This window comes from Parapedobacter koreensis (assembly GCF_900109365.1).
Lineage (GTDB): Bacteria > Bacteroidota > Bacteroidia > Sphingobacteriales > Sphingobacteriaceae > Parapedobacter > Parapedobacter koreensis.
Genome location: NZ_FNZR01000011.1, coordinates 115,344 through 196,761 on the forward strand (window position 1 = coordinate 115,344; position 81,418 = coordinate 196,761).

Below are 81,418 nucleotides of genomic sequence, written 5' to 3' on the forward strand. Positions count from 1 at the left end.
CCAACCGGGCAATCTCCCGGCGTACGGGATCAAATCCGGATAAGATGATCGCTTCCGGGGTATCATCCACAATGATTTCCACGCCCGTAGCCGCCTCTAGCGCACGGATGTTCCGGCCTTCACGGCCAATGATACGCCCTTTAATCTCATCGTTTTCGATATTGAAGATGGATACCGTGTTTTCGATAGCGCTCTCAGTAGCGGTGCGTTGTATGGTCTGGATAACCACCTTTTTAGCTTCCTTGGTAGCGGTCAGCTTGGCCTCGTCTACAATATCCTTAATCTGAATAATCGCTTTCGACCGGGCCTCTTCCTTCAGGTTTTCCACCAACTGGTTTTTCGCTTCTTCTGCCGAAAGGCCTGCTATGGTTTCCAATTGCTTGATGTGCTGTGTTTTCAGCTGCTCTACCTCTTCCTGTTTTTTCTCGTTGAGTTCGGTAAGCCGATCCAGGTTTTTACGGGTGCTTTCCAACTCCTGTTTCTCACGATTCAGCTGTTCCAGCTTTTGATTCAGCGATTGTTCCTTTTGCCGGACACTGTTTTCACGTTGGTTCAGTGTATTGTTCTTTTGGTTAGTTTCCTTTTCATGTTCAGCCTTCAGTTGCAGGAACTTTTCCTTGGCTTCCAATAGCCGTTGTTTTTTGAGATGCTCGCCCGCCTGTTCGGCTTCTTTAAGGATTTTCTTAGCCTTGCTTTGTGCCGCCACCTCCTGCTTTTTAAACAAGAGGCGCAATGCAAACCGCCCAACAACTATTCCCACAGCAAAACCTATAATGATGTATATAATTTCCATTACCTGTTCGTTTTTATTTATTCATTTTTACACTTGTTCGTTATTTTATCATCAATTATTGATTGCCCCATCCTCACCATACTTGGTTCCTCACTATGCTCAGTGCCCAGGCAACGGCATAAAAAAAACCGCAATTAAATTAATCAGGTCTCATGTATTATAAACTTCTTTACACAGGCTTAGCGTATTGATCCTGACCAGATGGCATTTGCAAAATGGCCTACATCTCATTTACGCTTTGTGATATTGAAGCGTTAAGTTTAAAATAGTGAAACCCGAATTTAACTGCGGTAAACTCGTTGTTTTTTAAGCTCTATAAGATAAGAACGTTATCGGTTAAAAAATGTCGTTAACATGCCATCCAGTTCATTCACGGCCCTTACAATCCCTACTTCATCTGCGTTGGATTTTCCTTCAGCTTTCAGCATTCCGGTGGCATAATGAAGCACACACATGGATAATAAGTCCTGCTTGTCTCTTACTGCATAGTTTTCTTGAAATTCTTTAATCCTATCGTTAATCAATTTTGCCGCTCGCCGGATAACCTCTTCTTCCTCCATATCCACCCGCAATGGGTAAATCCGATCCGCGATGTTTATTTTTATGGAAATCTCTCCCATGTTTGAGCTAATTCACTATATGCCACTCACCTATCACTTACCTGAGTAATGCGATACACTTATCTATTTCTCGCACAAAATCGTTAATTTTTTGTTTTGTGTCAAGTATTTTTTCATTTATTCCCACTTTGCCAACTTCCATTTCTTCGAGAGAACGAGCCACGGCCAACGCTTTGACCTTCTCTTCCAGTTGTTTGTTCTTATCGCTACTGGTGTCCAAAGCAACTTTCAACGCCTGCAATTCCAACTTCAACATGTCATTCTCTTGCTGCAAAGATACACATAAATCCAACAATTTATGCGTCTTATCTACTACATTGGCCAATTGTACCGCTACCGATGACATATTAAAACTTACGACGACCTATAACTTACGACTTATAACTTACTTCACTTCCTCACTTCCGCTCCTGTTTCTTTCTCAAAGTTATAAATTAATTTTTTAACTATTGTATCAATTTGTTTATCGTTAAGGGTTTTCTCCTCATCTTGCAAGATAAAATAGAGTGCATAAGATTTTTTACCTGCCGGCAGTTTATCCCCTTTGTACACATCAAAAATACGCACGCTTTTCAGCAACTTACGTTCTGTCTTCTCAGCGATACCCTTCAAGGTTTCGAAGGTCACCCCGTCATCCAGCAGTAACGAAAGATCCCGTCGCACTGCGGGGAACTTGGATACCTCCTGGTAAGTAATTTTATTTTTCCTAATGGCTTTAAGAATTAATTCCCAGTTGAAATCGGCATAAAACACCGCTGCGTTTACATCGGCTTTCTGCAAATAGGCCGGACTTACAGCGCCGAATGAAACGAGCGTCTTCCCCGCCCTTTCATAGGCCAATCCATATTGGTAATGGGTATCCTGCGTATCCACCACGTGCAACCCCGTGATGTTCAGCCGCCGGAGAATGCCATCCACGCTTGCTTTCATATCATAGAAAGATACCGGCTTTGCGATATGGTTCCATTGTTCGGGCCATTGTTTGCCCGTAATTGCCAACGCCAGGTGTGGGCTTTCTACAAAGCCATCCCCAGCGGTGTGATAGGTATGGCCGAATTCAAAAAGCTTCAAATCGTGGAGTTTACGTTTTTCATTATAGGAAATGGCTTCCAGTGCAGAAAACAGGAGGTTTTGCCGCAAGGTATCTAAATCAGCACTCCGGGGATTCAGTAGGCGGACAGCCGAAGCCGGATCATCCATATAGTCCATCTTCGTCAATGAATTGGACAAGATCTCACGGTAGCCGTTGCCGATAAGCAAATCGGCTACCTGATTTTGTACCACTTCTTTATCCGGTTTGGGCGAGGTATTGAGCGAAGCCTTGATTTGCCGCTTAATTTCGATGTTGTTGTATCCATAGATACGGAGCACCTCTTCTATGATGTCCACTTCACGGGTCACATCCACCTTATAGGGAGGTACCTGCACCCTGATCACCCCTCCGGCCTCATGCAGCACGGTGATACCCAGCGCCTCGATGATGGCCTTTATCTCCACCTCCGGAATGGCCTTCCCGATGAGGCGTTGTACCTGCGTGTACCTGACCTCGAAAACAAAAGGCGGAATGGGCGAAGGATAGACATCGGATACCGGACCGGAAATCCGTCCCCCGGCTACTGCAGTGATAAGCAATGCTGCTCTTTTCAGCGCCAACACCGTGATGTCCGGATCTGTACCCCGTTCGAACCGAAACGAAGCATCGGTCTTCAAACCATGCCGCTTTGACGTTTTGCGCACGGACACAGCATTAAAATAGGCGCTTTCCAGAAAAATGTTCGTCGTATTTTCCGTCACGCCCGAATGGATGCCGCCAAACACACCGGCAATGCACAAAGGCTTATCGGCATCGCAGATCATCAGATCTTCAGCATGCAGTGTACGGGTTACCCCGTCCAAGGTCACGAATGATTCGCCAGCTTTTGCATGGCGTACCACCACCTTATTTCCAGACAATCGACTTGCATCAAATGCATGCAGCGGTTGCCCGAGTTCATGCAATACGTAGTTTGTCACGTCCACCACATTGTTGATCGGACGCACACCAATGGCTTGCAGGCGTTCTTTGAGCCATTCGGGCGATTCGCCGACCCGTACGCCATGGATACTGACCGAACTATAACGCGGACAGGCATCCTTATCTTCCACCTCAACGGGCAACGCTTCAGTACTGTTATCTTCAACGAACGCAGTAATAGCTGGCAGGCGGTATTCGCTCCGCAAAAAAGCGGCAATGTCACGGGCCACCCCCAGGTGCGATGCGGCATCAGCCCGGTTTGGCGTGAGACCGATTTCAAAAACATAATCGTCCTGTATATCGAAATACGCCTTAGCGGCCATGCCTATCGGTGCATCATCCGGAAGCACCATAATACCTTCATGCGAAGATCCCAGGCCAATTTCGTCCTCCGCACAGATCATTCCTTCAGACACTTCGCCGCGGATTTTGGATTTATTAATCATGAACGGTTCACCGGCGATGGGATGAACGGTAGTACCTACTGTCGCAACCACAACCCGCTGACCGACCGCTACGTTTGGTGCCCCACACACAATGTGCAACGGTACCTCCCCCTTCACATCTACGGTCGTAACCCGTAGACGATCCGCATTAGGATGCTGCTCGCAAGTTTTCACTTCGCCAATAACCAAACCTTCAAGTCCGCCCGGTATGCGTTGCACCATTTCCAATGCTTCCACTTCAAGCCCGATGTTCGTAAGAATATCGGAAAGTTGTGACGGCGTCTTAGCTGTTTGTACAAAATCCTTAAGCCAATTGTATGATATCTTCATCCTAAATCTGGAATTTGTGCAAACTTAGATTTTTTTTCTTGTTTCTCAAATACGGTTATCGAACACCCCCCATCGCCATTTACCCACCGCTTAAAGCTGCCCGCTATCCCTGAAGCTATAATAGCCTGCATTGGTAAAAATCACATGATCATTGATGGAATAGTCTAGGTATTTGGCTGCTTCCTGTAGTTTAGTGGTCAGTTGCATATCCATGGTGCTGGGCTTGATGGTCCCTGATGGATGATTATGGGTAAGGACGATGCCTGTGGCTTGGTACTCCAAGGCTAAGCGCAATACCTGTTTAATATCTACGGGGGTAAAATCATTACCGCCTTTGCCAATGAGCTGCTTGGCAATGAGCTTGCAACCGCCGCCCAAATACAACACCCAGAACTCTTCATAAGGTAAGTCTTTATAAATGTGCTCCATGTATTCATGCACACGCCTACTGTTGTTGAGTACTGGGCGTTCTTTTTCTTTACGTGTTTTTCGTCGCCTACCCAGCTCCAATGCCGCCACAATGCTGATGGCCTTTGCTTCGCCAATCCCCTTATAGCGGCACAGCTCGGATACCGAAAGCCGCGACAGCTTGTTTAAATCATTACCCCGATCATGCAGGATACGCCTGCAAAGTTCTACGGCTGATTCCGTTCTCGATCCACTGCCGATAAGGATGGCCAACAATTCGGCATCGGCAAGTGCCCGTCGTCCTTGTTCCAATAGTTTTTCGCGTGGCCGGTCCCCTTCCGCCCACTCTTTGATGGTGATCCGTGATAAGTTATCCATAGTTGCGATGTGTTAAGGTTGCCCTACTGCAATCAAAGATATGAAATCTATTTTGGTTTATAAATTTTTTTGCTATTTTTTTTAGTTATATTTTCAGCATCGGACTTCGGAATCCGACTCCTCAACTTCCCAACTAAAATACTATCTTTGTAGTCCAATTTTTAATATCAAAAATGAGTAAAGCAATTATTAAGACTGAAAAGGGTGATCTGACGGTACAATTTTACGATGCGGATGCACCGGGCACGGTAGCCAACTTTTTAAAATTGGCCAAATCAGGTTATTATGACGGAGTGGCTTTTCACCGTGTGATACCTGACTTTGTCATCCAAGGAGGCGATCCTACAGGTACGGGCGCTGGCGGCCCCGGCTATTCCATCAAATGCGAGCTCGATGGTGGCAATCAATACCACGATAGGGGCGTATTATCCATGGCTCACCGTGGCCGTGATACCGGAGGCTCCCAATTCTTCATCTGCCACAGCCGCACCAATACCGCTCACCTTGACGGCCATCACACCTGCTTTGGCAAGGTTACCGTAAATGTGGATGTGATAGATGATATCCGACAGGGCGACAAAATTTTGGGAATTGATATTATTGAAGAATAAATAGCAAAATGAATCTAAGAGCACTCGTAGCGGTCACTGGAAGGCCCGGATTATTCAAACTGATTGGGCAAAACAAAAGCGGCTTTATATTAGAAAGTCTTGACGAGCAAAAGATAAAATCGGTGGTCAATCTGGCTACGACCAAGCTGGCCACCCTTGAAGACATCACTATCTTTGGCAACGAAGAGGAATTGAAGCTCGTTGATATTCTTGATCGGATGAAAGAACAGGGCAATGTGCCCGACGCTAAGGCTGATGGAAAAACCTTGCGCCAATTTTTCAGGGAAGTAGCCCCGGCACACGATGAAGAACGTGTTTATGCTTCGGACATTAAAAAGATCATCACCTGGTATCATATTATTAAGGGACTTCCTTTATTCCATGAAGAAGCTTCCCAGCCGGCAGGCCACGATACCGAACAGCGTGTTCAGCAACCATAACGCCCCATACCCCCTTATGCCTGAAAAATCATCCGGCATAAGGGGGTGTTTACCACACCGCTTTAAACCGTCAAACTATCACGTCCTGGCGATATTTGAAAAACTCCATCATGTGGTCAAATTTTGCAAGCGCTGCCTCAAGTTCTTCTTTTTTAACAGGTTTAAGTAAGTAACCAAGGCTGTTTTTGAGGGCAAACGCTTTAAGAGCGTATTCTTCGTGGGATGTCAAGAAAATAACAGGACATTTAACGGAAGTCTGGTCAAAGATATCGAAGCTCTGGCCGTCAGCCAACCCAATATCCATAATAATAAGATCTGGCGCTGCTGCATGTTCAGTAAGCCATTCCACGGAGGATGCAACACTATCTTTAATGCCGATTATTTGCGCATTAGGCTTCAACCTACGCAGTTGCTGCGATACCATATACACCGCCAATTGTTCATCCTCAATGATTAGTATATTCATTAGCCGCTCTTTTTAATAGCCAATAAATTGCCCGCAATTCGCTTCGTACTTCTTCATTACCCAGTACCAGCAGCTGCATATCGTCGGCAAGGAGTAAGTATAAAAAAAAATAAGATAACACTAACCTCGGCGAATAACAAGTCGCCGCGAAAAAGCAATAAAACCCATTAAATAATCGAACCTCGGTAGACGAATCGAATACGTTAAATTCTGGATTGCAAAGATAGTATATAAAGGCCAACTGTACAATAGTCAATCAACCGTTGCACAGTTGGCCTTTATAATAGGTTACTTTAAGCGAATAATTGGTAATAAGATAAATAAACCGACTTGTCCGTTGCCTCCTATAGCAATCCCGCCTGTCCGCCGAAACGGTAGCGCAGGCCCAGCTCGTGTGTCGTGTTGCTGATGCGCCGGTTCAATGGCTCACTGCCCGGGTTGAACTGGTAACTGTACCCAACACCCAGCGGACCCAGGTTGAGCTGGGCCATCCCCGCAACCTCCCCGTAGCTCCTGACGTTCAGCCCCAGGCCGAAGGCCCTCTTCGCCAGTACCAGCACAGAACCCTCCGCCTGCGGGCGGAGGCTCTCCGCATACGTCACCAGCAGCCCCGGCCTGAGGTGGAAGTCCGGGCCCAAGGGGAACAGCGCACCCGCTGTCAGGTGGTACACGTTGCGGAAGTTGTATCGGCTCCCGTCCCCCACCCCCAGGCTCCCCAGCATCAGCCGTGGGAGCGACAGCCCCACGTAGTACCGCTCCGGACGGTACAGCATCACCCCGAAGCCCACCAGCGCATCCGTCTCCCGGACGTCGTCACGGAAGGCCGGATCCTGCGGATCCAGCCCCGAGAAACGGCCGTCCAGGTAGCTCACCCCCGCGTTCAGCGACACCCCCACGTATTCCGTCTCCGATATCCGTACAGACTTGGCGAAAAACGCCGAGGCCTCCGTCAGCTTCTCCACCGCAAGGCTCTCGTGCCGGATGTTCACCCCCGCCGTGGCACCCATCCTTTCAAAGCCCACATGCCCGCTACCCCACATCACCGTGGGCGCCCCGTCCAGCCCCGCCCACTGCCGCCGCCCGATAAACGACACCTCCCCCTGCGGCACCAGCAAACTCGCCGCAGGGTTCAGGGCCGTCCGTGATTGCCCATATTGTGTCGGTGTCAATGCCTGCTGCCCGTGGGCAGTCAGCACAACCAACGCTAAATTTAGTATTGATAACAGTTTTTTCATGTCTAATATCTAGTGTCTCTCGTCTAATGTCTATTGTCTCTCGTCTCCCACCTAATACCTCACCACCAAATATCCCTTATGGTATTCCACCCTTCCATCCACCCGCACTTCCACGACGTAGAAGTATGTCCCCACGGGCACCCGTTGCTGTCCGGCACCGATGCCCCGGAATGCTACCCGGTCATTGTCATAGCCCTCCGCCTCATACACGATGGTGCCGTTGCGGTTGAATACGGTCACCCTATTCTCGGGGTAATCCCGTATCCCTTCTATCATCAGGAACTCGTTTATCCCGTCGCCGTTCGGCGAGACCGCCTGATGGACACGCACCGGGAAACTCGCCGTGGGGTCCACCACCCGCACGGTCACGGTCACCGCTTGGGCGGCCTCGTAATTACCGTCGCCGGCTTGCGTGGCCGTCACGCGCACCGTCCCCAGCCGGTGGATGTGCAATATGCTGCCCTCGATGGTGGCCACCTGCGTATCATCAACAGACAAGGTCACCGGAAGACCACTGCTCGCGGGTGCCTCCAATTGGATGCTTCCCGCATCCCGGTTGGCCTCGGAAGGTGCCTCCAATGTAATGGCCTGGCTTGCTTTCGCTATCCGCAACGTGCCATCCCTGTAAGCAAAGGTGTAGTTCGGTGACTCACCGCCACCTACATATATAGCATAATCACCGACATTGCTCTCCGCCGTAGCTTCCGTAGTGGCCACTGGTACGGAAGCCAATGCAGTGACATCGTCCATATTCACAAATCCGCTGCACAAGATTTCAAATACGGGATTGTCCATCCCATAAGATCGGGTGGCATCGGCTATAGATACCCTCAAAGGAGCTTTGCCAATGCGCAGTGTACGGGTCACGGGAACTGCAGCAACATATTCCAGATTGCCGACCTGACTTGCCGTCACAGCTACTTCACCGGCACCATGAATGTGGAGCATATTGCCGTTTTCAATGCTGGCGATAGCCGTCGGACGGCCGTCCACAGTTGTGACCGTATAAGTCACCGGCAGTCCGCTGCTTATTGCTGCCCAAAGTTCCACCGGTCCATCACCATAGGTTACATCGGCCAGCTCACGGAAGCTGATCGCCTGCGGCCAGCGACCTGCCGGACCTGAATTAGCCCCTCTGGGCGTGACACCCCCCAGTATTCCGCTGAAGGAGCCGGTACCCATCGCGTTTATCGCAGCCACCCGAAAGGTATAGGTACGGTCGTTAAAAAGGTCAATCACTACCGCATTCGTCGCCGCGGATGCGGCGTGATCGACCCTGGTCCAGGTCTGCCCATCGTCATCCGAATATTCGATGATGTAATCCGTTACCGAAGGAAATCCTTCTGCTGGAGCCTCCCAACTCAAATCGACTCGCTTATCGCCCGCTATAGCAGAAAGTCCGGCAGGTATCCCCGGCAAACCGCCTATCGTGAAGCTGAGGGATGTCTCGTTTCCCGCAGCGTCCGTTACAATCAAATCATACGCTCCACCCACTGTAATCTGTGTGCCGGAAGCGTAAGGTATGCCGTTCAATTTTGCCTCGCCTTCATTAAATACAGGGGTCACCGCGCTATCATATATCTCACCGTCTTCGACTTCCGTCACCACCGGAGCCGTTTTATCTATTACGAACCGAATCGTTTCCTCATTGCCCGCGACATCGGTCACCACCAGTCTATATTCTCCTTCATCGGAAATAGCATCTCCCCAATGGTAAGGCTCATCATTAAGCGTGGCCACCCCTTCGTTGAAGGAAATCATCACGTCAGCATTATAGGAGCCCCCATCCTGAACGCCCAATACCACAGGCCTGGTCTTATCAATACTGAAAGTCACCGCCGTTTCGTTACCCGCTGCATCCACAACCAATAACGTATGATCGCCCTCAGCCACAATTGCTTCGCCCCGTTCGTACGGTTCTCCATTCAGGGTAGCAGTCGTGTTTTCTTCAAATAAAGGCGTCACATCGGTACGATATATTCCGCCATCCGACACACCTGTCACTCCCGGTGGGGTCTTGTCAAATTGCACACTGCTTTCATCCGTAGTACCCGTGACATCAGGCGCCTCATCGCCCAGCAGATCAACAATCCCGCTAATCGTAAAACCAATCGTCCCCTCTGGGTCTGCTACCTGGAATACGTAAGCAGCTTCCCATTGCAGGCCATCACTACCAACAGCCTCCACATCAGCCGTGTTGCCACCCACGCTCACTGCGGGCCTTTCGATAGGTTTGTTGGCCATAAAGGTGATCGTCACCTTATCGCCCACCTTCGCCCAGGCAGGGATTTCATTGTCTGATGCAATGGATACGTGCGTCAATACAGGTCCAGTACGGTTGACAACGATATCCGTTGCCAGTTCACCGCAATATGCAAGCTGTACCGCATCGCCGCCGTCTTGATAGCTGATGTTTCCGTCGGCTATACTGATCATGCCGTCGTCTACCAAACCATCGCTATCGACATCTTCATCCTGTATGACATAGCTGAACAGTACATCTTGCCCGTCTTCAGCCGTACCGGCATACAATGCCTGCCTCTCGTCGTCACCTATCGTCAATGTAATATAGGATGTGCCCGTCACGGTAATTGGCTTGAAAAAACGAACGGTAAAGACAAGTTCGTCATCTGCCCTGTAGTTTTTACCTTCGGGATATATCATCCTCGGCGATGGGATATCCTGAAATTCATAGGCACCCAAGTCTATAGCACTGTGCTGCAAGCGTGCATTGCCAGCCAAATCCACCGCCGTCGACAGCCCCTCCAAGCCACCAGGGTATTTTGTGTTGTCTCCCGCTTCAATTACAAGTGCGCATCCATGGAGCCGATAATCCCCTCCAGCAACAGCACCGCCCACCGTTGCCGCCACCGGATTGACAAATAGGTCGGCAACACGACCTGTAAAACGTGTCCCATTGATGGTATTATGGCCATTCAAACCCTCAATTAAATTATGGCTGCTTGCCCCGCTGATGGTTCCCCTGAAATTGTTGCTGCCATTTCCCCAAACGATGCTATTGTACAGTTCAATGGACGATGAGCCGAAATTTATAATGCCACCTATACCGCGGTTATCGGCGATGTTGCCACTGATTGTTACGTTGGTCAGTACCGGTATCGACCCCATGTCATTGGCTAAGCCTCCCCCTTCCACTATTGCCACGTTCCCGCTGATAACCACATTAGTAAGCGTCGGTGAAGAGTTATCGTTGTTGTACATCCCGCCGCCCAATGCAGCCTCATTCCCGCTGATCACCACATTCGTTAATGTAGGGGAAGAAGAAAAGTGGTTCGCGATGCCACCGCCCATAGCATCCGCTGCATTCCCGCTAATCAAGAGGTTGGTCAATGTCGGCGAAGCATAGCTATTGTGTATGCCTCCACCACCCCATGACCCCGTGTTATTCCCTTCGGTAAGGGTAAAGCCATCGAGTATGGCAGTGACTGTTAGCGGATCGGACACATAATAGTCGTTGTTGACTACGGGCGACTCATTACCGCCAGACAGTATGGTCACGTTGGTTCGCCAATCGCGTTCATCAAGGCTATTTTCGTCGCCAACAAATCCGCCATAGACGGCCACGTCATTTTTCAGGGTAAAACCGCCCTCGTCTCCTGTTCCCGGAGCACGGTAAGTCCCCGCCGCCACCCATACTTGATTACCTACCCGCGCTGCGTCAATCATGGCTTGCAAATCGCCACTGGCATTGCCCCAGTCCGAGCCATCACCCGTGCCTCCCGGTTTGACGTAATAAACGGTCGCTACAGTCGGTTCCTCCACACGTTCTTCCATACTTTCGTATGCCCCGAGATCGATGATCCCACCTTCAGCCAACTGATAGACCCGTGGATTACCCGCTGCATCTACCGCTGTCTCCAATGCGCCCGGATAGTGTTCGTTGTTGCCCAAATCAATAGCCGGGCTCGATGCCTTTAGCCGGTAGTCCCCGCCCAAAACCGGCGTATAGGCGGCCGCGGGCTGATAATCTACGAAAAGCGAAGCACCGTCGCCCATATATTCCTCCCCATTGATTTGGTTGTGCCCGGGCAAGCGTTCGATGAGATTATCGCTGCTAACCGCATCGACCTGCGGGGTGTAATGCAACCAGTCATCGGAATTTCCCCAGATAAGGCTGTTGAATATTTTCGGAAGGGAAGATCCGTCCGTATACAAGCCACCGCCGCCAGTCATGTAAGGTGCCGCGTTGCCCGCAATAGTTACATTGATAAAGGTCGGCGAAGAATTAACCAGGTAAAGTCCTCCGCCGAAGCTCTCCGCATCATTGCCACTGATCACCACATTGATAAGCTGCGGTGAAGAGTCGTCGCACATAATCCCCCCGCCGAAGTAGGCTGTATTCCCACTGACGACGACCGCGGTCAACACCGGGGATGACCCACTATAATTAGCGATTCCGCCGCCATTCGAAAACGCCGCATTATCTTTGATGATGAGATTATTAAGTGTTGGAGATGCATGGCTATTGTATATTCCACCGCCATGATATACCGGATATTCCGAGTATCCCTTCGTGATGATAAATCCATCGAGGATAGCCGTAGCCAGTAGCGGTGCCTCCTCGGAGAAACTATTATTAATCACAATTTTTTCACCGTTGCCTGACAGGATGGTCTCGTTGTTTTTCCAATCGCGCTCATCAAAGCTGGCTTCCGTGCCGGTGAAGCCGCCGTAAATCGCGACATTGTTTTTCATGACAAAACCGCCAGCCTCAAACATAGCGCCCGGCGCGATGTAAGTGCCTTCGGCAACCCAGATTTCGCCTCCGCCCAGCGCTTCCAGTTCATCGATCATTGCTTGCAGGTCGCTGTTGGCCGTCGCCCAGGTAAGCCCATCGGCACCCGTGCCGCCTCCATTTTCCATGGTCTTTATATACCGGATAGCCGGCGGGACAAGCATTGTTGCACCAGCATTTAAGATCCCAAAAAGCAGAAAACAGGTAATAAGGTAGCGGTGTTTCATTTTCAAAAAGCAGATTTAGTGTTTGCTAAAAAATACCCTGCAAAGTTGCTGAATCAGCGATTTAGTCAAATAAAAAAGATGTTCGGATTCCCGAAAATGTGTTCGAAATTCGGAAATCCGGCGCTTGGTCCTGGGTTGGGACGGTTAGGAAAGTGTAGTGGAAGCAGTAGCGCGGGCCTCGGCAGATTTGGCCATGTGCTTAAACTGTTTGGGAGACATGCCCACAAATTTGCTGAACGAGTCGTAAAAAGTCGTCCGCGATCGGAAACCACAGGCATACATCACTTCATTCAGTGTGGTCGTATGTTCCAATTCGTGGATCAGCCGTTTTGCCTCGTTGATCCGATAGAAGTTAATGAAATTGGAGTAATTCATTTTCGCATGCGCAGCGATTGCAGCCGACACGTATTTCTCATTGGTCTTTAGCTGTTCTGCAATTTTACCGATGGAGAGATTCGGATCCTTATAAATATGCTCTTCCTTAAGTAAACGCAGCAAGTGGGAAAATACCAGTTGCAGGTTACTGTCTGTTTCGTTGTAATTTTCGTCGGCATTCGCGGTAGCCAAATCCACCGTAGCGCTCAATTCCACACTTCGGTCATAGAGTTCACGAAGCGTGCGGTTTCGGTAAACCAAAAAGAACATAGCAAATCCCGTAGCCAGTAGCACCAATGCAATCAAGGCGAGGAGCGCCTTGTTCTGAATTTTTTTCTCCTGTAGTTTTTGGTTTACCAGTGCGATTTCCTGATCTTTCAATTCAGTTTGGTAAGCCACCTGAAGCTCCGCTATCGTTTCTTGGTTTTTCTCGTTGATTATTTTTTCCTTCAATTCATGGAACGTCTTGTGATGGTCGAGTGCCGTCTGATATTGGCCCATATCCGCATATAATTTGGCGTAATGCTCATGTATTTTAGCTTCTTCAAAAGGCAGCTCCAGTAACTTCACGTAGGCCATCACGCTGTCGTATGCACGCTTCGCCTCCATGTAGTTGCCTTGGCGATGGTAGAGCTCGCCGATATTTGCATAGTTGATCATGACCCCATATTTGATGTCAGCCCCGTAGCATAGCTTGATAGATGCTTGATAGCTGTCCAGCGCTTTGTCGGCTTGATTCATTTTCAATTGGATATTGCCGATATTCATCAGATTCTGCGCAATAAGCATCGTATGTTTAAGTTTTTTCGCAAGCTGTAGTCCTTTATCAAAATAACGCAGCGCCAAATCATTTGAATCGACCTGCCGGTACACCGTGCCTATATTCGAATATACCGTCATCATTCGCGTAAGGTCATTCATTTGCTCGGCATAGCGTAGTGCTTTCTTGTAATAGCCGATGGATTGTGCCTGATCATTCAGATCGGCGTAGCTATTGCCCAATCCGTTGAGTACACTGGCTACGTTGGCCGAATCACTCTCCGTTTGGTACAGTTTCAACGCCGCCAGAAAATCCGCAATGGCTTCCTTATGGTTTCCTTTTCCCCGGTTCGAACTTGCCTGCTGGAAATAAACCTGCGCCCGGCGCAGCGGATTTTCCGCTAATGGGAGGATTTCCTTGGTGATGGCCAACGATTCGTCAAATCGGCTGGCATTAGCCAATGCCGTTGCCTTCAGTGCTTTGATCGCCACCTGTTGGTCCGCGGAGAGGTACTGCTCATGTTTATCGTATAGTTTTTGCAGAGCGAAAGCTGTTTCGTTATAGCTGCCTTTTGCCCCGTAGATGTCCGAAAACTGCGTACAATATTCAATGATGCCGTTGTAATAATGTTTCTCTTCTGCTTCGGTCTTTATCCTATCCAGGTAAGCCAATGCCTGATCGGGGTCTGTCGCAGCTAAGTGCGTCGTCAGCGTCAGCATCTCCGCGAGATCAGCGGTATCTTTGCGGGTTTTATTATCCAGCTTTTCCAGGCGTTTAAGATCAATCTCTGCGTTGAATCCCCGCAATGGTGCGAAAAGAAATAAAAAGAAAATAAAAGAAAAAATCGGATTAAGCGGACATATCCGTACAATACGGACGATTTGGTCAAGGCTGTAATTCATTATCTGTTATTCAAACCTAACCAATCCTTATTATAATAAATAAGGGTTGGCCGTTTTCATAGTTAGCTGGCAAATAAACGAAAAAAAGATGACACCTTTAATAAGGTGTACATCAAATTTAACATGTGCCTTACTTGTGCCGCCAGCGGCCCCGGCCCGACACCATCGGAGATCTACCACTTTCCGATAGCCCACATAGCCGGGGTGCTGTTGGCAGGTTCTGTCAAATTCAGCGTTATATGTTTTTCACGCCGCGAAAATACCAGCCATTTCGCATCCCTGCAATGACTGATTGACCACTGGTGGGCGGCACTTTATAATTGGTCGTTTTTAAGTAATATTCGTGATTTTCGGAAGTACCATCATATCTGCCCATCCTGATAGCGGAGCAGGGTAGCCTCCGTGGGCATCTTGTTTACGCCGCCCCGGATGAGCTGGTAAGACAGGCAATAGTATTCAATGGTGCGATCGCTGTTCAACGTGATGTCCATATCACGCAGGGCTTCCATATCGAACAGGAAAATATAACAACCTTCATCTATTTTTTCATATTGGAATGTCGTCAGCAGACCCGTGGTATCGGCCTTGAGTGCCCTTAGCCCCTTATTATGGCGAACGAATGATAGCCTGGAGATATCAGCGATAAACTTTTCAGGATAAGACATCTACCACCCAAATAAACGAAAAAGGGATAAGATGTGCGATAGTTAATTTTCAGCAGGGAGCAACTGCGCGGATTATTCCAAATGATGGTATTGACCACTAAGGTTGCTGGTAATCGTCACCTGATTCAACATCGGGCTGGAATTACCCTCGTTAAAAATTCCACCACCATCACCTATCGTCCGGTTGCTATTGATGGTGACATTATCCAATACCGGGCTGGAATCACTGTTATACATTCCTCCGCCATCGCCTGATGTCTCGTTATTATCGATAGCCACGTTGATAAGCACCGGGCTGGAGCACGAATTGAATATTCCCCCTCCGCCGCTTGCTGATGAATTGCCCTTGACGATAACACCCTTCAATATTGAAGAATCCATGGTTCGTCGGTTGCACATTCCACCCCCATTACCCACTTCAGCTACGTTGTTGCTGATGGTCACATTGGCAAGAACGAGTTTGCAATCGTTGCTATAAATCCCCGCGCCATCCCAATGGGACAAATTGCCCGTGACCGTCACTTCAGAAAGGCAAAGGATCCCACCACTTTGGAATATGCCGCCGCCAGTCCATGCGTGGTTATCACGGACAATCAAATTGACAAACGTAGGGCTTACCTTTTGGTTATAGATTCCACCTCCCTTGTCATTGGTGCGCCCACCCTCGATGACAAATCCATCCAAGACGGCGGCAGCAGTAAGCCGGTTGCACTTATTGTAGACTACCCTTCTTCCGTTACCCTTCAATATCGTCGGATTAACTCGCCAATCACGGCTATCCATGGCAGGATCCGGTTTGTCCGAATCAGGCATCGGAAACCCGCCATAAATTCTTACCCCTTCCTTCATTACAAAGGCATGCCCCTGCTTTTTCGGCCAGTATTCTCCTGTTGCTACCCATACTTCACTGCCCTTAGGACACGCCTTTATTGTCGCCTGTAGGTCTTCAGCGGCATTGGCCCACGAAGTACCATCCGCGTTGCCAGCACCGCCTTGTCTGACATAACGGATGACCGGCCTTGGTTTCAAGCCAACGGCCATTCGCATCACGGAAAATAGCGTCTGCAAAATCCTTTTCATGTAGATGTCGATAAAAAACGATTAGGTATTTTTTTACTACAAACAAAACTAATCCAAGTGCCATTCCTCCAAAATGGACCTTAAGGTCTGTTTTTAACCCTGCGGATACCCCTGCTGAAAAAGATAGCCAATAAAGCATATTTTTGCAAGACACTATTTAGAAAAACAACTTGGCAAACCGCTACCTTGAAAAGATTGTCTGTTTTATTATTGCTTTCCGTATGCGTTCCAATCTTGGGACGAGGGTATCAAATCCGGAATGATGATCACCGATTACAGCGGCCGTTTACACTTACAACATATTTCTCTGCCGATGCTGATGCCACAGCAGGAGCCATTTATCAACGGACCGGCGGCATCATCAATTACCTCCTGCTCGGAGCTATCGGCATCTTCTCCTCTTATAGCTTTTTCCCCGTTGGGGTCATCGGGTTTTATCTCTTGGTATTGTATGTGCTGAAACAGCATGAAGTGGATAAGCTTCATGCGCTGCAACGGCTGCATGACCTGCAACAGCAGCATACCATCCTTATCGAAAAAAAAGTAGAAGAACGTACCGAGCAGCTTGCCGAGACTAATCGCCAATTGCTTGAGCAACGTGAACAGCTCGCACGTAGCAACCAGCAACTGCTGGAGCAGCAAACATTGCTACTCCAGAAAAACAAGCACATCGAGACCTTGTTGGACGAGCTGAGTCACCGGGCTAAAAACAATCTCCAAATGCTGTATAGCCTCAATACCCTGCAGTTGCCCATGGTAAAAGACCAGGCAGGCAAGCAGATACTGAACGAAATGCGCGCGCGCATCAAGTCAATGATCCTCGTCAATGAATACCTCGTCGGCTTTAATAAAGATAAAACGGTAAGCCTTGCTGCGTTGGTAAAGGATATTGTAAACCATATCCAGCAAATTTATGACCGGGATAAGCGGGTAACTATCACGAGTTCCATCCAACCGGATATCCAATGCGACGCTTCGATGGCGCTTCCCTTCGGTCTCATCATCACCGAACTTTTTACCAATGTCTACAAACATGCCTTCCCTCCGGGGTTTCAGCGGCAACCGACGGTCAGGCTGTCACTCTCTGAATGGCAGGGAGCTATTTCATTCCGGTTTGAAGACAACGGTATTGGCGCTACATCGCCGAAGCAAGCCCAATCCATGGGCCTGTCCCTCATCCGTGGTTTGATCCGCCAGTTGAAAGGCACCGTGATGGTCCGGCGTGAACACGGATTCCGATATCATTTCATTTTTCTAACACCTATTAACCATGCGTATTTTAATTATTGAAGACGAAATAATTATCGCCCAGTTTATCGAGCGCGAAATACAGGAAAACCTGACAGCCAAAACACAGATTGCCCTTGGTAGCGAAGAGGCTTTGGCGGCTATCCGCAATTTCCAGCCGCACTTAGTCCTCTGCGACATCGAACTGAATGGCACCGTCGATGGTATTGATTTGATGCACCAATTGAAGAAACCGCTGGATTTTGAATTGGTCTTCGTCACTGCTTATCAGTCTAAGCGCGTTATTGACCGGGCTTATGGTCTCAATCCGGCCAATTACGTCATCAAACCACTCGACGAAAACAGGCTGTATGCGGGTGTGCTACCCGTCGTCAAGAAAATAAGACTATCGGCCCAACAGCAACCGGATAAATTCAGGCAATGGCTCACCCAATCGCTTACAGCGATGGAACTGACAGTGCTCCGGTTAATCGCAAGAGGCAAGACAACGAAAGAAATCGCTGACACCTTATACCTGAGTCCCAATACTATTAAAAATCATCGCCATCACATTTGCCGCAAACTGGACTTGGACGAAGGGTACAATACCCTATTACGATGGGCCCTGGAAAACTATTCGCTTATCTGCATGGAATAGCATTGTTGGAAAACCTGGTTTGAACGAGCGGTTTACATGGAGGACGATGACTGATGTATCATGTTTTCCACTTGCCGTTCATATGCACCCATATCTATACAGCTACCCGCTATCCTGCTATTCCCGGCCAAATCAATGTCTCCGGCCTGCACGGCATAATCCGCTTTGTTGGTCTTCGGATCGCCCGCGTCGATGGCCATGCTAAAGATCGTTAAATAGTAATTTGCTGTCGCTTCGTCTTCAAACAACGGGTCGGCATCAATGTTGTTGCCTCCGTCGTTGCCGATGGCCTTGACCCAATTACCCTTGTTGTCCAAGCTATTAGCAATAAGGCTATATGAAGCCGTAAGGTATGTATTGCCTACCCGGTAGACAGATGCCGAGGTACTTCCGGCATTTCCATCCGCACGATTATTCCAAATAATGGTATTGGTCAGGATTGGGCCGCACCGTTCATGGTATAGGCCACCACCCGCAGCACCGGCCGAGTTGCTGCTGATGGTCACATTGGTCAGGATGACGCGGCCACTGTTGCCCATGCAGCTTATCCCGCCGCCATTTTTCGCAGCCGCGTTTCTACTGATGACCACATTGGTCAGTGTTGTGCTGGAACCCGCATCCATCCACATTCCACCACCATCCAAGGTGGCCTTATTGTCCCTGATGGTTACGTGGGTCAGCGTCAGTTCAGGGGAATACCCGGTTTGGCAGATCCCACCGCCATTCGCTGCCTGATTGGAGCGAATGATCACATGAGTCAATCCCGAACGGGAATTTCCTGCGTTGAATATCCCACCTCCATCGCCAATCGTTCGGTTGTCACAGATGGTCACATGTGTCAACACGGGCGAAGAATCACAATTATACAGCCCGCCGCCATCACCCGTTGTCCTGTTGTCACTGATGGTTACGTGTCTCAGTATGGGACTTGAGTTGAAATGGAATATCCCACCACCACTTGCTGTTGCCGAGTTGCCATTAATTACCACGTTTTCAAACATTGAAGAGGCAGCAATACGCCGACTGTATATACCGCCGCCGCTCCCCACATCGGCCGTGTTGTCACTGATAATCACACGGGCGAAGAATACACCACAATCGCTGCAGTGCACCCCGCCGCCATTCCAATGGGTGGAGTTGTCGCGGATGGTCACCCCGGACAGGTTGAGCGTTCCACCCCGGTGGAATATGCCGCCACCACCGCCCCACGCCTGGTTGTCGCAAATCATCAGGTTGGCAAGCGTAGGGCTCACGCCCCGATTGCATATTCCTCCCCCTTTGTCATTGGTACGGCCGCCCGTGATGACAAACCCATCCAGGACGGCCGCAGCAGTCAGTCCGTTCCATTTATTATGCACAACCCGCCGGCCGTTGGCTTTCAACACCGTTTTATTAGCCCACCAATCTCGCTCATTCATGCCGGGATTGGGATTCGCCGCATCCGGAACTGGAAAGCCGCCGTAAATTTTCACGCCTTCCTTCATCACGAATGCCGATCCGGTTGGCCGGTACTCCCCGGCCGCCACCCATATTTCTCCACCCCTCGGTGCTGCAGCCACCATCGCTTGCAGGTCATCCGAAGCATCATCCCAGGAAGTGCCCGTTCTATTGCCTGCCCCACCCGCTTTTACATAGCGGATGGCTTGCGGCTGTGCAAGGCCAGCAGCGAGACGTATTGCGGAAAATAGCGTCGTTAAAAGCTTTTTCATTTATTTTAAATCTTTTCATCGATTCCTGCAATGCACACTGCTCGCCGCTGTATCCGGATTTCCAATAACCGCTGTATCACCATCATCGTTTAATGCCGAATTGCCCTCTATGATTACGCCAGCCAGCGCCATGGAGGCGCTGGGGTCAGTCACATATATTCCACCGCCGTTTGCTGCCGAGTTGTCTTTAATGGCTACATTGGTCAGTCTGAGCGAAGCATTGGACGCATTAAATAGTCCCCCACCCTTTTCCGCCACGTTACCGCTGATGGATACATCCGTCAATACCGGGCCTGCATCGGTATGGATGCTCATCCCACCGCCGCAGCCACCTGCCAGGTTATTGCTGATGATTACACCATTCAGCACCGGACAAGCAGTATCCGTGCTGTATATACCGCCACCGTCATTTACTGCCGAATTGCTCGCGATGGTCACATCGGCCAAGATCGGTGCAGCGTGAAATGCATTAGCCATTCCACCCCCGTGGTTTGCCAGGTTGCCGCTGATAGTCACATTAGTAAGCACCGGAGAAGAGCGGCAATTATCCATTCCACCGCCACTGCCCACCGTACTGTTACCATTGATGATCAGATTAGCCAAAATGGGAGCAGTATCCTGGTTGACTATCCCGCCGCCCTGTGTTCTATTTATGTGCGACCTGTTCACCTGAAGGACAGTCCTCCCGTTTCCATCTGCATTGCCCCCCGTCACCGTAAAACCATCCAATACCGCCGTGCCGACGGCACCCGCCGAAACGACTACGTGATAAGCATTCTCCTCGTTGCCACCGACCACCCATCCAACCGCTTCGTCATATTGATCATCATTATTGAAATCACCACTCAGGATGGTCCTGTTTGCATTCCAGTCCCTGCTTTCCAGGCCTGTATCAGCAACGACAGTGTCCACAGGGAATCCCCCATAGACCTTTACATAAGGCACCAATACAAAGGCGTTGTCGCGTCCACCATCAATCGTATACTGGCCATCCCCGGCATGGTATAACGGTTTGTAGACACCTGCTGCCACCCATATTTGTAGTGGCTTTGTCTCATTCCAGGGAGCACCGGCACCGGCCGTTCCCCATCGTTCACGTGCCCAACGCAGCGCATCCGCCAGTTCAAGGATGGCATTACCCCATGAATTGCCCCTACCGTTGCTATCGGAAGCATTACGGTTTACATAGAGGATATTGTTTCCATCCGGGTCGATATTGCCGCTCCTGCCATCTCCTTTCACATCGTGTAGGGTTGGAGACGGCCGCGCATGTACGCCATACACAGCAAATGACAACAGCAGTCTTAATAAAACTGAAAAACCAGCCTTTATTGCCTGCCGACTGCCATCGGATAGATGTAGGGCCATTTCTTTGACGCTGATTGCCATCAAACGAAAATAAGGTACACCGCGTAGCTGTACAATGGCAGGCTGGCGATTGGGCAGTCAGGGTTTATGGTTGGTTGTTTTGGGGTTATAAACGAGAAGAGGCAGCCGTTTACATGTTCACCGTTCAGGTCGCATTTGGAAGTGCTCGGATAATTAGCTTTATCAAGCTGCAGACATTGACGTTAGTAGGAACAAAATCGAGCCGATCAAACGGGCACTAGGTATCACGGATGATCGACTTATTGATAGACCGACAGGGTCTACGCCAAAAGCTCGCTATTTTCAAAGCCAAAGCAAAAAACCCGCAAGACACTTTTTCTAATCCAAACCACTTCTTTCGGTGTAACCAATACCGACCAATATCCGGGATCCGTTCAAAAATCCACCCATCAAAGTAGTCCAGCCCGCGCTCCGAAACGATAGCTGATTCCTAATTCGTGTGTGGCATTATTGATATACCGGTTCAATGGTTCATTTCTGGGATTGAATTGATAATTGTAACCCAGACCAAAACCGCCTATATTGAATTGCATCATGCCCGCCACTTCACCATAGCTCCGCACATTTAATCCCAATCCGAAAGCCTCTTTTACGAATACCATCGCCGACACTTCGGCCTGCGGACGCAGGCTCTCCGAATAGGTCACCAACAACGACGGACGTACATGGAAGTCAGCCCCCAAACCAAACAACGCCCCGGCTGTCAAGTGGTACACGTTGCGGAAGTTGTAGCGGTTGCCTTTGCCAATCCCCAAACTGCTAAACATCAGCCGGGGCAGCGACACACCCACGTAATACCGTTCTGGACGGAAAACCACCACCCCGAATCCAACCAACGCATCCGTCTCCTGTGTGTCCTCGCGGAATGCGGGATCCATCGGATCCAACTGTGAGAACCGCCCGTCCAGATAGTTCAATCCAGCATTTAGTGATACACCAATATATTCGCTATGTGATATTCGAACCGACTTCGCAAAAAAAACGCTCGCTTCCGACAGTTTTTCGACTCCCAGACTTTCATGGCGCATGTTCAGGCCAGCCGTCGCGCGCGATTGGCTGAATCCCATATGTCCACTGCCCCAAAACACCGCAGGAGCCCCCGTTACGCCCACCCATTGCCTACGCCCGATGAACGATACTTCCCCTTCCGCATGCATCAGGCTCGTAGCCGGATTCAATGCAGTACGCAACTGTCCATAGCCAATGGGTGTCAAAGGTTGCTGTGCGGAAGCGGTCAGTGTTACAGCCGCTATCGCTGTCATTACCAATAATAACTTTCTCATATCTAATGTCTAATGTCTGTTGCCTCCCTTAATATCCCAATATGAAATATCCCTTCTCGTATTCCGTCCTGCCATCTACCCGTACTTCCAAGATGTAGAAGTACGTCCCGGCGGGCAATTTCAACTGCCTGCTACCTATGCCCCGGAAAGCTACCTGATCATTGTCGTAGCCTTTGGCTTCATATATAATGGTGCCATTGCGATTAAACAGCTTCACCTTATTTTCGGGATAGTCCCGTATACCTTCTATCATCAGGAACTCGTTTATTCCATCGCCATTCGGCGAAACTACCGGATGCACCCGTACAGGGAGATTCAGCGAGTTATCCACCACCCGCAACGCCACCGTTACTGGTTCGGCAGCCTCGTGGTTGACATCACCCATCTGTGTGGCCGTGATGTGCACCGTACCCAACCGATGGATGCGCAGCACGGGGCCTTCTTCCAACGTCGCCACCTGCCCGTCATCGACTGAAAGGCTCACCGGCAGGCCGCTACTGGAACGTACTGTCAATGGCACGGTTCCCGCATCACGCCGTATTTCCAACGGTACTTCCAATGTGATCACCTGCGCAGCCTTGCGTACCGTCAGGACTTGTGATGCTTCCGGTCTATTTTCATAATTTGTGTTCTCCGGCACGGTAGCTGAAATAAGAGCAGTACCCACACCTTTGATGCGTATCTGCCCGTTCACAACCTCCGCCACCGATGGATCGTCGCTTGTGTAACGCACCGATTCCCCACTGCTCGACACCGCGCCGGGGTCAAAGTCTGCATCGCCGTATACTTTTTCCGTTAATTCGGGGAAGTCCAGCGATCGCCATGATGGTTCTATCCGGAGCGTAAACACGTTGTTTACTGCCTTATGGTTTTGGGTCTGTGGCGCGCTTACCGTCACGGTATATGTACCCGCATCCGTATAGAAACGTTGCGGAAGGTAAACCAGTTCGGACTCCGCGTGATTCAAACGCACCGCTAATTCCTTTGGCTTCCCATCGTACATAAAGAGTTGCGTGGCTTCTCCCTGTAATACACCTTCGGCCCGATTCACCGTCAGTTCAACTGTTACCGTGGTTGTGATATAATTCAGGTCATCCTTTGGAGTAAAGGTCACTTGAATCGTATTCTTACCCGCCGGAAGCACCGTACCTATCTCGGGGACATAGGTGAAGGTACCGTCTATATCCGCTGCAACGTCCAGATGACTTTCATCAAGCGCCGTACCATAGGTAATTTCGTCCGGTGTGTCTCCAGTGATAATGACGGGCGTGGCTCTGCCGATCACAAGCGTGCCATTCACCGCTTCGGCCGCATAGTTCGCGTTGTCCAATGTGGCCATTACATTGTAACTGCCAGCGGATACCGGAAGTGCCGTTTTTTCATTATAGGTAACCACTATACCTGTAAGCCCTGCGGGATTAATGGCCACCGTAGCTGCTTTAGCATTGCCGTCATAGGTATGTACCAAATTCGACAGGGTCAGCTTGGCCATAGCCTTGGTAATTTCCAGCGTCACCTCTTTTTCCGCTGCCTTGTAGTTAGCCGTTTCTTCCGCGGTGACCGTGACGACATAACTGCCCGCATTGACATAGCCTTGTTGCGGACTGTATTTCAGTATTGTTTCATCGTGGTTTAGCGTCGCCTGTACGCTTCCGGTCAATCCGTCATAGACACGTGTTTGCTTCGTTTCCGAAGTAATTGTAGCCTCCGCTTTACCCACCGTTAGGGTCACCTCCCTGTTGACGATTGCGTAGTTTGCATCCGTCGGAACAAAGGTCACTTTTAGCGTGTGGGTGCCTGCCGGAAGCATCGCTCCCGCAGCTGGGGAATACGTAAAGCTACCTTCCACATCGGCCGTGGCATTCAGCTGCACTTCGCTCAGTGCCGTACCGTAGGTGATGGCATCCGGTGTGTTCCAGGTAACAACCGGTACCAACTTGTCGGTGACAGTGAGTACCACCGTTTTCTCGGCAGTAAGGTAATTGGCAATATCCGTCGGGGTGAACCTCACCTTCAGCCAATGGTCGCCGATGTCCAGCACCTCGCCAATGCCCGGCTCATATACAAAATCACCTGCAATATCATTCGCCGAGATGGCACTCAGTTGCACGTCGCTTAATGCCGTGCCATGCGTGATGGCTGTCGGCGTATTCCAGGTAATTACCGATGTGGCCCTGCCAATCACCAGTATATCTTTCACCGGCTCCGCTTCGTAGTTATCATGCTCCAACATGGCTGCCACTTCGTAGCGGCCTGCCGATACCGGAAGCGTGGTTTCCCCATTGTAGGTGACGGTTGCCCCTGTAAGCCCCGCCGGATCGGTGGTCACCGTCGCTACCTTGCCCGTACCATCGTAGGTATGTGTAAGGCCCGATAAGCTAAGTTGGGCTTTGGCCTTGTTAATTACCAGTATATCTTTCACCGGCTCCGCTTCGTAGTTATCATGCTCCAACATGGCTGCCACTTCGTAGCGGCCTGCCGATACCGGAAGCGTGGTTTCCCCATTGTAGGTGACGGTTGCCCCTGTAAGCCCCGCCGGATCGGTGGTCACTGCCGCTACCTTGCCCGTACCATCGTAGGTATGTGTAAGACCCGATAAGTTCAGCTTGGCTGTGGCCTTGCCAATCACCAATATATCTTCCACCGGCTCCGCTTCGTAGTTGCCATGCTCCAACATGGCTACCACCTTGTATTTACCAGCCGAAACCGGAAGCTTGGTTTCCCCATCGTAGGTGACCGTTACCCCTGTAAGCCCTACCGGATCGGTGATCACCGTTGCAACCTTGGCCGTGCCGTCGTAGATATGTGTAAGCCCTGAAAGCGTAAGTGTGGCTATAGCCGGTGTGATACTGCCTTTGGTGCTCATTTGGATATCCTCGGCGATGGTGTAATTGCCTGCGTCCGTACCGCTAAGGACGAAGTCCGTTGCCGTAATCTCCTTGTCTTCGCCCACATTGGGGTCTTCGTATTCCGCCTTGCCGCTCACCATCACCTCGTCGCCTTCGACTACGCCATCAAGGATGTAGTTCGCCTGTGCAAGCGTAGCGATGACCGTGCCCTCATACACTTTGGTAATCGCGGGATCACTGCCGAGGGTGGCCGTCAAAGGTTTTTTGCTTACCTGCAGGGTTACGGTCAACGAAGCCGGATCGTACACGTCATTGCCTTCCACACTGAACGTGACACCTACCGATCCGGCCGACAGGATATGGACTTTTCCGTCCACGACGCGTGCTACGGTATTTTCAGGAAGGCTGATGGCGACAGGCAAACCCGATGTGGCTTCCGGGACGAAATCCTCATCGCCGTAGATACGATACAGGTTGTCTGCTTCCAATCCGTCCACCACAATGTCCTGCTTACTGAATGACCGCTCGAACACACCCATGTCGATACGGCCACCCACTATGCGGTCTTTAAAAGCGAGGTCGAAATCCCCGGCTTGCACCGTATAGCCAACGTTGTTGGTTTGCTGGTCGCCCTTGTTAATCACCGGGCTACCTGCATTCAGGTCATAATCACCTCCGGGTACCGTTGGACTTGACAAAAGTGCTGGCGGCTCCAAAGGACCCTCAAATAAAGGGTCGGCATCCAGGTTGTTACCTCCGTCATCGCCGATTTCCGCTACCCAACCGCCGCCGCTTCCACCGCTGTTGGCAATGAGGCTGTACGAAATGCCAACCCTGCCACGGCTGTTGCCGCTGTTATCAATCGAAAAGCTGTGCGGAGGGGTGGATCCCGTAACGGGATAGCTATTGTTCCAGATAATGGTATTGACGAGTGTCGGACTACATTCCTGCGTACCATTAAATCCGGCGGAAACATTGCGTATGCCACCGTGATTACCGCTGATAGTTACGTTCACCAACACAGGGCTGGAAGCATCGTAATTATACATTGCCCCACCGAAAGCAGCGATGTTGCCACTTATCAGTACGTTGGTCAATACCGGGCTGGCCGCTTCGTTGTACACACCTCCCCCATAGGTAGACGCATGGTTGCCTTCAATGACCAGATTCGACAGGGTCGGCCTGGAGATATGCGTGTTGTAAGTTCCGCGGTTATAGATGCCTCCGCCGTTAGCAGCGCCCCTTCCTGATCTGATGGTAAACCCGTCCAATACAGCGGCGGCGGTAAGGTTATTGTTATCATTGCGCACCACGCTGTTGCCGTTGCCCACCAATATCGTTTTGTGGAGCGACCAATCCCGGTCTTCCATGCCCGGATTGCCCAGGTTTGGAAAACCACCGTATATCCTCACCCCCTCCTTCATGGAAAACGACTCGCCTGCCTCGGGCTGATACTGACCTGTGGCCACCCACACTTGGTTACCTGCATCCGAGGCGTCGATCATCGCCTGCAAATCGCCCGAAGCGAATTGCCACGACAGACCACTTCCCGTACCGTTTTCTTTCACGTAGCGGATTTCAACATGCTCAGGTGGTTCTATTGTCAGTGTGCCGGCAACGAATGTGATGGCGTAGTTGCTGGCAGTAAGCCCGCTTGGCAGGATAGAGAATGTACCGGCATCGACCGCCCCCTGTGCATCGCCTTCGTAGGTCAGCTCACCGTTCAGCACCGCTACCCCGTCTCCGTCAACGAACCCATCGTAATCCACTCCGTTGCCGCCGTTGTAAGCCAAGCCGTTGAAGGTCTTCGTAGCATCTTTTGCCGTTATTGTCAACGCTTTGGGCACGACCAACAAGTTTACTGTCAACGAGGCCGGGCCATATTCTTCATTGCCTTCTATGTCGATACGCAATTCTACCTCTCCCACGTTCAGGATATGGATTTTACCATCCTCGGTGATGGTTGCAACCTGGTTTTCGAATGGCAGACCCAGCGTGACCGGTGCATTCGACTCCGTGTTTACATCAGGCACAAAATCAGCGTCGCCGTAGGTTGCACGAAGTTTTCCGTCGCCGTCCAGCCCATCAACGGTCGGAGTCTGTGACTTCCACTGCTGCTCATATGCTCCCAGATCGATACGGCCGTCTATGATCCGCGGGTTGCCCGCTAAGTCTGTATCACCTACCTGTACCGCGTCATCCGAGACATTGGTCCGCGGATCGCCCGCATTGATGGCCGGACTGCCCCACCGCAAGGTATAATCGAGTCCGTCCGCATCCGTAAACAGCGGGTCGGTACTAACAACGCCTTGTATCACACTATACGTATACTGCATTGGACCGACTACGCCTCCCAACCCAGATGAGCCATTTGCGGTATTGTCCCAGACGATGCTGTTGACTAATACAGGTGTAGAAGTATCATCGTTATACACACCGCCACCGCGGCCACCATTCAAACCGTTGACCCAGTTTCTGGCGATGGTCACGTTTGTGAGCTCCGGATTGCTTCCATTCACATTGTTCAATCCGCCACCACTTCCACCGCCATTAGCACTGTTGTCGGCAATGAGCACATTGGTAAGAAGGGGACTGCTTGCGGAGTTGTACATTCCTCCACCACCATCACCTGTGGACGTGGTATTTTCGCTGATGGTCACGCTTGTCAGCCTCGGGTTGCTGCCACCTATATTGGCTATTCCTGCACCGTTGCCAGTAGCATTGTTGTCAGTAATGAGTACCTGGATAAGGATAGGACTGCTTGCCGAATTGTACATCCCGCCCCCATCGGCATCTGTATAGTTGCTTTCGATGATGATATTCTGGAAGGTAGGGCTCACACCCTCGTTATATACACCGCCGCCACCGGTAGCCGATGAACCGGCCGTCAACGTAAAGCCATCCAGCACGGCGATGGCGGTGAGGTTATTGTTCTCATTACGTACCACGTTTGCGCTGTAGCCTCTTAATATGGTTTGATTAGCTTTCCAATTACGCTCTTCCATCCCTGTACCTTTGGTAGCTCCCACGGGAAAACCGCCGTATATTTTCACGCCTTCCTTCATAGAGAAGGATTGGCCGCTTGCTGCCCGCCGGTAACCACCCGAGGCCACCCACACCTGGTTGCCCGTCTCGGAGGCGTCAATCATCGCCTGCAGGTCGCCGGAGGCGGTTTGCCACGACAGACCACTTCCCGTACCGCCTTCTTTCACGTAGCGGATGTCAACATCTTCGGGCTGTACGACCGTCAGCGTACCGGCAACAAAGGTGATTGCGTAATTGCGGGCTGTAAGCCCGCTTGGCAGGATGCGGTAGGTACCTACATCTACCGCGCCCTGTGCCTCGCCTCCGTAAGTTAACTCACCGTTCAGCACCGCTACCCCCTCTCCGTCAATGAATCCTACGTAATCCACGCCGTTGCCGCCGTTATAGGCCATGTCATTGAATGTCTTCGCCGCGTTTTTTGCTGTTACGATCAGCGCTTTGGGCACGACCTGCAAGGTTACGGTCAACGACGCCGGACCATACTCGTCGTCACCCTCGACGCTGAACGTGAGCGCTACGGTTCCGGCATTATCGATATGGATTTTACCATCCCCGGTGATGGTTGCAACGTCACTTTCAGACGGCAAATTCAGCGTAACCGGTTTACCCGATGTTGTGTGAACGGTCGGCATCAGATCGGCGTCCCCGTAGGTAGCATGAAGGTTACCCTCGTCGTCCAGCCCGTCTACGGTCAATGTCTGCTGTCTCAATTGCCACTCGTACGCTCCCAGGTCGATACGGCCGCCTGCGATCCGCGGATTGCCCGCTAAGTCCGTTTCACCGGCCTGTACCGCATCAGCCGGAACATTGGTCTGCGGATCGCCCGCATTGATGGCCGGACTGCTCCGTTGCAAAGTATAATTACCCCCGGCCGCATCCGTAAATAGCGGATCCGTGCTGATGCCAGCCACTCCCTGTATAAAGTTATAACTGGCGTCGATTGACCCGACAATACCCTGTCCAGATGTTCCATTAGCGGTATTTCCCCACACGATGCTATTGACCACCAATACAGGGTCGGAGGGACTGCCGTTATACATCCCGCCACCGCCATTTTGGGAGTTAGACCTGTTGCTTGCAATGGTTACATTCGTCAGTTGCGGAGCGCCACTATTCACATTGCTTATTCCACCACCATTGCCGTTGACCACGTTGTTGGCAATAAGCACGTTGGTGAGGATAGGAGTGCAATCTTCTGAATTGTACATCCCGCCTCCATTTCCCGTGATAGGGCTGTTTCTTCCGTTTTCGCTGATGATCACGTTCGTCAATCGTGGGCTGCTTTTATTCAAGTTTGCTATTCCACCTCCGTCGCCATCAGCGGTATTACCGGTAATGAACACATGGGTAAGGATGGGACTGCTGTCTTCTGAATTGCAGATCCCGCCTCCACTATAATCCGAATGATTGCTGCGGATGATCACCTGCTCCAATACCGGACTCGCACCATAATTAAACATCCCGCCGCCCGCACCAAGCTCTGTAGTTGCGTTGCCTTGGATGATGACATTCCGGAAGGTAGGGCTCACATTCACATTATACACCCCACCGCCACCGCTAGCCGATAAGCCACCCGTAAGGATAAACCCATCCAACACCGCCTCAGGCGTAAGTCCATTCCGATCATTACGCACCACGCTTGCGCTGTTGCCTTTTAGTATGGTTTCATTCGCCTTCCAATCACGCTGTTCCATGCCTGTACTACTGGTGGCGCCGGCGGGAAAACCACCGTATATTTTCACCCCTTCTTTCATGGAGAAGGATTGGCCTGTTGCTGCCCGGCTGTATTCGCCCGTGGCCACCCACACCTCATCCCCCGGATCCGACTGGTCGATCATCGCCTGCAGGTCGCCTGAGGCGTCCCCCCACGAAAATCCGGAGCCTTGGCCACCTACTTTTACATAACGTATAGTGGGTGGAGAGTCTAGTTCCTGCGCACGCAGGCTAAACGCTGCCAGGATGAGTAGCACAGGTAATAAAATTGCCATAAAGCGTACCTTAATGGCAGCCAATCGGCCATAGCATAGATGTAGGTTCATAAATTATCGAACGTTGTGATATATGCAGCCAGCACCGTTGCCAACTATCATGAAACGAAAATAAAGCGCATCGTACAGGTGCACAATGACCGATTGGTGGTTGGGAAATTATGGTTTATGGTTGGGTGTTTTCAAACAGCACCTGTAATTGGACTCCTGATCCGTCTTTGATTTGAAACCTTGCTCTTTAATGAAATAAGCCCCCGGCATACCGGGCGGTGTACCAGGGGCTTTTATCTACTTGTTATCTACTTATGAAAATCTTTATTTGCTGTTACTGACTTTACTCCCATCTTCAACAAGAGTTCATCTTTTCTAGACCGCGACACGTTCAAGTGCTCACCATCTGACATTACTACTACGCTGGTCTTGAATTTTTTGAAATGGCTGATCTTCCTTATATTCACCATGGATGAGTGGTGTATCCGTATAAAATATGGGTCGGGCAACATGTGCCCAATTTCACTCAATGATTTGGAAATAAGTATTTTACGTCCATCAACCAACACAAACTGAGTGTAGGCTCCATCTGCCTTGCAATAGAGAACATCATCGGTATCGATAAATTCATAGCCATTGCGGTTTGGCAGCGCAATTCGTTGTTGATCGCCTGTTGTCCGGAGCAATTGCAGCAAACTGGTAATGCGTGTTGCTTGACTGGTATTTTCCCTTAAGTATTTTGATACCCGACTTACAGCTTCTGTAAGCTCAGTACCATCGACCGGTTTAAGCAGGTAGTCCATCGCATTCACCCTTATGGCTCTCAGCGTAAATTCGTCATATGCCGTGGTAAAAATCACCTGAAAGTGACAGCGGTCCTCCTTCAAGGCTTCCAATAACTCGAACCCATCCATGACGGGCATGTCGATGTCGAGGAAAATCAGATCGGGCCGATGCTCCACAATAGCCAGCATACCTTCTTTGGCTGAGTTACAGGTTGCAATCACTTCAATTTGCGGACAGAGACGGTTTATGTCATGCAGTAGTGCCGTCACACAGTGCGGCTCATCGTCAATAATTAGGGTTCGTATCATATCATAGGCGTGATTTAAAGATCAAAGACACACAAGTTCCGGTCGCCAAGCATTGCTTATCCATCTTGTCTTCGATAGCGATACCGATATTGTGACGGTTAAGTGTATTATGCAGTTTCAGGCGATGTTCCACCAATATCATGCCCTTGGATTCATGCCGTGACCTCCGTTTCATCTTCAACAAAGCAGACTGTCTGCGGCCGACGCCGTCGTCATCGATTTGACATACGACGTCGTTCCCTCGCCGGTTTACTGTCATGGTGATTTTCCCCTTACCTTCTTTGGGCAGGATTCCATGGATAACTGCATTTTCAACGAACGGCTGCATGATGAGGGGCGGTACACGGATCAACTTGAGATTCAGATCGGGGTCTGTCTCAAACGAACAGGAAAGTTTGTTGCCAAATCGTAATGCTTCCATCTGTACATACAACCGGCAGGTATCCAGTTCCTCCTGCAAAGTAATTTCTTGTTGACTGTTACTTAGCTGGTTGCGGATCAATTTCGAAAATATGGTCAGGTAGGTTATCGCAGCGCCACCTTCCTCTTGCTGGATGAGCGCTTTGATGGAATTGAGGCAATTGAAGATGAAATGTGGGTTCATCTGGGAGCGAAGTGCACGTGCTTTCAATTCCATTGCCTCCCGTTCAAAAGCCATACGTTCCTGATCTTTTCTACGGATAGCCCGCAACCGCAGGCTAAGAGCGACCAAAACCAGCGCCGCAATAGCCATTGCCGCAATTATATTAAACCACCACGTCTTCCAAAAAGGTGGCATAATCACAATCGTCAATCGTTTTACATATCTGCTCCATTTGCCCGAAGTATTGCTTGCATTGATGAGCAATATGTACCTGCCAGGGGGGATGCCTGTATAGGTAGCATTGTTTTTATTGCCCACAACTACCCAATCCGTATCGAGCCCCTTCAGCATATAACGGTATTGTAATTTTTCCGGAGCATTAAATTGCAGTGCGGCAAACTCGAATGAAAGAAAGTTCTGGTAGTACGGCAGCGTCAACGTCTGTAGCATATTGATCGGCTGCGCCAACGGCAACGCCGGATCGCCATAGCCTGCTGGTTTATTGTTGATGAGGATGTCCGTCAGCATCGTATTTGGCTCAAAATTATCATCACGCATGTCCTCCGGGGCAAAATGGGTATAGGATGTAGTCCCACCGAAGGCCAGTTGACCATTGGGAAAGGCGAAATAATGGAACCGGTTGCACTCAATCAATGGGCTGATACCCTGTGGTGTATACCTGTTTACATGGCCTGTCGACGGGTTAATCGAGAAGATACCATTATTGCTGCTGCACCACAACAGGCCATCCCTTCCGGGTAAAATGGCATACACGGTATTATTGGGCAAGCCATCGCGCATACTGAAAAGCCGATAGGTCTGCAAACGCGTATCAAAACGGATGATGCCATCCGAATAAGTACCCAACCAAAGGATATCGGGATGGTTTGGGTCTTGTTGTATCGTCAACAGATGGATTGCCGGCCGTTTATTGAAAAAGTGCGTGACTTTCTCCGTTTTAAGGTTATAACAGAGGAGCCCGAGCGTGTTGCATATCCAGAACGTATCGTCATCAGTCATCACCATCCCGCCGATTTCCGTCTGCTGGTCCGGAGCATATCGATGTTGGATCGGTTCGCGGACAGTCGCGATATGACGGACCGTATCAAAGTGGATAGGCCGAAAGAGATGATCGAGCCCCCAAAGTTCTCCGGAAGGTGCCAACGCCAGCGCATCGATGCCCTGATTGGCTTCGGTCGATTTGTTTTTATACACATACATTTCCCGTTGAAGAACTCCATTGTAATAGCGCAACAAATCGGGTGTTTCCACACGCTCTACACCGGCTTTGGCCAACCACATCCGACCGTCCCCACTGCGCGCCCACCGCATGAGGTAAGCATTCATCCCATGGAGAAACGTCTGCTCGATGACATGTGCTTCCACCCCCTGGTCAAGTAAGATATCGACGGGAAAGCTATTATTGGTATACCGTTGCGCAGGCATCTGTTTAAGGTAAATGTCCAACTGCCGGATACCCCAGCCATTGGACCCTTCCCACAATACGCCGGACCGATCGAGGCACATAGCAGTCTTCCGGTAGTCCACATCGACCATGCCTGTATCCAGTACGGTCAGCTGGTTGGAACGGTCGAGGTAGAATGTATAGTTGTTGTGGGCGATCACAAAATTTTCTTCTGCATCCAGCAATATGGTAGGTTGGACATAATATTCCTTTGCCGGCAATGGAAACACCATAAAGTCCGCCCTTTTTTTGCTGTATAAAATGAGCCTGCTGTCATCGGGGATCAACATATCTCCGTTTGACCGGACAGTGGGCGAAGTGTCTTTCCACCACACATCCGGATCATACAGGCGAGGATCGTCAAACCCGAACACAATACGAGCCTTCATCCGGAACCGGCTGTCTATATACACCATGGATTCGTCGAGTATCAGGAGAAAATCATCACCAACCTGCGCCATGCCGTTGATGCGGCTTTCTCCGAATAAACGGAGCAAGGAGGCCGCATCGTAACGGATAAGCCGATAGCCCCGGAGATCGACAACAAAAAGCTCGCCGGTCTTACTAAGCATCCAATGTCGCCCTAAGTTGTCCTTCAAAATAGGGCTATCCTGCTTTAGGCTGTCCTTCAACATGCGATAAGGCGGCAGCGAGGTAAGGTGCATAATCTCTTCTGTCTGCACATCCAAAATATCTATATCTCCCCCATTGCCGTAGCGGATCCAGAGTAAGCCATCTCGGTCTAACGAAAATTTACTGATGATACTGCCCGTCAAGGAAGCACTATCCATCCGGTCGTGCCGAAATTGCTTGAAATTGCGCCCGTCGTAGCGGGCCAGCCCATCACGCGTGCCAATCCACATGAAGCCTTCGTTGTCTTGGGCAATGCCACTGATATACGACTGTGGGAGACCGTCCGATACAGAGAGGCTCCGGTAGGTCATCGGGATAGGTTGCGCAAAACCACGAACGGCAAGAAGCAAGCAAGTTAACCCAGCAAAGAGTATGGCATAGATAGGACGCACCTGTACTACAAAAGCAGATTTTTGATTATGTAATTATGATTTTAATCTTCAAAGATAGCAAAAAATAAGGGCACAATAGTGCAAGTATTACCCCTGAAAAACCGATCTTGATGGCAGACCAACGATCGTAGCGTAGACATGGGTTCATTAATTATCGAACGTTATGATGATCAAAAGCGACAGTATTGCCTGCTTTCATGTACCGAAAATAACGTGTGCCCTAAAGGTGTACAACTGTTGATTGGCCGTTGGACGGCTTAGGTTTATGGTTGGATGTTTTCGGATGATATCCGAAACAGCGACAGTAGCAGGACTTCTGTTTTATGTTGAAACCGTTTTAGCTTACTTAATCCCCATTTTCAACAGCAGCGGATCTCTTTTTGACCGTGATACGTTCAACTGGTCACCATTGACCATCACCACTACGCCTGTCCTTAATTTTTTGAAATGGCTTATCTTCTTGATATTGACTATCGTAGAATGGTGTATGCGCATAAAAAGCCGACCGGGGAGCACGCTTTCCATTTCACCCAGCGCCTTGGAAAGAAAGACCACACGATCGCTCGTCAATACCAAATGTGTATAGGCACCGTCTGCCCGGCAATAGATGATATCGCTTATGTTGATAAATTCATACCCGTCGCGATCAGGGATGGCAATTCGCTGGTCGTCGGTATGCTGTAGCTGTTCGAGGAGGTTCGTGATACGTTCATCGGGATGGGCATTGCTTTTCAGGTGCCTCTCCACGTGATTTACCGCTGCTTTCAGATCCACGCCGTCAATGGGTTTCAATAGGTAGTCCATCGCATGCACACGGATGGCCTTCAAGGCAAATTCGTCGTAAGCCGTCGTAAAAATAACCTGAAACCTGCGTCCCTCCTCCAGCGCCTCCAGCAACTCAAACCCATCCATCAAGGGCATCTCAATGTCGAGAAAAACCAAATCAGGCTTGTATTTTTCAATGGCCGCGATGCCCGTCGCTCCCGAAAAACAGGCGGCGACGACCTCAACCTGCGGACAGAAGTAGGCCAGATCATGCTGGAGTGAGGTTACACAATGTGGTTCATCGTCGATAATGATAGCGCGTATCATGGCTGCAATTTAAATAAAAGTGACACACATGTTCCCGCCGCCAGCCGATTTTCATCCAGCTTATCGTCGATGGTGATGTCGATGTTATGACGGCTCAGGGTATTGTGCAGTTTCAGGCGATGCGTGGCCAGCAATGTGCCTTTTGACTCATGCCTTGCTTTACGTTTTGACTTCAATAGTGCGGCTTGTTCACGGCCTATCCCATTGTCATCGATGCGGCATACCACATTATCTCCCTGCTGCTGCACGGTGATGGCCACAGACCCATTGCCTGCCTTGGGCAGGATACCATGGACGATGGCATTTTCCACAAACGGCTGGATAATGAGGGGTGGTACCTTCAATGCCGCCAGATTGACGTGGGGATCCGCCTCGAACAGGCAGGAAAGCTTATCGCCAAACCGCAGGGCCTCCAATTGCACGTACAGCAGGCAAGTATCCAATTCTTCCTGCAGACTGATTTCTTTTTGGGTATTGCTGAGTTGGTTGCGTATAAGCTTCGAAAAAGTGGTTAGATAGGCTACCGCGGCACGCTTTTCACCCTGTTGGATAAGCGACTTGATGGAACTCAGGCAGTTGAAAACAAAGTGTGGATTCATTTGCGAGCGGAGTGCGCGCGCTTCGAGCTCCATGGTTTCGCGTTCATAGGCCATCCGGGCCTGATCTTTCTTGCGGATGGCGCGCAGTTGCTGTCTCACCAGCAGGAAAACCAGTATGCCGCTGGCCAGTACGGACAACGTGATAAACCACCAGGTCTTCCAAAAGGGGGGCGTAATGATGATGGGGAGTTCCTTTATATGACTGCTCCATTTGCCCGACGTATTGCTCGCGTTGATGAGGAGCGTATACTCCCCGGGCGGCACGCCCGTATAGGTAGCCACATTTTTATTTCCCGCCAACACCCAGTCGGTATCAAATCCTTCCAGCTTGTACCGGTATTGCAGTTTTTCGGGTGCATTGAATTGGAGCGCAGCAAATTCAAACGACAGGAAATTCTGGTGATAAGGTACCCGAAGCCGTTGCAATGCGTTGATGGGCCGATCCAGGGGAAACTCCGGGTTTCCGTAGTGTGCAGGCTTATTATTGATAAAAATCCCTGTTAGTGCCGTATTGGGCTCGAAATGATCGTCGCGCATGTCGCTCGGCGCAAACCGGGTGTAAACACCCGTACCCCCAAAGAGCAACTTGCCGTCCGGAAAAACAAAACAATGAAAGCGGTTGCACTCCACCAGCGGCGTATTACCCTGTGGAATATAGCCATGCACCTGGTAAGTCTCCGGATTGAAGGAGAAGATGCCCTTGTTGCTGCTGCACCAAAGGACACCGCGCGCATCCGGGATAATGGTATAGACGGTGTGGTTGGGCAATCCATCGCGGGCCTTGAAAAACCGGTAGCTCCCCGTGCGCTTGTCAAAGCGGATGAGTCCATCCGAATAGGTGCCCAGCCACAAGATATCCGGATCCCGGGGATCCTGCTGGATGGCAAGCAGGTGGACTGCCCGCTTGTCTTCGATAAAGTGTGCCACCGAACCTGTCCGCAAATGATAACGGATGAGCCCGCGTGCGCTGCATATCCAAAACGTATTGTCGCCATCGGCAACCATCCCGTTGATCTCATTGAACCGGTCTTTTAAATAACCAAGCGCAAGGGGAGGATAAACGGTAGCCGTATCCGTAGCCTCATCAAACCGGATGAGGCGAAATCGGTGATCCAATCCCCACAAATCGCCCCCGGGATCGACGGCCAGTGCATCGATTCCCTGATTGGGCTGGGGGGACAAATTATGATATACAAAGTGCTCCTGCCGTAAAATCCCGTCGTGGTAGCGCAATAAATTGGGTGTCCGTACGCTGTCCTCCCCAGCCTTGGCCATCCATATTTGGCCGTCCCGTCCATTCACCCACCGGAAAAAATAAGCATTTATACCACGCAGGAAGGTACGATCAACAGCTTCCTGCGCAATGCCCAGGTGATGCAGCACTTCAAAAGGAAAATCAATCTGGTATGCCTGAGAAGGCATGTGCCGGAGGTATACGTCAAATTGCCTGATGCCAAATCCATTGGAGCCTTCCCACAAAACACCCGATCGATCTACACAAAGCGCGGTTTTCACGTATTGATTGCTTGCCATGGTATCCACCAACACCAGTTGGTTGGTCGCCCGGTAAAAATAGTACGAGTAATTGCGGTATGCGACGATAATGTTTTCATCCTTGCCCATCAGCAGGCGCGGCATTATAAAATATTGCTTTACGGGCAACCGGAATACGGTGAATGCCGCTTTTGCTTTTTCAAAAAATACCAGCCGCCCCTGATCGGCAAAAAGCATATCGCCATTTGAACGCACCAGTGGCGAAGTGTCTTTCCAGTCTACCGTGGGGTTATACAGCCTGTTATTGGCGAAATCAAACATCACGCGTTCGCGGACTTGCATGTCGCCGTTTATATATGCCATCGATCGATCCAGCATCAAAAGCATATCATCGCCTACCCGCGCCAATCCGGTAATATAATGCTCATCAAACTGCGGGAACAGACTGGTGGCTGTATGTCGGGTAAGTTGCTTTTCATGAAGATCTACGACAAATAAAGCCCCGTCTTTACTCAGCATCCAGTGCTTGCCGCTGCGATCCTGTACGATGGGGCCGTCCATCTTGATGCTGTGCTTCAATGCGGCATAGGGTACTTCCGCAGAGCAGTGGATAATTTCCTCGGTACGGGTATTCAGGATATCCAGTTCGCCTTCTTCATAGCCAATCCAAAGCAGGCCGTCACGATCAAGCGTAAGTTTCCGGGTGATATTGGATGCCAATGTCGTTGAATCATCGCCGTCATGCCGGAATACCTTAAATTGGCGCCCGTCATAACGTGCCAATCCATCACGCGTGCCAATCCACATAAAGCCTTGCGGATCCTGCACGATGCCGCTCACGTACGATTGGGGCAAGCCATCCGGCACCGTAAGCGTCCGATAAGTCATAGGTGTATATTGTGCAAAACCACTGGCGGCGAAGGTTAAGCACAATACGGCAAAAGCAATGGGACGGAATGGATGCATCGTTCTTACAAAGATAGTGGGCGCTTAATTACTATCCAAAGATTTATCGCTTCAATCGCCAACTATTAACTCAAACGGCACGTCTGTTAAACAAAACTAACCACAGATAAATGCTGTGCTATTTTTTCTATTTAATTAATTATTTTTAACATTTAATTATCCAAATCAAAACTTTCAATTTTTTACATTTTTAAATGAAAACACCAAAAATTTATTACGCTGGTCTATACTTTTTGATCGCAGGCCTTTTTTCCAGTTGTTCGAGTGATGATGATAATCCTTCGCCTGATGTCACGTTTGAATACTTGATTTCGGAAGAAGAGGCTGCCCAGGTTTCCGTAGAGGAGATTAAAGCACGCTTCCCTAACCCGGCCGCTGCTCTGCTTATCGCCAGCGATGTGACAGCTTATCGCGTCACCTACAAAACCCAGTTTCCGGCTGGTAATCCCATCGAAGCGTCAGGCTTAGTCATTATACCGAAAAACAAGACAGAAAATCTGACGCTGCTGGGCTTCCAGCATGGCACGATTACCGCCGACAACGAAGCCCCTTCGTCCTACCTGCCCAACGGCAATATGGAAGCGTACGTCGCCGGTACGGTTGGTGCCTCGCTTGCCAAAGGGTATATCGTGGTGATGCCTGACTATATCGGTTATGGTGTCAGCAGCAATATTCCGCATCCTTACCAGGAAAAGGCGAGTCTGGCGCAAGCATCGCTTGATATGCTTAGGGCAGCAAAAGAACTGGCCATAAGTAAGGAACTGGGCATCAGAAAAGAAGTACGTCTTGTGGGTTACTCCGAAGGCGGGTACGCTACCCTGGCCCTGCATCAAGCCATTGAAGAAAGCGCAGCAGACGAATTTACCGTGGAAGCCAGTTATCCTGCTGCAGGCGCGTATGATATGCTGGGTACGGCTGAATGGGTGGTCAGCCAAAACCGCGATTTGGAAGAAGGTGCAACCGGTCTTTATCTATGGGCACTCGTCACTTACCAACAGCTTTACGGCATAAATGCCCAGCTGACTGACATACTGCAACCCGCTGCGGCTCAATCCGTCGCTACAGCTATTGCCCAGGGAAGTATTACAGCCGCCCAACTATCGAATAATCCGGGCGAAGTATTTACGCCAAGCTTCGCCCAGGGAATCCAGCAGGGCACCAATACTGCGTTTGTCGCTGCGCTTCAGCAAAACAATAGCTATGATTGGAAACCTAATGCTCCGGTGGTGTTTTTCCATGCATTGGCTGACGATATCGTGCCGGTGCTCAATGCCCAAACCGCTGAGTCAACCATGAAAGCCCTTGGCGCCAACGTACAGTTCGTACCACTTGGCAACATCGGCCACCGAGAGGGAGCCAATGCCTATATCCAAGCCGTGGTACCCATGCTGATTCAATAAATCATGTTTTGAAACCATTATCGGGCTGGCTGACTTTTTAGCCAGCCTTTTTTTGTTGCACAAAAAAAAGCACCGCAGCTTTTCAGCATACGGTGCCCCATTGAAAATGACTATGCAATGACAGGTTATGTCAAATCGCGTCGGGAGTAACAGGTGCCGGAATGGGATTATTTACCGGTTTGATGGATTTAAGGTATGCAAAAATAGCAGCCAAATCCTCGTCGCCCACATCCTTGAAGTTTGGCCAGGGCATCGGTGGCAACAGGGGGCGGGAATCTTCCAACCCTTTCCATTTCCCTTCCTTCATGGCCCTCCGGAATTGTTCGAACGTCCAACTGCCTATCCCCGTATCATCCGGTGTGAGGTTGGCAGCATAAGATATCCCCCAAGGCCCTGCTGCTGCGGTACTTTCAATATTGAAGACGACCATCGTACCGGACAATGCCGTGGCTTTGTCAAAGCCCACAAAGGGGCGCGAAGGATCATAGCCAGACAATAGCCGGCTAGTGTCCGGGGCTGGCCCATGTGCCGTCATTACTTTGGGGCTGTGGCAGTCATTACAGCCCCCCACGGTCACCAGGTAACCACCCCTTTTTACTAATTCGACGCTGTCCACCTCCACGGATGCCCCAACGGAAGCCTGCTCTTCTTTTGTCTCGGTATTGCAAGACACAATGGCCCCCAGCAAACCGAACAGTGCAAACGCTGCTTTAATTTTCATGATCTAATGATTATAGTGTTTAGTAGTTATAGCTTGCCGTTTGAGTCTCTCAAAAATACCACTAACATTTCTAAACGGACGATTTGATTTTATAAATACACATTTTCAGTTTATAGTTGACACAAAATAGCGTATACATGAGTCAGCTCTCCGACAATTATACGTAGTTATTGCTGGTTGGCCACGAGCACCAGATGCAAATCAATGCCGGGCAGGATATATTGCGGTGCCTCAGGATCGGATGCATAGTCCATGCCCCATTCCAGCCTGTCTATGGTGATAAGGGCCTCGGCATGGAGCTGGTTGCCGCTGAAATCGACGTTGGCAGGAAAGGTGATGATATTCGCTTTGCCAAGAAAGGTGAGATCACCGGTTACTTCATAGTTGGCACCATCCACCACGTGTTCGCCGCCATCTCCATGGTAGGGGGCGACTTCCCTAATCTGGAACGTAATGTTCGGATACAGCACGGCGTTGAAAAAATCCGCACTCTGCAAGTGGTGCTCCAACTGCTCCTTGAGCTCCCCCTCCAGGTTCAATACGTTGATGGAAGATAGCGGAATGCTGAATGAACCGCCGGTCACCTGATTGTTTTCGGTGGTCACCTCATCGTCGTCGATGGAAATTCTTCCGTGATTGTTGCCTTCCGGCAGGTACCCCCGCCACTCCACATACGAGGTTTCGGTATTGATTTCATAGGTGACCACTGCGGGATTGTCCGCTTCTTTGCAGGCAGACAGCGCTAAAAATGCCACTAAAGCGCCGATAAATTTTTTTTTCATGACTTTATTGATTTTGTTAAAAGCGAGCCTCCACCGGCTTGCGGGGCAAAAGTGAAACAAAGGCAGCGCTTCCAAAAGGTGAATAAGGCTGAACTGAAAAATCCGGTTCCTCAATTGAGAAATGAGGAACTTCAATTGAAAAGGCATCAATCCGGGCGATTCCACACCATGTCCACAGCGCCTGCAACACCATAAACCCCGAATTGCACAGTCCAGTACCTAAATATCACGGTTCAGCCATCCTGGCATTTCAATACAGGCCTAAAAAAAGTATCTTTGTGCCAAGAAAACCAATTCGTCCCATGAAGTACATCGCGTTTACCAAGGAAGATATATTGGTATTGTTTATCATTGTCTTTCCATACCTTTTCGTGGTGAATTATTTATTGCTCGGTACCGGATATTTCCATTTCCCGCTACTGGCAAGTGCTTCCTTGGTAAGCATCGCGATTGGCACGGCTTCATGGGCCACGCACATTATTGCTGCCAACATCATGCGTTATACCATTGCGGGGTATTCCAATACGGTCAAACGGGTGTCCATCCAATTCCCCATATACGTCATGCTATCTTTGTTGCTGGGCCTATCACTCTTTGGCGCATTCCGGGTGCTCGGTTTCATCGCTATCCCGCTTACATGGGCCAACTTCCGTCCGGTATTCATCGCGGGCATCATCCTCAACGTAGCGGCCACCAGCTTCCACGAAGGGCTCTATGCCTTCGATAAATGGAAAGCAGCCATGCTGGAAACCGAACAACTCAAGAAAAATTACCTGCAAAGCCAGCTTGAGGGGCTCAAAAGCCAGGTAAACCCGCATTTTTTGTTCAACAGCCTCAATAGCTTGTCCGCGTTGATTTATACCAATCCGGAAAAAGCCGGGGACTTCCTGGACGAGATGAGCAAGGTATACCGCTACTTACTGCGGTCCAATGAACGTTGGCTGATCCCGCTGCGCGCCGAGATCAACTTTGCGCATTCCTTTTTCCACATGCTCAAAACCCGGTATGAAGATGGCATCCAGTTGACCATCGATGTGCAGGAACAGCTTATGGAATACGTGCTGCCGCCCCTTACTTTGCAAATGTTGTTGGAAAATGCCGTAAAGCACAACGTCATTTCCCGGGAGAGCCCATTGAAAATTGAAATCACAACGACAAGCCCCGATTTGCTGGTCGTAAGCAACAACATCCAGAAAAAGACCACTGCCGTATTGTCCAATGGCATCGGCCTGCAAAATATCATGAGCAAGTACCAACTGCTCAACAATTCGGTGGTCGAAATCGATGATGATGGCCAACAATTTGTCGTGAAGCTCCCTTTGCTAAACCCCCAGAACCATGAATATATTAGTTATTGAAGATGAACGATTGGCGGTAGAGAAACTGTTGCAGGTGCTGCGCAAAGTGCGGCCCACGGCACAAGTCATCGGAGTCGCGGACAGCATTGCTGCGGCGGTAGCTTGGCTCACCGCAAATCCGGGCAAACCCGACCTCATCCTCATGGATATCGAGCTGGCCGATGGCCAGAGCTTTGCCATCTTCGATCAAGTAGCTGTCGAAAGCCCCATTATCTTTGTCACTTCCTATGATGAATATGCCTTGAAGGCCTTCAAAGTAAACAGCATCGACTACCTGCTCAAACCCATCCAACAGGATGATCTGAAGCTGGCTCTTGAAAAATTCGACCGTACGCAAGCGATCTTCAAGGACAACGGCAGGCAACAGGCAGACATCCAGAAACTGATTCAGGAATTGCAAAAAGGAACTGATGCAACCGCCTACCGGAAGCGGTTTCTGGTAAAACACCTTCAGAAACTCATGCCCATCGAGGTGGCCAACATCTCGTATTTCTTTTACGAAGATAGGGTGACTTTTTTCCGCACGCCTGACGGCGTCAATTATATCGTGGATTATCCGGTAGACGAAATCGAAACAATGCTGGATCCCAACATGTTTTTCCGGATCAACAGGGGGATGCTGGTAGCTATCCATAGCATCCACCAAATCAATCCGTATTTTGGAAACCGACTGGAAATCAAATTAAAGCCACAATACGACAAAGAAGTTATTGTAAGCCGTGAAAAAGTCAGCAACTTCAAGGTCTGGCTGGGGAAGTGACGCGGCCGTCAATCCGTCCTGATCACTGGCCACTGACCACCGACCACCGGATAAGCTCAGAACAAAAAGATAATCGCAGCCATCAGGGCTATGCCAATAACGACCATAATCCAAAACATCCGGCTTTCGCTGGCGGTATCTGCACCTTTGTAATGATATTTACGCTTGGGAATGTTCATCATACTATTAATATATTGTTAACAATTGTTATCTCCTATTGTTTGGATGCAAAAATCCCCGTCATTCCACACACCAATTATTCATGGTGGTACGGCTCTCCCTTTAATATGCTGAACGCGCGGTAAAGCTGCTCCACGAAAAACAACCGCACCATCTGGTGGGAAAACGTCATCTTTGACAAAGCGATCCGACCGTTGGCCCGCTGGTACACCGTGTCATCAAAACCATAAGGCCCACCGACTACAAATACCACATGCTGCACACTGCCCACCATCATTTTGTTGAGGTAATCGGCAAATTCCACCGAGCGGTATTCCTTGCCCCGTTCATCCAACAGCACAACGTGATCAGCCGGTGCAAATTGTTTCATCAGCAACGCTGCCTCCCTGGCCTTCTGCTCATCGATACGCAAATGCTTCGTGTTTTTGATATCGGGAATGACCACGATATGGAAGGCGATGTAATGTTTCAATCGATGCTGAAATTTCTCAATGGCAGCCGCAATAGGCGCATCATCCGTCTTACCAATACACAATAGAGTTATCCGCATAACACAAACTTAGACAAAGTTATGGGGAAATACACGGAAAAACGCTAATACCAAAAGTAGTTAAAACAGATTTGGCATCTATTTTGTTTTCGGAAAAGCACTTTTAAACTATTGTATCATAAAATTAATTATTATGAAGAGATTCCTATCCACCTTGTGCGTTAGTCTGCTGGTATGCTGGTATGCCAAAGCGCAGGAGGCACCGTCTGATACCACCTGGCGGATTGCCGGTGAAAACACCTTACTGCTCAACCAAAGCTCATTTTCGAACTGGGCTGCCGGTGGCATCAATTCATTTGCGGCTAATTTGATTTTCAATTACGGCTTCAACTACAAAAAGGATCGCTGGAGCTGGGACAACAAGGTCATCGCTGCTTATGGGCTTACCAAACAGAAATCTGTCGGCTGGCGCAAAAATGACGACCGGATTGTCCTGAATAGCTTATTGGGCTATGAAGCCACAGAACGTTGGCTGTATACGTTTTACCTGAATTTCAATACGCAGTTTGCGGATGGTTTCCAATACGACGGCGATAACAACAGTACGTTAATCTCCACGGCATTTGCCCCGGCTTACCTGAGCTTCGGCCCCGGTTTTGCATATAAGGAGTCGGACAATTTCCGTTTCAACCTGTCGCCGGCGGCAGCCCGTTTCATCTTTGTCACCAACGATGAGCTTTCCAATCAAGGTGCTTTCGGCGTTGACCCGGGCTCGACATCGCGCTTTGAGTTTGGTGCCTCTTTTGATGCCTATTACAAGGTCGATGTCATGGAAAATATCAGTGTAGAAAACATCCTCAAACTGTATTCGAATTACCTCGAAGACCCACAGAATGTGGACGTCGATTACACGTTTAACCTATTTATGAAGGTAAATGACTACATCAGCGTAAACGGCGGCGTACAGTTGATTTACGATGACAACACACTCATTCCCCGCCAAGCAGACGGTGTGATTATACCGGGGTCTGAACGTCCTACACTGCAAGTACGGCAAGTATTGGGAGCTGGGATTACGTATAAGTTTTAGAAGTCGCGAACCGGGAGGTGCTATTCCTCCCGTTCGAGTATAACGAAAACGTCTTCGTTTTCTTTCTTCATCTTATACTTTTCGCGGGCTATCCGTTGGAGTTCCTGCGGGCTGGTATTCAAATCATGGATGGTCTTGGTTACCCGTTCGATTTCGGTTGTGTAAAACGCCTTTTCGGCTTTCAACCCTTTCAGCTGGCTGTAATAATCGTATTGGGTGGCTACATCGTGCCGATCAAAGAAAAGCATCCATACGACAAATGCTACGGCCGCGATGAGGTATTTATTCCGGATAATGGACAGTAGTCGCTCCATAGTACAAAATAGTGCAAAAATTTTTACAATTCCAAATTAGACATTCCACGCCGCTATTGCGCTGTTGACGCTTCAGCATCCGTGGCTGTTCTTTTCCGTCCGAGCCTGCTATAACAGCGACGGCACATCGCCAAACCGGTAGTTCAGCCCGATTTCGTGTGTATTGTTATTAATACCACGGCTCAGTCCTTCATTTCGTGCACCGAACAGGTAGCTGTAACCGATGCCAAAGCGTTTCACGTTGATGCGGGCAAGTCCTGCCAAACCGTTATAACTCCGGATGTTGATACCCAGCCCGACTGCATGCCTGGCGAAGAACATCGCCGATACCTCTGCCTGCGGGCGTAAACTCTCCGAATAGGTCACGAGCAAAGATGGCCGGAACTGAAAGTCTCCGCCCGACCCGAAGACTGCTCCGGCCGTTAAGTGGTAGATGTTTCTGAAATGATAGCGACTGTCGCTCCCGACCCCCAAGCTGCCCAGCATCAGCCGCGGCAGCGACAGCCCGACATAATACCGGTCCGGCCGGTAAAGCACCACTCCAAAGCCCATCAACGCGTCCGTCTCCCGCACGTCCTCACGGAAAGCCCCGTCCTGCGGATCCAGTTGCGAGAAGCGACCATCCAGGTAGCTGAAACCCGCACTCAACGAAAGGCCTAAGTGCTCTGTCTCCGAAATACGTACCGATTTGGCGAAGAACACCGAAACTTCCGTCAGCTCCTCCACCGCGAGGATCTCGTGGCGGAGATTCACCCCGGCTGTAGCGCCAAAGCTGCGAAAACCCACGTGCCCGCTCCCCCAGTAGACTGTGGGCGCACCCTCCAGCCCAACCCACTGCCGCCTGCCAAGCATGGATATCCCACCCTCTGGCTCCATTAGGCTCTCCGCAGCGTTTTGCGGTGTGCGGACATCACTGTACTGCGTCGGCGTCAAAGGTTGCTGAGCCACAACGGCCGCCGCAGCGGTTATCCCAACCACCAACGATACGATCCTTTTCATATAACTGCCGTATAACACCCTATACCTCATATCTAATATTTCAATACAAACCATCCCTTATCGTACTTCCATGTGTCCCCCACTTTCACCTCGACCATATAGAAATACGTCCCGGCAGGTACCCGGAGCTGGCCTGTACCAATACCCCGGAATGCGATGCGCTCATTATCATAGCCCGATGCCTCCCAAACAATGGTGCCATTGCGGTTAAATAACGTTACCCGATTCTCCGGATAGTCACGGATACCCTCAATCGTCAGGGATTCGTTGACGCCATCCCCATTGGGCGACACTGCCGGGTGTACCCGTACAGGGGATGACGATGCCGGATCCACGACACGTACCGTGATGGTCACAGGGGCAGCCGTCTCGTGGTTGGCATCCCCTGCCTGTGTGGCTGTAATCCGTATCGTGCCCAAACGGTGGATGGTTAATGTGTTGCCACTCAATGTCGCTACCTGTTCGTCGTCAATGGCCAAGGAAACAGGTAGGCCACTTGTCGCCGAAACCACCAACTGGATGCTTCCGGCATCACGGGAAACCTCACCCACTTCCGCAAATGTGATGCTTTGTGGGGCTCTGAGTACGGTCAATAGCTGGTTTATTTGCGGCCGGTTGTCGTAGTTGCCGTTTTCCGGAACGGTCGCCGTGATGGTCGCACTGCCCGCGCCGATCATACGGATGAGGCCATCTACGATTATAGCGACCGATTCATCACTGCTTACATAGGTCACGGATTCCCCGGTGCTGGCTGTGGCGCCGGCGCTGAAATCAGCATCACCGTAAGTTTTTTCGGGCAATGCGGGGAAGTACAGTGCCCGTGAGGCTGGAATAATTTCCAATGTTGCCGTCAGCTCCATATCTTGGTAAGTATTGCCTCCGTCAATCACGGCCGTAACCGTTTGGATACCCACATCCGTCCTTCCATTGTTGGTATACGTTACCGTAACACCTTCGGGCAATTCCCCGGTAACGGCCAGCAACTTCTGCGTACCGTCGTAAACGAGGCGACGATTGGGAAATGCAATGGAAAGTGTTGGCATAGCCGTGATTTCCAGTGTCGCCCTCAGCACCAGATCCTCATAGTTATTACCGCCGTCGATGACAGCAGTCACAGTATACGTACCTGCCTCGATCCGTCCGTTGCCATTGTAGCTGACGACTACACTTCTTGGCAATGAACCATTGATTTCCAGCGATTTAGCTGTACCGTCGTAAGTGAACCTATTATTGTCGAATGCAATTCCTGCCAATGTAGCCTTGCCGATCACCAGCGTTCCGGTTGCCGCATCCGCTTCGTAGTTGGCGTGGGTCAGCGTGGCCACCACCTCATATTCACCCGCTTCCGACGGAGGCACGGCCGACCCGTCATAGGTCACCGACACGCCCGTGAGGCCCGCTGGCGACGTGGTCACCGTGGCCTGCCGTGCCGTGCCGTCGTAGGTATGGTTCAGGTCCGATAGCGTCAGCGTGGCTGCGGCCTTAGCGATCACCAGTGTGCCGGTCGCTTCCGTTGCTTCGTAGTTGGCGTGGGTCAGCGTGGCCACCACTTCGTATTCACCCGCCTCCGCCGGAGGCACGGCCAACCCGTCATAGGTCACCGACACGCCCGTGAGGCCCGCTGGCGACGTGGCCACCGTGGCCGGCCGTGCCGTGCCGTCGTAGGTATGGTTCAGGTCCGATAGCGTCAGCGTGGCCGTGGCCTTATTGATAACCAGTGTGCCGGTCGCTTCCGTTGCTTCGTAGTTGGCGTGGGTCAGCGTGGCCACCACCGCATAGCTGCCCGCCTCCGTCGGAGGCACGGCAGACCCGTCGTAGGTCACCGACACGCCCGTGAGGCCCGCTGGCGATGTGGTCACCGTGGCCGGCCGTGCCGTACCGTCGTAGGTATGGTTCAGGTCCGATAGCGTCAGCGTGGCCGTGGCCTTGCCGATCACCAGTGTGCCGGTTGCTTCCGTTGCTTCGTAGTTGGCGTGGGTCAGCGTGGCCACCACTTCGTATTCACCCGCCTCCGCCGGAGGCACGGCAGACCCGTCGTAGGTCACCGACACGCCCGTGAGGCCCGCTGGCGATGTGGTCACCGTGGCCGGTTTCCCCGTGCCGTCGTAGGTATGGTTCAAGTCCGATAGCGTCAGCGTGGCTGCGGCCTTAGCGATCACCAGCGTGCCGGTGGCCGCATCCGCTTCGTAGTTATCATGGGTCAGTATAGCGACAACCGCATAGTTGCCCGCCTCCGTCGGAGGCACGGCAGACCCGACGTAGGTCACCGACACGCCCGTGAGGCCCGCTGGCGATGTGGCCACCGTGGCCGCCTTCCCCGTGCCGTCGTAGGTGTGGTTCAGGTCTGATAAGGTCAGCGTGGCTGCGGCCTTAGCGATCACCAGCGTGCCGGTGGCTTCCGTTGCTTCGTAGTTGGCGTGGGTCAGCGTGGCCACCACCGCATAGTTGCCCGCCTCCGTCGGAGGCACGGCAGACCCGTCATAGGTCACCGACACGCCCGTGAGGCCCGCAGGCGATGTGGCCACAGTGGCCGCCTTCCCCGTGCCGTCGTAGGTGTGGTTCAGGTCCGACAGCGTCAGCGTAGCTGCGGCCTTGCCGATAACCAGTGTGCCGGTGGCCGCATCCGCTTCGTAGTTGGCGTGGGTCACCGTGGCCACCACTTCGTATTCACCCGCCTCCGCCGGAGGCACGGCAGACCCGTCGTAGGTCACCGACACGCCCGTGAGGCCCGCTGGCGACGTGGCCACCGTGGCCGGCCGTGCCGTGCCGTCGTAGGTATGTGTCAGGTCCGATAGCGTCAGCGTGGCCGTGGCCTTGCCGATCACCAGTGTGCCGGTTGCTTCCGTTGCTTCGTAGTTGGCGTGGGTCAGCGTGGCCACCACCGCATAGCTGCCCGCCTCCGTCGGAGGCACGGCAGACCCGTCGTAGGTCACCGACACGCCCGTGAGGCCCGCTGGCGACGTGGTTACCGTGGCCGGCCGTGCCGTGCCGTCGTAGGTATGGTTCAGGTCCGATAAGGTCAGCGTAGCCGCAGCTTTATTCACCGTCAGTTGCACGTTTTTCGTGACCGTTTCGTAATTATCCATGTCGTCCGGCACAAAGTTTACCGCCAACGTATGCGTACCGGCGTCCAGCAAATGGCCCGACCCGAACGAGTAGCTAAACGTACCCGGCACGCTTGCCGTGGCGTTCAGCTGGTCCTCGCCCAAAACTGTACCATAGGTAATCGGATCCGGATCCAACCAGGTAATCAACGGCGTACCCTTGTTTACCGTAACGGTCACCGAGACCGTCAGTCCACTTGTATTGGTGAACCACGTATCACCATCCGATGCAGGAGATGCCAGCGGTACATTAAACACATAGTCCCCTGCGATGCCGCCGTTGTAGTTGCCCGCTGCTGCCGGGGGTGCCGTCGTCAGCAGCCAAGTCGCCGTAACAGGGTCGATGCCAACAGATACAAGCTGTCCATCGCTAAGCGTCACCTCCACGGAGAAATCATCGGGCGCCGTGATGTCTCCGAGCGCTGTACCGTGGTTTACGGCAAAGCCATCGTCAACACTCCTGGCGGATACCGCATCTTCATAGGGAGATTCATAGGCACCGAGGTCGATGATGCCCCCCACGATGCGAACATTGCCGGCCACGTCGTTTTCGCCCGACTGTACACCATAACCCGGTGCGTTGGTCTGCGGGTCGCCCGCATTCACCGCCGGACTACCCGCCCGCAGGCGGTAGTCTCCCGCCGTGGTAGGCGCCGAGGCAGGGTCTATTGCCCCCGCAAACAGGGGATCGGCGGCCCTGTTATTACCCCCGTCCGTGCCGATAGCCGGATTCCAGGCGCTGCTGCCACCGCTGTTAGCGATAAGGCTATTGGAAATGACCGGAGCGGAGGTCCCAAAATTAGCTATGGATGCATTGGGAGGACTTGGGGGAGTGCCCGTATGGTTGTTCCAGATGATTGTGTTGGTCAGGATGGGAGAGGCGTCCATGTTAGTCATCCCAGCACCCACACCAACTGACCGGTTGCCACTGATGACCACGTTGGTCAGTGTCGGATGCGAAGCGGAATTGAATACAGCGCCACCGGTGGTACCTACCGCATTGCCACTGATGACCACGTTCGTCAATGTCGGACGGGCATTGTTGGCGTTGTACATCCCGCCCCCCTCAGAACCTATATTGCCGCTGATGACCACGTTCGTCAATGTCGGATGGGCATTGTTTATGTTGTATATCCCGCCGCCCCGGGAAGCGGTGTTATCGCTGATGGTCACATCGGTCAGCGTCGGACTGGCACCGATTTCATTGTACATCCCGCCACCGAAATCGACCGCGGTATTATCGCGGATGACCACATTGACCAGTGCCGGGTTTGAACTGTTGGCATTGGCCATCCCCCCGCCAGAGATATTGGCATGATTGCCATAGATGACAAGGTTTCGCAGTGTCGGGCTGGCACCGACTATGTTGAGCATTCCACCCCCTCTTAAGGCAACTCCCCCGGTAAGCGTAAATCCGTCAAGCACCGAAGCCAGACTAATACCTGCATTGGATACAACACTGTTTCCATTGCCCCGCAACACGGTCTCATAGGCCGCCCAATCGCGGTCTTCCATCGCTGGAGCCGGATTATCCGCACCCGGAACCGGGAAGCCGCCGTATAGCTCCACGCCCTCTTTCATGGTGAATGACCCCCACAATTCGGGCAGGTATTGACCCGCGGCTACCCATATTTCATCCCCCTCCATGGTAGCATCGAGCACACCTTGCAGATCACCCGAAGCATTCTCCCAGGAGGAGCCGTCGCCTGCCCCTCCTTGTTTTACATAGAAAATAATCGGCTCCCAGGGCTTCACCTCCAGCATTCCCGCTTCCAGTGTGATGTCGTAGTTGGGGTCGGACCCGCCCGTCAGCGTAATCGGATAGGTCCCCACCGGAGCGGAGATGGTCGCCGTGGTACCGATGGTTGGCTCAACTGCGAGTTCCGTATCCCCATTCACCAAACCTTCGTAGCTGAACGTAAGCACAGGAACCTCCTCTCCGTACCGTTTCTCCTTGTCGTCCGCGCGGATGGTCAACGCCTTTTTGCCGACCCCAAGCGCAACGGATATGGAAACCGGATCGTATAGTGCGTCTCCTTCCGCATTCACCGTCAACTCCACCTCGCCGGCGCCGACTATCCGTATCTTTCCGTCTACCATCGCTGCGACCCCATTATCGGGTGGCAGACTGAACGTTACCGCCGTCCCCGACGTGGCCGTCGCATCGGGAACGAAATCTTCATCCCCATAGACCTTCCGGATTTCCCCATCCGCAAGGTCGGTAATGTCCACTTGCTGTTGCAGCGTCTGCCGCTCAAAAGCCCCCAGGTCAATGCGGCCACCCACCACCCTGACAGCGCCCGCTAGGTCCGTTTCGCCCGACTGTATGCCATAACCGGGTTCGTTGGTCCGCGGGTCACCCACATTCACCGCGGGACTACCGGTTTTCAAGTGGTAATCATGGTTATCCGGGTCGACAAAGATGTCTTCGGCAATAAGGTCCGGCGGAACATCCGCAATGTTGCCTACGGCATTAGGACCGTCAATTAGGTTGTGGCTGCTGCTTGCGTGTATATTGCCCAAATTATTATAGATATTGGAAGCGCCATTTCCCCAAACAATGCTGTTTACCAACATCGGATACGAATCAATACTGTTTGACATCCCCCCTCCATTAATGGCGGCATTTCCACTGATGGTGACATTGACCAAGTTAGGAGAGGAAGCAAAAATACTCATCATCCCGCCGCCCTCGGCAGCAGACCTGTTCTGAGTGATGATAACGTTGGTTAGCATCGGCATGGACGAAGTCGTGTTCATCATCCCCCCGCCAGAAACATAACATTCGTTTCCGACGATGATGACATTGGTCAGTTTAGGGGAAGAACCGGTGTTGTTAAACACTCCTGATCCGCTGCCCGAAGCTGTATTCTCACGAATGATCGCATTGACCAAAATCGGCGAAGATGAATCAATGTTATACATCCCGCCGCCATTGGATGCCATGTTCCCATGGATGGAAATGTTCGTTAAGGTTGGGGAAGAATTCTTGTTGAATATTCCCCCGCCCAAATTTTGGGGGATCGTTTGTCCATTGACTGTTATATTGGCACCACCATTCGCATGGCCGTCCGCAATCGCAAAGCCATCCAGCAACGCGTCGCCCACATTTCCGGCAGAGATAACCACGTGGCGGGCGTTGTCGGAGTTGTCGTCTTGAGTGCCGAGGTCGCCGCTCAACACCGTACCATCCACGGCAGATCCCTCAACCCCTTCCGGGAGGATGCGGTTATGGCTCAGCTCGGTAATGCCATTATCCGGGTCAAAACCGCCGTATAGCTGTACGTTTTTAACCAGTACGAAGCTGTTGTCGCGGCCGCCGTCGGAAGTGTATTGTCCATCAGCGGCATGGTAACGTGGTTTGTATGTGCCTTTGGCGACATATATCTTAAGCGGCACGGCATCGAATACGGCATTATCGGCATTGTACTGCTCCCTTGCCCAGTTGAGCGCATCGGCCAATTCGGGTATGGCATTGGCCCAGGAACTACCATCCCCGATGCCCCCTTTCTTTACATACAAGGTGTTGTCCGTCGGTCGCACAAGTGTAACGGCATCTCCAGCTTGGTACTCATACGCCCCCATATCAACGGCGGCGGCACGGATGCGCGGATTGCCGGACAAATCGGCATTCACGTTGACGAAACTGTTGTTGCCCGTGTTGATGGCCGGACTACCCGGCTTTAGGGTTAGGTCGCCGCCCGCAGCATCAATGAACACGTCATCTTCGGTTATATCCGTGGCATCCAGATTGCCGTTGGAAACATCCGCATTACCTTCCAGCAGACTGTATTGCAACGTGTACGCGGCACCGATTTCGTTGTAAATACTGCCAAAGATCACACTGTTCCTTATCGTGGGCGGGCCGCTGTACTGATTATGGCTAGCGATTGCTGCACCCTGTGCCGCTGTATTGCCCCATACCGTCGTGTTGTATAAATTAGGGCCTGCGTTGTAGTTGAATACCCCGCCTCCTTCGTTGGCTGTATTCTCGGTCACCAGCACGTTGATCAACGTCGTGATGGAGCTACCATCGCACATGAGGCCGCCACCTTTATCGGCCCTATTCCCTTTGATAAGTGAGTTTGTTATGCGGACAGTACCTCCCTTGTTGTCGAGCCCGCCGCCATATTCCCCTGCGGTATTGCCGATGATGGTCATGTTATTGAGGCCGATATTTACCCCCGCGCCGTCGTTCCAAAGCCCGCCACCATCGCGCCGCGCATGATTCCCCGTGAGCGTAATCCGGTCAAGTTCGATACGTGTGTTACTAGCAGCATGTATTCCGCCACCGGTAGCCGAAGCAGCATTTTCCCGGATAACCAAATCCGATAAAATAGGCGATGAAGCATTGAGGTAGATTGCCCCGCCCAAACCGGAGGTTCCATATGCCCAATTGCTGCTGAAAGCAGCGTTGTTTACCCTTGGCGACGAAGCACTGCGGTTCACCATTCCCCCACCGTCCCAAATGGCCGCATTCGCATAGAACAGCACATTGGTTACCGTAGGTGACGCAGCCAAGCAGTATAACCCACCACCTTCGCCCTGCCAGGCCGTATGGCCATTTACAGTAATGTCGCTGACCCCGTTTGCATTGCCCCCGCTGATGGTAAAGCCATCCAGTATCGTACTGGACCGGGCGGCCACATCAATAGCCGAAGCGACCAATACATGATAGGAATTGTCTTCTATATTACTGATAACTAACGTCTCGCCACCTCCATCCACTAAATCATCGTCATCAAAATCACCGGACAGAATGGTTTGGTTAGCCGTCCAATCCCGCTCTCCCAACGCGCCTTCCACGCCGGAAAACCCGCCATAAAGCTGTGTATGGCTCACCAGCAGAAAGGCATTGTCGCGCCCGGCCGGATTACCGAAATTGTCATTGGCGGGGCTGTACATGGGCTTATAGACACCGCTGGCCACCCAGATCTGCAAAGGGGCCTCCGCCGTCCATTCGCTTTCATGCTCCTTCGCCCATTTCAATGCGTCGGCCAGTTGGGGGATGGCATTTTCCCAGCTATCACCCGAGCCGTTGCCTCCATTTACATGTTGATCAACGTAAAGGATATTAGCAGCATGCGTAACTAATAAACCGGCACGGGCATAACTTTCTGTAAGGCGTTGGGCGAAACCAACAGTAAGTGCAAAACAGTAAAAAAAACCGAGCAATAGCGGCTTGGGGTTCATCTTGTCTTTTTTATAGGGCAAAAATCGATTGGGCCAAACACCCGATTCGGATTCCACTACAAAATAAGAACAGCCGGCAACCAAAAACCGAAAAACAGGCGTTACACCTGCGTTACACTTTTTATCATCAATTTCAAAAAATTGAATATCAACATATTGCAATCTTATGATAAGACAAGTATTTTGGAAGCAAAATCAGTTTCCTTGTCCGGAAAAGTCCAGCTCTTCCACAAATTCATGGGAAGAAATTTCCTGGTTGGCTATTCCCGCTCTTTTTTTGAACCGGTGCCAAGTAACACGGAGAGAAGCGGGGGAAATGCCGAGGGCAGCGGCAATTTCCTTATGGTTTAAATCTAATTTCACCAGACATAGGTACCTGATGTCCGACTGGGTAATGTTGGGATAAATCTGTTCCAATGCCGGAATAAAAAACGGGAAAACCATGGTAAACTGTGATTTGAAATGCTCCCAGTCGTCTTCAGTAAGGATTGTGGTAGTAATCAGTTTCTGCATAAAGGCCGAAGCCTCCCGCTCCGTATCAGACAGGGACTCAATAATCAGGCTGTTCTGTATCAGTTTTTCCCTGAACGTCCTGAGTTGCTGTTCTGCTTGCCTGACCCGCCTGTTTGCATTATTGATTTCGATTTCTTTGATTTTCCGTTGATTTTCCAGTTCCTGAAGTTTCATATTCTGCCTGAAACGATAGCGGATATATACCAAAAAAAAGAGGAGCAACAGCACAAGGGCCGTACCTGCAATCAGGTTCCGGATATTCTTCTGGTAATGCACATCTGTATTGGCCTCCGCAAGCTCCACCCTCAATTTTTCGTATTCTATGCGGGCGGTTATCGATTTTAACTTGCTATGATTTATCCTATTGAACAGTTCCTGCTGTGCTATATAGTATTTATTATTATAGTGATAAGCGCTGTCGTACTGCCCCAATGCAGCAAACGATTTCGCAATCCCCTGAAGAGACTGGATAAAATACTTTTCTGCTTTGCTTGCCGCTGCCCGGTAGTTGGATGCTTTCCACAGCTGTAAGGCTTTATGGTGGTTGCCTTTTTCAACATGTATCTGAGCCAATATATTCTGGGCTTTGGAAACATCATTCAGCTGCTTTGTCTGAAGGCTTATACGGATATTATCTTCGAGCAGCAAGGTCGCTTCGTCATATTTTCTTTGAAGGAAATACCCTTTAGCGATTCCACCTTTAGCAACAGCAGACCATATCTTTGCAAACTCTTTTTCATACGCTTTATAGATGTCATAGTATTTTCCATAGTAAGAGAGGTATTCAGGGAGCTTATCCAATATGTTTTGGTAATACCTGATTGTGTTTTCGGCATCACCCAGCTCATAATAGGAGGCTCCTATTATATCGTTCATCAGACAGAAGTTGTGGAATTCCAGGTGCTGGTCTTTTACCATCAGGTTCAGTCCTTTTTTGGCATATTCAATCGCCTCATCATATTCCTGAAGCGAAAAGAAACAATAGCTGAGATACCAGAAACGCTGATAAACAAGGGGGAAATGGTCTGCCCCTATTTTTTGCATGATTTCGGCCGCCTTGCTCAAATAAAAAATGATATCCTCTACATTTTCAGAAAACTGTTCTGAGTATAAGCTGTACAATTCAGAAATCAGTTGCTCGTCATCAAGCAAAACCACCCGCCGCATGGCATCCTGCAGCTCTTTCCACTCCTCCTCGTTTAATTCCTTGTAATATTCAAAAGCCGCGATGGTTTTATACATGACAATCCTGATGTACAGCCGCTCATCGGGATTTCTTTTCAGGAATTCATCAAGTTCAGCAAAAATCTTTTTCAACTTGACAGAATCCCTGTTAATTCTCAGATCCTTGTACGTTTCTTCTGCTTTGATGGACTGGGTAACGTCAGCTGTCTTCCAAATCGCGATAAGCTCTTTTGATGTAAGATGCTGTGCTTTTAAAAAACCCGGGGAAAAACAGATAAAAACAATATAAAAAACATTCTTTAACATTTCATGGGTAGCAATATCACAAATATAGAAATAACGGTATTAAAGTGATACGACACGGATATTCAGTACATGCGGGGGTACCGTCCATGTGTTGAGGTCGAGGTAATTCAGGTTGGTATTTCCGCCCTTGATAAACCGGCCGGTAGCTGCACCTTTCAAAGGTACCCCCCTTTTCGGGGGCTCGTTTCAAAAGAGATAGAGGCCAATTTACATTGGCCTCTATCTCTTTTTCACTCAAGTATAATCAAGACGTATTACCTTGCAAACTTGAAGCTTTTGCCCAGGAACTTTGCGTTGCTGCCCAATTCTTCTTCGATGCGGAGCAATTGGTTGTACTTTGCAATCCGGTCCGAACGCGAAGCCGAACCTGTTTTAATCTGCCCGGTATTCAGCGCCACGGCCAAATCGGCGATGGTGTAGTCTTCCGTCTCACCGCTCCGGTGGCTCATCACCGAGGTGTAGCCGCTGGTCTGCGCCAAGGATACCGCATTGATGGTTTCGGTGAGCGAACCGATTTGATTTACCTTCACCAAAATGGAGTTTGCCGTATCGGTATCGATGCCCTGCTGCAGACGTTTGGTGTTGGTCACAAACAGGTCGTCCCCTACCAATTGCACCTTTGCGCCAATTTTATCCGTGAGGAGTTTCCAACCTTCCCAATCATCCTCAGCCATACCGTCTTCGATGGAAATGATGGGGTATTTGCCGGTCAGCTCAGCCAAATAATCGGCTTGCTCCGCGCTGGTACGTACAGCACCTTTATCGCCCTCAAACTTGGTGTAGTCGTACTTGCCGTCTTTGTAAAATTCGGATGATGCGCAGTCCAGTGCAAGGTAAATATCATCTCCCGGTTTGTATCCGGCGGTTTCAATGGCCTTCAGGACAGTCTCAATAGCGTCTTCCGTACCATCGAAGGTCGGTGCAAAACCACCTTCATCACCTACAGCCGTGGACAGCCCGCGATCGTGCAGGATTTTTTTCAGGTTGTGGAACACTTCGGCTCCCCACCGCAACGCTTCCGAAAATGAAGGCGCGCCCGCCGGCATGATCATAAACTCCTGAAAAGCGATGGGCGCATCGGAATGCGAACCACCATTGATGATGTTCATCATCGGAATGGGAAGCGTATTGGCATTGACACCGCCGATGTAACGGTACAATGGCTGGCGGCTTTCCTGCGCAGCGGCCTTGGCCACAGCAAGGGAAACACCAAGAATGGCATTCGCTCCCAGGTTGCCTTTGTTTTCAGTGCCATCCAATTCGATCATGATTTTGTCGATGGCATTCTGCTCAAATACATCAATACCCTGCAATGCATTGGCAATCGTCGTGTTTACATTTTCCACTGCCTTCAGCACGCCCTTGCCCAAGTATTTGGACTTATCACCGTCACGCAATTCAACAGCTTCGTGCACACCGGTAGAAGCACCCGAAGGAACGGCCGCACGGCCCACAAAACCATTTTCTGTAGTCACATCCACCTCTATGGTAGGATTACCGCGCGAATCTAATATCTGCCGCGCATGTACATCGATGATCAAACTCATGTATTTTTTCTTTTAAGGTTAACGTTTTGCTTCAATATAGCTGCAAGGTTAGTGTAATTCATACACCAATCGTTGCACAGGCCAAATATAGTTATATTTTTTCCATTTTCAATGTTCCATCCCGACTACGCTCGCTCCAGCGTCAGCTCACCGCTTTCCATCAGCTCGACGAAATCATCAAACAGGTAGCGTGAATCATGCGGTCCGGGTGACGATTCGGGGTGGTATTGCACCGAAAAAGCCTTTTTGCCTTTCACCCTTATACCTTCGATGGATTTGTCATTGAGGTTTACGTGGGTAATTTCCACCTTATCGGATTGTTCGATATCCTCCGCTACCACACCGAACCCGTGGTTCTGGCTGGTAATTTCACACCTGTCGGCAATGATATTTTTTACCGGATGGTTGATGCCGCGGTGTCCGTTGAACATTTTCCGCGTACGGATGTCGTTTGCCAACGCCAGCAGTTGGTGTCCCAAGCAGATCCCAAAGAGGGGTTTATCTGCCGCCAGGATATCCCTTACCGTCTGTATGGCATAGTCCATCGCTGCAGGATCCCCGGGGCCATTGGAAATGAAGTAACCATCAGCACCCCAGGCTTCCATCTCTGAGAAGGGGGTTTTGGCCGAAAAAATTTTGGCGTATACCTTGCGTGCGTCAAAATTGCGGAGGATATTCTTTTTGATCCCCAAATCAAGCACCGCTACACGCAGCGGGGCATCTTCATCACCGTAATAGTAAGGGGTCTCGGTAGTCACTTTGGATGACAGCTCCAAACCGGCCATGGAAGGCACCTCGGCCAATTGCTTTTTCAGCGTTTCCACATCCAGGGTTTCGGAGGATATGATGGCATTCATTGCCCCCTTATTGCGGATATGGCGTACCAGTGACCGGGTATCGATATCCGAAATGCCAATCAGGTTACCATCTTCAAAATAGGTTTGTATGGATGAGTCGGCCATCTTTCGGCTGTAATTAACGCTGAAATTTTTGCAGACCAGCCCGGCAATCTGAATCTTGTTGGACTCCGATTCGTTCCCTGCAATGCCATAATTGCCGATGTGGGCATTGGTCGTGACCATAATCTGGCCAAAATACGAGGGATCTGTAAAAATTTCCTGGTACCCCGTGGTGCCCGTGTTGAAACAAATCTCGCCTGCGGTGGTGCCAATCTTCCCGGCAGCCTTGCCATGGTAAACGGTTCCGTCTTCCAGCAGCAGTATCGCTGGCAACTTGCTGTAATTAGTCATTCGTTGTTATTAAAATATGATGGTTGTTCTTGTAATCCGCGCCAAACGTACATCCATAAAAAAAGCCCTCAACGGGCCAGAAACGGTGGAAAAAGCAAAGCATATCGGAAAAGTTTCCGGGCTTTGGGGATTTCGTCATGCAGCAATGTACGCCAAAATTCACGGGGGACAAAGATACGAATTTATGTGTTAACTATAAAAAAAATTTACACCGTGCTAATCCAAAATTGACCATTGTTTTTAAAAGAAAATTATCCAAATAAGATTCAATAGCTAATATAAATTTAGTACTTATTCTACTATAATCGCCAATTCATCGTATTTTTATCGTATAAAATACGATGAATTTTCGATAGAAATACGATGAAGATACGATAACTAGTAAAAGTTATATAAAATTAATATCATTATCTACTTAGCTTTAATTAAGAGTAAGTGCCAAAACAGTGGTTGCCCGGCTGGGCAACGAATTGTCAAAACCGGTATTGCAGCATCAGCCGCGCGCTGAACGGGGTGCCGGGTGTGTAGTGGATTTCTTCTACGCTTTCGGCTTCTTCCCGCAGGCGGCTTTCGGTGAGGAATTGTGTTTCCTTCCACTTCGTATTGAATGCATTGTCTACATTCACCCCGATGGAAACGTTTTTCAACTGGTAGTGCAGGGAAAAATCCGTGATAAAATAACCTGCGGCATGGACGGAGTTTTCTTCATTGGCAGGTCGATCGCCCAAAAGCCGTGTCCTGATGCTGCCGGACAACCCACGGTAGTTTTTGATGGATAGTCCGTTGACCAACGTCGTAACGGGGGCCAGTGGGATGTAATCCGCTCCTGATGGCTCGTCCATGGCCCGGGCATGTGTATAGGTAAAATCCGTATTCCAGAATAACCAGTCATTAAACTGATACCGTAGTCCAAAGTCAACGCCTTTGCGCTGGGTCTTCCCACTGGGCTCCACCACGGCTTCGTCGCCCACATACACAAATTCCTGTTCCAGAAAGAGGTACCACAACGCTGCATTGAGCATCAGCCGCGGTGCCGGTTTCCAGACCAGCCCCAGATCGGCATTGTATGAAGCAGGCAGGATATCTTGCCCCTGTTGCGCCACCACCACGCGGGCATCGTTGCTATGGAACCCTTTGCCCAGCTTCAGGAAATAGCTGATCGACTGGTGCGGGGTATACAGGAAATTGACCTTCGGACTGAGGATAGCTTTGGTCTCCAGTTGGTTGTGGTAGGATTCGGTCAGCTTATCCACGTAGTTGAACTTGAAATAATCCAACCGTAAGCCGGTGTTGATGAGCCAGTTGCCCCATGAAAAATCAGCGGCTGCGTAGGAAAACAAGTTTGTTTGGTTAAGATCGCCCAAGCTTAGGTACTCAAGCACCGTTTGCCTATTTACCGTGTGGGAAAGTTCGACGTCCTTATCATTGTCATTGCGTAGGCCCATGCCCAGTTTAAGGTCGGCATACTTGTCAAACGTATATTGGTATTCCGATTGGAAGCCGGTGATTGTGCGGTTTTCCCGTTGCCGGATTTGGTCGCCATGCTCCGGGTCATTCAGGAAAAACGTGAAATTGGAGTACAGTTCAAAATCATATTTACTGAGGTATGCTGAATTTTTGATGCGGGAACGGTCGGATATCGTATGGTCATACTGCACATTGAAATTGCTCCTGCTGGTCTGGCCACCCTCCGTGGGGTCGACAGCGCCGAAATGCGAGATGAGCCCACTCCGCACAGCCCTGTCCGGAATCTGGCCACTGGCGTCCCACTGGCTGGTAAAGTGGGATAGCGAGAGGGCCACTTTATCCCTGGGCCCGGTCGTTGCGGTATATTTACCGAACAGGTTGATGCGGCTGAAATTTTGCGGGGCATCGAAATAGTTATCCGTAAGCATGTATTCGCCCGCGAAATAAGCAGACTGGCCTTCCCGATCCAACAGGTTGAACAGGCCAAGCGCTCTGGTGGTATTGAACTGCCCCAAGTCCAAAGCCACGGCGTTGTTGGCCAGCCGATCTTTGGTTTCAAACGCCACGTAACCGGCAGTAACAAAGTCTCCCTTGTCTGCAAAATAACTCCCTTTGTCAAAATCGATCCGCTCTACGGTTTCGGGAATAACGAAATGCAGGTCGGCATATCCCTGCCCATGGGCGTGTGACACCATGTTCACGGGCATGCCATCTATCGTAATGCCTACGTCGGTACCGTGATCCACATCAAAGCCACGCAGGAAAAGCTGTTCCGCTTTTCCGCCTCCGGCGTGCTGGCCAATGAAAAGACCTGGCACTTTTCGGAGCAAATCCTGTGACGTGGCCACGGGCTGGATTTCGAGATCTACGGCCGCAAAGGTGTTCAAGTGTTTCAGGTTTTCGGTGATGACCACTTCATCAAGCCGGAGTACTTTATGCCCGAGTACAATCGTGATGGAATCCGTGGATCCCACCTGCATGGCTACGGTGTGGTAATACCGATGCGATACCGTTAGGCTGTCGCCCACAACTGCTTTTTCGAGGAAAAACACACCCTGCGCATCACTGTGCGCATGGGCCTTGCTATCCATATTGAAGACATAGGCTCCTTCTACCGGATTCCGGTCTTCATCCACCACCCTGCCCCGGAGGGACTGGGCGGTTGCGGAAAGCCCGCAGAGGGTACCAATCGCCGCCAGGGCGGTAACGCATAGGGTATTTATCATTATCAAAATGCGACTGAGCTGAGGTTTTCGTAGCTAATCCATGTGCCATAGCCAATGCACAACAGGGCTGAAACCCACGCCAAAGAAACGGTTATTTGCTGGGAAAGCAAAGCCTTTTGTGTAAAGGGAAGATGCAGCAAGCCGGTGGCGATGGCCATCCCGAAAACGGTGCCCATGCCGAAAAGTGCCAGGTAGGCCAGTCCCAGCCAGGGGTTGATGTAAAGTGCCGCCGCGGCCACCACCAGTTCGCCGCTCCCTGCCAATCCGTGTACCATCCCTACGCCGTATGCAAGGCGCTTGTGGCTGGCATTGGTACGGTCGTTGATATGCATATGCAACTGGTGTTGAAGCCGATGCGGCAATTCGCCGATGCGGTGGGTATGCGTATGGCTATGCACAACCACGCGGTTGTTGCTGAAAAATTTATAAATCCGGTAGCCCCCCAAGCCAATCAGCATGAAGCCCACAGCTGCCTCAAAATAGCTGAAATTGCTTTCCGGGATCGCCACTTTAAGCGTGATCATCAAGATGCCTACCAAGATAATGGTACTGGTGTGGCCCATGCCCCAATATACCCCTTCGCGTATGGCGTGTGTCCATTTTGAGCGTTTAGTCACGATACTGCTCATCGCCAGCAAATGGTCTGCCTCAAAGGCATGCATGGTTCCTAGTAAAAGTGCTGAAATCATCATGTTAAGATTAAAAATAGTGCATCAACAAATTCTTGGCAGTTGCTCCCCCACAAGGGGATGTACCACATGCCTGCCCCCAAAGGCGCTTGCGGAAATAATCTTCCCGGGATGATCGGTCGTGATCGTACCGATGTGGGCCGCCGCGGGATCTTCGATACGTAAGGTTTCCAGTACGGCCTCCCGGATGGAATCCGGCACCACGCAGATAAATACGCCTTCATTGGCCACATATACCGGATCAAGCCCCAGCAGTTCGCAAGCATTGCGCACGTCCGATAGCACCGGAAGCCGCTCTTCTACCAGATCTATCCCAAAGCAGCCCGCAGTGGCGATTTCATGAAGGATGGAGGCCAATCCACCCCGCGTAGCGTCCCGCAGAAAGCGGATGCCACCGCCGAAACGCTCCATCAGTGTCAATACGGTATGGTTGAGCGGGGCGGTATCGCTGACGATGTCGCTTCCGAACTGGAGGCCTTCGCGTTCGGACATGATGGCCATGCCGTGTGTGGCGATGCTGGCGTTGACCAGCACTGCGTCGCCCTCCCGGATATTGTCGATGCCGATGGCCGCCCGTGCATGCAGGGTGCCGATGCCGGAGGTATTGATGTAAATGCCGTCGCCTTTGCCATGTTCCACAACCTTGGTATCGCCGGTGACCACCTGCACGCCCGCATGCGACGCTGCCATGCGAATGGATTTGACGATATCGACAAACCGCTGCATGGCAAAGCCCTCTTCAATAATAAAGGCCAACGACAGGTACCGGGGAACTGCCCCGCACATGGCGAGGTCATTCACCGTGCCATTCACTGCCAAATCGCCAATGTTGCCGCCCTTAAAGAACAGCGGCGAGACGACGTAGCTATCGGTCGAAAAAGCCAGCCTACCCTCCAGATCCAAGAAGGCCCCATCATGGCGCACATTCAGGATGTCATTGCGCAGGTAATGGAACACCACGTCGTCAAGCAATTTGTTCATCTGCTCGCCGCCGCCGCCATATTGCAGGTCGATAATGCCGGAAGTTTGATTATTCGTCTGCATCGCTTTCCAGGTTGAGATCCTCGCCCATTAGCCTGAGGGCATCCATGGTCCTCGCCGCCTCCTCGGCATTGATGATACTGATGGCCGCCCCGACGTGCACCAGCACATAATCACCCACCCGGGCGTCCGGCACGAGGGCAAGGTTGACATCTTTCGTGATGCCCTCGAAGGACACACGGCCAATGCGGAATACATCATCTAACTGGGAGGTAATCGCGGCCAGTTTACCGGGTATTGCCAAACACATGGTTATACTTGTTTTAATGCATCTTTCAAATAATTGTACCAGGCTTCCAGCCCTTCACCCGTTGTAGCCGAAACCTCAAAAAACCGGATGTAGGGATTTACCTTCCGCGCATTCGCCTTCAGTTGCTCCATATCAAACTGGAGATGGGGCAAGAGATCGATCTTATTGATGAGGCAAAGCTGCGCGCTGTGGAACATATCGGGGTATTTCAGGGGCTTGTCTTCCCCTTCCGTCACCGAGATGATGACGGCGCGCTTGGACTCCCCGAGGTCAAACATAGCCGGACACACCAGGTTGCCCACATTTTCAATCATCAACAATGAATGAGGTTGGAGGTGGAGTTGCTTGATGGCAGCAGCGACCATCTCACTATCGAGGTGGCATCCCTTACCCGTATTGATTTGGATGGCGGGCACGCCCAGGCGGTGGATCCGCTCGGCATCGTTGGTGGTCTGTTGGTCACCCTCGATAACCTGGAAGGTGAGTATACCCTGCAAATCGGCAATGGTACGCTCCAATAACGATGTCTTCCCGGATCCGGGTGAGCTGACCAGGTTGATGGCAAATACGTCCAGTGCTTCCAGGTAACCCCGGTTGCGCTCGGCCATCCGGTTGTTTTGTTGTAGGATATCCGCTTCCAGCGCGACTTCCTGGCTGGCCAATGGTGGGTGATGATGACCGTGGTGGTGGTCATGATTGTGGTCATGGTGATGGTGGTGGCCATCGCCGTGGTGGTGATGCTTTTCCGCTTCGCCCATGACCGAAATTTGTACGCCGCCCTCCGTGGAGCTGCAACCGCAAGTGACACACATAGTTGTTCGTTTTAAGTGATAACCAATTTTTTTATCTTTAATTCCTTACCGCTCACGATGCGCTTAAACGGGCTGCCACAATACGGGCAGGCATCATAATGCTGCGCTATCGCAAAGGCTTGTTCGCATTCCAGGCACTCGGCTTTGCCTCCGGGCGTGGATACCGTGAGCCGCGCGTGCTCCAACACCGTGCCGTTGACACAGGGCTGCCACACAAACCGCAGCGCACCGAGCTCCACGCCCGAAAGCTTGCCTACCTCCAGGTAGATGTCCGTCACACTTGCGCCCTGCACTTCTTCCACGGCCGACGTTGCGGTCTTCACGATGGACAAGGCAATGGATAGTTCATGCATGGCTAAACCTTTCTTTGGACAAAACTGTGGAAATGGCCAAAAAGATAACCTGACGCAAATCATAAAATACGTTGACAGTCATCAACCGTGACGAAGCTACCCCGCGCTACCTTTACCCAACAGATTCACACCTATCAGCGGCAACTACTAACTGGATTGACAACAATTAACTACGTTTGACATGCTAACGACACAAGAAACCAATGACACCTGCTTTGATAGTGATTTCGCAAAAGGCGATGAAAACGCAGGTGAAACCTATTATGAAAGCATCAGGCGCGGCGGGTATTCGCGGCGCGATTTTCTGAAGTTTGCCACGTTCATGACGGCCTTCATGGGATTGGAAAACACGGCCATTGGAAGGGTGGCCCGTGCGCTGGAGACGACTCCCCGGCTGCCCATCATCTGGGAGCACTTTCAGGAATGCACGTGCTGCAGCGAATCGTTTATCCGATCGGACCACCCCATTGTGGCAGATATTATCCTGGATAAAGTATCACTGGACTACACGCTCACATTGATGGCGGCTTCGGGCCACCAGGCGGAGGCTGCCAAGCATGCAACCATGGAAAAACATTGGGGCAATTACATCCTTTGCGTGGAAGGCTCGGTGCCGTTGGGCGATAATGGCAATTATTGCTGCATCGGTGGCCGCAGTGCCATCGATATCCTAAAGGAATCGGCCGCGGGTGCCAAGGCAATCATCGCGTGGGGCAGCTGTGCCACCACGGGTTGCGTGCAGGCGGCAAAACCCAACCCCACCAACGCCGTGCCCATCCACAAGGTCATCACGGACAAAACAATCGTCAACGTACCGGGATGCCCACCTATCGGGGAAGTCATGGCGGGTGTCATTGTGCACCTTGTATCGATGGGGCGTCTTCCGCAGCTCGACAATGCCGGGCGTCCCAAGGCCTTCTACTCCAAACGGGTACATGACAGTTGCTACCGCAGGCCGTACTTCGATGCAGGTTTGTTTGCCGAGAAATTCGACGACGAAAATGCCAAAAAGGGCTATTGCCTGTATAAACTGGGCTGCAAGGGGCCAAGCACGTACAATGCCTGCGGCAACATGCGGTGGAATGGTGGCGTGAGCTTTCCCATCCAATCGGGCCATGGTTGCATCGGTTGCAGTGCCAATGACTTCTGGGATGCGGGCAGCTTCTACACACGCGACCAAAGCATACAGGCCCCGGGTGGCATCGAAGCCACGGCCGATACCATCGGTAAGGTAGCGCTGGGCGCCGTGGCCGGAGGCATCGCAGCCCACGTCGTCGCGGCCAATATCACCAAGAAAAAGGAACTGAAGGCCATGAAGGAAAACGGCATTGACATCGAGAAAGAACTGGAAGACTAACTAAACGAATAACGTAACATAAACAAACCTGATCATGGCAGAACGGATTGTAGTGGATCCCATCACACGGATCGAAGGGCATTTGCGCGCTGAAGTGGAAATCAGCGACGGCACCATCAAAGAGGCTTTCCTCTCTTCCACAATGGTAAGGGGCCTCGAAAACATCGTAAAGGGCAGGAACCCCAAAGACGTATGGGCATTCGTGCAGCGCACCTGCGGTGTATGCACGGCCTCGCACGCCATCACGTCCATCCGGGCGGTGGAGGATGCCCTGGACATTACCATACCGCCCAACGCAGAGCTGGTACGCAACCTGATGCTGGGTTCCCTGTACCTGCATGACCATGTGGTACACTTCTACCACCTGCATGCGTTTGACTGGGTAGATGTGGTCAATGGCTTATCTGCCGACCCGGTGAAGACGTCCCAACTGGCACAGTCCATCTCCCACTGGCCCAAAAGCTCACCGGGATACTTCTCGGATTTGCAACGCAGGCTGAAGAAGTTTGTCGACAGTGGCCAGTTGGGCATCTTCGCCAACGGTTATTGGGGCCATCCGGCGATGAAACTACCGCCGGAGGCCAATCTGATGGCTACCGCCCATTACCTGGAGGCGCTGGAGTGGCAGAAGGAAATCGTGAAGATACATGCCATCTTCGGTGGGAAGAACCCCCACCCCAATTTTCTCGTGGGCGGCATGGCCTGCGCCATCAACATGGATGATGCCAGCGGACTGAATGCCGAGCGGCTGGCCTTCGTGAAGCAGTTGCTCGTGCAGGGTAAGGAATTTGTGGAGCAGGTATACATCCCCGATGTATTGGCCATCGCTGGCTTCTATAAGGATTGGGCACACATCGGCGGTTTCCACAATTTCATGGCGTTCGGCGACTACCCAATGATGGGGTACCACAATCCCGATCGCCTGAATACCTTCAAGATGCCCCCCGGGGTTATCCTCAACCGGGATCTTTCGCGTGTGCATGACCTGGATTTCACCCATGTGGATACGGTGGCGGAATATGTGAATAATTCGTGGTACGACTACACGGGCGACGGCAATGCAGGCAGGCAGCCTTGGGAAGGCGAAACGCTCATCAACTATACCGGTCCGAAGCCGCCGTATGATTACCTCGATGTCTCACAGAAATACAGCTTCATCAAGACACCACGGTGGAAAGGACAACCCATGGAGGTAGGCCCGCTATCGCGGGTGCTCATGGGCTATGCGTTGGGCAAGCCGGAATTCAAGGAAGTGGTCGATAAAGCATTGGCCCACCTAAATCTGCCCCTGACGGCGCTGTTTTCCACGTTGGGCCGCACGGCCGCGCGTGCGCTGGAAACGCAATTGGTGGCCGACTGGAACCTGGAGTTTTACGACAAGCTGATGGACAATATACGCGATGGGGATACCCGCATGGCCAACATGGAAAAATGGAGCCCCACCACGTGGCCAGCGGAGGCCAAGGGAGTGGGCATGCTGGAAGCGCCCCGCGGAGGCCTGAGCCACTGGATTGTCATCAAGGACAAAAAGGTGGCCAACTACCAGCAGGTGGTGCCGTCTACGTGGAACGCATCGCCCCGTGATCCGAAAGGTGAACGGTCGCCCTATGAAAGTACGTTGCTGGGGACGCCCGTGGCCGATCCGGAGCTGCCCCTGGAAATCATCCGTACCATCCACTCGTTTGACCCGTGTATCGCCTGTGCGGTTCACCTGTATGATGAAAGTGGAAGTATTATCAAGGAAATCAACGATATATCGGTGTGTTTATGAAAACTCCAGCATTAAAACGAGCTTATGTATGGGAACTGCCGGTGCGCATTTTCCATTGGGCCAATGCGCTATGTATTTCCGTGCTGATCGTTACGGGTTTGCTCATCGCCTATCCGCCTGCCGTGATGAGCGATCAGGAGGCGGCACAGCAATTCTGGTTTGGCTATATCCGGATGATCCATTTCATCGCTGCATATGGGCTGATTGCGCTCATGGCATTCCGGCTGTATTGGTCATTGTGGGCCAATAAATATGGCTCATGGCGGGTATTCCTGCCTTTTTCCAGACAAAACCTCTTGAAGATGTGGCAAGTGGTGAAGTATGACATCTTATTGCAGCGGCACGCTAAGAACGGCACGTACAAAGAAAGCGTCGGACACAACAATGTGGCGGCATTTTCCTACCTCGCCCTATTCCTGCTGGCCTTGGTGATGGTTGCGACGGGATTTGCATTGTATGCCCCGAACGCTTCGTGGTTTTTACCCAAGCTGTTTGGCTGGGTCGTCACCCTATTGGGCAGCGAATCCAACGTGCGCTTGGTGCACCACTTTGCCAGTTGGGCGTTTATCCTGTTTATCGTGGTGCATGTATACCTCGTGCTGTATCACGACTGGCTGGAAGGCAAGGGTGAGACTTCCTCCATGATAAGCGGCTATAAGTTTGTGGATACGGATGTGCAGGAAGAAAAGCAACCAAGTCCTGAGAAAAAGGCTGGACAACGAAAGATAACACTAACGCAAACAAGCAATGCTGACGAGCTTCCCGCATAAGAAGGATCTGCAATATTCGCAGGGCAATGACATGCTCATCCTTGGGCTGGGCAACTACTTGATGGGTGATGAGGGCGTGGGCGTGCACTTCGTCAACAGCCTGCAGCCGCAGGATTTCCCGTCCAACATCACCATACTTGACGGCGGTACGGGCGGTTTCTTGCTTGTCCCCTACCTGGAAAGCCACGCCGTGGCCATCCTGGTGGATGCGACGCAAGATGGCCAGCCCGCAGGGACGGTATCGCTGTTACAGCCCCGCTTTTCCGATGATTTCCCGGTGGCATTGAGCGGCCACAATTTTGGGTTGAAGGATATGGTCGACATCCTGTCGCTATTTGGCAGGATGCCGGAGATCTACCTGTTTACCATATCCATCGACCGGATGAAACCCATGGATATGGCACTTTCGCCTGCCGTGGAGACAGCCATTCCGGTAGTAAAGGCCCGGATCCAGGAATTGACCTCACAACTGGCGGCACGGCCGTTGGCGGCCCATGGTGTATCAACAGACTGAAGATGATGGAAATTTGCATAGCGGGACGGGTACAGGGTGTGGGCTTCAGGCCTTTCATCGACCAGCTGGCAAGGCAGTTGGGCTTGGCGGGAGGCGTATGGAACGATGGTACAGGCGTAACCATCCGCGTGAAGGGAAACGGAGAGGTCATCGAGGAGTTCATCCGGCGAATCCCGTTGGAGAAGCCGCCGATGGCCGAGATAACTGCCCTACATAGCCACCAAACGCCTGATGAGTGGACTGCAGAGGGATTCCGTATCGTTCAGGCACCGGCTACGGTCCGCGTGGACACCCCGCTGACACCCGATTTTGCACTGTGCGAAAGCTGCGCGGCCGAAATCGTGGACAAGACCAACCGGCGGTATTTCTATCCGTTTACCGCCTGTACACAGTGCGGACCCCGCTATGCGATCACTCAGCGGTTTCCGTTTGAGCGGGAAAACACCAGCATGGCAGACTATGCCCTATGTCCCGACTGCCTTGCCGAGTATACGACCCCTGGCGACAGGCGCCAGCATGCCCAAACGAGCACATGCCCCGCATGCGGTATTGCCATCGTACTCAAAGACAAACGGGGCAAGGTGGTGGCTGGGGACTATGAACCGGTATTTTCCTTGCTGGCGTTGAAGCTACGGGAAGGCGCCATCGCCGCGGTAAAAAACACAGCGGGGTACCTTTTGCTCTGCGACGCCACCAACCCCGCTGCCGTACAACGGTTGCGCGACCGTAAACACCGTCCTACCAAGCCTTTTGCCGTGCTGTTTAACGATCTGCGCCAGTTGGGAGCCTACCTTCATATAAGGCCGATGGAAGCGGAAGCCTTGCGTTCGCCTGCCGCCCCCATCGTGGTGCTTCCGGTAAAAGATAAACGGGATTTGGCCACCTACGCCGTCGCGCCTGGCATGGATACCATTGGCGCCATGCTCCCCTACTCGGGAATCCTATTGCTGATTGCCCAGCTAGCACAACGACCGCTGGTGGCGACCAGCGGTAACCTGCATGGTGCGCCGCTATGTGCCGATGAGGCTGAAGCGGAACGGCAGTTGCGGCCGGTGGCCGATTACTTCCTCCACCACTCACTGACTATACAGCATCCCCAGGATGATTCAGTGGTTCGATTCTCGCGGGAGACGGCTACACGGATTATCCTGCGGCGGGCACGGGGCATGGCTCCCGATAGCCCGATACCCTACGGGATGGCTGGTCTCGGTGGGCAAAAAATCCTTTGCCTGGGCAGTGACCTAAAAAATACCATCACCATCGTCCCGAACCACTGTTGTTATACCAGTGAATACATCGGCGACCTCGGCCATTACGATACGTACCGCCGTTACCTGAACACGATTGACAGCTACCAGCACATCATGGACTTCCAACCGGAAGTGGTGCTGTGCGACAAACACCCACTGTTTGAAAGCCGGCAGGCCATCCACCAATTTCCGGAAGCGAGGATCATTGAAATACCGCACCATGAGGCCCATTTTGCGGCGGTATTGCAGGAGCATGACCTATGGGACTCCGCGGATAGGGTCCTTGGTGTCATCTGGGATGGGATAGGATTTGGCGACCCGCATACCATGTGGGGAGGTGAATTTTTCACGTATTCGGCACATCTGATAAAACGGGTAGGCCACCTGCAAGCATATCCCTGGATCTTGGGCGACCGCATGGCGCAGTACCCCAAGATTTCAGCATTGTCAGCCAGCGGTTGCAGTCCGCTACTCTACCCCCACTTCACAGCCAACGAGTGGCAAAGCTATTCCGCTGCCGTACACGCCGCACGGCTGAAAACAACATCCATGGGCCGTTTATTTGATGCTGTGGCCTTCGTACTGGGCTTCCACCGACCCAACACTTTTGAGGGGGAAGCTGCCCTATGGCTGGAAAAAGAAGCAGCAGACTTTTATCAAGAACATCCCCATGTTGACCTGGTGGATTACCTGGAAGGCGAGACCCCGGGTGGGGTGGTCGCCGTGAGCAAGTTGTTTCTTACCATCATGGAGGCCGCACGCACACGGGTAGCCAGCGGCAAAATCGCGCTCAACTTCCACTACACGCTGGTGTGCTGCATCGGCAAGATAGCCCGTAGCCATCAATGCCGTCAGCTGGCCTTCAGCGGTGGCAGTTTCCAAAATGCATTGCTGGTTGATTTAATTACGGCCCACCTGAGCGAAGCTTTCTCGTTGAACTTTCACCACAGTCTCTCGCCCAACGATGAAAACATTTCATTCGGGCAGCTGAGCCACTATTTACACGTTGCATCATGAAATACCTTACTGAGTACCGAAATCCTGCACTGGTAAAGGACTACCTTGCCAAGATCCATCGTGCGGCCCTGCATCCCTGGAAAATCATGGAAGTATGCGGCGGGCAAACCCATTCGCTGGTCAAAAACGGGATGCTGGGGTTGCTGCCCGAAAACGTGGTCATGATCCATGGGCCCGGCTGCCCCGTCTGTGTGACACCGATGTCACTGATCGACCAGGCCGTACAGCTGTCACTATTGCCGGATGTCATCCTCTGCTCGTTTGGCGATATGGTGCGCGTACCCGGCAACCGGATGAGCCTGTTACAGGCCAAGGCCCGGGGAGGCGACGTGCGCATCTTATATTCGCCGCTGGAGGCTGTACACATCGCCGCCGCAAATCCGGCCAAACAGGTGGTATTTTTTGCGGTGGGATTTGAAACCACGGCACCGAGCAATGCGCTGGCTATTTTGTATGCTAAAAAATTGGGTGTCAGCAATTTCGCCTTGCTCGCATCCCATGTACTGGTGCCCCCAGCCATGGAAGCTATTTTAGACGACCCGTTTTGTAGCATCGATGGTTTCCTTGGTGCCGGCCACGTCTGTGCCATCATGGGGCTTGGCGAATATCACCCCTTGGCTGCAAAATACCGCGTACCTATCGTGGTTGCCGGATTTGAACCCGTGGATTTACTACGCGCCATCTACCACACCGTTTTGCAGCTCGAATCGGGCCAATATGAAGTGGAAAACCAATACACGCGTGCGGTCAGGGAAGAAGGGAATAAACGGGCCAAGGAAGTGATGTACGAGGTGTTTGAAGTGGGATCACAGGAATGGCGGGGCATCGGTCACATACCGGACAGCGGCTTGGTCATCAAGGATACCTATCGTGCCTTCGATGCCAGCCGCATCTTCATGCTGGCCAATCGCTATGCTAACAGACCTTCTGCCTGCATCGCTGGAGACATCCTCAAAGGTTATAAAAAACCCTTTGAGTGCCCGGCCTACGGCAAGGCCTGCATCCCTGCGAATCCACTGGGCGCACCGATGGTTTCCTCCGAGGGGGCCTGTGCGGCATATTACAACTACCGCTAAATGATTGCGGGTTTGTTTAATCCAAAATTTCAGCCACACGACCGATTTGCCCGTCTTCGAGCCGCACTTTGATACCTCGTGAATGGAAGGCAGCCGACGTAAGGATATCTTTCACTATCCCCTCCGTACGTTTCCCTGTACGCTGATCTTTCTTGAGGATGATGGCTACCTCCAATCCCGGGTAGATGTCCTTGCGGTATTGTCCGTCCATTACCTCAAACAACCGCCTGTTTCAGCACGGAATCGTGCACGACCACCTTGTTCCAGAATTTGGAGTACTTTTCAATGGCGCCGAGGTGGATAGGATGTGTTTCGTATACGTTGATTTCATCCATCGAGTCAAAAAATACCAGCAGGTTGTAGGTAAAGCTGTTGTCTACCACTTCGCGCGGATGGGTAGCGGCTGCCCGTCCATAATGCAGGGATTTGATATTGGGGATGGTCTTCAATTCTTCAAAAAATCCGGCAAAATCACTGATTTCTTGTTCGGATAGGCCATCATTGAGCCAAAAAAGCACGTAGTGCGTAATTACTTCGTTGTTTTGCATGGTTACTGGTTTTTCTTGGGTTTCACTGGTTTGACTGTTTTCTTGATTGGAGGCAGGTGGGCTGCATGCGGCCAACACACCGCCGCCCACACCGGCCAAGGCAACCGCCGCTCCGGCTTGTTTGATGAAATGACGTCTTTCCATAATGTTATGTAGTTTATTGATTGAACGTGGATGTTATCGGTGTCATCTACGTTCAATCAGCCATTCGTTATTTATTCACTATTTTCATAATGTCATTGCCAAAGACAAAGACCATCAGCGCCAAGAGGATGAAAAACCCTGCAATCTGCGCTTTTTCGAGAAACTTATCGCTCAACGGCTTGCCCTGAATCATTTCAATGAGCAAAAACAACACATGCCCGCCATCCAATGCTGGGATGGGCAACAGATTCATCAATGCCAATGCCATGGACAGCAAGCCCACCAACGTCCAGAACTTGAGCCAATTGACTTCCGAACCAAACATCGTGGCGATGGCGACGGGACCGGAAATGGCTTTGTCTGCCCGCAGCTCCCCTTTGGCAATTTTTCCGATACCTTTGGCATTGTCGATAAACATCGTCCATGCCTTCGAAGCGCCGATGGGCAATGATTGAAAGAATCCATAGTGGGTGGTCACCGAAGGGAAATCAGTATCGGGATTGATGACAAACCCCAACGCGCCGTCTTCCGGTACGGCGGCTTGGATCAACGTGGTATCACCACCGCTGCGGAGTAGGGCCAGCGACACCTCCTTACCAGCATTGCCGCTGATGGCTTCGCGTACCTGATCCCAGAATGGCGTGGGCTGGCCGTTGATGGCCAGAATACTATCGCCGGTGAGAATTCCCGCCTTTTCAGCGGCACTGCCGGCAACCACCGAATCCACGGCCATTGTACGCGAACGGAGGCCGACAAACTCATTGCGATCATAGTCCGCCACATCGTTCAAAATGTCTCCGGGCACAGCGATGGTCAGCGTCTGGCTTCCCCGCTCTACCGTTAGCGATGTATTGCCCATCAATACTTTTGACCCCAGCAATTCATCAAACCGAAGCACGGGCTGCCCATCGATTTCCGTGATGCGGTCACCGGGTTGCAGCCCGATTTTTTTGCCGATGATGCCGGGGGTAACGCCATTGGCCAGTTTGGTGTTGTCTACATATGTTTCACCGTATTTAAATGTCAGCATCCAAAAGATAAATATCCCGAGGATAATATTGACGATGATCCCGCCCAGCATCACGATGAGACGCTGCCAAGCTGGTTTGGATCGAAATTCCCAAGGTTGCGGTTCGCCCTTTAGCTGCTCCGTGTCCATCGATTCGTCAATCATGCCGGCAATCTTGACATATCCGCCCAGCGGCAGCCAGCCGATGCCGTATTCGACATCTTTATACGTGAATTTAAATAATTTGATGCCCCATGCATCAAAGAACAAATAAAATTTTTCAACCTTAATACCAAATGCACGAGCTGCCAGAAAGTGACCAAACTCATGCAGCACAACCAATATGGACAAGCCTAACAACACTTGCCCAATCATTACCAATACACCCATTTAATTTTACTTTGCTATATGATATAAATTCTTAGTTTTTGTTACTAATCCCATCGCGATTTCACGGCTCTTCCGGTCAGCCTCAACATAATCATCCAATGCTGCTGCTATCCGGTGTTCTGCCAATTGCATCGTCTCTTCGATGATATCGCTCATCTGCAGGAACCCTACATTGCCTTTCAAAAATGCTGCCACCACCACTTCATTGGCAGCGTTGAGTATGCAGGGCATATTGCCCCCGGTTTCCATGGCTTGGTAGGCCAGCCCCAAATTGCGGAAGACACCGGTGTCGGGCCGTTCGAAGGTCAGCTCCGGAAAATCCATGAAATTGAAGCGCCTGAAGCTGTTTTCTACCCTATCGGGATAGGTAAGTGCATATTGGATAGGCAGTTTCATATCCGGCAGACCGAGCTGCGCCTTGATACTGCCGTCAGCAAATTGCACCATGGAATGGACAATGGATTGCGGATGCACCACCACGTCAATTTGTCGTGCCTGCAAGCCGAACAGCCATTTTGCCTCAATGACCTCCAGACCTTTGTTCATCAGCGTAGCAGAGTCTATGGTGATTTTGGCCCCCATCACCCAATTGGGATGGCGAAGCGCCTGCTCTTGGCCGACCGAAGCCAGGTATTCACGGCTTTTACCCCTAAATGGCCCTCCGGACGCGGTAAGGTAAATTTTCTCAATGGAATTGCCGCTCTCGCCCACAATACATTGGAAAATAGCCGAGTGCTCAGAATCAACGGGCAGCAGCTTCACACCGTATTGACGCACCAAATCCATCACCAACTGGCCAGCCACGACCAACGTTTCCTTATTGGCCAGTGCAATGTCTTTGCCGGCTTTGATAGCTGCTACCGTAGGTCGCAGCCCAGCAGCCCCCATCATGGCGCTCACCACCAAATCTACGTCGGGATATTGCACCGCTTCTTCAAAGGCAGCATCACCCGCCAGCACCGTTGTGGATGTACCGGACAATGCGTTTTTCACTTCGCGATATTTGGTTTTGTCGGCAATGACTACCACCTGCGGATGGAACTCCAAGGCTTGGCGAACGAGCAGATCGGCATTCGTGCCCGCTGCGAGCACCTGTATATCGAATCGTTCAGGATAGGCCCGTACCACTTCCAACACCTGCGTCCCTATACTACCTGTGGCACCTAATAAAGCTATTCGTTTCTTCAAAATATTCTTACTAACTGATACTTACTACCCCGACTCACAGTATGTTTTTCATCAACGCCGGGTCATCCCCGCCCCGGTAGTCGGCCATCATGCTGCGGTAAGCCACTGCGATAACGACGCTCGAAAGCGGACCGACCAGAAAGGAATTTATCAAACTCAATGCCGTGGACACCATCGGATAACCTGCATAATTGAAATACAAATATAAGAGGTGCAAAATGGCAAAAAATGCTAAGATCAGCAATAGTTTAGTAACATTTCCCCTGGTGAGCGCAAAACTGAGGCGAAGGGAGCGAAATGGCCCTGAATGGCGCTCAATGATAAAAAAGGGATAAAAGGCCACCCGGAGTAAAAAAATGAAGATCACGATGGCTGCAATGCCCCTTGCGATGTTGACCATCAACGAAACCGGTATACGGGCGTACACCAACGGAAATGCAACGACAGAGATAATGAGGTATAGCACCAATGCAACCAGCGAAATGCTGAACATGCTCGTAAAAAAATAGAGCAATTCCCTCGTGCTGGGTATGGTGTCTGCTACACTTACTTTTTCCCGTTTGTCAATAAGTGTAAAAATATATTTGAATAAGGTAAGCTGTGCACCGAAATACAAAATTACGAAGAGGAAGGCCATGAACACGCTCAGGAACGTGCTTACCTCACTGAAATAGAATGCAAGGATACCCGATGTGTTGGAGGTGAGAAACAACAGGAAACACAAGCCTGCAATGGAAAAATAATGCTGCCGAAGCAGGTTCCAAGACCTGTTGATTACCTCATTTACCGCAAAAGTACTATCTTTTAAAAACTGAATCATCGGAATTGGCCAATTATCAACGCAAAGGTGACATAAAGTTTTGTTATTTTAAAAAAATAAGCACCCGCTGCCCGCAGGGCTTATCTATTGTCGTGAGCGTCAAAGATATCGTTTTGCGGTTTATGGAAAAATCACTATAAATAGGTATTTTGTTGTAGACCGCCGCTACGCCGATCGGCTTGCCATTGAAAAAACGAAACCGTCATTTCAGACGGCTTCCTTTGTAGTAACGCGGTTTATCTTTGGCCTCCTCCGTTTAATGAGTTTATTCATTAACAAACTGAATGATAAACCCTCCTTTTGGAGCTAAGGTATACGACCAATCAGGGGTTATCGGAGAAGTGGCTGTTTTAAATTCCATCAATGGGTTTTCTCCTTCCGTAATGATGCTAAAGTCGGAAAAACCTTTTCCGTATTTTGCAAGATCCAGTTTAACGGGCAGTTCGCTGTTCGTACCATTTATGCCGACAATATAAGCAAGCGGGCCGTTTTGGCGGAAAAGAACGATTGACTCACCCGGTTCGGCCACAATACTTTCGGTTTTATCCCAGGTAGCAGGCATGTCTTTTAATAAACCCTGAACCTCAACAGGGAGGGAATCAAACACCTCTTTTGAATCCGCAAAATGAATGATTCCGGACGTGTAGATCATGGCCGTAGCAAGTTCATGAACGGCAGTATTTACACGAGGAAATTTTCTAACGGTCAGTGCAAACGGTGTATAATCAGTAGGGCCTGCCACATTTCTTGTGAAAGGTAATACGGTATTCTGTTCGGCAGCTTTATCAGGAAATCTCGGTTCATAAAAATAACTTTCAGTTCCTAATACGGCTTCTGCCGTCATAAAATTCGGCCAGGTTCTATGCCAACCCCTTGGAACGGTAGCTCCATGGAGGTTTATCATCAGGTGTTCGTTAGCTGCATCCTCGAAAACCGATTGTAAGGCTGCCATGACCTCTTGCCTGTCTGAGCACCAAAAATCTATTTTAACACCTTTAATGCCCATATCGGCCAGTTCTTCGAATCGTTTTTTCCGTTTTTCCGGATCAAAATATTCCGATGAATATCCCCAAACCATGGGTTTAATCCCTTTAGCGACAGCATTATCAATAATCCCTCCTTCCCTGTTCGCTCTTTCCCAGCCCGCATCAAAAAGTGTATACTCAAAGCCAAATGAGTCTGCAAGATCCGTAAATTCATTATAAATTTCCGGTGAATGATCATCTGGATGTGACCACCATGACCAGGAGGCTTTTCCCGATTCAATCCACGACGTATCTTCAATGTTAGATGCAGGTGCCAAATCCGTGATTAAGGTCGATAATAAGATGTCTCCGGCTTGTTCGCCAATGATAATAACCCTCCAGGGCATGGTCCAAGGAAGGCTTGATTCCGGATAAGCATGTTCTTCTTCAGCTAAAGGGAGTGTATATTTCTCGTCCGCTTTAGCAAATGCAATCTTATAAAGTCCTCCTTCTGAATTTGGCTGTAAATGACACCCCGGAAAAGAACCGTCATTTCCTGATTCAGCAATAAGAATCCAGTTTTTTTCATCATTTACATGAAAAAGTGCCGGCATACACCAGCCAACGGAAGGATTACGCGGCTCACGAATCGTGTCTCCCGAATTGACATTAAAGTAAAAGTCTTCATAACCGGGGGTATATTTACCCGCACTGTTATACGGCTGTAACCAACCTTTTGCATGTTGGTCAATCTGGAATCCTGTAATTTCATCCTGTACTATCCGTGTTTCGTTGTCTTCATCCGGGAATCGATACCGAAAAGCGACACCCTCTTCCCCGGCTACTAAATCAAGTATCATTAATGCGCCTTGGCTATTTTTAAACGTTATACTCCTACCTTCAAAAACATGATCGATATCTTTAAAATTACCCACCTTTAAACTGTATTTTTCCCTTCGTTCCTCAATGGGCGAAATTTCAGCGATGGTTAATCCCGATGTGAAATCCTGATCTTCAAAATTTAGCCCAAGCGGAGAATCTGAAATGAGTATGCTATCTCTTCGGGTTACGTTATAAAACAGCGCTCCATCCTCATTTAGCGACAATGTAATTTTATTTAAACCATCTTTCGATTCAACATACGGAGATTCATTTGCTACATTACAACTGGTAAATAAAAAAAGTACGCCAAGGATAGCTAAAATCAGGGATTGATCAATAAACTGAGTTTTCATTTTGTAACTTGATAATTGAGCTTTTAAACTGGTTATGTTATACCAAGCTAATTTATATCATGTACAGTGTAGGGAACATGGATAATACGACCCATATAATGGATTTTTATACGAAAGCGCTACGGTGTTGAAATCACCGTTGACGGAAAATCCGCAATTTTCTCGCAACACACCTGTTCCATCACTTGTTTGAGTTGGGTTTTCAGCAAGGCGATCGTATGCTCCCCGCCCTTCCGGCCAAGTGCGCCCACGCCATACATAAACGGGCGTCCCATAAAAGCAAAATGCGCACCGCACGCCATTGCCCTGGCCACATCGGGACCGGATCTTAACCCGCCGTCCAGCATGATGGTGATGCTATCGCCATATCCTTTCGCAAGCCGTTTCAGCGAAGCGATGGAAGATTCCCCGGCATCTATCTGCCTCCCGCCATGGTTTGATACGATGACGCCATCCACCCCCAAACCGATTGCCTTTTCCATGTCTTCTTCGCTCACTACGCCTTTCAATACCAGCTTGCCCTTCCACTTGTCGCGTATACTGCCCACCTTATCGGCGTCAACCCGCCCGATGAATGTAGCATTCATGAACTTGCCCAGCTTTTTAATATTGAAGCCTGCGGACATGTATGGTTTCAACGTGGCAAATTCGGGAATGCCCGCGCGAAGTGTCTCGTAAGACCATGCCGGATGTGCCGCTGCTTGGAAGAAATTACGCAGGTTCACCTTGGGAGGCATGGATAGTCCGCTCTTTATCTCCCGATAACGCAAGCCAAACGAAGGCACATCCACCAATACCACCAATACCGGGCATTGCACCGCGCTAAGCCTCGCAAGGATGGCGTCGCGTAGGCTTTGCTCCGCAGGATGGTACAGTTGAAACCAAGCTTTCCCATCGGACAGTTCGGCTATCCGCTCAATGCTGCTTGTGGAAACCGTGCTCAGGATATACGGAATATTATGCTTGGCCGCTGCCTTGGCCAATATTTCCGGAGCCTTGGGCCACATCATTCCCTGAAGCCCAATGGGGGCAATGCCAAACGGTGCGTCGTATTGATGGCCAAACAACTTGGTACGCATATCGACGCCCTGGTGTTTCCGCAAGTAGTGCGGCATTAAACAAATATCCGTAAAGTCACTCATGTTCCGCCTGAGGTTGACCTCTTCGTTACACCCGCCTTCGAGGTAATCGAAAGCGAACTTTGGCATACGCTTCCTTGCTCCTTTTCGTAAATCGGCGATGGAGGGGTATGCGGTATCGTATTGCAATAAATTTTCTTTCATATACTCTAATGAATTACAAGTTTTCAGGCCACTTTTTTTTCGGAGCAGTTTACATTTTTCTCTCTGGGGTCGAGACATACGTAGTCCC

The 81,418-nt window shown here is 50.9% G+C and carries 56 protein-coding genes (1 of these 56 running past the window's edge); 14 read left to right on the forward strand and 42 right to left on the reverse strand.

The genetic code is table 11. From position 1 onward, the window contains the following. From rny to radC, 5 genes are all read right to left on the reverse strand, one after another. Nucleotides 1-793: the 5' portion of a ribonuclease Y gene (gene rny, locus BMW65_RS21160; protein WP_090608668.1), read on the reverse strand. 758 nt of this gene lie to the left of the window's left edge; 793 of the gene's 1,551 nt are visible here — the first part of the coding sequence; its start codon is at nt 791-793; its stop codon lies beyond the left edge, outside the window. A 329-nt stretch (nt 794-1,122) separates the two neighbouring features. Beyond that, nucleotides 1,123-1,413, reverse strand: a complete 291-nt coding sequence (locus tag BMW65_RS21165; RefSeq protein ID WP_090608670.1) for a cell division protein ZapA — start codon at nt 1,411-1,413, stop codon at nt 1,123-1,125. 37 nt (nt 1,414-1,450) lie between these two features. Beyond that, nucleotides 1,451-1,759 (reverse strand): hypothetical protein, encoded by a 309-nt coding sequence (locus tag BMW65_RS21170; protein WP_090608672.1) that lies wholly within the window; start codon nt 1,757-1,759, stop codon nt 1,451-1,453. Between the two features lie 44 nt (nt 1,760-1,803). Then, the gene (gene pheT, locus BMW65_RS21175) at nt 1,804-4,203 is read right to left on the reverse strand and encodes a phenylalanine--tRNA ligase subunit beta (protein WP_090608674.1); all 2,400 of its coding nucleotides are present in this window, start codon (nt 4,201-4,203) and stop codon (nt 1,804-1,806) included. Nucleotides 4,204-4,293: 90 nt separating this feature from the next. Continuing rightward, nucleotides 4,294-4,989 carry a RadC family protein gene (gene radC, locus BMW65_RS21180; RefSeq protein WP_090608676.1) on the reverse strand — a complete coding sequence of 232 codons (696 nt, stop codon included), beginning with the start codon at nt 4,987-4,989 and terminating at the stop codon, nt 4,294-4,296. A 173-nt stretch (nt 4,990-5,162) separates the two neighbouring features. On the opposite strand from radC, the gene BMW65_RS21185 reads away from it, so the two are divergent. Together BMW65_RS21185 and BMW65_RS21190 are read left to right on the forward strand one after the other, a co-directional pair. Continuing rightward, nucleotides 5,163-5,600, forward strand: a complete 438-nt coding sequence (locus tag BMW65_RS21185; RefSeq protein ID WP_090608678.1) for a peptidylprolyl isomerase — start codon at nt 5,163-5,165, stop codon at nt 5,598-5,600. An 8-nt stretch (nt 5,601-5,608) separates the two neighbouring features. Beyond that, nucleotides 5,609-6,040 (forward strand): DUF5606 family protein, encoded by a 432-nt coding sequence (locus BMW65_RS21190; protein WP_090608680.1) that lies wholly within the window; start codon nt 5,609-5,611, stop codon nt 6,038-6,040. A 70-nt stretch (nt 6,041-6,110) separates the two neighbouring features. Here BMW65_RS21190 and BMW65_RS21195 read toward each other — a convergent pair whose 3' ends face one another. The 6 genes from BMW65_RS21195 to BMW65_RS21220 all read right to left on the reverse strand — a co-directional run bounded on the left by BMW65_RS21195 (nt 6,111) and on the right by BMW65_RS21220 (nt 16,506). Next, nucleotides 6,111-6,506 carry a LytR/AlgR family response regulator transcription factor gene (locus tag BMW65_RS21195; RefSeq protein WP_090608682.1) on the reverse strand — a complete coding sequence of 132 codons (396 nt, stop codon included), beginning with the start codon at nt 6,504-6,506 and terminating at the stop codon, nt 6,111-6,113. 344 nt (nt 6,507-6,850) lie between these two features. Then, a complete protein-coding gene (locus BMW65_RS21200; RefSeq protein WP_090608685.1) occupies nt 6,851-7,741 on the reverse strand; it encodes a PorP/SprF family type IX secretion system membrane protein in 891 nt (296 codons plus the stop codon). A gap of 51 nt (nt 7,742-7,792) precedes the next feature. After that, the gene (locus BMW65_RS21205; protein ID WP_090608687.1) at nt 7,793-12,724 is read right to left on the reverse strand and encodes a T9SS type B sorting domain-containing protein; all 4,932 of its coding nucleotides are present in this window, start codon (nt 12,722-12,724) and stop codon (nt 7,793-7,795) included. A 144-nt stretch (nt 12,725-12,868) separates the two neighbouring features. After that, on the reverse strand, nt 12,869-14,761 hold the full coding sequence (locus BMW65_RS21210; RefSeq protein WP_090608688.1) for a tetratricopeptide repeat protein: 1,893 nt from the start codon (nt 14,759-14,761) through the stop codon (nt 12,869-12,871). A 362-nt stretch (nt 14,762-15,123) separates the two neighbouring features. Then, nucleotides 15,124-15,426: a hypothetical protein gene (locus tag BMW65_RS21215; protein WP_090608690.1), complete on the reverse strand. Its 303-nt coding sequence runs from the start codon at nt 15,424-15,426 to the stop codon at nt 15,124-15,126. Nucleotides 15,427-15,498: 72 nt separating this feature from the next. Next, entirely contained in the window at nt 15,499-16,506 is a 1,008-nt protein-coding gene (locus BMW65_RS21220) for a hypothetical protein (RefSeq protein WP_090608692.1), read from the reverse strand. 234 nt (nt 16,507-16,740) lie between these two features. On the opposite strand from BMW65_RS21220, the gene BMW65_RS21225 reads away from it, so the two are divergent. Further along, a complete protein-coding gene (locus BMW65_RS21225; protein ID WP_090608695.1) occupies nt 16,741-17,796 on the forward strand; it encodes a sensor histidine kinase in 1,056 nt (351 codons plus the stop codon). Further along, the gene (locus BMW65_RS21230) at nt 17,777-18,391 is read left to right on the forward strand and encodes a response regulator transcription factor (RefSeq protein ID WP_090608697.1); all 615 of its coding nucleotides are present in this window, start codon (nt 17,777-17,779) and stop codon (nt 18,389-18,391) included. The genes BMW65_RS21225 and BMW65_RS21230 overlap by 20 nt, the downstream gene beginning before the upstream one ends. A gap of 32 nt (nt 18,392-18,423) precedes the next feature. Here the strand turns inward: BMW65_RS21230 and BMW65_RS21235 are convergent, their stop codons facing one another. The 8 genes from BMW65_RS21235 to BMW65_RS21270 all read right to left on the reverse strand — a co-directional run bounded on the left by BMW65_RS21235 (nt 18,424) and on the right by BMW65_RS21270 (nt 38,963). Next, on the reverse strand, nt 18,424-20,100 hold the full coding sequence (locus BMW65_RS21235) for a choice-of-anchor Q domain-containing protein (protein ID WP_090608698.1): 1,677 nt from the start codon (nt 20,098-20,100) through the stop codon (nt 18,424-18,426). Nucleotides 20,101-20,115: 15 nt separating this feature from the next. After that, nucleotides 20,116-21,489 (reverse strand): hypothetical protein, encoded by a 1,374-nt coding sequence (locus BMW65_RS21240; RefSeq protein WP_090608701.1) that lies wholly within the window; start codon nt 21,487-21,489, stop codon nt 20,116-20,118. Between the two features lie 389 nt (nt 21,490-21,878). Further along, nucleotides 21,879-22,772: a PorP/SprF family type IX secretion system membrane protein gene (locus tag BMW65_RS21245; protein WP_090608703.1), complete on the reverse strand. Its 894-nt coding sequence runs from the start codon at nt 22,770-22,772 to the stop codon at nt 21,879-21,881. Nucleotides 22,773-22,800: 28 nt separating this feature from the next. Next, on the reverse strand, nt 22,801-30,654 hold the full coding sequence (locus BMW65_RS21250) for an MBG domain-containing protein (RefSeq protein ID WP_143053963.1): 7,854 nt from the start codon (nt 30,652-30,654) through the stop codon (nt 22,801-22,803). Nucleotides 30,655-30,953: 299 nt separating this feature from the next. Beyond that, entirely contained in the window at nt 30,954-31,739 is a 786-nt protein-coding gene (locus BMW65_RS21255; protein ID WP_090608707.1) for a LytR/AlgR family response regulator transcription factor, read from the reverse strand. 1 nt (nt 31,740) lies between these two features. After that, nucleotides 31,741-34,731, reverse strand: a complete 2,991-nt coding sequence (locus tag BMW65_RS21260) for a sensor histidine kinase (RefSeq protein WP_090608709.1) — start codon at nt 34,729-34,731, stop codon at nt 31,741-31,743. A gap of 423 nt (nt 34,732-35,154) precedes the next feature. After that, a complete protein-coding gene (locus tag BMW65_RS21265; RefSeq protein ID WP_090608711.1) occupies nt 35,155-35,904 on the reverse strand; it encodes a LytR/AlgR family response regulator transcription factor in 750 nt (249 codons plus the stop codon). After that, entirely contained in the window at nt 35,901-38,963 is a 3,063-nt protein-coding gene (locus tag BMW65_RS21270) for a sensor histidine kinase (RefSeq protein ID WP_090608713.1), read from the reverse strand. The genes BMW65_RS21265 and BMW65_RS21270 overlap by 4 nt, the downstream gene beginning before the upstream one ends. 194 nt (nt 38,964-39,157) lie before the next feature. On the opposite strand from BMW65_RS21270, the gene BMW65_RS21275 reads away from it, so the two are divergent. Continuing rightward, nucleotides 39,158-40,363 (forward strand): lipase family protein, encoded by a 1,206-nt coding sequence (locus BMW65_RS21275; RefSeq protein ID WP_090608715.1) that lies wholly within the window; start codon nt 39,158-39,160, stop codon nt 40,361-40,363. Between the two features lie 130 nt (nt 40,364-40,493). Here BMW65_RS21275 and BMW65_RS21280 read toward each other — a convergent pair whose 3' ends face one another. After that, the gene (locus BMW65_RS21280; RefSeq protein WP_090608717.1) at nt 40,494-41,084 is read right to left on the reverse strand and encodes a diheme cytochrome c-553; all 591 of its coding nucleotides are present in this window, start codon (nt 41,082-41,084) and stop codon (nt 40,494-40,496) included. 167 nt (nt 41,085-41,251) lie between these two features. Beyond that, complete coding sequence (locus BMW65_RS21285; protein ID WP_177181249.1) at nt 41,252-41,866, reverse strand: YceI family protein; 615 nt, start codon at nt 41,864-41,866, stop codon at nt 41,252-41,254. A 302-nt stretch (nt 41,867-42,168) separates the two neighbouring features. Here BMW65_RS21285 and BMW65_RS21290 point away from each other — a divergent pair, with 302 nt between their 5' ends. Both BMW65_RS21290 and BMW65_RS21295 read left to right on the forward strand, forming a co-directional pair. Further along, on the forward strand, nt 42,169-43,224 hold the full coding sequence (locus tag BMW65_RS21290; RefSeq protein WP_090608720.1) for a sensor histidine kinase: 1,056 nt from the start codon (nt 42,169-42,171) through the stop codon (nt 43,222-43,224). Beyond that, the gene (locus BMW65_RS21295) at nt 43,205-43,984 is read left to right on the forward strand and encodes a LytR/AlgR family response regulator transcription factor (RefSeq protein ID WP_090608722.1); all 780 of its coding nucleotides are present in this window, start codon (nt 43,205-43,207) and stop codon (nt 43,982-43,984) included. Before BMW65_RS21290 ends, BMW65_RS21295 begins: the two co-directional genes overlap by 20 nt. 56 nt (nt 43,985-44,040) lie before the next feature. Here BMW65_RS21295 and BMW65_RS24730 read toward each other — a convergent pair whose 3' ends face one another. Continuing rightward, nucleotides 44,041-44,166, reverse strand: a complete 126-nt coding sequence (locus tag BMW65_RS24730) for a hypothetical protein (RefSeq protein ID WP_262497348.1) — start codon at nt 44,164-44,166, stop codon at nt 44,041-44,043. Nucleotides 44,167-44,240: 74 nt separating this feature from the next. Further along, complete coding sequence (gene rlmH / locus BMW65_RS21300) at nt 44,241-44,714, reverse strand: 23S rRNA (pseudouridine(1915)-N(3))-methyltransferase RlmH (protein WP_090608724.1); 474 nt, start codon at nt 44,712-44,714, stop codon at nt 44,241-44,243. A gap of 133 nt (nt 44,715-44,847) precedes the next feature. On the opposite strand from rlmH, the gene BMW65_RS21305 reads away from it, so the two are divergent. Next, nucleotides 44,848-45,744: a DUF3078 domain-containing protein gene (locus tag BMW65_RS21305; protein WP_090608726.1), complete on the forward strand. Its 897-nt coding sequence runs from the start codon at nt 44,848-44,850 to the stop codon at nt 45,742-45,744. Nucleotides 45,745-45,764: 20 nt separating this feature from the next. On the opposite strand, the gene BMW65_RS21310 is transcribed toward BMW65_RS21305, so the two are convergent. The 12 genes from BMW65_RS21310 to BMW65_RS21365 form a co-directional block, all read right to left on the reverse strand. Then, nucleotides 45,765-46,058, reverse strand: coding sequence for an FtsB family cell division protein (locus tag BMW65_RS21310; RefSeq protein ID WP_090608728.1), 294 nt, complete (start codon nt 46,056-46,058; stop codon nt 45,765-45,767). Between the two features lie 108 nt (nt 46,059-46,166). Next, nucleotides 46,167-47,057 carry a PorP/SprF family type IX secretion system membrane protein gene (locus BMW65_RS21315; RefSeq protein WP_177181250.1) on the reverse strand — a complete coding sequence of 297 codons (891 nt, stop codon included), beginning with the start codon at nt 47,055-47,057 and terminating at the stop codon, nt 46,167-46,169. Nucleotides 47,058-47,089: 32 nt separating this feature from the next. Continuing rightward, nucleotides 47,090-55,354 carry an MBG domain-containing protein gene (locus tag BMW65_RS21320; RefSeq protein WP_143053966.1) on the reverse strand — a complete coding sequence of 2,755 codons (8,265 nt, stop codon included), beginning with the start codon at nt 55,352-55,354 and terminating at the stop codon, nt 47,090-47,092. 195 nt (nt 55,355-55,549) lie between these two features. Beyond that, nucleotides 55,550-57,184 (reverse strand): tetratricopeptide repeat protein, encoded by a 1,635-nt coding sequence (locus BMW65_RS21325; RefSeq protein ID WP_143053967.1) that lies wholly within the window; start codon nt 57,182-57,184, stop codon nt 55,550-55,552. A 428-nt stretch (nt 57,185-57,612) separates the two neighbouring features. Beyond that, nucleotides 57,613-58,905, reverse strand: coding sequence for a phosphopyruvate hydratase (gene eno, locus BMW65_RS21330; protein ID WP_090608735.1), 1,293 nt, complete (start codon nt 58,903-58,905; stop codon nt 57,613-57,615). Between the two features lie 125 nt (nt 58,906-59,030). Continuing rightward, nucleotides 59,031-60,155, reverse strand: coding sequence for a glutamine-hydrolyzing carbamoyl-phosphate synthase small subunit (gene carA / locus BMW65_RS21335; RefSeq protein ID WP_090608737.1), 1,125 nt, complete (start codon nt 60,153-60,155; stop codon nt 59,031-59,033). Between the two features lie 473 nt (nt 60,156-60,628). Next, entirely contained in the window at nt 60,629-62,848 is a 2,220-nt protein-coding gene (locus BMW65_RS21340; protein WP_090608740.1) for a TonB-dependent receptor, read from the reverse strand. A gap of 2 nt (nt 62,849-62,850) precedes the next feature. Continuing rightward, the gene (locus tag BMW65_RS21345; protein ID WP_090608741.1) at nt 62,851-63,540 is read right to left on the reverse strand and encodes an urease accessory protein UreH domain-containing protein; all 690 of its coding nucleotides are present in this window, start codon (nt 63,538-63,540) and stop codon (nt 62,851-62,853) included. A gap of 21 nt (nt 63,541-63,561) precedes the next feature. After that, the gene (gene hypE, locus BMW65_RS21350; RefSeq protein ID WP_090608743.1) at nt 63,562-64,581 is read right to left on the reverse strand and encodes a hydrogenase expression/formation protein HypE; all 1,020 of its coding nucleotides are present in this window, start codon (nt 64,579-64,581) and stop codon (nt 63,562-63,564) included. Then, on the reverse strand, nt 64,568-64,828 hold the full coding sequence (locus BMW65_RS21355) for a HypC/HybG/HupF family hydrogenase formation chaperone (protein ID WP_090608745.1): 261 nt from the start codon (nt 64,826-64,828) through the stop codon (nt 64,568-64,570). Before BMW65_RS21355 ends, hypE begins: the two co-directional genes overlap by 14 nt. 2 nt (nt 64,829-64,830) lie before the next feature. Further along, nucleotides 64,831-65,640, reverse strand: a complete 810-nt coding sequence (gene hypB / locus BMW65_RS21360) for a hydrogenase nickel incorporation protein HypB (RefSeq protein ID WP_090608747.1) — start codon at nt 65,638-65,640, stop codon at nt 64,831-64,833. Nucleotides 65,641-65,651: 11 nt separating this feature from the next. Then, on the reverse strand, nt 65,652-65,993 hold the full coding sequence (locus tag BMW65_RS21365) for a hydrogenase maturation nickel metallochaperone HypA/HybF (protein WP_177181251.1): 342 nt from the start codon (nt 65,991-65,993) through the stop codon (nt 65,652-65,654). 181 nt (nt 65,994-66,174) lie between these two features. Between BMW65_RS21365 and BMW65_RS21370 the strand changes: the two genes are divergently transcribed. From BMW65_RS21370 to hypD, 6 genes are read left to right on the forward strand one after another with little or no spacing between them, the layout of a single operon-like run. After that, nucleotides 66,175-67,350 carry a hydrogenase small subunit gene (locus tag BMW65_RS21370; RefSeq protein ID WP_090608751.1) on the forward strand — a complete coding sequence of 392 codons (1,176 nt, stop codon included), beginning with the start codon at nt 66,175-66,177 and terminating at the stop codon, nt 67,348-67,350. A gap of 34 nt (nt 67,351-67,384) precedes the next feature. Then, a complete protein-coding gene (locus tag BMW65_RS21375) occupies nt 67,385-69,121 on the forward strand; it encodes a nickel-dependent hydrogenase large subunit (RefSeq protein WP_090608753.1) in 1,737 nt (578 codons plus the stop codon). Further along, the gene (gene cybH, locus BMW65_RS21380; RefSeq protein ID WP_090608755.1) at nt 69,118-69,891 is read left to right on the forward strand and encodes a Ni/Fe-hydrogenase, b-type cytochrome subunit; all 774 of its coding nucleotides are present in this window, start codon (nt 69,118-69,120) and stop codon (nt 69,889-69,891) included. Before BMW65_RS21375 ends, cybH begins: the two co-directional genes overlap by 4 nt. After that, nucleotides 69,869-70,405 carry a hydrogenase maturation protease gene (locus BMW65_RS21385; RefSeq protein ID WP_090608757.1) on the forward strand — a complete coding sequence of 179 codons (537 nt, stop codon included), beginning with the start codon at nt 69,869-69,871 and terminating at the stop codon, nt 70,403-70,405. Before cybH ends, BMW65_RS21385 begins: the two co-directional genes overlap by 23 nt. Nucleotides 70,406-70,407: 2 nt before the next feature. After that, entirely contained in the window at nt 70,408-72,672 is a 2,265-nt protein-coding gene (gene hypF / locus BMW65_RS21390) for a carbamoyltransferase HypF (protein WP_090608759.1), read from the forward strand. Further along, the gene (hypD, locus tag BMW65_RS21395) at nt 72,669-73,748 is read left to right on the forward strand and encodes a hydrogenase formation protein HypD (RefSeq protein ID WP_090608761.1); all 1,080 of its coding nucleotides are present in this window, start codon (nt 72,669-72,671) and stop codon (nt 73,746-73,748) included. The genes hypF and hypD overlap by 4 nt, the downstream gene beginning before the upstream one ends. A 16-nt stretch (nt 73,749-73,764) precedes the next feature. Here the strand turns inward: hypD and BMW65_RS21400 are convergent, their stop codons facing one another. From BMW65_RS21400 to BMW65_RS21430, 7 genes are all read right to left on the reverse strand, one after another. Further along, nucleotides 73,765-73,959, reverse strand: a complete 195-nt coding sequence (locus BMW65_RS21400; RefSeq protein WP_090608763.1) for a YwbE family protein — start codon at nt 73,957-73,959, stop codon at nt 73,765-73,767. Between the two features lie 4 nt (nt 73,960-73,963). Further along, the gene (locus BMW65_RS21405; RefSeq protein ID WP_090608764.1) at nt 73,964-74,440 is read right to left on the reverse strand and encodes a Dabb family protein; all 477 of its coding nucleotides are present in this window, start codon (nt 74,438-74,440) and stop codon (nt 73,964-73,966) included. 67 nt (nt 74,441-74,507) lie between these two features. Continuing rightward, on the reverse strand, nt 74,508-75,839 hold the full coding sequence (rseP, locus tag BMW65_RS21410; RefSeq protein ID WP_090608766.1) for an RIP metalloprotease RseP: 1,332 nt from the start codon (nt 75,837-75,839) through the stop codon (nt 74,508-74,510). 6 nt (nt 75,840-75,845) lie between these two features. Next, nucleotides 75,846-77,027, reverse strand: coding sequence for a 1-deoxy-D-xylulose-5-phosphate reductoisomerase (locus BMW65_RS21415; protein ID WP_394332228.1), 1,182 nt, complete (start codon nt 77,025-77,027; stop codon nt 75,846-75,848). A 34-nt stretch (nt 77,028-77,061) separates the two neighbouring features. Beyond that, entirely contained in the window at nt 77,062-77,847 is a 786-nt protein-coding gene (locus BMW65_RS21420) for a beta-carotene 15,15'-monooxygenase (RefSeq protein WP_090608769.1), read from the reverse strand. A 265-nt stretch (nt 77,848-78,112) separates the two neighbouring features. Beyond that, a complete protein-coding gene (locus BMW65_RS21425; RefSeq protein WP_090608771.1) occupies nt 78,113-80,047 on the reverse strand; it encodes a glycoside hydrolase family 97 protein in 1,935 nt (644 codons plus the stop codon). 119 nt (nt 80,048-80,166) lie between these two features. Further along, complete coding sequence (locus BMW65_RS21430; RefSeq protein WP_090608773.1) at nt 80,167-81,330, reverse strand: alpha-hydroxy acid oxidase; 1,164 nt, start codon at nt 81,328-81,330, stop codon at nt 80,167-80,169. Between the last annotated feature and the right edge of the window lie 88 nt (nt 81,331-81,418).

Excerpts from the sequence above, each read along its gene's own strand:
- BMW65_RS21220 (WP_090608692.1), bottom strand. The coding sequence starts at position 16,506 with ATGAAAAGGATTTTGCAGACGCTATTTTCCGTGATGCGAATGGCCGTT.
- BMW65_RS21320 (WP_143053966.1), bottom strand. The coding sequence starts at position 55,354 with ATGAACCCCAAGCCGCTATTGCTCGGTTTTTTTTACTGTTTTGCACTT.
- BMW65_RS21250 (WP_143053963.1), bottom strand. The coding sequence starts at position 30,654 with ATGGCAATTTTATTACCTGTGCTACTCATCCTGGCAGCGTTTAGCCTG.
- BMW65_RS21375 (WP_090608753.1), top strand. The coding sequence starts at position 67,385 with ATGGCAGAACGGATTGTAGTGGATCCCATCACACGGATCGAAGGGCAT.
- BMW65_RS21355 (WP_090608745.1), bottom strand. The coding sequence starts at position 64,828 with ATGTGTTTGGCAATACCCGGTAAACTGGCCGCGATTACCTCCCAGTTA.
- BMW65_RS21230 (WP_090608697.1), top strand. The coding sequence starts at position 17,777 with ATGCGTATTTTAATTATTGAAGACGAAATAATTATCGCCCAGTTTATC.
- BMW65_RS21205 (WP_090608687.1), bottom strand. The coding sequence starts at position 12,724 with ATGAAACACCGCTACCTTATTACCTGTTTTCTGCTTTTTGGGATCTTA.
- hypB (WP_090608747.1), bottom strand. The coding sequence starts at position 65,640 with ATGTGTGTCACTTGCGGTTGCAGCTCCACGGAGGGCGGCGTACAAATT.
- BMW65_RS21215 (WP_090608690.1), bottom strand. The coding sequence starts at position 15,426 with ATGTCTTATCCTGAAAAGTTTATCGCTGATATCTCCAGGCTATCATTC.
- BMW65_RS21265 (WP_090608711.1), bottom strand. The coding sequence starts at position 35,904 with ATGATACGCGCTATCATTATCGACGATGAACCACATTGTGTAACCTCA.
- rseP (WP_090608766.1), bottom strand. The coding sequence starts at position 75,839 with ATGGGTGTATTGGTAATGATTGGGCAAGTGTTGTTAGGCTTGTCCATA.
- BMW65_RS21310 (WP_090608728.1), bottom strand. The coding sequence starts at position 46,058 with ATGGAGCGACTACTGTCCATTATCCGGAATAAATACCTCATCGCGGCC.
- BMW65_RS21200 (WP_090608685.1), bottom strand. The coding sequence starts at position 7,741 with ATGAAAAAACTGTTATCAATACTAAATTTAGCGTTGGTTGTGCTGACT.
- eno (WP_090608735.1), bottom strand. The coding sequence starts at position 58,905 with ATGAGTTTGATCATCGATGTACATGCGCGGCAGATATTAGATTCGCGC.
- BMW65_RS21185 (WP_090608678.1), top strand. The coding sequence starts at position 5,163 with ATGAGTAAAGCAATTATTAAGACTGAAAAGGGTGATCTGACGGTACAA.
- BMW65_RS21285 (WP_177181249.1), bottom strand. The coding sequence starts at position 41,866 with ATGAAAAAAAAATTTATCGGCGCTTTAGTGGCATTTTTAGCGCTGTCT.
- BMW65_RS21275 (WP_090608715.1), top strand. The coding sequence starts at position 39,158 with ATGAAAACACCAAAAATTTATTACGCTGGTCTATACTTTTTGATCGCA.
- BMW65_RS21365 (WP_177181251.1), bottom strand. The coding sequence starts at position 65,993 with ATGCATGAACTATCCATTGCCTTGTCCATCGTGAAGACCGCAACGTCG.
- BMW65_RS21315 (WP_177181250.1), bottom strand. The coding sequence starts at position 47,057 with ATGAAAAGGATCGTATCGTTGGTGGTTGGGATAACCGCTGCGGCGGCC.
- BMW65_RS21400 (WP_090608763.1), bottom strand. The coding sequence starts at position 73,959 with ATGGACGGACAATACCGCAAGGACATCTACCCGGGATTGGAGGTAGCC.
- BMW65_RS21255 (WP_090608707.1), bottom strand. The coding sequence starts at position 31,739 with ATGATACGAACCCTAATTATTGACGATGAGCCGCACTGTGTGACGGCA.
- BMW65_RS21385 (WP_090608757.1), top strand. The coding sequence starts at position 69,869 with ATGCTGACGAGCTTCCCGCATAAGAAGGATCTGCAATATTCGCAGGGC.
- BMW65_RS21425 (WP_090608771.1), bottom strand. The coding sequence starts at position 80,047 with ATGAAAACTCAGTTTATTGATCAATCCCTGATTTTAGCTATCCTTGGC.
- BMW65_RS21165 (WP_090608670.1), bottom strand. The coding sequence starts at position 1,413 with ATGGGAGAGATTTCCATAAAAATAAACATCGCGGATCGGATTTACCCA.
- hypE (WP_090608743.1), bottom strand. The coding sequence starts at position 64,581 with ATGCAGACGAATAATCAAACTTCCGGCATTATCGACCTGCAATATGGC.
- pheT (WP_090608674.1), bottom strand. The coding sequence starts at position 4,203 with ATGAAGATATCATACAATTGGCTTAAGGATTTTGTACAAACAGCTAAG.
- carA (WP_090608737.1), bottom strand. The coding sequence starts at position 60,155 with ATGACTAATTACAGCAAGTTGCCAGCGATACTGCTGCTGGAAGACGGA.
- BMW65_RS21270 (WP_090608713.1), bottom strand. The coding sequence starts at position 38,963 with ATGCATCCATTCCGTCCCATTGCTTTTGCCGTATTGTGCTTAACCTTC.
- radC (WP_090608676.1), bottom strand. The coding sequence starts at position 4,989 with ATGGATAACTTATCACGGATCACCATCAAAGAGTGGGCGGAAGGGGAC.
- BMW65_RS21345 (WP_090608741.1), bottom strand. The coding sequence starts at position 63,540 with ATGATGATTTCAGCACTTTTACTAGGAACCATGCATGCCTTTGAGGCA.
- BMW65_RS21240 (WP_090608701.1), bottom strand. The coding sequence starts at position 21,489 with ATGGCAATCAGCGTCAAAGAAATGGCCCTACATCTATCCGATGGCAGT.
- cybH (WP_090608755.1), top strand. The coding sequence starts at position 69,118 with ATGAAAACTCCAGCATTAAAACGAGCTTATGTATGGGAACTGCCGGTG.
- BMW65_RS21235 (WP_090608698.1), bottom strand. The coding sequence starts at position 20,100 with ATGAAAAAGCTTTTAACGACGCTATTTTCCGCAATACGTCTCGCTGCT.
- BMW65_RS21370 (WP_090608751.1), top strand. The coding sequence starts at position 66,175 with ATGCTAACGACACAAGAAACCAATGACACCTGCTTTGATAGTGATTTC.
- BMW65_RS21190 (WP_090608680.1), top strand. The coding sequence starts at position 5,609 with ATGAATCTAAGAGCACTCGTAGCGGTCACTGGAAGGCCCGGATTATTC.
- BMW65_RS21290 (WP_090608720.1), top strand. The coding sequence starts at position 42,169 with ATGAAGTACATCGCGTTTACCAAGGAAGATATATTGGTATTGTTTATC.
- BMW65_RS24730 (WP_262497348.1), bottom strand. The coding sequence starts at position 44,166 with ATGATGAACATTCCCAAGCGTAAATATCATTACAAAGGTGCAGATACC.
- BMW65_RS21405 (WP_090608764.1), bottom strand. The coding sequence starts at position 74,440 with ATGGAAAGACGTCATTTCATCAAACAAGCCGGAGCGGCGGTTGCCTTG.
- BMW65_RS21295 (WP_090608722.1), top strand. The coding sequence starts at position 43,205 with ATGAATATATTAGTTATTGAAGATGAACGATTGGCGGTAGAGAAACTG.
- BMW65_RS21340 (WP_090608740.1), bottom strand. The coding sequence starts at position 62,848 with ATGATAAATACCCTATGCGTTACCGCCCTGGCGGCGATTGGTACCCTC.
- rlmH (WP_090608724.1), bottom strand. The coding sequence starts at position 44,714 with ATGCGGATAACTCTATTGTGTATTGGTAAGACGGATGATGCGCCTATT.
- hypF (WP_090608759.1), top strand. The coding sequence starts at position 70,408 with ATGATGGAAATTTGCATAGCGGGACGGGTACAGGGTGTGGGCTTCAGG.
- BMW65_RS21210 (WP_090608688.1), bottom strand. The coding sequence starts at position 14,761 with ATGAATTACAGCCTTGACCAAATCGTCCGTATTGTACGGATATGTCCG.
- BMW65_RS21430 (WP_090608773.1), bottom strand. The coding sequence starts at position 81,330 with ATGAAAGAAAATTTATTGCAATACGATACCGCATACCCCTCCATCGCC.
- BMW65_RS21305 (WP_090608726.1), top strand. The coding sequence starts at position 44,848 with ATGAAGAGATTCCTATCCACCTTGTGCGTTAGTCTGCTGGTATGCTGG.
- BMW65_RS21195 (WP_090608682.1), bottom strand. The coding sequence starts at position 6,506 with ATGAATATACTAATCATTGAGGATGAACAATTGGCGGTGTATATGGTA.
- BMW65_RS21170 (WP_090608672.1), bottom strand. The coding sequence starts at position 1,759 with ATGTCATCGGTAGCGGTACAATTGGCCAATGTAGTAGATAAGACGCAT.
- BMW65_RS21245 (WP_090608703.1), bottom strand. The coding sequence starts at position 22,772 with ATGAGAAAGTTATTATTGGTAATGACAGCGATAGCGGCTGTAACACTG.
- hypD (WP_090608761.1), top strand. The coding sequence starts at position 72,669 with ATGAAATACCTTACTGAGTACCGAAATCCTGCACTGGTAAAGGACTAC.
- BMW65_RS21420 (WP_090608769.1), bottom strand. The coding sequence starts at position 77,847 with ATGATTCAGTTTTTAAAAGATAGTACTTTTGCGGTAAATGAGGTAATC.
- BMW65_RS21280 (WP_090608717.1), bottom strand. The coding sequence starts at position 41,084 with ATGAAAATTAAAGCAGCGTTTGCACTGTTCGGTTTGCTGGGGGCCATT.
- BMW65_RS21260 (WP_090608709.1), bottom strand. The coding sequence starts at position 34,731 with ATGACCTACCGGAGCCTCTCTGTATCGGACGGTCTCCCACAGTCGTAT.